The sequence below is a fragment of the Spirosoma daeguense genome (assembly GCF_054776875.1).
Genome location: NZ_BAAHBF010000006.1, coordinates 467,643 through 582,985, shown reverse-complemented (window position 1 = coordinate 582,985; position 115,343 = coordinate 467,643). Strand labels below are relative to the sequence as shown.

99 protein-coding genes and 2 tRNA genes (2 of these 101 cut by a window edge) are annotated in these 115,343 nt (G+C 46.8%); 66 read left to right on the top strand and 35 right to left on the bottom strand.

The genetic code is table 11. From position 1 onward, the window contains the following. The 3 genes from ACYVD4_RS21675 to ACYVD4_RS21665 form a co-directional block, all read right to left on the bottom strand. Nucleotides 1–258, bottom strand: partial view of a transposase gene (locus ACYVD4_RS21675; protein WP_460949300.1) — the 5' portion only. The gene continues 9 nt to the left of window position 1, outside the view; 258 of the gene's 267 nt are visible here — the first part of the coding sequence; it begins with the start codon at nucleotides 256–258; its stop codon lies beyond the left edge, outside the window. Nucleotides 259–597: 339 nt separating this feature from the next. Next, nucleotides 598–681: transfer RNA gene (locus ACYVD4_RS21670), tRNA-Leu, on the bottom strand. Nucleotides 682–824: 143 nt separating this feature from the next. Continuing rightward, nucleotides 825–2,063 (bottom strand): ABC transporter permease, encoded by a 1,239-nt coding sequence (locus ACYVD4_RS21665; RefSeq protein WP_460949298.1) that lies wholly within the window; start codon nucleotides 2,061–2,063, stop codon nucleotides 825–827. A 160-nt stretch (nucleotides 2,064–2,223) separates the two neighbouring features. Here ACYVD4_RS21665 and ACYVD4_RS21660 point away from each other — a divergent pair, with 160 nt between their 5' ends. Together ACYVD4_RS21660 and ACYVD4_RS21655 are read left to right on the top strand one after the other, a co-directional pair. Continuing rightward, nucleotides 2,224–3,486 (top strand): asparagine synthetase B, encoded by a 1,263-nt coding sequence (locus ACYVD4_RS21660; RefSeq protein WP_460949297.1) that lies wholly within the window; start codon nucleotides 2,224–2,226, stop codon nucleotides 3,484–3,486. 1 nt (nucleotide 3,487) lies between these two features. Next, nucleotides 3,488–3,940, top strand: a complete 453-nt coding sequence (locus ACYVD4_RS21655; RefSeq protein WP_460949295.1) for a hypothetical protein — start codon at nucleotides 3,488–3,490, stop codon at nucleotides 3,938–3,940. Here ACYVD4_RS21655 and ACYVD4_RS21650 read toward each other — a convergent pair. Next, nucleotides 3,937–4,998: a DNA/RNA non-specific endonuclease gene (locus ACYVD4_RS21650; protein WP_460949293.1), complete on the bottom strand. Its 1,062-nt coding sequence runs from the start codon at nucleotides 4,996–4,998 to the stop codon at nucleotides 3,937–3,939. The two genes, ACYVD4_RS21655 and ACYVD4_RS21650, sit on opposite strands and share 4 nt — an antisense overlap. A gap of 119 nt (nucleotides 4,999–5,117) precedes the next feature. Here ACYVD4_RS21650 and ACYVD4_RS21645 point away from each other — a divergent pair, with 119 nt between their 5' ends. From ACYVD4_RS21645 to ACYVD4_RS21635, 3 genes are all read left to right on the top strand, one after another. Next, nucleotides 5,118–6,356 (top strand): BaiN/RdsA family NAD(P)/FAD-dependent oxidoreductase, encoded by a 1,239-nt coding sequence (locus ACYVD4_RS21645; RefSeq protein WP_460949291.1) that lies wholly within the window; start codon nucleotides 5,118–5,120, stop codon nucleotides 6,354–6,356. Between the two features lie 150 nt (nucleotides 6,357–6,506). Continuing rightward, nucleotides 6,507–7,094, top strand: a complete 588-nt coding sequence (locus ACYVD4_RS21640) for a Crp/Fnr family transcriptional regulator (RefSeq protein ID WP_460949290.1) — start codon at nucleotides 6,507–6,509, stop codon at nucleotides 7,092–7,094. A 151-nt stretch (nucleotides 7,095–7,245) separates the two neighbouring features. Further along, entirely contained in the window at nucleotides 7,246–8,034 is a 789-nt protein-coding gene (locus ACYVD4_RS21635; protein WP_460949288.1) for an alpha/beta hydrolase, read from the top strand. Nucleotides 8,035–8,105: 71 nt separating this feature from the next. On the opposite strand, the gene ACYVD4_RS21630 is transcribed toward ACYVD4_RS21635, so the two are convergent. Continuing rightward, nucleotides 8,106–9,029, bottom strand: coding sequence for a sterol desaturase family protein (locus ACYVD4_RS21630; protein ID WP_460949287.1), 924 nt, complete (start codon nucleotides 9,027–9,029; stop codon nucleotides 8,106–8,108). Between the two features lie 742 nt (nucleotides 9,030–9,771). After that, nucleotides 9,772–10,536, bottom strand: coding sequence for a cupin domain-containing protein (locus tag ACYVD4_RS21625; RefSeq protein WP_460949321.1), 765 nt, complete (start codon nucleotides 10,534–10,536; stop codon nucleotides 9,772–9,774). Between the two features lie 188 nt (nucleotides 10,537–10,724). Here ACYVD4_RS21625 and ACYVD4_RS21620 point away from each other — a divergent pair, with 188 nt between their 5' ends. After that, a complete protein-coding gene (locus ACYVD4_RS21620; RefSeq protein ID WP_460949285.1) occupies nucleotides 10,725–11,252 on the top strand; it encodes a DinB family protein in 528 nt (175 codons plus the stop codon). Between the two features lie 69 nt (nucleotides 11,253–11,321). Here the strand turns inward: ACYVD4_RS21620 and ACYVD4_RS21615 are convergent, their stop codons facing one another. After that, the gene (locus ACYVD4_RS21615; protein WP_460949283.1) at nucleotides 11,322–12,860 is read right to left on the bottom strand and encodes a peptidoglycan DD-metalloendopeptidase family protein; all 1,539 of its coding nucleotides are present in this window, start codon (nucleotides 12,858–12,860) and stop codon (nucleotides 11,322–11,324) included. 339 nt (nucleotides 12,861–13,199) lie between these two features. Here ACYVD4_RS21615 and ACYVD4_RS21610 point away from each other — a divergent pair, with 339 nt between their 5' ends. Next, nucleotides 13,200–13,919: an SDR family oxidoreductase gene (locus ACYVD4_RS21610; RefSeq protein WP_460949281.1), complete on the top strand. Its 720-nt coding sequence runs from the start codon at nucleotides 13,200–13,202 to the stop codon at nucleotides 13,917–13,919. A 96-nt stretch (nucleotides 13,920–14,015) separates the two neighbouring features. Here ACYVD4_RS21610 and ACYVD4_RS21605 read toward each other — a convergent pair whose 3' ends face one another. Continuing rightward, nucleotides 14,016–14,495: an ankyrin repeat domain-containing protein gene (locus ACYVD4_RS21605; protein WP_460949280.1), complete on the bottom strand. Its 480-nt coding sequence runs from the start codon at nucleotides 14,493–14,495 to the stop codon at nucleotides 14,016–14,018. Nucleotides 14,496–14,587: 92 nt separating this feature from the next. Here ACYVD4_RS21605 and ACYVD4_RS21600 point away from each other — a divergent pair, with 92 nt between their 5' ends. Together ACYVD4_RS21600 and ACYVD4_RS21595 are read left to right on the top strand one after the other, a co-directional pair. After that, a complete protein-coding gene (locus tag ACYVD4_RS21600) occupies nucleotides 14,588–15,811 on the top strand; it encodes an FAD-dependent oxidoreductase (RefSeq protein WP_460949278.1) in 1,224 nt (407 codons plus the stop codon). A 27-nt stretch (nucleotides 15,812–15,838) separates the two neighbouring features. Further along, complete coding sequence (locus ACYVD4_RS21595) at nucleotides 15,839–17,011, top strand: exo-beta-N-acetylmuramidase NamZ family protein (protein ID WP_460949276.1); 1,173 nt, start codon at nucleotides 15,839–15,841, stop codon at nucleotides 17,009–17,011. Nucleotides 17,012–17,097: 86 nt separating this feature from the next. Here ACYVD4_RS21595 and ACYVD4_RS21590 read toward each other — a convergent pair whose 3' ends face one another. From ACYVD4_RS21590 to ACYVD4_RS21580, 3 genes are all read right to left on the bottom strand, one after another. Then, a complete protein-coding gene (locus ACYVD4_RS21590; RefSeq protein ID WP_460949274.1) occupies nucleotides 17,098–18,276 on the bottom strand; it encodes an efflux RND transporter periplasmic adaptor subunit in 1,179 nt (392 codons plus the stop codon). Nucleotides 18,277–18,332: 56 nt separating this feature from the next. Then, complete coding sequence (locus tag ACYVD4_RS21585; protein WP_460949272.1) at nucleotides 18,333–21,569, bottom strand: efflux RND transporter permease subunit; 3,237 nt, start codon at nucleotides 21,567–21,569, stop codon at nucleotides 18,333–18,335. A 122-nt stretch (nucleotides 21,570–21,691) separates the two neighbouring features. After that, nucleotides 21,692–23,068 (bottom strand): TolC family protein, encoded by a 1,377-nt coding sequence (locus ACYVD4_RS21580; protein ID WP_460949270.1) that lies wholly within the window; start codon nucleotides 23,066–23,068, stop codon nucleotides 21,692–21,694. A 336-nt stretch (nucleotides 23,069–23,404) separates the two neighbouring features. On the opposite strand from ACYVD4_RS21580, the gene ACYVD4_RS21575 reads away from it, so the two are divergent. The 9 genes from ACYVD4_RS21575 to ACYVD4_RS21535 all read left to right on the top strand — a co-directional run bounded on the left by ACYVD4_RS21575 (nucleotide 23,405) and on the right by ACYVD4_RS21535 (nucleotide 27,648). Beyond that, nucleotides 23,405–23,644: a hypothetical protein gene (locus ACYVD4_RS21575; RefSeq protein ID WP_460949268.1), complete on the top strand. Its 240-nt coding sequence runs from the start codon at nucleotides 23,405–23,407 to the stop codon at nucleotides 23,642–23,644. A 117-nt stretch (nucleotides 23,645–23,761) separates the two neighbouring features. Next, on the top strand, nucleotides 23,762–24,223 hold the full coding sequence (locus ACYVD4_RS21570) for a hypothetical protein (RefSeq protein WP_460949266.1): 462 nt from the start codon (nucleotides 23,762–23,764) through the stop codon (nucleotides 24,221–24,223). 308 nt (nucleotides 24,224–24,531) lie between these two features. Beyond that, nucleotides 24,532–24,933, top strand: a complete 402-nt coding sequence (locus tag ACYVD4_RS21565) for a nuclear transport factor 2 family protein (protein ID WP_460949264.1) — start codon at nucleotides 24,532–24,534, stop codon at nucleotides 24,931–24,933. 3 nt (nucleotides 24,934–24,936) lie between these two features. Next, nucleotides 24,937–25,533 carry a GNAT family N-acetyltransferase gene (locus ACYVD4_RS21560; RefSeq protein ID WP_460949262.1) on the top strand — a complete coding sequence of 199 codons (597 nt, stop codon included), beginning with the start codon at nucleotides 24,937–24,939 and terminating at the stop codon, nucleotides 25,531–25,533. A 62-nt stretch (nucleotides 25,534–25,595) separates the two neighbouring features. Continuing rightward, entirely contained in the window at nucleotides 25,596–26,042 is a 447-nt protein-coding gene (locus ACYVD4_RS21555; protein WP_460949261.1) for a GNAT family N-acetyltransferase, read from the top strand. A gap of 40 nt (nucleotides 26,043–26,082) precedes the next feature. Further along, nucleotides 26,083–26,271, top strand: a complete 189-nt coding sequence (locus tag ACYVD4_RS21550; RefSeq protein ID WP_460949259.1) for a hypothetical protein — start codon at nucleotides 26,083–26,085, stop codon at nucleotides 26,269–26,271. Beyond that, entirely contained in the window at nucleotides 26,268–26,639 is a 372-nt protein-coding gene (locus ACYVD4_RS21545; RefSeq protein ID WP_460949257.1) for a type II toxin-antitoxin system death-on-curing family toxin, read from the top strand. Before ACYVD4_RS21550 ends, ACYVD4_RS21545 begins: the two co-directional genes overlap by 4 nt. 32 nt (nucleotides 26,640–26,671) lie before the next feature. Beyond that, entirely contained in the window at nucleotides 26,672–27,250 is a 579-nt protein-coding gene (locus ACYVD4_RS21540; protein ID WP_460949256.1) for a hypothetical protein, read from the top strand. 77 nt (nucleotides 27,251–27,327) lie between these two features. After that, complete coding sequence (locus ACYVD4_RS21535) at nucleotides 27,328–27,648, top strand: hypothetical protein (RefSeq protein ID WP_460949254.1); 321 nt, start codon at nucleotides 27,328–27,330, stop codon at nucleotides 27,646–27,648. Nucleotides 27,649–27,652: 4 nt separating this feature from the next. Here the strand turns inward: ACYVD4_RS21535 and ACYVD4_RS21530 are convergent, their stop codons facing one another. Beyond that, entirely contained in the window at nucleotides 27,653–28,240 is a 588-nt protein-coding gene (locus ACYVD4_RS21530) for a Crp/Fnr family transcriptional regulator (protein WP_460949253.1), read from the bottom strand. Between the two features lie 114 nt (nucleotides 28,241–28,354). On the opposite strand from ACYVD4_RS21530, the gene ACYVD4_RS21525 reads away from it, so the two are divergent. The 4 genes from ACYVD4_RS21525 to ACYVD4_RS21510 all read left to right on the top strand — a co-directional run bounded on the left by ACYVD4_RS21525 (nucleotide 28,355) and on the right by ACYVD4_RS21510 (nucleotide 32,079). Further along, nucleotides 28,355–28,771, top strand: a complete 417-nt coding sequence (locus ACYVD4_RS21525; RefSeq protein WP_460949252.1) for an OsmC family protein — start codon at nucleotides 28,355–28,357, stop codon at nucleotides 28,769–28,771. Nucleotides 28,772–29,193: 422 nt separating this feature from the next. Continuing rightward, the gene (locus ACYVD4_RS21520) at nucleotides 29,194–29,964 is read left to right on the top strand and encodes a MerR family transcriptional regulator (protein WP_460949250.1); all 771 of its coding nucleotides are present in this window, start codon (nucleotides 29,194–29,196) and stop codon (nucleotides 29,962–29,964) included. 172 nt (nucleotides 29,965–30,136) lie between these two features. Continuing rightward, nucleotides 30,137–30,814, top strand: a complete 678-nt coding sequence (locus ACYVD4_RS21515; protein ID WP_460949249.1) for a response regulator transcription factor — start codon at nucleotides 30,137–30,139, stop codon at nucleotides 30,812–30,814. After that, a complete protein-coding gene (locus tag ACYVD4_RS21510) occupies nucleotides 30,811–32,079 on the top strand; it encodes a sensor histidine kinase (protein ID WP_460949247.1) in 1,269 nt (422 codons plus the stop codon). The genes ACYVD4_RS21515 and ACYVD4_RS21510 overlap by 4 nt, the downstream gene beginning before the upstream one ends. An 8-nt stretch (nucleotides 32,080–32,087) precedes the next feature. Here ACYVD4_RS21510 and ACYVD4_RS21505 read toward each other — a convergent pair whose 3' ends face one another. Next, nucleotides 32,088–32,873 carry a DUF2490 domain-containing protein gene (locus ACYVD4_RS21505; protein WP_460949246.1) on the bottom strand — a complete coding sequence of 262 codons (786 nt, stop codon included), beginning with the start codon at nucleotides 32,871–32,873 and terminating at the stop codon, nucleotides 32,088–32,090. A 243-nt stretch (nucleotides 32,874–33,116) separates the two neighbouring features. Here ACYVD4_RS21505 and ACYVD4_RS21500 point away from each other — a divergent pair, with 243 nt between their 5' ends. Continuing rightward, entirely contained in the window at nucleotides 33,117–34,040 is a 924-nt protein-coding gene (locus tag ACYVD4_RS21500) for an SMP-30/gluconolactonase/LRE family protein (protein ID WP_460949244.1), read from the top strand. A 44-nt stretch (nucleotides 34,041–34,084) separates the two neighbouring features. Here ACYVD4_RS21500 and ACYVD4_RS21495 read toward each other — a convergent pair whose 3' ends face one another. The 6 genes from ACYVD4_RS21495 to ACYVD4_RS21470 form a co-directional block, all read right to left on the bottom strand. Beyond that, on the bottom strand, nucleotides 34,085–34,690 hold the full coding sequence (locus ACYVD4_RS21495; RefSeq protein WP_460949242.1) for a retropepsin-like aspartic protease family protein: 606 nt from the start codon (nucleotides 34,688–34,690) through the stop codon (nucleotides 34,085–34,087). Nucleotides 34,691–34,825: 135 nt separating this feature from the next. Continuing rightward, a complete protein-coding gene (locus ACYVD4_RS21490) occupies nucleotides 34,826–36,157 on the bottom strand; it encodes a hypothetical protein (RefSeq protein WP_460949240.1) in 1,332 nt (443 codons plus the stop codon). Between the two features lie 80 nt (nucleotides 36,158–36,237). Continuing rightward, complete coding sequence (locus tag ACYVD4_RS21485) at nucleotides 36,238–39,666, bottom strand: hypothetical protein (protein ID WP_460949238.1); 3,429 nt, start codon at nucleotides 39,664–39,666, stop codon at nucleotides 36,238–36,240. Between the two features lie 135 nt (nucleotides 39,667–39,801). Next, a complete protein-coding gene (locus tag ACYVD4_RS21480; RefSeq protein WP_460949237.1) occupies nucleotides 39,802–41,292 on the bottom strand; it encodes a hypothetical protein in 1,491 nt (496 codons plus the stop codon). An 89-nt stretch (nucleotides 41,293–41,381) separates the two neighbouring features. After that, nucleotides 41,382–41,825 carry a hypothetical protein gene (locus ACYVD4_RS21475; protein ID WP_460949235.1) on the bottom strand — a complete coding sequence of 148 codons (444 nt, stop codon included), beginning with the start codon at nucleotides 41,823–41,825 and terminating at the stop codon, nucleotides 41,382–41,384. A 120-nt stretch (nucleotides 41,826–41,945) separates the two neighbouring features. Continuing rightward, nucleotides 41,946–43,454, bottom strand: coding sequence for a hypothetical protein (locus ACYVD4_RS21470; RefSeq protein WP_460949233.1), 1,509 nt, complete (start codon nucleotides 43,452–43,454; stop codon nucleotides 41,946–41,948). Nucleotides 43,455–43,778: 324 nt separating this feature from the next. Here ACYVD4_RS21470 and ACYVD4_RS21465 point away from each other — a divergent pair, with 324 nt between their 5' ends. Continuing rightward, entirely contained in the window at nucleotides 43,779–45,518 is a 1,740-nt protein-coding gene (locus ACYVD4_RS21465) for an Ig-like domain-containing domain (RefSeq protein ID WP_460949231.1), read from the top strand. Between the two features lie 79 nt (nucleotides 45,519–45,597). Here ACYVD4_RS21465 and ACYVD4_RS21460 read toward each other — a convergent pair whose 3' ends face one another. The 4 genes from ACYVD4_RS21460 to ACYVD4_RS21445 form a co-directional block, all read right to left on the bottom strand. Then, nucleotides 45,598–46,860: a hypothetical protein gene (locus ACYVD4_RS21460; RefSeq protein WP_460949229.1), complete on the bottom strand. Its 1,263-nt coding sequence runs from the start codon at nucleotides 46,858–46,860 to the stop codon at nucleotides 45,598–45,600. A gap of 93 nt (nucleotides 46,861–46,953) precedes the next feature. Further along, complete coding sequence (locus ACYVD4_RS21455; RefSeq protein WP_460949227.1) at nucleotides 46,954–47,505, bottom strand: hypothetical protein; 552 nt, start codon at nucleotides 47,503–47,505, stop codon at nucleotides 46,954–46,956. A gap of 40 nt (nucleotides 47,506–47,545) precedes the next feature. After that, a complete protein-coding gene (locus tag ACYVD4_RS21450) occupies nucleotides 47,546–47,800 on the bottom strand; it encodes a hypothetical protein (protein ID WP_460949225.1) in 255 nt (84 codons plus the stop codon). A gap of 170 nt (nucleotides 47,801–47,970) precedes the next feature. Next, the gene (locus tag ACYVD4_RS21445) at nucleotides 47,971–49,116 is read right to left on the bottom strand and encodes a PAS domain-containing sensor histidine kinase (RefSeq protein ID WP_460949223.1); all 1,146 of its coding nucleotides are present in this window, start codon (nucleotides 49,114–49,116) and stop codon (nucleotides 47,971–47,973) included. A gap of 189 nt (nucleotides 49,117–49,305) precedes the next feature. Here ACYVD4_RS21445 and ACYVD4_RS21440 point away from each other — a divergent pair, with 189 nt between their 5' ends. The 6 genes from ACYVD4_RS21440 (at nucleotide 49,306) to ACYVD4_RS21415 (ending at nucleotide 57,558) form a co-directional block, all read left to right on the top strand. Next, entirely contained in the window at nucleotides 49,306–50,100 is a 795-nt protein-coding gene (locus ACYVD4_RS21440) for a histidine kinase dimerization/phospho-acceptor domain-containing protein (protein ID WP_460949222.1), read from the top strand. Then, nucleotides 50,097–51,155 carry a response regulator gene (locus tag ACYVD4_RS21435; RefSeq protein ID WP_460949220.1) on the top strand — a complete coding sequence of 353 codons (1,059 nt, stop codon included), beginning with the start codon at nucleotides 50,097–50,099 and terminating at the stop codon, nucleotides 51,153–51,155. The genes ACYVD4_RS21440 and ACYVD4_RS21435 overlap by 4 nt, the downstream gene beginning before the upstream one ends. Nucleotides 51,156–51,235: 80 nt before the next feature. Continuing rightward, nucleotides 51,236–52,198: a polysaccharide deacetylase family protein gene (locus ACYVD4_RS21430; protein ID WP_460949218.1), complete on the top strand. Its 963-nt coding sequence runs from the start codon at nucleotides 51,236–51,238 to the stop codon at nucleotides 52,196–52,198. Nucleotides 52,199–52,337: 139 nt separating this feature from the next. Then, a complete protein-coding gene (locus tag ACYVD4_RS21425) occupies nucleotides 52,338–53,039 on the top strand; it encodes an RNA polymerase sigma-70 factor (protein ID WP_460949216.1) in 702 nt (233 codons plus the stop codon). Next, nucleotides 53,036–54,037 (top strand): FecR family protein, encoded by a 1,002-nt coding sequence (locus ACYVD4_RS21420; RefSeq protein WP_460949214.1) that lies wholly within the window; start codon nucleotides 53,036–53,038, stop codon nucleotides 54,035–54,037. Before ACYVD4_RS21425 ends, ACYVD4_RS21420 begins: the two co-directional genes overlap by 4 nt. Nucleotides 54,038–54,069: 32 nt before the next feature. Then, entirely contained in the window at nucleotides 54,070–57,558 is a 3,489-nt protein-coding gene (locus tag ACYVD4_RS21415; protein WP_460949213.1) for a SusC/RagA family TonB-linked outer membrane protein, read from the top strand. 18 nt (nucleotides 57,559–57,576) lie between these two features. Here the strand turns inward: ACYVD4_RS21415 and ACYVD4_RS21410 are convergent, their stop codons facing one another. Together ACYVD4_RS21410 and ACYVD4_RS21405 are read right to left on the bottom strand one after the other, a co-directional pair. Beyond that, nucleotides 57,577–57,957, bottom strand: coding sequence for a type II toxin-antitoxin system VapC family toxin (locus ACYVD4_RS21410; RefSeq protein WP_460949211.1), 381 nt, complete (start codon nucleotides 57,955–57,957; stop codon nucleotides 57,577–57,579). After that, nucleotides 57,944–58,102 carry a hypothetical protein gene (locus ACYVD4_RS21405; protein WP_460949209.1) on the bottom strand — a complete coding sequence of 53 codons (159 nt, stop codon included), beginning with the start codon at nucleotides 58,100–58,102 and terminating at the stop codon, nucleotides 57,944–57,946. The genes ACYVD4_RS21410 and ACYVD4_RS21405 overlap by 14 nt, the downstream gene beginning before the upstream one ends. A 51-nt stretch (nucleotides 58,103–58,153) precedes the next feature. On the opposite strand from ACYVD4_RS21405, the gene ACYVD4_RS21400 reads away from it, so the two are divergent. The 10 genes from ACYVD4_RS21400 to ACYVD4_RS21355 all read left to right on the top strand — a co-directional run bounded on the left by ACYVD4_RS21400 (nucleotide 58,154) and on the right by ACYVD4_RS21355 (nucleotide 72,471). Beyond that, nucleotides 58,154–59,617 (top strand): RagB/SusD family nutrient uptake outer membrane protein, encoded by a 1,464-nt coding sequence (locus ACYVD4_RS21400; protein WP_460949207.1) that lies wholly within the window; start codon nucleotides 58,154–58,156, stop codon nucleotides 59,615–59,617. A 93-nt stretch (nucleotides 59,618–59,710) separates the two neighbouring features. Then, the gene (locus ACYVD4_RS21395; protein WP_460949205.1) at nucleotides 59,711–61,360 is read left to right on the top strand and encodes an arylsulfatase; all 1,650 of its coding nucleotides are present in this window, start codon (nucleotides 59,711–59,713) and stop codon (nucleotides 61,358–61,360) included. A gap of 24 nt (nucleotides 61,361–61,384) precedes the next feature. Then, entirely contained in the window at nucleotides 61,385–62,443 is a 1,059-nt protein-coding gene (locus ACYVD4_RS21390; RefSeq protein ID WP_460949204.1) for a cellulase family glycosylhydrolase, read from the top strand. Nucleotides 62,444–62,573: 130 nt separating this feature from the next. Continuing rightward, the gene (locus ACYVD4_RS21385) at nucleotides 62,574–64,304 is read left to right on the top strand and encodes an arylsulfatase (RefSeq protein WP_460949202.1); all 1,731 of its coding nucleotides are present in this window, start codon (nucleotides 62,574–62,576) and stop codon (nucleotides 64,302–64,304) included. Nucleotides 64,305–64,427: 123 nt separating this feature from the next. Beyond that, nucleotides 64,428–66,353, top strand: coding sequence for a glycoside hydrolase family 2 protein (locus tag ACYVD4_RS21380; protein ID WP_460949200.1), 1,926 nt, complete (start codon nucleotides 64,428–64,430; stop codon nucleotides 66,351–66,353). A 130-nt stretch (nucleotides 66,354–66,483) separates the two neighbouring features. After that, nucleotides 66,484–68,751, top strand: a complete 2,268-nt coding sequence (locus ACYVD4_RS21375; RefSeq protein ID WP_460949199.1) for an NADP-dependent malic enzyme — start codon at nucleotides 66,484–66,486, stop codon at nucleotides 68,749–68,751. A 107-nt stretch (nucleotides 68,752–68,858) separates the two neighbouring features. Next, nucleotides 68,859–69,836, top strand: a complete 978-nt coding sequence (gene trpS, locus ACYVD4_RS21370; protein ID WP_460949197.1) for a tryptophan--tRNA ligase — start codon at nucleotides 68,859–68,861, stop codon at nucleotides 69,834–69,836. A gap of 109 nt (nucleotides 69,837–69,945) precedes the next feature. Then, the gene (locus ACYVD4_RS21365; protein ID WP_460949195.1) at nucleotides 69,946–70,179 is read left to right on the top strand and encodes a response regulator transcription factor; all 234 of its coding nucleotides are present in this window, start codon (nucleotides 69,946–69,948) and stop codon (nucleotides 70,177–70,179) included. Between the two features lie 203 nt (nucleotides 70,180–70,382). After that, nucleotides 70,383–71,285, top strand: coding sequence for a 3-keto-disaccharide hydrolase (locus ACYVD4_RS21360; protein WP_460949193.1), 903 nt, complete (start codon nucleotides 70,383–70,385; stop codon nucleotides 71,283–71,285). A 28-nt stretch (nucleotides 71,286–71,313) separates the two neighbouring features. Further along, nucleotides 71,314–72,471, top strand: coding sequence for a DUF1624 domain-containing protein (locus ACYVD4_RS21355; protein ID WP_460949191.1), 1,158 nt, complete (start codon nucleotides 71,314–71,316; stop codon nucleotides 72,469–72,471). 280 nt (nucleotides 72,472–72,751) lie between these two features. On the opposite strand, the gene ACYVD4_RS21350 is transcribed toward ACYVD4_RS21355, so the two are convergent. Both ACYVD4_RS21350 and ACYVD4_RS21345 read right to left on the bottom strand, forming a co-directional pair. Beyond that, nucleotides 72,752–72,835 (bottom strand) — tRNA-Thr (locus ACYVD4_RS21350). A gap of 105 nt (nucleotides 72,836–72,940) precedes the next feature. Further along, nucleotides 72,941–75,238, bottom strand: coding sequence for a DUF349 domain-containing protein (locus ACYVD4_RS21345; protein ID WP_460949189.1), 2,298 nt, complete (start codon nucleotides 75,236–75,238; stop codon nucleotides 72,941–72,943). Nucleotides 75,239–75,332: 94 nt separating this feature from the next. Between ACYVD4_RS21345 and pdxH the strand changes: the two genes are divergently transcribed. The 4 genes from pdxH to ACYVD4_RS21325 all read left to right on the top strand — a co-directional run bounded on the left by pdxH (nucleotide 75,333) and on the right by ACYVD4_RS21325 (nucleotide 78,876). Next, a complete protein-coding gene (gene pdxH, locus ACYVD4_RS21340) occupies nucleotides 75,333–75,974 on the top strand; it encodes a pyridoxamine 5'-phosphate oxidase (protein WP_460949187.1) in 642 nt (213 codons plus the stop codon). 126 nt (nucleotides 75,975–76,100) lie between these two features. Beyond that, on the top strand, nucleotides 76,101–77,663 hold the full coding sequence (locus ACYVD4_RS21335; protein WP_460949186.1) for an MFS transporter: 1,563 nt from the start codon (nucleotides 76,101–76,103) through the stop codon (nucleotides 77,661–77,663). A gap of 42 nt (nucleotides 77,664–77,705) precedes the next feature. Then, complete coding sequence (locus ACYVD4_RS21330) at nucleotides 77,706–77,921, top strand: DUF6814 family protein (protein WP_460949184.1); 216 nt, start codon at nucleotides 77,706–77,708, stop codon at nucleotides 77,919–77,921. Further along, the gene (locus ACYVD4_RS21325) at nucleotides 77,911–78,876 is read left to right on the top strand and encodes an SGNH/GDSL hydrolase family protein (RefSeq protein WP_460949183.1); all 966 of its coding nucleotides are present in this window, start codon (nucleotides 77,911–77,913) and stop codon (nucleotides 78,874–78,876) included. Before ACYVD4_RS21330 ends, ACYVD4_RS21325 begins: the two co-directional genes overlap by 11 nt. A 221-nt stretch (nucleotides 78,877–79,097) precedes the next feature. On the opposite strand, the gene ACYVD4_RS21320 is transcribed toward ACYVD4_RS21325, so the two are convergent. After that, nucleotides 79,098–80,453, bottom strand: a complete 1,356-nt coding sequence (locus ACYVD4_RS21320; RefSeq protein ID WP_460949181.1) for an SWIM zinc finger family protein — start codon at nucleotides 80,451–80,453, stop codon at nucleotides 79,098–79,100. 1 nt (nucleotide 80,454) lies between these two features. Further along, nucleotides 80,455–83,625 carry a DUF6493 family protein gene (locus ACYVD4_RS21315; RefSeq protein WP_460949179.1) on the bottom strand — a complete coding sequence of 1,057 codons (3,171 nt, stop codon included), beginning with the start codon at nucleotides 83,623–83,625 and terminating at the stop codon, nucleotides 80,455–80,457. Nucleotides 83,626–83,827: 202 nt separating this feature from the next. Here ACYVD4_RS21315 and acs point away from each other — a divergent pair, with 202 nt between their 5' ends. Beyond that, nucleotides 83,828–85,723: an acetate--CoA ligase gene (gene acs, locus ACYVD4_RS21310; protein WP_460949177.1), complete on the top strand. Its 1,896-nt coding sequence runs from the start codon at nucleotides 83,828–83,830 to the stop codon at nucleotides 85,721–85,723. A gap of 64 nt (nucleotides 85,724–85,787) precedes the next feature. On the opposite strand, the gene ACYVD4_RS21305 is transcribed toward acs, so the two are convergent. Further along, a complete protein-coding gene (locus ACYVD4_RS21305) occupies nucleotides 85,788–86,312 on the bottom strand; it encodes a hypothetical protein (protein ID WP_460949175.1) in 525 nt (174 codons plus the stop codon). Nucleotides 86,313–86,547: 235 nt separating this feature from the next. On the opposite strand from ACYVD4_RS21305, the gene ACYVD4_RS21300 reads away from it, so the two are divergent. Then, a complete protein-coding gene (locus tag ACYVD4_RS21300) occupies nucleotides 86,548–88,320 on the top strand; it encodes an ABC transporter ATP-binding protein (protein WP_460949174.1) in 1,773 nt (590 codons plus the stop codon). A gap of 68 nt (nucleotides 88,321–88,388) precedes the next feature. Here ACYVD4_RS21300 and ACYVD4_RS21295 read toward each other — a convergent pair whose 3' ends face one another. Continuing rightward, on the bottom strand, nucleotides 88,389–88,817 hold the full coding sequence (locus ACYVD4_RS21295; protein ID WP_460949319.1) for a VOC family protein: 429 nt from the start codon (nucleotides 88,815–88,817) through the stop codon (nucleotides 88,389–88,391). Between the two features lie 370 nt (nucleotides 88,818–89,187). Between ACYVD4_RS21295 and ACYVD4_RS21290 the strand changes: the two genes are divergently transcribed. Continuing rightward, a complete protein-coding gene (locus ACYVD4_RS21290) occupies nucleotides 89,188–89,472 on the top strand; it encodes a hypothetical protein (protein WP_460949173.1) in 285 nt (94 codons plus the stop codon). Between the two features lie 279 nt (nucleotides 89,473–89,751). Here ACYVD4_RS21290 and ACYVD4_RS21285 read toward each other — a convergent pair whose 3' ends face one another. Beyond that, entirely contained in the window at nucleotides 89,752–90,585 is an 834-nt protein-coding gene (locus tag ACYVD4_RS21285; protein ID WP_460949171.1) for a helix-turn-helix domain-containing protein, read from the bottom strand. Between the two features lie 119 nt (nucleotides 90,586–90,704). Between ACYVD4_RS21285 and ACYVD4_RS21280 the strand changes: the two genes are divergently transcribed. From ACYVD4_RS21280 to ACYVD4_RS21265, 4 genes are all read left to right on the top strand, one after another. Next, complete coding sequence (locus ACYVD4_RS21280) at nucleotides 90,705–91,574, top strand: 3-keto-disaccharide hydrolase (RefSeq protein ID WP_460949170.1); 870 nt, start codon at nucleotides 90,705–90,707, stop codon at nucleotides 91,572–91,574. 37 nt (nucleotides 91,575–91,611) lie between these two features. Next, complete coding sequence (locus tag ACYVD4_RS21275) at nucleotides 91,612–92,010, top strand: Dabb family protein (protein WP_460949168.1); 399 nt, start codon at nucleotides 91,612–91,614, stop codon at nucleotides 92,008–92,010. A 218-nt stretch (nucleotides 92,011–92,228) separates the two neighbouring features. After that, the gene (locus tag ACYVD4_RS21270; protein WP_460949166.1) at nucleotides 92,229–93,557 is read left to right on the top strand and encodes a rhamnogalacturonidase; all 1,329 of its coding nucleotides are present in this window, start codon (nucleotides 92,229–92,231) and stop codon (nucleotides 93,555–93,557) included. A 117-nt stretch (nucleotides 93,558–93,674) separates the two neighbouring features. Further along, a complete protein-coding gene (locus ACYVD4_RS21265) occupies nucleotides 93,675–94,166 on the top strand; it encodes a hypothetical protein (protein WP_460949164.1) in 492 nt (163 codons plus the stop codon). Nucleotides 94,167–94,589: 423 nt separating this feature from the next. Here ACYVD4_RS21265 and ACYVD4_RS21260 read toward each other — a convergent pair whose 3' ends face one another. Beyond that, a complete protein-coding gene (locus tag ACYVD4_RS21260) occupies nucleotides 94,590–95,060 on the bottom strand; it encodes a DinB family protein (protein WP_460949162.1) in 471 nt (156 codons plus the stop codon). A gap of 33 nt (nucleotides 95,061–95,093) precedes the next feature. Beyond that, complete coding sequence (locus ACYVD4_RS21255) at nucleotides 95,094–95,798, bottom strand: esterase family protein (protein WP_460949161.1); 705 nt, start codon at nucleotides 95,796–95,798, stop codon at nucleotides 95,094–95,096. A 144-nt stretch (nucleotides 95,799–95,942) separates the two neighbouring features. Here ACYVD4_RS21255 and ACYVD4_RS21250 point away from each other — a divergent pair, with 144 nt between their 5' ends. From ACYVD4_RS21250 to ACYVD4_RS21210, 9 genes are all read left to right on the top strand, one after another. Further along, nucleotides 95,943–96,818 carry an alpha/beta hydrolase gene (locus ACYVD4_RS21250; RefSeq protein ID WP_460949160.1) on the top strand — a complete coding sequence of 292 codons (876 nt, stop codon included), beginning with the start codon at nucleotides 95,943–95,945 and terminating at the stop codon, nucleotides 96,816–96,818. Nucleotides 96,819–96,865: 47 nt separating this feature from the next. After that, the gene (locus ACYVD4_RS21245; protein WP_460949159.1) at nucleotides 96,866–97,690 is read left to right on the top strand and encodes a glycoside hydrolase family 16 protein; all 825 of its coding nucleotides are present in this window, start codon (nucleotides 96,866–96,868) and stop codon (nucleotides 97,688–97,690) included. A 421-nt stretch (nucleotides 97,691–98,111) separates the two neighbouring features. Next, on the top strand, nucleotides 98,112–98,498 hold the full coding sequence (locus ACYVD4_RS21240) for a hypothetical protein (RefSeq protein WP_460949157.1): 387 nt from the start codon (nucleotides 98,112–98,114) through the stop codon (nucleotides 98,496–98,498). A gap of 18 nt (nucleotides 98,499–98,516) precedes the next feature. Further along, nucleotides 98,517–99,374, top strand: a complete 858-nt coding sequence (locus ACYVD4_RS21235) for a hypothetical protein (protein WP_460949156.1) — start codon at nucleotides 98,517–98,519, stop codon at nucleotides 99,372–99,374. Between the two features lie 76 nt (nucleotides 99,375–99,450). Beyond that, entirely contained in the window at nucleotides 99,451–100,227 is a 777-nt protein-coding gene (locus tag ACYVD4_RS21230) for a hypothetical protein (RefSeq protein ID WP_460949154.1), read from the top strand. Nucleotides 100,228–100,305: 78 nt separating this feature from the next. After that, a complete protein-coding gene (locus tag ACYVD4_RS21225) occupies nucleotides 100,306–100,971 on the top strand; it encodes a hypothetical protein (protein WP_460949152.1) in 666 nt (221 codons plus the stop codon). Continuing rightward, nucleotides 100,968–102,101: a sensor histidine kinase gene (locus ACYVD4_RS21220; RefSeq protein ID WP_460949151.1), complete on the top strand. Its 1,134-nt coding sequence runs from the start codon at nucleotides 100,968–100,970 to the stop codon at nucleotides 102,099–102,101. The genes ACYVD4_RS21225 and ACYVD4_RS21220 overlap by 4 nt, the downstream gene beginning before the upstream one ends. Before the next feature lie 146 nt (nucleotides 102,102–102,247). Continuing rightward, nucleotides 102,248–102,871: a response regulator gene (locus ACYVD4_RS21215; protein WP_460949149.1), complete on the top strand. Its 624-nt coding sequence runs from the start codon at nucleotides 102,248–102,250 to the stop codon at nucleotides 102,869–102,871. Between the two features lie 63 nt (nucleotides 102,872–102,934). Beyond that, nucleotides 102,935–105,991, top strand: a complete 3,057-nt coding sequence (locus ACYVD4_RS21210; protein WP_460949148.1) for a sensor histidine kinase — start codon at nucleotides 102,935–102,937, stop codon at nucleotides 105,989–105,991. 111 nt (nucleotides 105,992–106,102) lie between these two features. Here the strand turns inward: ACYVD4_RS21210 and ACYVD4_RS21205 are convergent, their stop codons facing one another. Next, on the bottom strand, nucleotides 106,103–106,447 hold the full coding sequence (locus ACYVD4_RS21205) for a sensor histidine kinase (RefSeq protein WP_460949147.1): 345 nt from the start codon (nucleotides 106,445–106,447) through the stop codon (nucleotides 106,103–106,105). A gap of 508 nt (nucleotides 106,448–106,955) precedes the next feature. Here ACYVD4_RS21205 and ACYVD4_RS21200 point away from each other — a divergent pair. The 6 genes from ACYVD4_RS21200 to ACYVD4_RS21175 form a co-directional block, all read left to right on the top strand. Then, complete coding sequence (locus ACYVD4_RS21200; protein WP_460949146.1) at nucleotides 106,956–108,092, top strand: hypothetical protein; 1,137 nt, start codon at nucleotides 106,956–106,958, stop codon at nucleotides 108,090–108,092. A gap of 316 nt (nucleotides 108,093–108,408) precedes the next feature. Beyond that, entirely contained in the window at nucleotides 108,409–110,064 is a 1,656-nt protein-coding gene (locus ACYVD4_RS21195; protein WP_460949144.1) for a Kelch repeat-containing protein, read from the top strand. Nucleotides 110,065–110,081: 17 nt separating this feature from the next. Then, nucleotides 110,082–112,715 carry a VWD domain-containing protein gene (locus tag ACYVD4_RS21190; protein WP_460949143.1) on the top strand — a complete coding sequence of 878 codons (2,634 nt, stop codon included), beginning with the start codon at nucleotides 110,082–110,084 and terminating at the stop codon, nucleotides 112,713–112,715. A gap of 58 nt (nucleotides 112,716–112,773) precedes the next feature. Next, entirely contained in the window at nucleotides 112,774–114,081 is a 1,308-nt protein-coding gene (locus ACYVD4_RS21185) for a DUF5018 domain-containing protein (protein WP_460949142.1), read from the top strand. Nucleotides 114,082–114,168: 87 nt separating this feature from the next. Continuing rightward, complete coding sequence (locus ACYVD4_RS21180) at nucleotides 114,169–114,681, top strand: hypothetical protein (RefSeq protein WP_460949141.1); 513 nt, start codon at nucleotides 114,169–114,171, stop codon at nucleotides 114,679–114,681. Between the two features lie 249 nt (nucleotides 114,682–114,930). Next, nucleotides 114,931–115,343: the beginning of a putative Ig domain-containing protein gene (locus ACYVD4_RS21175; RefSeq protein ID WP_460949139.1), read on the top strand. 2,317 nt of this gene lie beyond the right edge of the window; the window shows 413 of its 2,730 coding nt (coding positions 1–413); it begins with the start codon at nucleotides 114,931–114,933; its stop codon lies off the right edge, out of view.

Genomic DNA, 115,343 nt, shown 5'->3' with positions numbered 1-115,343 from the left:
TTTTGCCAGGGCTTCCTTGATAATTTCGTTTTGCAAACTTAGCTCGGCGTACATTTTTTTCAGACGCCGATTTTCGTCCTCTAACTCTTTAAGGCGCTTCACCTCGGAAACTTGCATGCCCCCGTACTTAGCCCGCCAGTTGTAAAAGGTAGCCTCGCTAATACCAGGCTCTCGGCTGATCTGAGCGACGGTTTGTCCGCTGTCCTGTTGTTTGAGAATCGCCACAATCTGCGATTCAGTAAATCGTGTTGCCTTCATTCCCTTTTCGATTGCTTGTGAAAGTTAAGTTTTTTTACCCTACTTTTCACTGGCTCACTTTTGAGGGATCAAGACATATCAACCGGAACCCCAGAGAAAGTGGCAAATTCAAATAGTGGTATTCTTTCCTCCGCAATAAAATAATAGCGATTGACCTGACAGCCTGTTAAAGCAATTACAATTAAGAAGAAGGTAAAGGTATATTTCACAAAATGGTAGGATTGCTTCTCTATCAAAGTGAACTTTTAACTTACCCGATTCCGTACACAAAGCCGTACACATCTGAAAAAAAGAAAACGCCTAACTGGTTGTAGTCCAACTAGTTAGGCGATAAATGAGTACCGGGAGCCGGACTCGAACCGGCATGTCCTTGCAGACAATGGTGTTTGAGACCATCGCGTCTACCGATTCCGCCATCCCGGCGACAGAATCGTCTCTGTTTCCAGAGATGCGTTTGTCAAACGTGGGTGCAAAAGTAAGCTTTTGTTTATAATGTACAATGGCCAGACATAAATTTTATTGCATATTATGTCCCGTAACAATCAAATTTTATGGGCCAGTTAATACTATTCATAACGTAACGCTTCGATTGGGTCGAGTTTAGAAGCACGAACAGCCGGATAAATGCCTGCGAATAAGCCAACTGTAACGCAGACCAGTAAGCCTAAACCCATCCAGCCCCAGGGAACAATAAACGTACCTTCACCCTCACTGATCAATGATGAAATTAAATTACCAACGCCTAACCCTAGTAAAATACCTCCTATACCACCCAATAAGCAAATCACGATAGCTTCAATTAAAAACTGTTCCCGAATCCGCTTTGGCGTAGCACCCAACGATTTTCGAATACCAATTTCACGCGTACGCTCCGTAACCGATACCAGCATGATATTCAGCAGTGCAATAGACGCACCCAGCAACGTAATAAAGCCTATACCAAAGCCGCCTATGCGAAGATAGCCAGTTATATTTTCTGTCTCTTTGGCTAAATCATCCGCGCGTTCTATCTCAAACGAATCGGGCTGGCCAAGTGGGTCTTTACGGATTAGGCGCATGGTACCCCGTGCTTCGCCAACAGCTTCATCCTGACTCGATACGCTCGGTACAGAAGCCGTAATGTCGAAGGTTAGCTTCTGATTTCCAGCCAGCGCACGGGCATTGTCGAGCGGAACCAGAATCATTCGATCTTCGCCACCGCCCGCAAAACCGCCTTTCTTGGCAAGCACACCTATTATTTTGTACTGCGTACCTGATACTCGAATGGCCTGATTGAGTGGATTTATCTTTCGTTCGAACAACGTAGTAGCTACTTCGCTACCAATCACTGCTACGTTACGTGCAGAAGCCAGATCGTTGGGCGTCAGGTTCCGGCCGCTCTGAAGCGTAAACCCTTTCACCGACAAATAAGCGTCATCTCCACCAACGAGTAACAAATTTGGATTGGTCTTTTTCGACTCAAACTTGGCCTGTGCTGCTCCGTTCACAACCGAGGCTACTGTTATGGTGGCTCCATACGGAAACCGACGCTTAAACTGCACAGCATCGAAATAATCGATTGGAGCGTCCTGTCGCTGTACACGCCCTCCACGTCGGAATGCGTCCTGACGAGCCACAATACTGAACGTATTAGCTCCCAGACCTGCAAAACTGCTGTTTACGGAACTTTGAATCCCTTCAATTGCGGTCAGAATACCCACTAGGGATGTAATACCGATTGCGATGATCAGCGATGTCAGAATAGTACGTAGTTGATTTCCAGCAATTGACCGTAATCCTTCCCGTATATTTTCGATTAGATTCATAACTCAAAGAGTGAAAGAGCGAATGAGTGAAAGAGCGAAAAGGAGTCTGTCAGGAATCGCTCTTTCACTCATTCGCTCTTTCACTCTTTAATTCTCGCACAATATTTGCGTATATTTCGTTATAGCAAAACTACCACAAGCAATCTTATCAGGAAAACCAATGAAACGACTGCTGTTACCGCTTATCCTAATTCTCTGTCTGACGAATCAGGTTTGGGCTTCAAAAATTCTGATTCCCATGGACGATGCCCAGAAGAATCATCTAAAGGCGTACGGCATTGCGTTCTGGGTGCTGAAGACTCATGATACCGAAATTGACTGGTTGCTGAATTACAGGGGCGGTTCGTTTATGATACCTCAAAGTCAGTCGTTTATTAACGAAATGGTGATACGTGGTGTTAGCTACGAGGTTATTTCTGATGCACAGTCGGCGCAGATTCTCTCAGAAATTGCGGCTGCCGATGCCAATATGGATGCCGTTAAGTTGCAGAAACCACCCAAAGTGGCCGTCTATTCGCCTAAAACAAAACAACCCTGGGACGATGCCGTAACCATGGTTATGACCTATGCCGAAATTCCGTATGACGTAGTGTTCGACGAAGAAGTGATGAACGGTAAATTACCCGAATACGACTGGCTTCACTTACACCATGAAGATTTTACGGGCCAATACGGAAAGTTTTTCCACTTCAAAGATCAGCCCTGGTATATTGCTCAGAAACGAGAAGCAGAAAATATTGCCCACAAATATGGGTTCACTAAAGTACCGCAACTGAAACGGGCTGTTACGCAGAAAATTCGTGACTTTGTGCTCGGCGGAGGTTATTTATTCGCCATGTGTAACGCTACCGATACGTATGATATCGCGCTGGCTTCGCACAATACCGATATTGTTGATAGTTTTTACGACGGCGACCCAGCCGATCCTAATGCAAACAGTAAGCTGGATTATAGCCAGACATTTGCTTTCCGAAACTTTCAGGTGTATACCAACCCGTATTTAATTGAATTTTCGAACATCGATAATCAACCTGAAGAACGCGGCTTGAGCGAACACAACGATTATTTTACACTGTTCCAGTTTTCGGCTAAATACGACCCTATTCCAACCATGCTGACGCAGAATCACCTTAACGTCATCAAAGGATTTATGGGACAAACAACCGCCTTCAAGAAAGGATTTATAAAGCCCGAAGTAGTCATTATGGCTGAGAATCGGTCGGTTGGCGAAGCACGGTATCTGCATTCACCGTATGGCCGGGGATTCTTTACGTTCTACGGTGGCCACGACCCTGAAGATTATCGCCACGAAATTGGTGAAGAACCAACCGATCTTAACCTACATCCGAACTCTGCCGGCTATCGCCTGATTCTAAATAACATTCTGTTCCCGGCCGCAAAAAAGAAAAAACAAAAAACTTAGTATGCAGCCGTTCGTAGAAACGCAGCACTTTCGGCAATGGTGGCTCTGGGCACTTTTGGGTGGTGTCTTTTTAGTGACTGTTATGCCCCTAGTTAGCTCAGAAGCCAGCCACAATTCGTTCAGTTGGTTTGGTCCGGTTGTGGCCCTGCTAATCGGTGCTCTCTTCTATCTATGGCGGTTAGATACTCGGCTGGATGCTGAGGGAATTCACTACCGCGTTTTCCCAATTTTACCCTGGCGAACCATCACCTGGACTGCTGTTAAATCAGCAACCGTAACCCAATACGGATTTGTTGGTTATGGCATCCGGTTAGGTTTTGATGGCTACTGGATCTATAACGTAGCAGGAAACAAAGGCATACGTATCGTTCGAACCAACGGATCAAAACTGACCATCGGCACACAACGACCAAACGATGTGATGACGTTTCTGAATAAACAGGCTGTAGTTTAATTATCGAACCAGGTATCAACCATTTCGCCACGACTCCGGCTTTCTAACCGCCGTTCCATATCGTCAGGAATCTTCGGGAAGAAATCAAGGCCCGTCAGTTGCTCGATTAAATCGACCGAAACCACAAACTCCCGAATCGACTTGTTCGAACCTTGGTTGTCGAGCAAAAAGCCAATCATCCGAATATCCGGCTTGTTGCAATACAGCAATACTTTATAAAACTTCTCCGGTACGCTCACTTCGTTGGTTTTGCCGATTGTCGATAACCCCGGCTTCAATACGGGTCCGGTTATTACGTATAAACCGTGGTCGCGGATGGCCCACGCCCGTACCTGATTTTCAAGGTCGCTCCAGATGCCCCGATTAAAATCGGGTTCCTGCGGAGAAATATTGCTCATAAAAAAGGTTTCGCGCATTATGCGTTGCGAAAACTTAAAATCGCCAGCCGGGGCCAAATGCCCTCTATCGTAGCCCGACCGGGTATAATCGGACGTGACTGCTGTGCCATTTGATACCTCCGGATCGGGTTTAAACTGCTCGTATTTACGGTTTGCATCGCCCTTTGTTTCGTAATCTAGCAAAGGATAAGCTACCCAGGAAGCGTTCTTATACTCATCGCGATAACGTAGCGTAAACCCTTCATGCCGAATAATCTCATCGCCCGACTTAACCAGTGGCAACAGAAAATCGATCTCTTTCTCGAAATCGAAACGATTGTTTTTAGGAGAACTAGTGTTTGATTTGCTGCCTTTCGTATCACTGGCAACACGTTCGTCGGAGGCTTCACTTTCCGACTCATTGTTACGTTTATTGGCCGATGGGTTATCCTGTGGCTCGGGTGCTTTATAAGGATTATCTTCTGATTCTGACTTCGATTTACCTAAACCGACAATCTCGCGCACATCGTTCCAAAACGCAACTACGGGTTTGGTTCGCCCGCCGTAGTGAAGAAACAGGCCAATCAGAAAAAAAATAAACAACAAAACCAACGTATTACCACGTGGCCGGATGCCGCGACGGTGATAGTTTTTATCGGAAAATTTTGGTTTGAGGAGCATCTAACAAAGGTAAAGCTTAGGTTTGATGTTTGATATTTCTGGTTTAGCGTTTCAGACTTCTGGTGCAACTTGTGCGCTAAAACAGTGAACCCAGAAGACGCCTTGCCTGTTCAGAACCTATGTCATCCCTGCACATTGTCGTTATTGGTGGTGGAGCTGCCGGTTTTTTCGGAGCCATCACAGCCGCCGAACATTTTCCCGACGCTAGTATCACTATTCTTGAAAAATCACGAACTGTTTTAAACAAAGTACGTATCTCGGGTGGAGGCCGCTGCAACGTAACACACGCCTGTTTCGATAATCGCCAGTTGGTAAAGTTTTATCCGCGTGGCGAAAAACCATTACGTTCACTGCTCAATCAGTTCGATGCGACCGCTACGGTACGTTGGTTTGAAGAACGGGGAGTATCGCTGAAAACCGAAGCAGATGGGCGTATGTTTCCAGCAACCAATACGTCCGAAACAATTGTCAACTGTCTGATTAACAGAGCTAATCAGCTAGGTATTCGCGTTCGAACAAGCGCGGGTGTTACGTCGCTCAATTATATACCCACAAGTTCTGACGGATTAAACTGGCACGTAGCACTCGGAAACGCCGAAAATCTCAGGGCGCATCGGGTGCTTATTGCTACGGGCGGTTATCCACAATTGACGTCATATGGCTGGTTCCCTGAACAATCTGAAGGGTTAATTTCGCCAGTTCCTTCGTTGTTTACGTTCAACGTGCCCGATAGTCCACTGCTTCCGCTGGCGGGCGTTTCGGTTGCTGATGCGGCTGTATACGTAGTAGGCACAAAGCAGGAGCAACGTGGTCCGGTGCTTCTTACGCACTGGGGTTTTAGCGGCCCGGCGGTGCTACGTCTGTCGGCATGGGCAGCTCGTGATCTGGCCGAGTTAGATTATCGGTTTACGCTACGTATCAACTGGGTACCAGCGCTGAACGACAATCTGTTACGTAACGCATTACAGGATTTTCGACAGCAAAACGGCCGCCGACAGGTTACCACGCAAAACCCATTTGGCTTACCCGCCCGACTCTGGCAAGCCTTAACAGCCGATGTCGGCATTTCCGAAACGCAGCGCTGGGCCGACCTGCCTGCCAAACTCCTGAATCGACTTGCCGAGCGATTGACAAACAGTCAATTTAAAGTAGCTGGAAAAAGTACGTTTAAAGACGAATTTGTTACGTGTGGTGGCATTCCATTCGATAGTCTGAGTCCTCAGACATTGGAAAGTAAAGCCCAGTCGGGGCTGTTTTTCGCGGGGGAAGTCTTAAATGTTGATGGCATTACCGGCGGATTCAACTTTCAAAGTGCCTGGACAACCGGCTACGTAGTGGGTAGACACATCGGGCGATAATTGACTTGGCTCATTTAGGGGAATGTCATGCATTAATTAGCTAATATTGAGTTATTTGATTGTCTCCGAAGGTATCTTGCCATCTGAGACATGAGACATTGGATTTCTACGTATTAGTTTTACAGAAACCTGAATTAGCCACCCAGCATTATGACTGAACTTGACGTACTAGCGTATGCACTGAAAGCTTTTGCCGATATTGACGAGGAAGCTTTCGCTATGTCTTTGCCATATTGGCAGAAGAAACAGTATCAGAAAGGAGAGTTCTATAATGAATACAAAAACGTTTGCAAACACCTTGGTTTTATTCTGGATGGCGTGTTTCGGGCGTATTGCGTGAATGAGCAGACGGGGGAGGAGAAAAACGTTTTCTTCTTTTCGAAAAATCAGATTGTCGTTTCCTTCAAAAGTTTTCTGGAGCAGTCGCCCTGCAATTATTTTACGGAGTCGATGATCGATTCTACCATTTTATACATTCATGTCAATCACCTTATGCAGCTTTATAAGCAGTCGCACCAATGGGAACGTTTTGGGCGGCTGGTAGCTGAGCGAGCGTTTTCAGTGGCAATGGGCCGAACCGAAAGTTTTCTGTTTCAGACGCCTGAGCAGCGTTATCTGGATCTGATTGAACAACACCCCGATATCTTTAATGCCATTCCGCTCTATCATATCTCATCGTATTTAGGTATTCAGGGGCCATCTTTAAGTCGTATCCGAAAAAGAATGATAGGTCAGTAAACGATTTTAACTTGGGTTAAAATGATTGTCGGTATCTGTGCGGAATTTTGTCATGTTCAAACGCTACAGCAACCGACTGACAGTCAGATTATTTGAGTAGCGTATTGAGCATAAAACAGATTTATCTCAAACCAATTATAACGCTACAATCATGAAAACTACATCGAGTAAAACCATCGTCTTTATTACAGGAGCTTTTGTTACCCATCACGGCTGGAACGACTGGAAAACCTACTTCGAAGGTAAAGGCTATTCAACAATTGCACCCGCATGGCCCTATAAAAATGGTACTGCCGAAGAACTACGCAACCGCCAACCAAACGACAGCGATCTTGCCGGACTTACACTCGATAAACTGGTCGATCACTACGCTGAAATTGTAAAAGCTTTACCAGAAAAACCAATTATAATCGGGCATTCGCTGGGTGGTTTGATTACCCAGATTCTGGTGAACCGTGGCTTGGCCGCTGCTGGCGTTGCTATTCACTCGGTTCCGCCACAAGGTATAATTCCATACGAATTTTCGTTCCTTAAATCGGCCTGGAAAGCATTGGGATTGTTTACTGACCTCGACAAAACCTATTTAATGTCGTTCGAAGACTGGCAGTATGCGTTTGTGAACGAAATGCCACTCAACGAACAGAAAGCAGCTTACGAAGCCAACACCATCCCAGAATCGAAACGAGTGGCTCGTGGTGGACTGACCAGCGCTGCCCATGTCGATTTCGATAAACCACATGCGCCATTGCTGCTTACCTCGGGCGATTTAGACAACATTACCCCAGCTCACCTGAATCACCGAAATTTTGCGGCCTATAAAGCAAACGGTTCGGTACTGGAATACAAAGAATTTAAAGGCCGTAATCACTACGTACTAGGCCAGTCGACCTGGAGAGAAGACGCCAATTATATTCTGGATTGGTTAGCTAAAAATGCTTAGATCAACTAGTTATGTAACGTAGCGCTACGTGCCATGAAAAACATGTGATACGTAGCGCTGTATGTTTAAAGTTATATAACAGTGTCTGCCTGTTTTTGAACAACCTGTTTTTTTTGCCGATCTACTTCAATGGGACTACCGAAAAAGTAAAACCATTTCTGACGCCATCCCTGAGCGGTTTTTACATCCTGAATAATATCGCCTACCTCATGAAAGTTGATCATAAGCGGATTGGCCTTTTGAGAAATATTTGTTGTAATACCGTAAATGGGGGGTTCTTCTTCAGACTGATAGGTGCCAAATAGACGATCCCAGAAAATGAACGTAGCACCGAAATTCTTATCGATGTACTTAGGCTGGGAACCATGATGAACCCGGTGGTTAGATGGCGTCGCAAATATGAACTCAATCCAGCGAGGTAATCGGCGAATATACTCGGTGTGCACCCAGAACTGGAATAGTACTGCCAATTGATTCGTCGTAAAAAAAATAATCGGGTGAAAGCCGAGCAGTGCCACGGGTAGAAAAAAAATAACCTTTAAGTTCTGTATCCAGCTCAGCCGGAAAGAAACCGTCAGGTTATAGTGTTCTCCAGAGTGATGCACTACGTGGGTTGCCCACCAAAAACGGGAATTGTGGGAAATGCGATGCGCCCAGTAGCTACACAAATCAAAAAGAACGTAACAGGGAATAAATGTCCACCAGTTTAAAGTCATGCGCCAGGGGAGCTGGTTGTAAATCCAGACGGTGGCGTATAGAAGCCCCATTTTTAGGGCTGCACTAATCACCAGCGATCCTAACCCCACCAGAATAGACCCAATCGTTTCTCGTTTGTCGTAATAAGGTTTTTCCTGGATAAACGTGAGGATCATTTCCAGAATCGTAAAAAAGATCATTATCGGCACGGCCCATAAAATCAGATTGGGTGTTGCCTTTTCTAAAGTTGATAGGCGATCCAGCGGGATAGCTGGCGCGCCAAATAAAAAGAAGTTCATTGGATTTATTAACTGGAGCCGGTCTGTGCATTGGCCAATGGCCATAAAACAATACACCTTTAAAATAAGTAGCGTTCCGGCTATGTGTAAGATGAGAAAAGATATGCTGATCGCTATCGGACTAGCCCTGTGCTACATCTCAACAGGGCATATATTTGCCAAGTGTGTTCAGACTAAACAGGGGGGCGCCAGAAAGAGTAAGAAAAGGTCTGCTGGTGGAGGTTGTTGCTGGCGAAACAGACAGTTTCGTTGAACCGATTCGTTCCAGAAAAACAATAGTTGGAGATGCCAAACATTGTAAGCTCACCAAATGAGAAGGTTAACACGGCAATCAGTAACCGTTCTCCCAGACTAATCTTGTGAAAAGGTTTATAAAATGCGGCTAGTTTTCGGATATAGTTTTGCTGGTTTATATACGAGCCAGTAAGGTCTGACCAGATCGAGCAGTTTTCATTGGCCCGAATAGTGGTAAATTTTGAAGTTGTCGATGTAGAGATAACAGATGCACTGGGGAAGCAGGCAGATAAAATCACGTATAGGCATAGCAAACAAATTACTGCTTGCATTATATACGTATTACTAGTCTGAAACCATGCTACCATACTCAGAGAACAGCCTTTTCTGGTTTATTGTTACCCAATTCATAAATAATGGTACATTTTCTTTAAGTAATACAAAATACTATTTTTGGGAAAGTGTATACTTCTATTGATTTTAAGAGATACTGCTACGTAGCGAATTCTTATTCAATCTGAAATGCAAAGTACATACACGGCCCTTTGCTGATATTCTGAAGAGCGTGCGGTACGTTCGATTCCAGAAAAATCAAATCGCCTGTGGTTGCTGATGACAGTTTTCCGTCGATGCTTTCCTGCGATGTATCTTCTTTCATGAGCAGGATTTCAGCCGCCCGATGCGTATGCGGTGGATGACTCCATAACCCCTGATTTAACGTAGTGACGTGCATTTCAAACCGTTTAGTCATGGCCGTAGCCCGGTCGAACATACGTCTGATGCCACCTTTGTCGTGTGGCTTGAATGCTACGTCGTTCCAGTCGATCCAGAACGAGCCTCCGGCTTTTTTACCACGTTCCAGATCAACGGGCTCTTTCGACGTATAGCGCATAACGTAATACGTAGCAGATGCGTCGCTATTATTGGCAAAACCGTGTTCATCGCCGGGCATGATCAGGGCAACGCTTCCCGGTCCCAGTATTTTCGTTTTCCCGTCAATCGTTACGGTCAGTTGACCTTCTTTAATGATAATCAGTTCCTCGTCGTCGTGCTTATGTGCCGGATGCGGTTTTTGATGGGGTGGGAGCGTAGTGGCATGCACCTCCATCTGGCTGAAATCAGTCGTGTTACCTTTCAATATAATACGTTGCTCAACTCCTCCCTTTTTCACGACGGATGTTTCTTTCCAGACATAGACTTTTGAGTCAATCGGCTGCGACAGAACAAAGCCAGTGGCTAACAACGTAGCAAGAAAGGCGAAGAATAGTTTCATAGTAACGGGCACAGTTTGTTGCACAAAAGCCGGATTTCGGCGGTGCTTACTCACCCGATTGATTGTGAGTAAATTGAACGTATTATGCACCGCATTTTTAGTAGAAAAAATGCCTTGTCGGCGTAACACTGCTGACATAGGGCTGTCAGTGGAGTAGCGTATCTTTATACTATAAATCAAACGCTCGTATGATACACGCAATCGAACAAAAAACGACACTTACCGCTGCTTCTCAGATTCAGGATTTCGCCCAATACAACGCATGGGCAAACAAAATGCTGGTCAATTGGCTACAACCAAAATCGGTTGAGCTGATAGAAGCTGTAGTGCCGTCTAGTTTTCCGGGATTGAAAGAAACGCTGGTTCATATCTGGGATACGCAGCGTTTCTGGCTGGCCGTTGTGAAGCAGGTTGAACCGCCAATCTCGTTTCGGTTGCATGGTTTCGACGGTACGGTGGAAGAGGTATTTACCGGAATTGTTGATCAGTCGGAAGAGTTTGCGGCTTATATACAATCGCTGTCGGATGAAGAGTTAGCCGAAGAGGTAACGCTCGTTACTCCCTGGTTTACTGGCATTCAGACACGTACCAGTTTTATCCATCATTGCATGAATCATAGTACGTATCACCGGGGGCAGGTAGTTACCATCGGGCGTGTGCTCGGCATTACCGATGCGCCCATGACCGATTATAGTTTCTACCGACTGGTAGGGTAAAGAAAATGAATAGGGGCAAATTCCTAAAAATCTGCCCCTATTCATTTTCTTTATATTTTGTAAAATTAGTTAGTTGGCCAGCTTCAGTTTGCCGCCATTACTGAGCAATAATCGTCCACTGCTTGTGTATTGGACAGTTAATGCTTGTCCGGTATAACTTGTTGGCATGGTGATGGCATGATTTATCACGACACTATTTGTGAATAAAGGAATTTGCCCGCACGACCATACTGATGGGTCATCCCAATTGCCTGCTTTTAAGGTAGATAACGACGTAGCACTTGTGATAGTGAGCGGATCACTTACTGTTGATGTGCCATTTAACGTTGCCACTACGGTATATACTCCGGCCAGTGTTGCTGTGTACCGGTCGCTTGTAGCTCCGCCGATATCGCTGCCATTAAGTCGCCATTGATACGTAAAATTCTGACCTCCATTCATGGCCGTCAGTTCTATCCCATTTCCCGAACAGATGATAGTTGCAGCAGCATATGGGCTGGTGGTGTTGACGTTGAAAACTGTTTCGGACGTAACGCCCAATGTAGTCATCTGAAACTTCCAGCGGCCAGTTTGTGCTGGGTTGGGCAATGCCTGAGGGAAATAGTTAGCCGTGAAGGCAAAGGGAAGATAATCGGCTGGACGTGTATATTGGAAATCTTGAAAGGCAGTGCCATCAGGCCGAAGAATTTTGATGGCGAACACCTGATTGGGTTGCCAATCTCGTCCATAAAATCCAAAAGTTACGGTATTACCCGATACAAATGAACGCTTTTCGTTTGTGACATCAACTGGATTGGCTGTGCATGGCGCAAATAGGACGGGGTCTGTACTATGAGTCATTAAACGCCCGATTTTAGGATCCCAATAAGGCTTTTGAGCGAGCCAGCGGCTGGTGGTCGTGGTTGGATTATTAGGGCCGACGAAAGGATCGATGACCTGATTGTTGGCATCACGTATCTCAAAGTGAAGGTGTGGACCGCCAGAATATCCTGAACTACCCACTATACCGAGGTACTCTCCCTGCTGCACGGTCTGGCCAACACCTTTAGAGGTTACGGAACCATTTTTCATGTGTACGTAGCGAGAAATCGAGCCATCTTCATGCTGAATAAATACCATATTCGGTACTGCTGTTGCTGGATCAGCGTTGCATTGGCGATCAAAATTGCCGTCCTGACGGAGTACGATTGTGCCCGATGCCGCAGCAAGCACTTCTACCCGGCTGTTATCCATCATATCCCAGGGAAATGGCTGGACGCCAATGTCTGTTCCGGTATGGCCGTCGTACGTACGATTTCCTCCATTATAATCAAGGATGGCATTTGCTGCCGGATTGTTATCGACAAAAGCCACAAATCCGTAATACGTGTAGTCGAGGGGTGCCCGCTGACGTAGTGGCCAATCGAAAAGTACCGGATTTGTTGTCACAGCTTTACTTCTAGCGCCAGCCTGATACGCCCGTAATTGGTCTTGAATCTGTTTTTCTAAAGCAGGAGGGATGCAGTTTATGGTATTCGTATTCTTTTCGAGTTGCTTTTGGCCAAAAAAAGTGGCTGGCTGAGCAAATACAGGAGTAGATAATACTAATAGCAGTACTAGTTTTTTCATTTTTTGTGGATTTAATGTCATTGAATCTGCTAATATAGGATTCTTGTGATAACCATTAATTAATAAGAGATCATGTTTAATTAACGTTTAATAAGTCAGACAGAACATAATGGTAGCATCGAATAAATGCTATATATCAGTTTGTTATGTCAGACAAAGAGCAGTTATTCATTGATTCTTTATTGTTGGCTTAATAATGTGGCAGTCTGTGTTTAACCTACCTAATTTTAATCACTTTGCTGACTTACTGAGTTACCTATTTATGCTCATTGACTGGACGTAACGATCCCGGAAAATGGTGTTAATTGCACATTCATAAAGCTTGATAAGTTGATAAGTATGAATCCTACAGAAACAAAAACAGCCCTGATCACAGGCGGCTCGAAAGGAATTGGATATGGCATTGCCGAGGTGCTGATTAATGCAGGAATTAAAGTGGCTATTACCAGTCGGTCGTCGGTAGCGGCTGAACTGGCGGCTTCCAAACTCAACGAAATTAAACCCGGCTACGCACTGGGGGTTGCGGCTGATGTACGCGATCTGGCGTCTCAGCAAAAGGCTGTTGAGAACGTAATAAGCACATGGGGACGGCTCGACTACGTAATAGCCAATGCAGGTGTGGGCCATTTTGCCCCGATTCAGGAATTAACCCCTGAACAATGGCAGGAAACCATCGATATTAACCTGACCGGCGTTTTTTACACCGCTAAAGCCACGCTCGACGCGTTAAAGCAAGCGGAGGGTTATTTTATTACCATCGCGAGTCTGGCCGGAACAAACTTCTTCGAAAAGGGAGCTGCGTATAATGCCAGCAAATTTGGTTTGGTTGGGTTTACACAGGCCGTTATGCTCGATCTACGTAACGAAGGAATTAAAGTGACTACAATTATGCCGGGCTCTGTTGCTACGTATTTCAACGATCACCAGCCCAGCGAAAAAGACGCCTGGAAAATCCAGCCCGAAGATATTGGTCAGCTCGTTATTGATCTGATACGTATGCCAGCACGCACGTTGCCCAGCAAAATCGAAGTTCGCCCAACCCGGCCGGGCGGAAAGTAAAAGTAAAGTAACGCGGACATTTGTCCGCCATTGTTACCGAAATAGCTACGTAGCATAAGAACTGAGCGATTAGCTAATCGCTCAGTTCTTATTAATTTATAACCACTGAAGAGCTTCTTCGTTACCCTGCTGGGTTGCCAAATCGCGGGCGGTTAAGCCCTTATTATCACGAATCGACGTATCGGCACCAGCGTCCAGCAAAAGCCGTACGAGTTGATTCCGGCCAAACAACGTAGCGAACATCAGTGCGGTATTGCCATTGCCATTTTGCAAATCTACTTTAGCGCCATGCTCAATTAACAGACGAGCCACATCGGTGTAGCCTTTGAACGACACACCCATCAACGCGGTGTTCCCGCTTGCATCTTTTGCGTCAACATCCGCTTTAGCGTCAAGCAGTACTTTTGTCGCGTCCAAATGCCCGTCATAAGCGGCTATAATCAGTGGTGTGAAGCCCTTGTCGTTCTGGATGTTGAGGTTCGCTTTTTCGTCGATCAGTTGCTTTATCTGCACGGCATCCCCTTTGCGGGCAGCGTCAAAGAGCAAATCTTGCGGAAGGCTTGAATAAAAAGACATAAATCGGTTAATCTTTCTAGTGGGTGAATTGGTTTACAATGCTAGATAAACAAATAATCTGGGATTTTTTGTTTGCGAAACTGGCTTGATTTATGGTAGAAAATCCGAAAAATCGAGAAGAGATATCAACTCGTTGCTGCATTGTAGGTGGCGGTCCGGCAGGTATGATGCTGGGGTTTCTGCTGGCGCGTTCTGGCGTCGACGTAGTGGTACTCGAAAAACATAACGATTTCCTGCGCGACTTCCGGGGCGATACCATTCACCCGTCTACGCTGGAGCTACTGGCCGAACTGGGCTTACTCGACGAATTTTTGCAATTGCCGCATCAGGAGCTACGAGCCGTTCAGGTCACGTTCGATGGAAAAACGATTCCCATCGCCGATTTTGCGCATTTACCTACCCGCTGCAAGTTTATCGCCTTCATGCCGCAATGGGATTTCCTCAAGTTCCTGGCCGAAAAAGCCCGGCAGTACCCTAACTTTCAGCTACGTATGCAAACACAAGCCACCGATTTGCTAGCCGAAAATGGGAACGTAACAGGTGTTCGGGCCACTACGTCGGAGGGCGAACTTGTGATTAAAGCCGATCTAGTGGTTGGTACGGATGGTCGACATTCCATTATTCGGGAAAAAGCTGGATTGTCGGTGCAGGATTTTGGTGTACCGATCGATGTACTCTGGATGCGCATTCCGAAGAGTCCGGCCATCGGCGAGCAATCGCTTGGGTACGTAAAAGGCGATAAGTTTATGGTGCTGATCGACCGATATGATTACTTCCAGTGTGGTTTTCTAATTCCAAAAGGCCAGTTCGACGTAGTGAAAAAACGCGGTTTGTCGGCGCTTCAGTCCGATATTCAATCATTGGCACCTTTTGTTGGTGAGGGCGTGAACGAGCTGGATTTATGGGATAAAATCAGTTTGTTAACCGTTAAAATCGACCGGCTAAAGCAATGGTATAAACCTGGCTTATTATGTATTGGTGATGCCGCTCATGCAATGTCGCCAGCGGGTGGCGTGGGCATTAATCTGGCGATTCAGGATGCTGTGGCTACGGCCAATCAACTGACGCGTTCACTTCAGAAAGGTCGGGCCAACGTAGCAGAACTTGCCCAGATTCAGCGTCGGCGAATGTGGCCGGTACGGGTCATTCAGTCGGGGCAGATACTGGTTCACCGTCGGTTGATCAACGCGTCCGGAATGCGGTCTACAATTATTCCGTCCGCATTTTTCTGGTTACTACGTCATATTCCGGTTCTTCGTCGATTCCCAGCCTATATAGTGGGCATCGGGCCGCGCCCTGAACACATTCAGACGTAACGTTCCGAAAGCGATAAGAATACACCTATGGCTGTACAATTTGGAGTTGATGTTTTCCTGAAGCAGACTGCTACGTATCAAAAACGTCGGTTTGCACTTGTTACCAACAATGCGGCCACAACTGCTACGTATATACCCTCCCGGCAGGCGTTACTGGCAAATGGCTTTCAGATTAGTAAACTGTTTTCTCCCGAACATGGACTGGATGCGATTGGCGATGATGGAGCGCTCATGCCGAACGGAACGGACGTATTGACAGGGTTACCTATCGTCAGTTTGTACGGTGAAAAACTCCAGCCTTTGGCAGACGATTTAGCGGACGTCGATGCTCTTCTATTGGATTTACCCGATATTGGCTGCCGTTTTTATACGTATCTCTGGACACTCACGCACGTCATGGAAGCTTGTGCTACGTATGCCAAACCGTTGATTGTGCTTGACCGGCCGAATCTACTTTCTGGTCGTATGGACTTAGTAGAAGGCCCAATGCTGGACGAAGTAAACGGTGCTTCGTTTCTTGGACGATGGGCCATTCCGCTACGTCATTCCTGCACATTTGGCGAACTTGCTACGTTCTGGCAAAAGCAACGATTGCTAAATTTGGAACTGACTGTTATTCCGGTTGAAGGCTGGCAACGTAGTGCCTTTGCTCAAGACTGGCAATCGTCATTTGTTCAGACATCGCCCGCGATGGTTAGTGCCGAAGCGGCTTTACTTTATCCGGGTACGGGCTTGCTGGAAGCGACGAATCTAAGCGAAGGACGCGGGACAGCCACACCGTTTCAGGTTGCGGGTGCGCCGTGGCTCGATGCCCCAAAAATCACTACGTTGTTTAATGAGCTAAACTTGGGGAACGTAGTAGCGCGGCCTGTTACGTTTACACCCCAAAGCAGCCGCTACGTAGATCACCGATGTCAGGGCGTGATGTTTCATGTAACAGATCGCGAACGGTTCAAGGCGGTTTTGTCGGGAATGTTGTTTATCAAACTCGTTCATGATCTGCAACCAGAACACTTTTCGTGGGCAACCTATCCAACCCATGTCAACCCAAGCGGTAGCAATCATCTGGATCGATTAGTAGGAATACAAAACGCTGAAGCACTCTTTGAAAAGCCATTTCCCGAATTCACAAAAACGCTTCACAAGCTCTTGGCCTGTGAAGCGTGGCAGGAACAGATAAATCCGGTTTTGTTGTACTGATCGTAGTATTATTTACCGCAAAGACCGCGAAGTTTTACGCAAAGAGCCGCAAAGTTTCTTAGTGCTCTTTGCGGTAAGATAAACGCTTACTGAGCCGCTTTTACTTCCTGCCCATCGCGTATTTCTTCTGTTGCTTTTTTGATGATGGTCATGCCCGGCTGTACATCACCAAAAACTTCAACCAGTGTATCTAGTACGTTCCCTTTCTGAACCGGCACCCACTGCGCCCGATTGTCTTTCACTTTGATCAAAAATACCTTTTCGCTCGAAGCAACCACCGACGTAGTAGGCACAAACATCGTTTTGGTGGTACGTTCGATTGGTAGCAACACTTCTGCATACATACCCGCTTTTAGTTCGTGCGATGCGTTGGGGACGTCGAATTCGGCCATCATCGAGCGGTTTGTTTCCACCAAACTCTGAGCCGAACGAGCCAGCTTGGCGTTGAACTGCCGGTCGGGCATGGCGTTTACTGTGAATGAAACCGAACTTTTATTCGGCAACTGATTGGCGAATGTTTCGGGAATGGCAACCGTCAAACGTAATGTGCGACTGTCTTCGAGCACGAAAAGCGGTTTACCAGACTCTCCCGCACCGACCAACGCACCGGGACTGATGTTACGTTCGATAACAATGCCGTCGAAAGGCGCTGTAATGGTCAGGTATTGGCGAAGCTGCGTTTTTGCCTGAATATTCGACCGAGACGCCTGAACACTTCCCCGCGCCACGGCAACCATAGCGCTGTCGGCCTCCATACGGGCCTGCGCTTGATCGATTTCGTTGGCTGATACCGCTCCTTCAGTTTTTGCGGTCTGTATTAGTCGGTTATAAATCAATCGGCTGGCGCGGGCGCGGGTGCTTTGTTCAACCAAAGTAGCTTCCTGTGCCTGTAATTGTGCCTGCGCCTGACTCAGTTCGGCAATCACTTCGGGGGCATCGAGCCGGGCCAGAACCTGCCCTTTGCGAACCAATGTGCCCCGATCGACAGGAATATCCCGCACGAATCCTTTTACTTTGGCATACATATTCACCCGGTTCCAGGGTTTTAGTTCGCCGGGTAACGTAACGCGTTTGCTTGGCTGGAGCGTTTGAACGGTAGTTGTAACAACCTGTTGTACGTCAGGTTCTTTGCTCTCCGATTTCTTCTCGCTGTTAGCCGATGAGCAGGCATTTAGAGCCGCACCGATAAGGAGCGAAAGGGCAAATCGGAACGCCGAACCGGACTGCTGGAGAGTGGATGATCGAATTATCGTTGGCGAATTCATGTCGTTTTCTGTTTACGAGAGACCGTTGAAGGTTGAATACGAGTGTTTGGGCTGCCTTAAAGGCTGTGGCTTAGTTCGGGTTGTTCCTGATTGAAGAATTTGCTTTCTGGATCTTCCGGGTCGAGCGATACCGATTGGGTGGTGGCTTTAGCCTGAAGCTGGGTAAACACGCAGGGAAGAATCAGCAGAGCGGCCAGCGTTGAAGCAATTAGCCCACCAATAACTGCCTGTCCCAGAGGAGCAATCTGATCACCGCCTTCGCCCATACCGGAAGCCATCGGCACCATTCCGGCAATCATGGCAATACTCGTCATCAGAATTGGACGAATTCGGCTGTTAGCGGCCAGAACGGCGGCTTTGCGGGTATGCTTGATTTCCAGTCGCAAGTTTTCGGCGTTCGTTACCATCAGAATTGCGTTGGCAACCGACACACCGACTGACATAATCAGGCCCATGTACGATTGCAGATTCAACGTAGCACCACAGGCAAGCAACATCAGCAACGCACCAGCTACCACGGCTGGAATGGCCGCCAGAATCACCAGCGATAATTTAAACGACTGATAGTTAGCCGCCAGCAACAGGAAGATAATCACAATAGCCACTATCAAACCAGTTTGTAAACTATTCAGGGTATCGGTCAGAAGGTTGGTTTGGCCGCCCATTTCGACCAATACACCACGTGGAGGCTCACCAGCGTTTTTAATCGCCTGTTCAACAGCTTTTCGGGCCGAACCCAAATCTTTCTTCTGTAAGTTAGCCGTAATCGTTACCAGTCGGTTCGGGCCAGCGCGGTCGTATTCACCGGGAGCGGTGCCTTCCGAGAACGTTGCTACGTCTGACAGCAGTGGCCGCATTTCGCCACTTTTCAGCGGAATATTACCGATATCGCTGGTATTGCTCATCTGGTATTCAGGAATCTGCACCTGCACCTGATAGGCCAGTCCTTTCGATTCATCGAGCCAGAGATTCTTGTCAGTAAACCGACTCGACGACGTAGCCGCCACCATCGAACGTGCTACTTGTGTCGACGTAACACCCAGTTGGCCAGCACGTTCGCGATTCATCGTTACGTTCAGAACCGGGTACGTTAGTGGTTGAGCAATCTGCACATCGCGCAGGAAGTCAATCTTTGTCATCTGTTCCCGAATCTTGTTGGCAAAACGTCCGGCTTCAGTAAGGTCTTTGGCCGCGACCGTTACTTCAATAGGCGTAGATGCGCCCTGACTCATGATTTTCTCGGTCAACTCAATCGGTTCAAACGAAATGCTGGCTGCTGGGAGGGCTTTGGCGATACGTTGCCGAAGATCTTCTTTCAGGTCATCCATTATTACCGGATGTTCTTCATTGAGCGATACTTGCAACACGGCTTCGTGCGGCCCACTGTTGAACACGAAAATGTTGGACGTACCGTAGCTCGATGGCACCGTACCGACGTAAGCCGACGAAATTTCAACATTGTCTTTGCCAACGGTTTTCTTAATGATATCCAGCACTTTCAACGTAGCCATTTCGGTACGTTCTACGCGAGTTCCGTCGGGAATACGCAAACGCATCTGGAACTGGTGACTGTTTCCATGTGGCAAAATATCAGTGCCAATCACCATAAAACACACCACAATAATAGCCAGACTGCCAACCAGATAGCTGGTTACGACAAGCCCCCGACGATTCAGGATTTTTTCGAGCGTGGCTGAATAGCGTTGCTTGAATTTTTCGAACCCTTTTGCATTCGCTTCAGGATGAGCACCATTCGCTTCAATCATGTGCCGTTCAGTAGCATCAAGAGCCAGCGTTGGCGATTCATGTTCGGGATGGCTTTTCAGCAACCAGTTTGCCAGAACGGGAACAAAGGTTTGCGAAAGCAGGAATGACGCAATCATGGCAAAACCGACGGAGAGCGACAGTGGCAGAAACATCGAACGTGGTATGCCACTCATCACGAAGGCGGGCGCAAAAACGGCCAGAATTGCCAGCAGAATCAGAAATTCGGGGAAGACGATTTCCTTACAGGCGTCCCAGATGGCAACGGCTTTCGGTTTTCCCATTTCCAGATGCTGGTGAATGTTTTCAATCGTTACCGTCGCCTGATCGACTAGAATCCCGATAGCCAGCGCCAGCCCCGACAACGTCATGATGTTGATGGTCTGCCCGAACAGGTTGAGCATAATCACTGCCGACAGAATCGAAATCGGAATCGTAAGTACCACAATGATCACACTCCGCCAGTCGCGCAGGAAAAGTAGCACCATCAAACCCGTCAGTACAGCACCCAGAATCCCTTCTGTTACAAGGCTTTTCAGTGCGTTCGTTACGTATACCGACTGATCGAATTCGTACGAGATCTTTACATCTTCGGGCACAGCCGCCTGTAATTCGGGCATTGCTTTTCGGATGTTGTTTACTACGTCGAGCGTCGAGGCATCTGATTTTTTCACCACCGGAATATATACCGCCCGACGACCGTTGACCAGTGCATAACTCACCGTTACGTCGGCACCGTCTTCTACCGTACCCACATCCCGAACAAACACCGTTGGTCCACTGCCGATACGTATCGGAATGTTCAGAAAATCTTCGGGGCGTTTCACCAGCGAGTTTACGGGTGTCATCAGCGTCTTTTCGCCAATACGTATGTTGCCGGCGGGTGATGGCTGATTGTTGGTCGTGATGGCTTTGATAACTTCCTCTGGCGTAAGCTGATAGCTACGTATCAGTTGTGGATTTACCCGAATAACAACTGTCCGTTGGTTACCGCCAAATGGGGGAGGGCTCGATACGCCCGGAATCCGTGAGAACATCGGTCGCACACGTGAGGATGCATAATCCTGAATTTCGTTCAGCGACCGGCTCGGACTTTCGAACACTAATTGCCCCACTGGAACCGAACTGGCATCGAATCGAACAACCTGGGGCGGCACCGTTCCTTCGGGCATGTACGCCTTCGCCCGTGATACGTTGTTGGCAACTTCGGCTGCCGCCTGCGCCATATCGGTGCCCGGATAAAACGACAGTTTAATGAGCGACAAGCCCTGAATCGTTTTTACGTCGATATCGCGAATCCCCGATACGTAAAGGAAGTGATCCTGATAACGGGTAGCAATGAAGCCGTCCATCTGATCGGGAGCCATACCGCCGTACGGCTGTACGACGTAAATCGTGGGAAGATCGAGATTCGGAAAAATATCGACCGGAATGGTGAACAGCGACATCACCGAGAAAAACAGAAGCCCCAAAACCGCAACTACCACCGAAATGGGCTTTCGAAGCGCGGAACGAATGATGTTATACATAGTTTTTTAGTCGATTTGGTAGAGACGTGATACATCGCGTCTCATTGGCGTCAGCAATTTTTATCTACCAAAACCTTCCGGTAGTGAACCATCCGGTTACTGAGACGCAACGTATTGCGTCTCTACAGGGCATTCATGAACAAGGACAAATCACCGTCGGCGGCTGCTTTCAGGAGCAGGAACCGCCACACATTGCTGACGGCTACGTAGCCATCAACTTCGGCACGATTTAACGTAACGACACTTTGCAGAAGCGTTGGCAAATCGGTCAGGCCGCTTTCGTAGCGTGATTTGGCCTGATTGAACGCTTGTCGGGCAGCCCGTAGCTGAATAGGTGCCTGTCGAGCTTGCTCAAGCGCCATATCATACTGTGTATCGGCTTCCTGATACTGGCGATTGATACGTAGTCGCTGCTCGTTCAGAAGTTGCCGCGACCGTTCGACCAGAAATTGATCGGCCTGATAATCGCGATGGCTACGTACCAGATTGGTGATGTTCCAGCGGGCCACTACGCCAAACAGGTAGTTGCCAACCTGATAGCCAAGGCCGTTGAGCTGATTGCTTAGAAATACATCGCCCTGATTTGAAAAGCCAGAGCCACGCGCGTTACCAACACCCACCAGCGAAATGATCGGCATGCCCGACCGTTGGGTTGCCTGACTCCGGGCCGCCGACAGGGTAATCTGCGATTCAAACAAACGTAGCGTTGGGTTCTTTGGCGAAATAGAATCCGACACGAACGTATCGGTCGGAAGATCGGCGTAGAAACGCATGCTATCGACCCGAAGATTGTTCTGAAGTAGACCCGTCAATTCTGACAGACGCAGGCGTTGAACCTGCTCCTGTTGCTGGCTGCTCAGAACGAGTAGTCGTGCGCGAACCGCTTCGGCCGTTGCCAGTGAGCTATCGACGCCCGCCCGCATACCCGACCGAACACCGGCATCGACTACGCGCTTGAACGTTTGCGCCCGTTCCAGATTACTTTGCTGAATCTGAACCAGTTTCTGGTTGATGAGTAAGAGCAGATACGCGTCGATGGTACGTACCTGGTGCTGGAAAATCTCATTTTCGTAATCGACCTGACTACGTTGCAGATCAGCTTTGGCAACACCGATGTTGGCTTTGATACGTCCGAACGTAATGGCGCGCCATTCGATGGAGGCCGTTGTGAAACTACCAAAGCTGGCCTGTGAAATCGCTGTAGCCCGTACACCACCCGATGTGGAGAGGTTGACCGCTTCACTCGGGAAAAACGATCCGTTGAGACTATTGCTGGTCGCGTAATTATACTGGTGTTGAAGATGCGTAATCGGCAGAAACTCGGTCTGGCTAGCGTGAAGTCGGCGTTCGGCGCTGCTTACTTCGGCCTGCTTAGCCTTCAGAAACGGATATTGCCGAACGCTCTGTTCGATGACCTGATTTAGATTCTGCGACTGCCCCCAGGATGAAACCACTACGGCATTGACGCCCAGCGCCAGTAGCCAGGTTCGTTTGGGCAAATGCAATGATCGACTGGTGAAACATTGTCGAAAACAGAAGAAAGGATATTTCATCATGCACAACAACCCAACCGCTCTTTGACGAATGTACGGTTAGGTGTCTGCAAAACACGGAGCCAAATCTGGAAACATTTGGGAAAGTGAATCTTAGGTAGAGGATTTAGTAGCTTTTTCGCTGGTCAGCGAAAGGATTATTCGGGTTACACGTCGATTGCTTCAGGTCGCAGTTCAACAGAATTGTCATTTATGGGAAGCCAGACAATATTTTGAGCTATTGCGAAAGAGAATTTTTGTGTCTATATATTTTATTATGTTTACTTGTGGTATTTTTATCTTATGAGTAAACAGACCAATCAGTATGACAAAATCTTCAAAGAAAATATCGAAGCGGTTATTCCGGGACTTATCAAAAATGTACTCGGGATAATCGTTATCGCCGTAGAGGAGGTTCCCGATGATATTCAACATACGAAGGAGAGAAAGCCTGATGTACTGAAGAAAATCACGAATCAACAGGGCAACACATTTATTTTACAGCTTGAGTTTCAGGTAGCTGATGAATCAGAAATGATCTAGCGGATGGCTGAATATTACATCATGTTGGAACGGAAGTATAAATTACCTGTTGAGCAATATGTAATTTATCTGGGGACGAACAGGCCGCAAATGCCCGTTCAATTAAACAGTAATCGGATGAAGTATTCGTTTCAACTGGTATCCTTTGCCGAGTTAGATTTCCAGATCTTTTTGAATTCGCTCCGGCCAGAAGAAGTGGTTTTGGGGGTGCTAGCTAATTTTAGAGACATTGCTCCAGAAAGGGCGTTGCAGCAAACTATTCAACGTATTGAAGAAACGGCTGAAGGCGATTTCTCGTTAAGAAAATATTTCAGGCAGTTGCGTGTGTTGGCGCAGTTGCGTAATTTAGGTAACAATCTGAAAGACATAGCTATGGACAGCATTGCCAAGTTTGTAAGTATTGAGAATGATGCCGCCTATATGGTTGGTTTCGATAAAGGGGAAGAAAAAGGGGAGGCAAAAGTAGTAGCCAGTCTTTTACAAAAGCTGAATTATAGTATCGAACAAATTGCTGATATCGCTGGTGTTTCGGTTGATTTTGTGAAAAATGTGAAGCAGAAACTCTCTGCCGATAAATAATTTCGCTTTGCTAAGCGGCTTGTTTGATTAGCTCAAAGCGAGTCGCCAGTCCACTCGCACACTCCCAAGAGAATGCGTACAGATACGTACCGACTGGCAACCTCGGCAACATAATGGTTGCTTCCGATTTGCTTAACCGAGACTCGTTCAATCGGTAGTTGAGCGGTAGAGTGTAGTTCGTATACTGGTTAATGAACCGAGTCGTTTGAACACCGTGTAATATTACGTTTTCGGGTGAAAAAACAGCCTTTAAACAGACCAAAAAGAATCTGTGCCTAACTTGCGCTCCAATACAAATTGTTACATAAATGAGCGCATTGGCAATTGCACAGGAGTATTACGGCTATTTTAATCAGAAAAACTGGCAGGGCATGCTGAGTTTGCTTCACCCTGACGTTCGCCATGAATCTAATCAGGGCGAAGTACGTATTGGCCTCGAAAAGTTTACGGAATTTCTTCAACGCATGGACGAAGCGTATGAAGAAACACTGACCGAGATGGTGTTTTTGGGCGAACCGTCTGACTCACGCGTTGCGGTTGAGTTTGTTGTAAATGGCGTCTACAAAAAGGCGGAAGAAGGGTTTCCACCAGCTCATAATCAGACGTATGTTCTGCCGGCAGCTGCTTTTCTGGCTATCACAGACGGAAAGATTTCTCGCGTTACTACGTATTACAACCTGCCACTCTGGATTGAGCTGGTCTCGAAATAATTAATGAATTCATTATCGTTTAGCCGGAAGCAGGGGAGTGCTATTGCTGATGTATTCGATGAATTAGCTGCGTTGAGAATTACCGTTTTTCGCGATTATCCGTATCTCTACGAAGGATCGACGGACTACGAAAAAGCGTATTTGCAGACCTACGTTCGTTCTGATCGGGCATTGTTGTTCGCTGTTTACGACAATGATCAGATGGTTGGTGCCACTACGTGCATTCCGCTGGTAGACGAAACGGCCGAACTACGTAAACCATTCGAAAACGCTACGTTCGATCTGGAACGTATCTTTTACTTTGGCGAAAGTATTCTGTTGGCACCCTATCGTGGCCTGGGAATTGGACATCGTTTTTTCGACGAACGAGAGGCACATGCGCGTAGTTTTGGTACGTTCGATACTACCTGTTTCTGTGCTGTCGACCGGGGCGATAATCATCCGGCCAAACCCGCAGATTATCGCCCAAATGATACGTTCTGGCTCAAGCGAGGGTACGAAAAAATACCTTCGCTGCAAAGCTCGCTCGAATGGCCTGATCTGGGTGAAACAGAATCAACGCCTAAGCCTATGATTTACTGGATGCGGTCATTTGACTAGGATTGAGTATTCCTTTGACGATAGTATATTAGAACGTTTAAAGAGTTCTGAACCCGTATTCCATGAAACTCCTGCCCATTTACCAAACTCTTGCTGAAAATGAGCTTTTTCAGAATCTACCTGATCTAGAAATTGCATTGCCGATGACGATAGAGTTCTACACAAAAATCGGATATACACTACCCTGGATTGGCTACGTAGCACAGCTTGATGATACGTTGGTGGGAAGTGCCGCTTTTAAAGGTAAACCCAAGGATGGGCGGGTCGAAATTGCGTACGGAGTTTTTCCTCAGTTTCAGCAAAAAGGTATTGGGTCGCAGATTTGCCGGGCTTTAGTATCGGTGGCGCTACAAACTGACCCGACCGTTACAATTACCGCCCGAACGTTGCCTGAGGCCAACTATTCTACGCGCATTCTGGAGAAAAATAACTTCGTGCATCTTGGTACTATTTGGGACGAAGAAGATGGCGACGTTTGGGAATGGGAATATCGTGGTGAACGTAGCTAGGACAGAAAATTCGTATATTTGACCTATACGTGAATAATGTATGGATACGGTAGCTTTAAAGAAAGAAATTAACCAGATTGTAGAGCATCTTCCTGATAGCCTGTTGATTGAACTTCTAGGTCATTTACGTGAAGTTGACAAATCTTCAAGCTCTGCCCAGCAGCGTGCACAATATCTTCGGAAAATCCTTCAGGAAGATCGACAACTGCTTGAGAAGCTGGCAAAATGATAACACTAGAAGAAGTCCTTGCTATTCATCAGGTATTGATTGAGGAATTTGGAGGAGCTAGTGGTGTGAGAGATGAAACAATTTTGCTATCGGCTTTGCAGAGGCCATATAGCGGGTTTGGAGCGGTTGAGTTTTATCCTGAAATTGGGCAGAAAGCAGCTGCTATTCTGGAAAGTATTGTTACCGGCCATCCGTTTGTTGATGGAAATAAGCGGACAGGATACGTGTTGATGCGGTTACTTCTGTTGGAGCAGGGAAAAGATATTCTGGCTGGCCAGAATGAAAAGTACACCTTCGTGATCGACGTAGCCACAGGAGTATTAAGTTTTGAGCAGATTGTTAATTGGGTAAAACAGAATACGGGTTAGCACGGATATAATCTACCTTTCTCTCAAATACGATGACGCAATCACCAAAACTCCTCAAAGCAATGGATTGGACGGTTCATACACTCCGGTTCTGTCAACAACATTTTCTGTTCATCTTCAGCCTGGGGCTAATTGCCGCATTTGGACGAGCTATTCAGCTAAGAGCGTTCGGCCCTGTGAGTCAAACGGCGCACGTATCACTCGAAATTGTGATTGAATCCGCACGTATCCTGATTTTTCTGTATGCGCTGGGATTTACTAACGTTAGAAAAGGCGTAGGTCGGTTAGTAGAGTTCGTTACCAATAAACAGAAACGTAGTAAAAACTGGCATCTGGCTCTGCAAACCTTACGGACGAAATGGGGCGCTTTGTTGCTTAATTTTCTGGTTTTTTCGGTAATCGCTCTGCTGTTCAACGTGCTGATTAATCACATTGCCTACGAAACCTGTCTCTACATTACGTTAAAAGCTCGCCAGCTTATTTCAGATCAGGCGTCAGAATGGGCTATCATTCTGTTTTTTAAGAATATATCGGTAATTCCGTTTACGTTGATTTTTAACGCGCTGTTCTTCCTCTGGCTGGTCAATCGGTTGCCGAAAACGGCTTCGTAACAATAATTTCTATTGCATCCTGAACAATACACGCGCTTTCCTTATTCAGTATAGTGTATTCAGGATGCAACAGAAAGATGACTATAGAACTTTATTCGGCTCCAGTGGCCGATTCTGCGGACGTTGTTGATTCGCCAATTTCGAATATCACAGGCGAATTGCCCGATCAGGAACCCGAACTTAATGCCGACAATCTACTAGGTAGTTTCGACACGCGAGACGAAGCATTAGCTTTTATAGAAAGCGGTTTGTTGGTTGAAAATCAAAAAGTTGCCGATACTGAGATACGTCCATTTGATCCCTACACACATGTCGAATTGCTGACCGTAACGCTTCAGCAGGAAGACCATTCTACAACAACTCGCCAATATTATCTAGTCAACGACGAAGGGTATTAACTCGTTATTTACGCGCTACCTGCGCCCGAATCCGGCTAAGCGATGGGCCTTTGATGCCCAAATATGATGAAATATGCCCCAACGAAACCCGGTTCAGCAAATCCGGGAAATTGTTCAGCAAATCAACGTAGCGTTCTTCGGCACTTTGCATCAGTAAACTTTCGGCCCGCATCTGGTTGATCATAAAATATTGCTCAGCCAGTAGTCGGCCAAACCGTTCCCAACCGTGCGACTGTGTGTATAGTTGTTGAATCCGGTCGTAGTCAATGACCAGCAATTCAGCATCTTCCAGCGCTTCAATTAGATAAGGACAAGTTGTTTGGGCCAATAACCCTTTTAACGAGGTCAGAAATGCATGTTCGGGAATGAAGTAAAGATTATGCTCAAGGTCTGTCTTCGGATCTACGTAATATACCCGAAACAAGCCTCTCAACGAAAAGCCAATCTGTCGGCAAACCGAGTTCTGGAAATTAAACAAATCATGTTTAGCAATTCGTCGGACGTACCAGAACTCGTCGGCGAGTTGAATATCATCTTCCGATAATTGAGCAAATTCCCGCAGGTGCTTGTGTAACGTAGCGCGATTATCCATTCTCTTTTTTTCTACGTGTATCGCTTTTTAACATAGGTGAAAAAATGGCCGAAAATGGGCGTATACCTTTGTTGCAACAAAAACGAATTGCATACAAAACTAAATCATACGCTCATGAAAATTACTCGGAATGCTTCAGCAAATTGGGCCGGAACCGGCAAAGATGGTAAAGGAACATTGACAACCGCCAGCACGGTTCTGAATCAGACACAATATTCGTTCAACACTCGTTTTGCCGATGGTATCGGTACGAACCCCGAAGAATTAATAGCGGCCGCTCACGCAGGTTGTTTCGCCATGCAACTGGCGTTCAATATTCAGCAGGCAGGTTTTGCGGCTGATTCATTGGATGTGAAATGTGCGGTTACGCTGGAAGATAGTGGCATTACCAGTTCTAAACTGACCCTTACAGCCAGTGTGCCGGGTTTAGATAAAGCTAAGTTCGATGAATTGGTCGATCATGCCGAGCATAACTGCCCGATTTCGAAACTGTTCAATACAACGATTAGCGTAGATGCTACGTTGGTATAGAAGCAACTTCCCAATTACTGACGGGCGGATGAGCGATAAACTCATCCGCCCGTTTTTTATAAATGGTTTATGGATGAAGTTGCTGGGCGCTTGCCTGATGATACGCCTGAATGCTACGTGACACCATTGCGCTCATCAGGAGTAGTGAAATAAACAGGCTAACCAAAAGAATATTCTTGAATTTCATTGTAGCGATTGTTTACTGTTGCAGGGTGATACAAAGTTGCTACGTTACTGACCACGTTCCTATTATAAATTGATAAGGCGTCAGTTTTAGCGGATAAACTGTATAAAAAGGCCGATAAGTCGCAGGCCGATTTTGGATGAAAAAATTAGCTTCTAAAAAAAGTGAAGATTTTTCTTGACTCTACCCTTACGTCATAGTCTACTTTTGGTTTGTCAATCAGCAAAACGAGTAAACAATGGGACAATATTCGGTCAATAATCTGGCAAAACTAGCGGGTGTGAGTGTGCGCACGCTCCATCATTACGACCGGCTGGGCCTGTTAAAACCATCCATACGTACCGAGGCCAGGTACCGACTGTATGGCGAAAACGAGTTGCTTCGGTTACAGCAGATTCTGTTTTTCAAGGAACTGGATTTTTCGCTGGCCGAGATTCTCGCAATCATGAACGACCCAAATTTTAACCTGTTAACGGCGCTTGAAAGCCATAAACAGGCGCTAAAAGCCCGACGTGACCGATTGGCTACGTTGCTCACCACGATTGACAAAACAATTTCATCGCTAAAAGGAGAAAATGTCATGTTAACCAACGAAGAACTATACGAGGGTTTCCCGAAAGGTCAGGAGTACCGGGCAGAAGCCGTTGAAAAATACGGAGAGAAAATTATTGAAGACAGCGAAGCGAAGCTGCGGAGTATGGGTAAAGCGGGTTTCGAGCAATTGAAAGCCGACCAACTGGATATTGCCCAAAAGCTGGCCAGTCTGGTAAATGAAGATCCAGCGAGCAACGTAGTACAACAGCAGATTGCACGTCACTATGTCAACATTCGCGGATTCTGGGGCGAAGAAGCCTGCCAGTCGAAAGATATGGCGGAAGCCTATAAAGGACTGGCTCAGCTTTACGTCGACGATCCCCGATTCACGAGTCAGAACGGCCAGCCGAACCCCGCTTACGCTACTTTCCTGCAACAGGCAATGGTATATTTTGCTGATACACAGCTTACGTAGAGACGCGATACGTTGCGTCTCATAACCGGATGGTGTTGTAAATGTAAATTGATTGTATATGTAAAAAATTGCAGCCGCGTAGAGACACGACATGTCGTGTCTCTACGTTTCATTTCCAGAATCTTTCCAACATTGGCATATACCTTCGTCATTCCAATGAGCACACAACGTAATGAAAGTACTGGTCGTTGAAGACGAACTTGGGCTGGCTGAGAGCATCACCGAGTATATGGAAAAAGATGGCTACATCTGCGAAACGGTTGCTACCTTCCGCGACGCCGAAGAAAAGATTCATCTCTATACCTACGATTGCGTTATTGTTGATCTGACCCTGCCCGACGGTAACGGTTTTCAGATCATCGAAATGCTCAAACAAATCATTGCCACTACGGGAGTAATTATTATTTCGGCACGTAACGCGTTGGAAGACAAATTGAAAGGGTTGGAAATTGGTTCTGACGATTACCTGACCAAACCGTTTCATTTGTCGGAACTGAACGCGCGGGTAAAGTCGCTGCTACGTCGTCGGCAGTTTGGCGGGCATACCGAAATTCGGTTTCAGGAAATTAACGTAGTGCCGCACACCCGCAAGGTTTTTGTGAACGGCCAGCTCACTACGTTATCGCGCAAAGAGTATGATTTGCTGCTGTATTTTCTGTCGAATGTAGACGTAGCATTGACCAAAGCCTCGATTGCCGAACACCTTTGGGGCGACAACATTGACTCGGCCGATTCGTTCGATATGGTCTATTCGCATATTAAAAATTTACGTCGGAAATTGCTCGAAAAAGGAGCCGCCGACTACGTTCAGTCCATTTACGGCATTGGCTATAAATTCAGTCAGCCTTGAAACTACTCGCCAAAACCAACCGCATTTACCTATCCTTTTCGCTGGTAATTTACCTGCTTACGGCACTGGTATTTTATCAGATTATCCGGCTATTAATTTACGATGAAGTTGAAAGCCGACTACGTATTGAACGGCGTGATTTTGAAACCTACGTGCGCGCGCACAACACCTGGACCGATAGTCCTTACTTTATCGAGAACAAAATAGAAGTTGTGCCTGTACCGAAACGCGCGTCTTACGGCGAAACCTTTATCGATACGTTGATCAAGAATCGCTATGATCTTGAGTTGATTCCGTTTCGGCAATTAACATTTTATGAACCAATTCAGGGCAAGATGCATCGGGTTTCGATTCGAAAATCGCTGATTCAGACGTATCGACTGATTGAAGTGGTGACGGCGACGATGCTGGTTTTTCTGGGACTTTTACTGCTTGGTACGTTCTGGTTTCAACGCCGATTGTCGGGGCGAATCTGGCAGCCGTTTTACGATACGCTATCACGTATTAAACGATTCGACCTCAGCCACGATACGTCGCTGGAACTGCAAACATCGGAAATAACAGAGTTTACTGAACTAAACGACGTATTGCAGAAAATGGCGGCCAAAATGCAGCAGGATTACCGAAGCCTAAAAGAGTTTACAGAAAATGCTTCCCACGAAATGCAGACACCGCTGGCGTTGATCAACGCGAAAGTGGAACAACTTATACAGACGGAGCAACTGGCTGAAAATCAGACTAATTGGATTGAAACCATTTATCAGGCATCCCGACGTATCTCGCGTCTAAATCAGGGATTATTGCTGCTGGCAAAGATTGAAAATCGGCAGTTCAACGAGAGCCATCCCGTTGATCTAGCCAACTTGCTTTGCGAAAAACTGAACGATATGGATGAGGTGCTTACGTTTAAAGAATTATCGGTAAAAGTTGACCTGATGGCTCCGTTCGAGGTGCAATTGCCAACGGCGCTGGCCGAAAGTCTGGTAACGAATCTGGTGAATAACGCCATCAAGCACAACCAGCCAAATGGACGTATCGAGCTTCAATCAACGGCTAACGAACTTTGTCTTAGCAACACGGGTGGTAAGCTCACTTCAGAACCCGAACGGCTATTCGAACGATTCAAAAAGGAAAGCACCGGCCCCGATTCGGTTGGATTAGGATTGTCTATTATCCGGCAAATATGCGACAGTTACGGACTACATATTGCCTATCAGGAAACGGACGGAATTCATCAGTTCTGCATCACCCGGCAACTAACGTAACATATCGATTAATCGGGTTGCGTAGGAAGTCTTTCTGAATCACCAAGCCGTTTCAGCCGGTAAATTACCCCAATCACTACGTTATACTTGCCACTTGCCGACTGGGGTTTGAAGATGCCACTTTCAAAAACAGCCGGGTTGTAATTGGTCTGATTCACCATACCTAATTGTAGAATCAGGTGCTTGTCGAACTGATAACCAACGCCCGCATATAGGCGATTCCGTTCAAAAACGGGACCAATCGGATTTAGGAAAATCTCGTCGTAGGCCGACAGAAAGAACGTTTTATCCGTAATCGTTCGGTTATTGATTGGGATAAACATATTCAGCCGGTAACGAATCCGATTCCGAAACTGGTCGGCTCCATCGCGAAAGGTAAACCACCGTTGTTCAATCCGATAGCGATGCTCAAATTTCAGACGAGACAGATATTGGTTGATCGTCAATTGCTGCCAGAGTCGTTTTTCGGTGTTAAGTGGCCCCGTCGATAAATCCAGAAAGTCATACGTAGCATAACGCCCACCGGCCAACATCAGCGAGAAATTCTGATCGAGGTCGTAGCTGACACCACCTTTCAGCTCGTTGTAGAAAAACTGACGCATAAAATCGTTACCCCTCGCCTGAATTTCAGCAAAGCCGCCCCATTTTTTTTCACCAGGTGGTAAAACCAACGTACCGATAAACCAGGTACCAACGGGCGTTGCAGGTGTGATAGATGTTTGGGCGAATGTGAAGTTGGTCAGGCGAAGAAACAGACTGGCTGTCAGGAGGCAAGCTAAGCGAAATCGGCTCACGGCTACGCGTTGTTACAGTAATTATTAGGTATAAATACGGACAAAATTAGTGACTGTTAATCAGATATGAATCCATATGTTCTCTTGTTAACAATTTGATAATGTAAGGTGTTTAACGCCGGTGATACGTAGTAAGGAAATGAACCGATCCGTAAATATAGAGTAGAAATTAATCGGCCATCGTTTTAAAACGATACGTAGTGGACCACAACCTAGTGTGGAAAAGTGCCGTGTAAATAGCTTATGAAACATTATATAAAAGCCGGACTCGTTATGTCGGCACTTCTGGTGGGTTTTTCGAAGGGATTTGGCCAGCAAAGCGAACCCGCCATCATTGATTCGGCAAATATTGTGGTAAAGGGGGCGACTCCTCAAAAAATTTCGAGCCAGTTTACGTTTACCGAAGGCCCGGCGGTTGCCAAGAATGGCGATGTTTATTTCACCGATCAACCCAACGATAAAATCTGGAAATTCGGCACCGACGGAAATATTTCGCTTTTCATGGATAAAACTGGTCGGTCAAATGGCCTTTATTTCGATAAGAAAGGCAACATCATTTCCTGCGCCGACGAGAAAGATGAGCTGTGGTCGATCAGCCCCGATAAAAAGGTAACCGTGCTGATGACTGATTATCAGGGCCAACGGTATAATGGCCCGAACGATTTATGGCTCGATTCGAAAGGAGGAATTTACTTCACCGACCCATATTACCAACGCGATTACTGGGAGCGAAAAAAGCCGGATATGGAAGGGCAAAAAGTTTATTACCTACCGAAAGGGAAAAAAGAAGCTATCATTATGGACGACGATTTGAAACAGCCCAACGGCATTGTGGGTACGCCCGATGGCAAATACCTCTACGTAGCCGATATCAGGGATAGTAAAACCTATAAGTACGAAATTGCCAGCGATGGCCGATTAACGAACCGACAATTGTTTGTTTCGCAGGGTTCCGATGGCATGACGCTCGACAGTCAGGGAAATCTTTATCTGACTGGAAAAGGCATTACTGTTTACAATCCGACTGGTAAAAAAGTGGCCTTTATTCCGATTCCATCACGCTGGGCAGCGAACCTTTGCTTCGGCGGAAAAGATCGTAAAACCTTGTTTATCACTGCTACTGAGTCTGTTTATACCTTGCCTATGCAAGTGAAAGGCGTTGAGTAGTTAGAACGTAGTGAATGCTACGTAGAAAAGGGGTTGCTACGTTACTAGTCGAACGTAACGGTATTACGTCGGTAATCGATTGACATTTTACCGAATTTTGATAGGGCTGACTGGCCTAGTAAGAGCGGTGCTTTGGCGCTATTCACTACGTTAGCATTCACATTTTCCAAAACACGGTCGCCGATACGTACCGATTTGAGTCGGATAATTGACCCCGGCGAAATATCGCCATTAGCATCCTGAAATTTTGATTTACCAACAATATCGTCTTCGCTGATAACACCCTGCTTAAACATAAATTCAGCTTCAGTCGCCGAAATTGAAATTAAGCTGGCCCCTGTATCCAGAATGAATTTTAACGGTAATCCGTTGATTTCTACGGTTATTTTATAGACGCCATGCTCTTTTTCCATCGCAACCTCCGTGGGGCCATCACCAATTTGGGTCAAGGTTGGCTTCGGGGTAGCTGTGTCTTTTTGAATTTTTTCGGTGGTTGGTTCCGCAACTTTAGCGCTACGTTTGTTTCGGCGGGGCTGGTGGCTGCCTGAGCGCGAACAGCCCGAGCATCCAGTCAGGTAAAACGTTGTCCATACCAACAGCAGAAACACGGCGATTCGGCCAATAAATTGGGAGTTCAGTTTGGGTTTCATCAGGTTGGGCCAGCATAACTGGATTTTCAAAACGGTTTTCCGACGGCACAGAATGCCCTATCAAGTAAACGGAAAAACGGACGTTTTACGCATATTTTCTTACCGCGATACTTCTGAAAACTGCATTGTAGATTTCTATTCGTAGCGAATCAACGCTTTTGTTTTCACGCGCCAGACACCATTTTCCAGCACGGCTTCACCATCGCGACGCATGACGATACGAGTATGAGCCGATGAATAACTGTTTTCGCTGTCACAGGCAGGTTCAATCATGTAATTCCGATACGTTAGAAAACGCGCTACCCGACCCGGATCGGCTTCGAATCGGAACGTAGCAACCGACGGATTGCTGGCATTTACACTGAACCGATAGGCTGATTCGGGTGAAAGCGTTTCTGCTTTTTGGGAAACATCGAATTGGCCACTAGGGTCGGGTGGGGGACAATAAAAGACCTCCGAGCGGGCCATTGATGGCATTGGCTCCATAGGTGGAAGTGGCGAAATTGGTTCCTGTACCTGAATAGAAGCCGGTTTGCTGACCAATGCCGATTCGAGCGTAGATTCGTCGTAACGAGGTCTGGGTGTAGGTCGTGATGAGGCCGCAACTTGTTGTTTCAACTGTCGGATTGCTTCTATAGGATTTGGGCCAAGTTCGGCTAAAATTTCATCATAGGCGCGGGTTTTTAGATCATGACCACCCGACGATTGCGGTTGTCGTGGCTCGTTAGGTTTGCTACGTCGCGCATGATCTAAATCGCGGCTAAGTTCACTGTTGGCATTTTTAAGCCGGTCTATTTCGGCCTTGGCTGCCCGGTAAAGTAATAGATATACGCCCGCAGCACCTACTACAAGCCCTGCAATCACGCTGAGTATCATCATCCAGAGTTGATTATCCTGTTTGTCTTTTTGTGCCCGTTCTAACTGACTTAACTTCAGCGCAGTTGGGTCTATTCCGCTTCCTTGGTCGGTTATTGAGTCGGATTCTGCTGAGGTATTTTCGGTAACAGGAGCGGGTTCCACAGCCGCCGGAGCAGGCGGAAGCATCCGGTCAATTTTAGCTATTATCTGTGCCTGTACGGCGGGAGACAATGGGCCTGCGTAATTTTTGTTGGATTTATGCTGGGCATAAAATTGGGCCAGTTGTTTGCGAATGGCGGCATTGGCTTCTGCAGGCGACATGCGCAAAAAAGGTGCAACGTCCTTTAACTCGCTTAATTCCTGCATCGTTGCCCCCACAGCATCCCAGCTTCCCACAGTTCGGATAACATTTTGTGGGTCGCAGCCATCGCCACAATCCAGCAGCATACCGTAGATTTCCTGTGCTTTAGGTTGATTAATCCGGGAGAACACCGCTACGGCTACGTCCTTTGTCAACGTATCGACTGCCGCCTGATTGGCGTTCTGAGCAAAAGCTAGTGCTGGCAATACAACCAGTGCCACTAAGCCTGAAAGGGTTTTCTTCAGCATAAAGAAGTTTAGGTAGGCAGTACGTAACGTTCCTGGTTTGGATTGAGAAACGTTACGTACTAGTTCATGCAAAGGTTTCGTTATGCCAGCGCATTCGCCAATTTGTTGATCGCTCCAATAAGCGGGTAGAAAAACAAGGTTTCTTCAATGGGCGCACTCAATGCATCGGTCATACCGCTGTACTCGGCGGCAATATCACTTTCGCGTCGTTGAATACCATCCATGAGCGACGTATCCAGATGAGTACGTAACTCTTGTTGGGCAACGGCCAACGAACGGGCCGATACGTTCAAATTGCGGACAAAGCTGAACTGCTGGTTGAGGGCAAAGAAGAAATCAATAAATGCATTGGTTTCTTTGAGCAGCGAGTCAATCACTTCTGGCTTCCGCAAATCAGCGTAGGTCAGATTCGGGAATTCATTGCTGAACGTAGCGGGGTAAACAAAATTAATCGCTTCGGTATCAACCGGACGGCTGTTGGCGGGCTGCATCAATGCGCCTTTACAGGTCACTTCTTTTGGCCCTTTACGTTCGTAGAAGAGCGTTAAGCCGCTGGCATCGTAGGTTTGCTCGTATACTTTCTCGAAAATCACCCGCGCTAGTTTTCCCAACATCTGATCGTCGGAACTGATAATGGTCAGCACTTTCGAACCCGTTCCGCTGAACGTAATGGCACCGGGTAGACCAATGCCTTTATGCTTCATCAACTGAGCAATGTGGTAAAGCTGGGCGGTGAAAAACAGGACAAATACCACTTTCAGGTCTTCATCTTTTGCCAGCATTCCGTTGAACGACAGCATGTTCTTCGCCTTAACGTCGTTACTTTTCTCAATCGAGAACCAGAACGCCATAATGTCTTCCGAACGGTTCGTGTCGAGCATTCGCCGATTGTTGTCGCTCAGATTGCCCAGACTCTGGCTTTCGAGCAGCGTCTGAATCTTGTCGGCGTATTTGCGAACGAAACCGTTGTGGCTGGCTGCGCCGTATTCACTGAACGCATCGCCGTAAATGGCATTTCCGGCAAACCGGAACGACGTCAGCAGTTTCGGTTCATTACGTTCGTAAACCACAACGTCCGACGTACCACCGCCAATATCGACGTTGATAACTGGCCGGGCCGATGCGCTTAGCGTTGGGTTTTGCTTGTAGTAATAGAACGGGGCTACCGATTCCGAAACCTCGCGCAAACGACCTGCCGAGCCGCCAATGTAACGGTCATACAACTCCTGCCAGTCGGTACGTAGCTGGCTTACCCGACCGGGCGTCATACTGGCAGGGTAGAACCAGTAAACAGTTGTCTGGGCCAGATTTCCACCTTCGGTCAGAACCTTGTTTTTTATAAGCATCAGCAGTTCTTCCAGGAAAGCCTCAACACGACGTTCGGTCTGGTCGCTGGTCTTGGCCCATTTCAGGTTGGTAGTGATTCGGTTAGAACCTGCCGGTTGTCGCTCTACGTAGAACGGAATGTTGAAATCGGCCAGCGCCTGCGTTTGCTGGTTGAAACTCAGATTGAGTGGTTCGGCAATGGCAGTACGTGTTGGGAAATTGTCGGGTTTGCCGGGGCCAATTGTTGGTGGTACGAACTCCAGATCGTAGAGCAAAAACAACTCGAACAGCGCCGGATTATATTGCGACGGAGCTACCAACGTAGCAACTTGGGGAGTTAACTCGGCTACGTCGAAAGGACGCGGAGCACCGTTATCGACCTTATATTCAACGTGGGTATTGGTAGTGCCAAAGTCGACTGAGAATTCAAATTGTTTGCTGCCTCCGTTATATAATTGCCAGCGCGGAATCAGGATGCCGTGCATTTCCCGACCATCGCCCCGAATGTTAGTTTGCAGGTAATCGAATTCTTCGCGCAGTACGTAGTAAACGCTCGAACCATCGGTATTTTGCTGACGAACAGTGCGTTGGTGTTTCGATTCGACCTCAACCTCGGCATTATCCTTTTGCCCAAAATACGTTAGTTCGTATTGGTTCTGGCTGTCGAAACCAGATTCAATAAGCTGCACTCGATAATCGGCAGGAACCGTTACCGATCCCGACCGAACAAACGGATAAATATTTACCGTGAACGAATTTTCGACAATGATACCCTCGTTGTTAATTTCGTTGGGTGCTGCTCCCGCCGTGGAACTGTACAGACGTTCGAACGTAACGAATTGATTACCAGGCTGGCCGGGTGCCGTCACCGGAATGTCGAGTGTTACGTTAATACCACCCGCCTGTGGAACCATCTTCACCCGAACACGTCCCTGCAAGAGATCATCCACATCGAAGAAGTCGAAGAAATCTTTTTTGAGGGGCAGTAAAAAGCCTTTGTCACTGGCTGGAGTCTGCAAATTTCCGTCGAAGAAACGGCCCCGGTCGGTGGGGAAGGGGAGACGGATCAGATACGGTTCCAGAAAATCAGAAACGGTTAGCCACGGATAGTTGCCCGGCTGCCCCGGCAATGGCCGCTGATTCTCGCGCCACGATTCGCGAACGTAGTACGGAACGGCTGTATTCGAATTCCATTGCGCCTGTGGTACGTAGGTAAACTGCCGGAAAAACCGATTCTGCAATGCCATCGGACGCGGCATACTCGGATTCAGCCGTGCGTATTTGTCCGACTTGATAATGAAATCGCTGACCTGCCCAATGGCGCGTGAATCGGACTTTTTCTTACGTAGCGGAAAGCCCAATACCTCCACAATATCGCCCGGCCCAGTGGTCAGCTCTTCAAAATCCTGCTGAAATTTTTCCTGTGTCAGCAACGGCTGCCCATTCTGCGACTGAATGTGTTCGTAGAACAGGGTTGAGTTGGTTTGCTGCAAAAGCGCCAGGTTCCGATTGAGGTAATCATCTACCTCGCGGAATCGCTCGCGGAAGTTGGGCATAAACTGCTTGATGGAGTACCAGAATTTCTGGTATTCAATGTCGCGCTTGTATAAGGGGTTTACCGACGAATCGAACAGGCGGTCGTTACCCATCGATACGTCAACCCAGCTTAGGTCATTCCCAGAACTGAAAAACAACGTTTTCGGCGATGTTCCACCCACAACCCGTCCCCGATAGTTCAGTACGAACAACCGGTTGATATCGCCAAAATTGTATTCGGGTGCATCCTGATCCAGAAACAGCTTCAATGCATCGCCCAGTCGCCGATGGCCCTGATTCATGGATTGACGTAGCCGGTCGAGGTCGGTACGTATATCGAAGGGCGTAATGACAATGAATGTCTTAAGCTTATCGTAGTTGAAAAAAAGCTCACCCACGTCAAGCGCATCCGAAACGATACGTTGATCGTTTACGGAACCGTTCAGATCAGGACGTAGCGCCAGATTGAGGAAGGCCGAACGCACTAAATCCATTCGGGCAAACGGGCTCGGAATAGACGTCGGCTGTTTTACCGTCTGGCCACCCTGTGGATCACGGATGGCCGCAATCTGGTCGGTGCCGAAGGGTTTACTAACGTACCAGTGCAGACCCGGTACGGGGTTATGTAGGCTGAATGTTGTTGGCATCTTTTTTAGCTTCTGGTGTCGGGTTATCAAAACCGGCACTGGAGGATTTCACAAAATCGTTGAACGAGGTTTTAAGAAACCTCACCTGTCAGATTTAAGCATCTGACACCACAATCAACTTTGAACCTGAAACAATTAATAATCCATCACTTTGGGCAGTTTTTCCCGAACGAACTTATCGGTACTTTCGGAAAATAACTGAATGAATTTATCGGCTTCGCTGCCGTACGCTTTCCCCTCGGCGGTTTTGTTGAGCGTCTGATCGAAATCGTCGATGATGTCGAGTTTTACGTCCGATTCTCCACCGAATATGCCGCGCTTTTTGGGTTCAAAACCACGTACCGTATGGCCTAGATTAGCTGCATCGAGCAGAAAAGGTTCGAATGATCGTTTGTTCTCGCGCATTTCGGAAAGCCATTGGCGGAACGACGTATCGAAGTTTTTAACGCTGTTGAAAAAGCCGGAATTCAGGAACGAGGTCGAAATCTGCGGATTTGCTTTCGACCATTGCACCGTACCGGCAGCCTGCCGAATTCGCTGGCCGAGGTACGTACTGAACAGCGCCATTTTCGACAAGGGCAGGCTGATGAGTTGTTTGGTCGCTCCGGCCAGATTGCCCAGCTGAAGGCTGATGCCATCCTGTTCAACGCCAAACTCTTTAAATACCGGATTCGCCGGGCGACCATTCGATACGGCAAGACTGGCATCGTCCATACCCATGAAATCGACAATGGCCAGTGCCGACGCCATTTCGACAAAATGAGCTTCATTTTTCTGCCCACCCGCGCCGGGATCGTAGGTATATGCTTTAGTCTGATCGTCGCCGATGTAGTACAACGCATTGACCGCCGGATTCACACCTTTCTGGTAATAGTTGAGTGCAGCTTTGGTTTTGGCAATGAACGAAGCCGGGTCAATCAGCTTGTTATCATTGGTAGTCAGGCTGAAATACGGCATCACCGACACCGCACCAATTTTGGCATCGCGCAGAAACGCCGGATTCGGAATCTGGCCGATAGCCTGCGCTCCCCGAATATTTTTGAGCAGAATCGGGAAGCCAGCCGCGCCCGTTCCGCCAAAGATTGAACTGATAATAAAAATACGGTCGTTGGTGCCGAAGTTCTCAGCAAATGCCTGAAACACCTCCGAATACCTGAATTGATTTAATACCGTACTGCCAATATTCGGGTTCCCGACGAAACCAATATCCATTTTGGTTTCCAGATTCTCTTCCGAAAAGAGCAGACTGGCAAACGCTTTGGCGGGCGCATCGAGTCCTTCGTAATTAATGTAATCCCGAAATTTTTCCTGCTGAACGCCCTGTAGTTCAAATACATACGTATCGGCAATAGTTGCGTTACCACCGATGGAGCGGTTCAGGGTTTTGATTTCGGTGCTGAAAAAGCCCGACGTTGGTTTGGTTTGCAGATTTGCCCGAATGTTGCCGTACTCACGTAGCAGATCTTTGGTACGTAGCAGGTCGTCGTTCGTTGCGTGAGGGTCCAGCACAATCGGAATCACCTCATCTGTATTATTGAGTTTTACGCCAGATGCCAGCAAAAACGTAAGGGCTTTCAGTACCCGTGAGCCGGTTCCGCCAATGGCGAAGACAAATAGTTTAGCCATAATTTGGGATTATTGGGCTCAAACAGGCTCTGGCTGTTTGTCTATTCAAAATAGCGAATTCAAACAGCCGGAGCCTGTTTGGGCCTGTGTTATTTAGAAGGCCAGAGCATGGGCCGGTGTTTGGCGTTTTTGCTGAAATTTTTCATCACCATCGAAATGATGAAGAAAATAATAACAGTTAATAACGCCATTGTAAAGGAATAGCTTAAGAAGATACTCACGCCCTGATCGAACAGATTGCCTTGGTCAAGGTCGGCTTCATCGCGCGGAATTTCCTGATTGGCTTTCTGATAACACGTAACAAGTGCGATCACAAAAAGTGTCAATGCACTCACGCCCATCATCAGCAGCCAGCTTCCCAGACCACTGAAACTCACCTTATTAAATGGCCAGATATAGAACGCAAACGCAACGACAAACGCAATACCGATGGCTGTCCAGGTCAGGGGCGACAGCAGTTCTTCCTGATACAAATCTTCGAGCAAAGCTCCGTTGACAAACAGGTTGTAAAAGTTATACAGCGATTCTTCCATTTTTTAAAGAGCGAAAGGGTGAAAGAGCGAAAGAGCAAAAGAAAACTTGCGCTAGCTTTTCGCTGGATCGCCAGCCGCTCTTTCGCTCATTCATTCTTTCGCTCTTTAGGTTTCTTTCAATCATTCTAAATTAATTTTTAGGGTGAAATATTCGGTTTGGTTGTTAGGATTGTAAGCTCGTTCGACGCCCTGCAACAGGTTTTGTAGGCCAAAGGTTGAGTTGGCATCGGGCGACGTATCGTTGGTTGTAGTGGTGTTGGCAATCCAGCGGGGCGGAAACTGACGACGTAGCTGAATCGTTGCGCTACGGTCACCGCGAGCAGGTTTAGTTGTGGAAAGGAGCAGTTTGTGCGTAGTGCCATTTGCTCCTGAATACGTCTGAACCGCTGATACGTTAAAATTATCTTTCCCCGAAACAACGTACTGACTAGGGTCGGTTAGCAACGATGCCGGAAGCCGCATAGCCGACAAATCGACCGCTACCGGAATCGTCAGGCTTTTGTCAGCTACGTCGGGTTGTACGTCTTTGAGCGCGTGAATGGCTTTGGCGTGGCTACGTATCTCTTCGTCCGACCGTTTGAAGCGTCCTTTACGAGCGGGGTCAGTAACCATAATACTGTAAAATGGCGTAACGGCTTTAGTATCGCGACCGAAAAACCATGAGTCGGCAAAACCCGGTAGCTGGTCGAATCGGCGAATGTTTTGGTAAGTTTGATCCTGATAGAGTCGTTGCAGCGTTTCGTTACGTCCGATCAGACAGAGGTAGTAAGGGCGCTCGCCAGTGTACGGTTTTTTACCATTGTTCCAGCTATAATACGTTCCGTTGAAATCACTTTTGAGCTTGATAACCAGCATCGAATGCGTACTGGCATACGGATTGAAAACCGTAGTTAGCAACGAACTGGCCGCGTCGAGGGTTTTCTGCGCACTCATACCTGTCAGGCTCGGGTCGGAGTAAATCAGGTCAGAAACCAGCACGCTTAGTTCATCGCCCGACGTATTGCGGAGAATGTCGGTAAAAATGCCTTCGAAGTCGGTGCTGGTGGTTTTACCTTTGGTTTTGGCAACTGTAAAAATATTTTTCTCCTTAAAAAACTGCGACATCGACAAACCCAATTCGTTGACCTCGGTATTCACTACGTAAAGCTTTCCCTGCCCCGGATTTATAGCGTCGAACTGCGTCAGTACGTCGTTAAGCGTCCGTTTGAACGCGCCGTTTCCGCCGGGCGTATCGTACGGAAACATACTGGCACTCGCTTCGAGATAGAGTTTCAACTTTACTGGTTTGGTCGACGTAGCGGCACCGGCCAGTTCAATAGTTGGCGCATCGCCCTCTTTGGCCAGTTTTCGATAATCGATGTGCTTTCGGATGTAAGCGGTCAATGCTACGTCATCTACCTCACCATCAGCCGTGTAAAGTTTAGCTGTTTTCTTCTCGTCGGCGAGTTCTTTCGCTTCTTTTTGCAGAAACGCACGAATGGCCTTTGCTTCGTCTGCATCAAGTTTGTTGTCGTTCGTCAGGGCTTCGCTGATTTGACTATCGAGTTCACCGACTGGGCTGGAGCAGGAGGCCATCCAGCCGAGCGATGTGATCAGTACGATAAATAAATAAAAACGGTGTTGCCGCATGTGCAGGTTTTAGGTGGTTGAACAGGCTATTTCCGAGCGGCAAATGTACCAAATCAGGTACGGACCACCCGGCCATTCACTAAGTGAGCTTAAATTTTCTTAAAATTCTATACAACCTAACGAAGCAAGCTGCCATTTTATGTCAATCGGCACCACGAAACGATGAACGGACGTTTACCTTTGTAGCTACTATTAAAGAGCGAACGAGTGAAAGAGCGAACGAGCGAACATCTATTACAGTGCCATAGCCATTTATTGATTAATCATTCAGTACGTAAATTGTTACGTTATTTATTCGTTGCCTTTTTTCTATCACTTCCGGTTTTGCTTCAGAACTGTGCGCAGGTTGCCCAGCCGCCAGGAGGTAAAAAGGATACGTTGTCGCCAAAGCTGGTGAGCAGTATGCCCAAAGCCCGGCAGTTAAATTATACGGGTAAGTTTGTTGAACTGGAATTTGATGAATACGTGAATGCCGAAAACCTGCAACAGAAAATCACCATCACCCCGCAGGATAGTAATACGTTCATTGTTAAGACATTGCCGAAAGGGATTCGCCTGAATTTTAACAAGCCATTTTTGCCCAATACTACGTATACCATTGATTTTGCCGATGGTATCAAAGACGTTACCGAACGTAACGTAGCGAAAGATACCAAGGTTGTGTTCAGTACGGGTTCCATGATCGATTCATTGTATCTGACGGGGAACGTAGTGGACGATGAAAGTCGATTGCCGATTCTGAATTTTGTGGTGGGTTTGTTTGCACCGACCGATACGTTGCCCATTAATCGAAAACGCCCCCAATATTTTGCCCGTACCGATAGCAGCGGGAATTTTCGGATTGAAAACGTAAAAGCTGGGCAGTACAAAGTATATGGGTTCGATGATAAAGATTTAAATCTGGTGAATAACACGCCTGAAGAGCGGGTGGCTTTCCGTGATAGTGTGCTTAATCTGAATCGGAACTATACCGACGTGAATATGGTCGCTTTTCGAGGATACGGTAAACCACGTATTAGCCGACGCGAACGTACTGACGAAACGCTGGGCCTTGAATTAAGCAGCGGCATTGCCAGCTATCGAATGCGTTTCGGGAAAGCCCTATATACAAGTGCTACGTCCACAACGGCCACGTCTACTTCCACTACGTCCACAACAACTGTTTCAACATCTGCTACGTCAGCCACGACTGCCCCAGCTACTACAACCGCTACGTCGACAACAGTGGCATCAACTTCGGGAAGCGCGTCGACTGATACGTTGGTTTCATTTCTGGAAAATCCAAAGATGATTCGGCTGTTCCGGCCTGCCAACCGAGCGGCTGGCGACACGTTGTATACGGTTATTACGGTTCAGGATTCGGTAGGAAACGTAACAGAATTACGCGAGCGAATTTATTTTTCACCGCTTCGGACAAGGGCCAAAAACCGGACGCCACTCAATGTGCAGGTAACACCATCACCCAGCGAACCTATCGACAATAATATGGAATTTACGATGGTGTTCAACAAACCCGTGCTACGGTACAGCATCGACGAAATCGTTATCGGCCCCGATAGTACAAAGCCGCTAAAGCTGACGCCTGCCGATCTGGTGTGGAGCAACAGTTTCTCCCGACTGGTTATCAAACAGAATACAAAACTGCGCGATACGTTACTATTTCGACTCAAAAAAGGGGCGTTTATTAGTGTTCAGGGCGATACGTTGGCGAGGTATTCGGCTCGGTATCTTATTGCCGATGAAGATAGTTATGGACTCATTGCCGGGCGGGTAAATCCAGCTACGATTGGTGCGGCAGGAAACAAATTTATTGTCGAACTGCTAGACGAAAAATACAAAGTGGTTCGAAGTTCATACGGCACTACGTCCTACAGTTTTGGCCGAATTAAGGCTGGACTTTACCGCGTTCGGCTGATTATTGATAGTAACGGCAACCGAAAGCGTGACATTGGCAATGTGCAGAAAGGAACTCAACCCGAACGAATCATTTATGCTCCCGGAACCGAAGAAGACGGCACGATTCGCGTGAAGCAGAATTTTGAACTGACCGATATTGATTTTTGATGTACGCAAAACTAAAAACGCTACGTCCAGCTTTGATGTCAAGGCTGGACGTAGCGTTTTTATACACTCGGCAAGGTATTTATCGACGGTGTCCGCCAAAGCTTCTGGCGCCACCAAATCCTCCTCCTCCGAAACTACGTGATCCAAATGAACCGCCTGGAAAAGTAGTCGGACGACCGGGCGAAAACCGATTCATGTGCGTGCCCGATAAGGTACCAAAATGAGCATCGGCGGCATTCATAAAGGCCCGATTGGCTGGTGAAAACCGATGCATTGGCGCAACCGTTCGATAGTAACCGTTTAAACGGGTGTAGAGGTGCGGGTAACCGGCATATCCACCGTTGAAAAACCAGTTGTTGAAGCCAAAAGCCGGAAAGCCATACATCCCAAAGGTACCCAGACCATACGTAAGCCCAAATCCACCCCAGTAAGCGCCCGGATACCAGAGAGCGGTACCGTACCAGTAAGGATAGCCAAACCAGAATGAATAGGGGTTGGCATACATAAGATTACCGCTATAAGTGCCATTCGGAAGCAAAAAGCCGTTTGCCTGTGCGTAGGTTTGGGCAGCCTGTTTCAGCTCCTGACTGGCTTGTGGATCAGCGTCGAGCTGTTTTCTATAGGCGGCCACTTCTGATTCATGATCAGCGGCCAGTTTATCGTGCAGGGTAGCCAGTTGCCCCGAAATATCGGACGTGTTGGCGGCATACTGCTGACCGAGTTGGGCTGTCAGATCACTATTGTTGGTCAACAGCACCAGTGCATCTGGATAAGCCAGTAACTGACGAAAAGCCGTTTGGGTATTGGCATCGAGGTTACCAATCAACTTCTCAAATGTTTGATTCGCCTGCTGATTCAGATTGTCGGCTTTGATTAGGTCATCGTTGTGATGACGGTAAAGCCGCCAAGCCGCTTCCTGAACAGCAGGTTCCGAAGCTGGAGCCAGTTGTTTAACCGCATCTTCGGTTGTGCCTTTAGGAAGCTGGGCTAGCTGGTGCATTAAATCTGAATAGCGCGTCAGGTCGTAAAACCAACCCTGCTTGTTCTGCGAAAATCCATTAATTAATGCCTCAAACGATGAGCGGGATGTTTCCTGCGCTTTTTGTATATCGGTTAACACCTGCGGATACTGACTAGCTGTTAGCATCGCCTGCCGTTGGCTGGCGTTGTAGGGGGCAATGGCATTGAGTAATCCCTGTTGTGTTTCCAGTTGGTTAGACTGGCCCCATGCGTTTGTATGCAGAACAATGAAGAGGGCAAGCAGGGAAGTACTTACTAGTGCCCATCCTCGGGTTGAAACACCTGCGCGTAATGCGCGAAGTGAAGAAAACAGCGTTTTCATGAGTTTATGAGGTGGTCAAAAGACACGCCAGTTACTGGTTAATGATTGTAGTTGAATGCCGCCAAAGTGCGGACTGTATGGAGGTAACCTGACTTATTTTCGGGCTTTCAGCAGGGTACCATTTTCGTCGAGCTGTACTTTACCCGCTTTCCCGTTCTGTTTAAATTTGACGGTGTAGATAATCCGTTTCTTATTGTTTTCGAGACGAATACGTTCGTGGTCGCTGGTGATGACCGCGTTTGGATAGGCTTCTTCAACCCGATTCACAATGGCAGCGGGGAGCTGTGTATTCTTGATGTCTTCTTTAAAGACCAGCAGTTTACCGTTTGAATTGTAGACGGCCTGCGCATTAACCCCTTTACCGGAAAGATCGACGGAGTAAAATAAATTATCTGTTTTTCCGTCGGTCACATCCTCTCCCTGCTCATTGACAGCGTACTTATCGGCATAGGCCTGGGCGGGAATGAGCTTCCAGGCATCAATGGATTTACCGCCCGGAAAGTCTTTTTTGTAGGCGTTCAGCACTGCAATCGGAATCTGCGTTTTACTGGTTGCATTGGCCGTAACCGTTTCTTCGTTGAGTTGGGCAAATGTGGCGCTACCGCTACCGATAGCCAGACAGGTGATGAGAATGAGGGTTTTCATGGCGTAAGTGATTAAAGATGGTTTGTTTTGGGGATGACATTTACTGAATGGGTTTTGCATCGTCGGTTGCAACGTATTGACCATCGTTGCCAAAGACGGCAACTACAGGAATACCATGCTGTTTGAAGTGGGCGTAGGTGTAGTCTACGTTATGCGACCATTTGATTTGTTCGACTTTGCCGAACTTATGCTCGAAAGCCTTCAGGACTGTTTCGCTGGGTTTACCATCGTATTGGCAACTGGTGAGCCATATTCCTAAGACGAGGGCAAGAGCGGTTTTTGAGAGCGTTTTCATGATTCTTTGTCGTGTTTGATGGTGACAAAGTTGGGCGGTATTTCAAGTGGACATACTGCCGGTAGTCATTGAACGGCTCTGATTGTCGGCACAGTTTTTTGCTGACCATGGTCAGTATTTCTGCCATGTTAGGGTTCGTGATGCTACGTAGTAGACTGATAGATAATGGATTAGGCTCTGGGGAGTTTCAGCACAAAGGTGGCTCCCGTTTGGGGATGTTCTTCGTAATAGAGTGTTCCGCCGATTCGCTCGGCATATTCTTTCGCAATAAAAAGCCCCAAACCTGTCGATGATTCACCGGCGGTGGGGTGCGTGCTTAAGGTAACGTAGCGGCCAAACAAACGAGAACGTTCGGATAAAGGAATACCCGGGCCTTCATCGCTAACGCTGATACCAATACAGTCGGGATGAATATGCGTAGTCAGGATAACCCGACTACCGGGGGGCGAAAACTTAATGGCATTCGACAAAAGGTTTTCCAGAATTTCAATCACATACGTAGCGTCGGTAGCAATAGCTGGTACTAACGAGTCGGGCACCGAAATAAGCTGAATTGATTTGCGATCGGCCAGATTCGAGAAATGCTTGAGAAGTGATTGCAGCAACGATTGAAAATCGACGGGTTTTAACTGAGGAGCATTGGCGTCGTGCTCAATCCGGTTCGCGTCGAGCGTCTGGCTAATCAAATTGCCAATACGTTGGGCCGTGTTATCGAGGTCTTCAATCCAGTTCTTTTGCTGAAGAGTGAGCGTATCGGCTGTTTTGCGGAATTTGGCCGCCAGCATTCGTAAATTCGTTACCGGATTTTGTAAGTCGTGGGCTACCGCACTTATAAACGTGTTTTTCGTTTGATTCAGGACGATCAACTGCTCATTTAACCGTTTCAGTTCATCATTTTTTTGTTGAATCTGCTCTTCCAGTTCCTGTTGGACCGTTAAATCTATGACAACCGAACGCGACATCAGGTATTGACCATCTTCGTCGTAAAGAGCACTGGAGTCGATCTGAACGGGTAGGGGCGATCCATCTTTACGTAGTAATGTATACCGTATATTGGTGATACGTCCTGTTTCTTTTAAGGTGAAAAAACGGGTCTGAAACAGGGTGAGTTGTTCTGGCGGAAGCAGATCGGCAAACTGTAGTTTCCCCAGCAATTCGTTACGTTCATAGCCCAGCCATTCCAGTTCAGTATCGTTGATAAACAGAAATACGCCATCAGCATCCAGCGAATGCAACCCAACCGGTACGTTCTGATATAAATCGCTGAGTACGTCAGGATCTAACTCTGCCAGAAAGTCAGCCAAAGACTGATGCATACGACTATCAGCGTCATTAGGTTCCATCAGCGTATAGTAAGTGTAGTAGAACTATCGACAAAAATAGAGACCTGACCTGAAAAAGTCTTCGTTGTTCGTAAACTGATCGGAAATAGTAGGAAATACTGATGACGGTCAGTAAAAATCGGAGGCTTTTGGCCGACCTTTGTAGACCTAATCAGCTTCCATATGTTAACAGATGCTACCACTGATACCTTGTTCTACGTGCTGGCACAAAGCATGAGTAGCTTTTTGGGGCTCTATGAACGAGACGGATTCAAGCCGATTTATATAAATCCGGCGGGTCTTCAGTTGCTCAACGTTTCATCGCTCAACGATTATCTTGAGAAGTACCCTCACGGTTTTCTGCGCCAGCCTGCCAACCCGGCAAATGCTGCCTTCGATCAGGCATTGGCGCAGTCGTTGATTCAAGAGCCTTGGGTAGAACGTGTTGACTGTGAGCTGCATACTACAAAAAAAAGCTTTTGGGCATCGTTCCATCTGATTACGACTGAAGTTGATGGGAAATCACTATTGCTGCTACGTATCACCGATGTCGTTTTTCCCAGTAAAGAGCATTCGCAGAACGTAACCGATACGTCAGCAATGCTGCTACCTGCTGATCCGCTACGTACTGATGTGCTACAGCATTCCCTTCACGAACTGGAAGTGACCAAAGAGGCTCTGGAGCAGGCATTGGGCCGCGAACGCACATTGCATCAGCGGAAAACCGCCTTTATTACGGCCATGTCGCACGAGTTTCGGAATCCGATGGCTATTCTACAAACGTCCGCCATGTTAGTTCTCAAGCTAACCAATCAGCCCGAAAAACTAACCCGGCACGCCCAGATTATCCAACGGCAGGTAGAACACCTGAAAGCATTGCTCGATACGTTGGTCGAACATACGCTCAATCAGGAACAGCCGCCTTCGGCACAGGAAATTCATCAAACGGCCGATATTCTTAAGCATTCGAAACCATGACTAACCGCACTGTCTTAATTATTGAAGATGAAGCCGCACTTCGGCAGAATATGGCCGATCTGCTCGAACTATCGGGCTATACTGTTCAGGCGGCTGATAATGGCAAAGATGGCGTGCGTCTGGCGCTGGCAAGCAAACCTGATTTGGTGCTTTGCGATATCATGATGCCGGGAATGGATGGATATGGTGTTCTGCAAATTTTTAGCGGCCATCCTGAGCTTAAAACCATTCCGTTCATATTTATTACGGCTAAATCAGAACGGGCCGATTTTCGGAAGGGAATGGAATTAGGCGCCGATGATTACCTGACCAAACCATTTGGCGAAGCTGAACTTTTAGGCGCTATTGACGTACGGCTGCGGGTGGTAGAAACACGTCGCCAGCCCAGTGTTACGCAGACGTTTGGTAAGTTTTTAACCGATGTTCAGCATCGTGAAGGTCTGGCGCAACTAGCCACTAATCGTAAGGCCCATGCCGTTAAAAAACGCAAAATTATCTATGCCGAAGGTGACGAACCCAGCCGGCTTCATTTTGTAGAAAATGGTAAAGTGCGTACCGTTCGGGAAAATATCGAAGGAAAAGAACTCGTAACAGGACTCTTTGGGCCGGGCGACTTTTTTGGATATACGGCTTTGTTGGAAAATCGCCCTTACGAAGATACGGCACTGGCACTCGAAGATTCGACAATTATTCATATTCCCAAAAGCGACTTTATGGAACTGCTTTTTCGCCATGCCGATGTAGCACAGTCGTTTATTGCGCTGATGGCTAACTCCATTGCCGAAAAAGAACGGCAACTGCTGGGACTCGCCTACAATTCGCTCAGGAAACGGGTAGCGAGCGGCCTGCTGCACTACGTCCATCGATTCCGGACGAGCGACAATACGAGCTTTCGGGTGGGACTAACGCGTGAAGAACTGGCTACGTTGTCGGGAACAGCCACTGAGTCACTCATTCGCACACTGGGCGATTTTCGGGATGAGGGCGTTATTGACTATCAGGATGGAAAGATTCTGATCACAGACCCCACGAAACTTGAGAAATTAAGGTGGTAAGGATAGTGTACTAAGCCTTAGATTGTTATAAAAATTAAGAAGTCATTCAATAGTACCGTATCGGTTTGAGCGTAGTGTTTATGGCCAAGTTTAGTTTTTCGGGTGTCTTGTTTTTAGTAACCCTTTTCCCCGCGCTGGCGCAGCTTACAGATTACCAGGTTTTCTACGGAGTTACCAAACGCTCTCCGCAACAAGTGCTAATGCGACAGTGGAAGCAGTCCGATAAATCCTATTACCTGTTGCTCAATCCCCAGACTCTCGAAACGAAAATAATGACGCTGGCTCCGGCTGATATTACGCCTTTGGCTTGGCCCGATGTGTTTCGGAGCGTAGCAAATACACCCTATGGTCGTGCCATGAAAACGGAGCAGCAACGGTCTGGTTCACTTCAGGATGCGGGGCTTGAGCGGGCCGACACCACCGAACGGGGATTTAGCCTGACCATCGACCTGTGCCCGTCGACCAAACCGCTGACACGTACTGTTTTTGATGACCTGATTAAAGCCTTTGAACCCGACGAAAAACCAATTCCGGTAACGATTACCGTTTCGGGTTTGTGGATGAATAGCCATCAGGACGATTTGAACTATTTGAAAAATCTGGTACGTCGGGGCGATCTGGATATCACGTGGGTCAATCATTCTTATCATCACCGCTTCGATCCGCGACGTCCACTTCCGGTTAATTTCATGCTCGAACCCGGCACGAACCTGTCAGACGAGGTTTTGCTGAACGAACAGACTATGATTCACAATGGCTTGTTACCATCCATTTTTTTTCGTTTCCCCGGACTTGTTTCCGACAAAGCAGTATTTAATCAGGTGCTGGCGTTTGGACTGCTGCCCATTGGTAGCGATGCGTGGCTTGCCAAAAATCAATCACCTAAATCGGGTAGTTTTGTGTTGATACATGCCAACGGTAACGAACCGCTCGGCATTACCGATTTTATTCGGTTGATTCAAACGCACGATACGTCGATTCGAAATAAAACCTGGCTACTTTACGAACTGCCTACCAGTGTTGCCCATTCGGAACAGAAGTAGGCAGAGTGCTTCGTCCAGAACTTTACTACGTTCTTGAAACGGCTCTATCCTAAAATAATTAAAAAAAATCTGCGAATCGACTAAGGGATAAGAGGCAATCTGCGGACTTAGTAATAAACAGCATTGATTATTGCTGCCAATGGCCGAAAACATACCCGATAAACCTGACCCACTAAGTCCGTTTCGTAGACTCGACACCGAACCCGTTCTGGTCGATGCTGAATTCCTGATTCGGCAGGCCTTTGCCGAAAATGCCCGGCGAGGATATGAGCTGCTGTTCAGACGGTATTATCGTACCCTATGCAGTCAGGCGGTTCGGTTTGTACATTCGCGAGCTGTTGCCGAAGATCTTGTGAGCGAAGTCTTTTTCAGCTTCTGGAAAAATCAGGTTCAGCAGCACATTACCACTACGTATCAGGCATATCTGTATGCCGCCGTCAGAAAACGGGCCTATACGCACTTGCGTCAGGAGTTTCAGCAAGGCACTACGTCGACAGATACCGAGACCGACGTAACGGAAACCGACGTAGCACTCGACCCGGAACAACTGCTTCAGTATACCGAACTGTCGCAACGTATCGAAGAAACCGTTCGAGCCTTGCCGCCACAATGTCAACGGGTGTTTATTATGAGTCGTTTTGAAGGCAAAAAACACCGCGAAATTGCCGACGAACTTCAGATTTCTCCCAAAACTATCGAAGCGCACCTGAGTCGGGCCTTGTCGCAATTGCGGCAAACGCTTCAGTTAGGACTTTTTAGCTGGTTAATGGTCATTGGGTTTACCCAACCTTCCACGTTGCCGAACCTTTCGGGGTCGGTGCAACATATCGTTATGAAATGAAACCGATAAGCATGAAAGACATGCTGTTTGAGCACTTTGCGGGTCGCTCAACGGCACTACAGCGAACCATGATTGCTGATTGGTTACAGGAGCCAGCGCATCAGCTTCAATACGTTGCCTGGCTCGATGAATGGGAACAACAGCATCTCCAGTATCTGGCCGAAGAAGACGTTGCATATCAGCAGCTTAGCGACCGGATCGACACGTGGGAAGAACAACAGCACGTAACGGAAACAAATCAATCCGCTACCATTCGTCCGTTATATAGCAACGTTCGCTGGCTGGCAGCCGCAGCCGTATTACTCTGTTTGCTCGGAGGATTGTATGCCAGTCGTTCATATTGGCTTTACCAAACTATAGAAACGGCTTTTGGCGAAACTCGTCAGTTGACCTTGTCGGATGGTACGTCACTAGTGCTCAATTCAAATTCGACGCTACGTGTACCGCGTTTTGGTTTTGGCGAAAAAACACGAGCCGTCTGGTTGAGTGGAGAAGCCGCTTTTTCGGTACGTCATACACCTACGAATCAACGATTTGTGGTACATACGAACCGGGGAGTCGATGTAGTGGTGCTGGGTACTGAATTTAACGTCTATGACCGTCCCGGCAGAACCAAAGTTGTACTTAGTAAAGGGGCTATTCAGCTCAATTATAAGGAGAAAGCCAAGTCAATCCATCAACTCCGCCTAAAACCGGGCGATGCTGTGAGTGTGGACTCATCGGGCAAATTGAGCCAAAGCCACACCACTCAGCCCGAAATCAGCACCGCCTGGCGCGAACATCGATTTGTGTTTAAAAGTACGTCGGTTCGGGAAATTGCCGAACTCCTGCGCGATACGTATGGCCTGCACGTAGTGCTGAAAAATGAAGACTTAGCCAACCGAACCGTGACCGGCTCTTTTGAAGCACATAACGCCGATGAGTTTTTGCAGGTAGTGGCTGAACTGCTGGAAATCAACTACAAACAGAAGGACGATATCGTTTCTTTTTTCGAATAAACCACTCACATATAGATCCTCTTATTCTGGTTATGCCCTCACGCTTACATTCTTCTGCATTGCCCGTATTACTGGCTGGCGTTTTATTGGGTGGCCCTCAGCCTGCCAGTAGCCAGACACTGGCGATGGCTCGACAACAGACTCGCTCAGTAACCTCGCCCGTTGTTTCAACCCGCCGACTGGCCGACGTACTGAACGACCTCAAAACCCGCTACCGAACCGATATTCTGTTCGAAGATCGAACCGTTGTTAATCTGACGGTTCCGGCCGATGCGCTGGCGGGTAGCACATCACTCGAAAATGCGCTGAGCCGATTGCTACGTCCGTTTAACTTACGCTACAAACAGGTAAAGCCCGGCACATGGGTTGTCTTGAACAAAAAAGCTGCTTCATCGGCCAGCGACGCCCGATTTCCGGTAACGGCTCCTTCCGACCAGCATCTGCCCGATAATAATGCTATTGATACGGGGCTGACCTCTCAATCCACTACGTCGGTAGCTCCTGTTCCGGTCGATATTTCGGTGAGCGGTACCGTAACGGCCACTGATAACGGAGGTGCGTTGCCGGGTGTTAGTGTCGTGGTGAAAGGAACCAATCGGGGGACAACGACTGACGCCAACGGACGCTATCAACTGAGTATTCCTGAACCCGCTGGTGGGGCATCGTCGCTGGTGCTGGTTTTTTCCTACGTTGGCTACGAAGCGCAGGAGGTTCCAGTGTCTAATCGTTCGGAAATCAACGTGCAGTTGAAAGAAAACAACCAGTCGCTCAACGAAGTCGTCGTCGTTGGTTATGGCACCGTTCGTAAAAGCGATCTGACGGGTTCTGTTACGTCGCTGAAAGCGCAGGATTTGACCCGTGGCACCAACGTAAACCTGCAACAGACGTTACAGGGTAGGTCGCCGGGGGTACAGATTTATCAGAAAAGTGGCGAACCGGGCGCTACCATGAGCGTTCAGATTCGCGGTATTACATCAATTACGGGTAATAACGACCCGCTCTACGTAGTGGATGGACTGCCTGTGAACGACGGTACGGCTATCGGTTCGGCCAGCGCGGGCGGTACCACTAGCAATCCTAATAACCGGACGCCATTGAATAGCCTGAATCCGGCTGATATTGAGTCGATTGAAATTCTGAAAGATGCTTCTGCATCGGCTATTTATGGATCGCGGGGTGCTAATGGGGTGGTGATCATTAGCACTAAAAAAGGGAAAGACGGCAAGCTGAAAGTCGAATATAACGGTACGTATGGGATTCAGAAAGTGGCGCATACGCAGCGGTTTATGACGGGCGATGAATACACAAAAGCCATCAACGAAATCATTGATTTGGGGAAACTGACAACCCCCAAAGTGACCGGAACCAACGCAAACACCGACTGGCAGAGTTTGTTGCTACGTGACGCGCCGATTCAATCGCACGATCTGTCGTTTAGCGGAGCGGGTGGCAACACGAAATATTACATGTCAGTTGGCTACTTCAATCAGGACGGGATTATGCTGAAATCGGGTACCCGCCGGTACAACGCCCGCGTGAACGTAGAGAACGGTGTAGCGTCGAAATATAACGTAGGGATCAGTCTCGCAACCGCCTATACCCGAGATTATTACAACGCTACGGGTGTGGGCCTGAACGACAATGCCAGTGCGCTCTATATGGCGCAAAATTATGACCCGACTGCTGCGCCTTACAATGCCGACGGTTCATTTTACCGCTCTCCGTTGATGGCACCAATGGACAATCCGCTGGCGGTTATAAACGGTCAGTACGGCATGGGTGATACGTATCGGACGTTCGGGAATGTGTTTGCGGAATACTTTTTTGTGCCATCGCTATCGGCAAAAGTTCGGGTTGGTATCGATTTGAACGATAATCAACGGTATTTCTGGATCGACCCCACTACGTTGACAGGGCTTTCGTATAACGGATATGCCGATGTGCGCGACGGTAAACGGGGATATTATCTGGCCGAGGGGACGCTAAACTACAACAAAGAGTTTAAAAATCACCGGCTTTCGGCCGTAATCGGTTCTACGTATGAGCGATATACATCCAGCTCACTGATTGCCAATTCGCGTTCGTTTGCGCTGCCCGATCTGACGTTCGATGCATTGGGAACCGGCGATAATACGTTGAATGGCGTCAGTAGCGGTCGGCAGGAAAACAAGCTGGTGTCGTTTCTGGGTCGGGTCAATTATGCCTTCATGGGAAAATATTTGCTTACGGCGTCGATGCGTGCCGATGGGTCGGCTCGGTTCGGGCCAAACAAACGGTTCGGTTATTTCCCATCGGCGGCTGTGGCCTGGCGGATTCATGATGAAGATTTCCTGAAAAACAGCCGGGCAATCAGTGAGTTGAAGTTTCGTGCCAGCTTTGGCGTAACGGGCAACCAGCCTACGGCCAACTATATTTATTTCTCTACCTTCTCCGCCGGACGTAACGCGGTCTTCAATGGCAACAAAGTAAGCTCACTGCAACCGTCACGTAGCGCCAATCCGGATTTGCAATGGGAGTCGGCGGTTCAGGCGGATATTGGTATCGATTTCGGCTTTTTCAACGGTCGTCTGACGGGTAGTCTGGATTATTATAATCGCAAAACATCCAATTTGCTCTACGATATTCCGCAGCCAGCCAGCACCGGATTTGGTAGCCGAACTGAAAACGTCGGAAGTATGCGTAATACAGGTCTTGAACTTGCACTGAAAGGTGTTGTGGTCGATAATAAAGACTTTCGGGTTGATGCCGGATTTAATATCACTACGTTGAAAAACAGGGTATTAAGTCTCGGTAACGTAAGTCAGGCCATTGGTAATGGCCCCGGTAGCATTGGTCAGGTAAGTATTCTGAAACCCGGCGAATCTATTGGATCGTTTTATGGCTATCTGGTCGATGGCGTCTGGCAAACGGGCGATGATTTCGGGCAGGCACAATCTGGCGTACGCCCCGGCGATTTGAAATACCGTGATCTGGACGGCAACAAAATAATCAATGCCAACGACCGGGTTGTATTGGGAAAATCACTGCCCGATTTTTACTACGGATTCAACACCAGCGTATCGTACAAGACGCTTATCCTCGACGTGTTTTTTGAAGGTTCCGGTGGTGCTAAAATGTTGAACAGCAGCTTGGTCGATTCGTATTATCCGGTCGATTACCGACGTAACAAACTGGCTGACCCGTATCTGAATCGCTGGACGCCCACCAATCCGACAAATGATTATCCTTCGTTTCTGCCGAACGACGTGCAGGGGCAACGTCAGGTGACGAATAAAACGGTGGAAGATGCGTCGTATTTGCGGCTACAGGCTATCCGGTTGTCGTATAAACTGCCGCTTCCGGCCAATCGCTACGTGAGTGGGGCGTTGGTATTTGTGAATGGGCAAAATCTGGCCACGTTTACAAAGTATTCGGGCTCTGATCCGGCAGCTAATGCCCTTGGCGACAATATTTTACGTATCGACTACAATACCTATCCATTAACCCGAACCTTCACCGCTGGATTGAATCTTCAGTTTTAAGAGGTTTATGCGAAATCACTATGAATCCGATGAGAGATCAAGAAGAAGCAAATCCAAATCAGGAAGATTGGCGAAACCCTTGTCGGCTGTCAACAGAGCCAGCCCTGAATAATAGGCAGTTGATGCTATCAACGCGTCTGGCAACTTGATTTTATGCTTCTGTTTCAGCGCAATAGCCTTTGCTTTGATAGCTGGATGCAGGTCGATAATAAAACAAGTGTCGAGCAATTGCTGGATAACCTGTTTTTCGGTACTGGACATGTCTTTTCGACCCAACAACTCAATTTCGGTAATGAACGAAACCGCAAATGAAAAATCGGCAAACAAAGCTGCTTCCGGACGGCCTTCGAGCAGATAGATTAGAAAATTAGTGTCGGCCAGAAAGTCAGCTCCATTCATTACGAGCTTCGTTTTGATAGGTCATACCATCCAGACCACGCTTGAGTTTGCCGACGAATGGGCGAAGACTACGTTTCGACTGGACTTTTTTAAGCATTTCTTTAAGCGCTTCTGGCTGTGTGTCTTTATGAATTTTGATAACCATAAGAGCTGATTGTTTTTACAAAAGTAACCAAAATATTTTAGCATTTTTTCGATGAAACCGAACCTGAATTATATCATCCTTCTTGCTATCACGTTGGCACTTTCGTCCTGCGAAGAAGCGTTGCAGGTAACGCCAAAGTCTGAGTTTTCACCCGGCAACGTATTAACGTCCGAAAGCGGGATTAAATCGTTACTATTTTCGTCGTATGCGCAACAGCAGACGCAGTCAAATTCGCGCTACGTTATCAACGACTCCGAGGTATCTACGGATATGGGTTTCAATACCGGCGGGGCTGAAAATGGGCAGCTTATTACGCTCATCAATTTCACTTGGGACCCTTCACTTGGTACGTTCAACGACGATATCTGGGGCCCAAATTACCGTACCATCCGCGATGCCAACGGCGTAATTGAGAACATCGCCAATGTCAATACGTCCGATGCCACTAAAAAACTATTCAGGGCCGAAGCGCGGGCGTTACGTGCGCAAGCCTACGCCATTCTGTACAACAATTTTGGTACGGTGCCGCTACGTACGTCTACTACGCAACCTGCGGGGCTAGCTCGCGCTACCGATGATGAGTTGAAAAACTTCATCGAAACCGAACTCACGCAGGCTATTCCTGATTTGCCTGATCCGGGTAAAGAAGAAGCGTATGGCCGGCTAAACAAAGGGAATGCGAACGGTATTCTGGCCAAGTTTTATCTGAATACCAAGCAGTGGCAAAAAGCTGCCGATGCTGCCAAAGCCGTTATAGACCTGAACTACTATTCGCTGAATGCCAATTTTGTAACGATGTTTCGGGTTGAAAATGAGGGGAATAGCAATCGCGAAATGATGCTGGTGTTGCAGTGCCGTACCGAAGACCCATTTGGTAACTGGTATCAGGCAGGGGCATTACCACCGGCCTACAAAAGCAGTCCGCAGTTTCCGAATTATACGTATAAAGCGACCATGTCGAACTTTGCGACCCAGTATCGGCTACGTACTGCTTTCACAAGTACGTTCGCGGCAAGCGACAAACGGCTTCAGCTTATCTGTACCAGCTACATCAACAACAGCGATCAGGTCGTCGATTTATCAACCGGTGATAACGCCCGTAGTTTTAAATACTGGGACAATAATACGGTTGGAAACAACAGTGGGAACGACGTGCCGATACTACGCTATGCCGATATACTGCTGACTCGTGCCGAAGCATTGAATGAGCTAAATGGCCCAACTGTAGAAGCCTTTACGTTGATCAATCAGGTACGTACCAGAGCTGGAATTCCTAACCTGACCACAACCGATACGCCTACGAAAGAAACTTTCCGTACCGCTATTTTTCGGGAGCGGGGCTGGGAATTTGTGTCAGAAGGTAAACGGCGGGAGGATTTGATACGTCAGGGTACGTTTATTTCATTAGCGCAAGCTCGGGGCATCACCAACGCCAAACCCGAACGGACACTATTCCCGATTCCGCAGGTCGAAATTGATGCGAACAAGCTTTGTGTGCAAAATCCGGGCTACTAAAAGAGTAAGAACAATGGAACGCAGATTTTTATGATTGTTAAGATCATAATCCATTGTACAGATCATAAAAATCTGTGTTCCATTCCTTCTACAATGAAAAAACTGGTTCTTCTTTTGGGTTATCTGTTTATGTGTCTGACAGGGTGGGCGCAGCAAAAAGCGAAGCCGACACTGGCCCGGCCAAACGAGGTTCGCCCGAATATCATTCTGATCATGGCTGATGATATGGGCTATTCGGATTTGGGTTGCTACGGCTCTGAAATTCCGACACCTAATCTGGATAAACTGGCTCGGCAGGGTGTTCGGTTTACGCAGTTTTATAATACGTCGCGTTGCTGCCCGACACGCGCAAGCCTGATGACGGGACTTTTTCAGCATCAGGCCGGTATTGGGCACATGACCAAAGAACCGGGTAATCGGATAGACTATGATTACGGTGTGTATGGCTATCGGGGGGAAATCAACCGCAATTCTGTTACGTTGGCCGAAGTACTCAAAACGGCTGGTTATCATACGTATATGGCTGGGAAATGGCATCTGGGTCACGCTACGTCAGATGTTCGACCTCGTCAGCGCGGATTTGATCGTTTTTACGGATTACTGTCGGGAGCCAGCAGTTATTTAGAGCCAATTCAGCCACGCGGAATCTGGGTCGATAACGAACCTGTTGAACACGTAGCACAACCCTTTTACACGACCGATGCATTCACCGATAATGCCATTACGTTCCTGAACGAGCAGAAAGATAAAGATCCGTTTTTCCTGTATCTGGCCTTTACCTCGCCACATTGGCCATTACACGCGCTCGAAAAAGACATCGAACTATTTCGGGGTAAGTACCGACAGGGTTGGGATGCGCTACGTCAACAACGTTTTCGGAAGCAGGTAAAAGAAGGGGTTGTTGCTGAAAAATGGGGTCTTTCTGCCCGTCCAGAAATTTACCCTGCTTGGGCCGAACAGGATACGGCGAAACAGCGTGACATGGATTATCGGATGGCTGTTTATGCCGCGCAGGTTTACCGGATGGATCAGAACATTGGCAAACTAGTCGATTACCTGACCAAATCCGGCAAGCTCGATAATACGTTGCTGGTTTTCCTGTCCGACAATGGTGCCTGTCAGGAAGGCGGCATTTTGGGCGGTGGGCAACTAGCCGACATCAACCAGCCCGACAAATCCGGAGCGATTTCGTATGGAGCCGTTTGGGCCAACGCGTCGAACACACCGTTGAAAGGCTTTAAGCACGTATCGTATGAGGGCGGTATTGCTACGCCGTTGATTGTTCACTATCCGAAAGGTATGACTGGGCAGAAAGGGCGAATTTCGAATGCGCCCGGTTATCTGATCGATATTATGCCCACGTTCATTGAAGCCAGTGGCGCTACGTATCCAGTCGAAGCGAAAGGACAGAAAATTCATCCGTTGGAAGGTAAAAGTCTGTTGCCTGTACTGACACGCGGTACGCGTCAGCAACCCGAATTTATGTATTGGGAGCATGAAAATATGCGCGCTATCCGCACCGGAAACTGGAAGGCGGTGGGTGTCATCGGAAAGCCGTGGGAATTATATAATCTGGAAACAGATCGGGTGGAGCAACACAACGTAGCAAATGAACATTCTGACCTCGTCAAAAAACTTGACGAGCAGTGGAATAAGTGGGCCAATACGCACTACGTATTCCCGAAAGGAACCATGAAAGCTGACTTTTCGAAAGAGTGGAATTTCTTTAAAACGACTGAATAATACCTGATTTACAGATTACTATTTATGAATAAACTACTCGCCATTGCGCTTTTACTACTTACCGCATCGGGTCTGAATGCCCAAAGCAAAATCTGGACACCTGAAAAAGCCAACGAATGGTATAAGAAACAGGGTTGGGTTCGGGGCTGTAATTTCCAACCAAGTACGGCCATTAACCAGTTAGAGATGTTTCAGGCTGCTACGTTCGATCCACAAACGATTGATAAAGAACTGGGCTGGGCCGAAGATTTAGGGTTCAACGCTATGCGCGTATACCTGCATCATCTGGCGTGGACAATTGATCCGGCAGGGTTCAAAAAACGGCTCGACCAGTATTTGCAGATTTCGAATAAACACGGTATCAAAACCATTCTGGTCTTTTTCGACGATTGCTGGAACGACGAATACCATCCCGGAAAGCAGCCTGAACCCAAACCCGGTGTGCACAACAGCGGCTGGGTACGTGACCCCGGTAGCATGATTTTAACTCATCAGGACAGCCTGCCTGTATTGGAACGCTACGTTAAAGACGTAATGACGACGTTCAAAAACGATCAGCGGATTCTGCTCTGGGACCTCTACAACGAGCCGGGCAATAATAAATACCTGAGCAAAAGCCTGCCATTGCTGAAAGCCGTGTTTGGTTGGGCGCGTGAGGTAAATCCGTCGCAACCGATTAGCGCAGGTTTGTGGAACTGGGATGCAGGTTTCGATGAGCTAAACAAATTTCAGCTCGAAAATTCAGACGTAGTAACGTATCACCACTACAAATACATCGACCAGCACAAGAAACGTATCGCTGATTTGCGGAAGCAAAATCGCCCGCTCATCTGCACCGAATACATGGCCCGACGCAACGGAAGTTTGTTTCTGAACGTCATGCCGCTATTGAAACAGGAAAATATCGGGGCCATTAACTGGGGGTTCGTATCGGGTAAAACTAACACAATTTTTGCGTGGGATACGCCGATTCCGAGCGGTAAAGAGCCTGAACTTTGGTTCCACGACATCCTCCGAAAAGACGGTACGCCGTTTAGCGAAGACGAAGTAAAAACGATCAAATCGTTGACTGGGAAGAAGTAAGTTTTAAATTTTGTCATGCTGACGTAGGAAGCATCTTACGATATCCTAACAGGTGAGTAAGCGAACATTAAGATGCTTCCTACGTCAGCATGACAAAAAAGACGTAGCAATAGCTACTAACTTTTGTGTTATGAAAAAAGCAATTCTCATTTCTGGATTATCGCTCGCTGCTACGTTTGCGGTCTTGGTTTTTAGTGGTTTTGGTCGAAAAGATAATCCTGCTACGTCGCCAGCCGAAACGCGAAAACCGAACGCGGCCCGACCGAACATCATTCTCATCATGGCCGATGATTTGGGTTTTTCGGATCTGGGCTGTTATGGAAGTGAAATTCAAACGCCTAATCTGGATTACTTAGCGAACAACGGCATTCGGTACAGGCAGTTTTATAATACGTCGCGCTGCTGTCCGACGCGGGCGAGCTTGCTGACGGGTTTATATAATCATCAGGCGGGTATTGGTAAAATGACCGATTCGGAAGACCAGCCGGGTTATCGGGGGCACATTACTGATAATTCTGTTACGTTGGCCGAAGTGCTCAAAGCGGCAGGGTATAATACAGCGATGTCGGGCAAATGGCACGTATCGAATACGACGGTGCAGAAAGACCCGAAAGAGCAGTTGGCCTGGCTGAATCACCAGAAAGATTACGGCGATTTCGCTCCGCTGGATCAGTACCCGACCAATCGCGGATTTGATAAATACTTCGGGAACATCTGGGGTGTGGTCGATTTCTTTGATCCGTTTAGTCTGGTGAGCGGTACGAAACCCATTACCAACGTACCGAAAAATTACTACCACACCGACGCCATCAACGATACGGCGGTGGCTTACATTCAATCGTATGCAAAATCGTCGGCCCCGTTTTTTCTCTACGTAGCCGAAACCGCTCCGCACTGGCCGCTACACGCGCTGCCCGAAGATATTGCGAAATATAAAGACACGTATAAAGGAGGCTGGGACGCCATTCGGAAAGCACGTTACCAGAAAATGGTAAAACTTGGCTTGATCGACCCGGCCAAAACGAAACTGTCGGAACGCTGGAAATCGGAGCAAAGCTGGGAAACCAACCCCGATAAAGATTACGATGCTCACGCCATGGCCGTTCACGCGGCTATGATCGACCGGATGGATCAGGGTATCGGACGTATCATCAAAACCCTCCGCGAAACCGGGCAATTAGACAATACGCTGATTCTGTTCCTGTCCGACAACGGAGCCAGTTCCGAAAATTGTGCCGCTTATGGCCCCGGCTTCGACCGGCCCAGCCAAACCCGCGATGGTCAGAAAATCGTCTATGATCTGGAGAAAAAAGTAATGCCCGGCCCCCAAACAACCTATGGCTCCATTGGGCAACGCTGGGCAAACGTAGCGAATACGCCCTATACGTACTGGAAAGCCGAATCTTCTGAAGGTGGTATTCATACGCCACTGGTGGCGTTCTGGCCGTCGGGTATCAAGGCAAAAAAAGGAAGCTACAGCAATCAGGTTGGACACGTAATGGATTTCATGAGTACGCTCGTTGACGTAACGGGTGCCACGTATCCGAAAACTTACAAAGGCCATACCATTACGCCGACCACCGGAATCAGTCTGGTGCCATCGTTTCAGGGAAAAACATCGGCTGGTCATACCGAATTATTCAACGAACATTTCGGTGCACGTTACGCTCGTTCGGGCGATTGGAAACTTGTTTCGGCCAGCCGCGACACTACGTGGCAACTGTACAATCTGGCTACAGATAAATCGGAAACGCAGGACGTAGCAGTTCAACATCCCGACAAGGTTCGTCAGTTAACGGCTCAGTGGCAGCAATGGGCTAAAACGCATCAGGTGTTTCCGAAGCCAGCTAAAAAGAAATAGAGAAATCAGTAAACACGCAGCCTGATTTTCTTAACGTAGTATCGCCCCACTCCAACTCTGTTCAAAAGGTAGATTTTTGGGGTGGGGTAATTTAATTAAAAGCAAAACCGAATAAAAAAACGTATGAAGCTTACCTCTCGAGGACACGTATTGACCACACTATTGACCATTGCCGGAATCTCTGGTAGCTGGGCACAAACCAAGGAAATCGCTCCACCTCGCAAAGCACCTATTTTAAGCCGTTGGGAAAAGCAGATTACGCCCGAAAACGCCTGGCGCGAATACCCTCGCCCGCAGATGGTACGGGAGAAATGGCTAAATCTCAACGGTATGTGGGACTATGCGATTGTGCCGAAAACTGCACCTGCGCCAACCAGCTTCTCCGGACAGATTCTGGTGCCGTTTGCGGTAGAATCGACTGTGTCGAAAGTCAATAAATCACTCACGCCCGATCAGCGGCTGTGGTACCGTCGGAACGTAACGTTACCCCGCGACTGGAACGGCCAACGGGTAATCCTGCATTTCGGCGCGGTCGATTACGAATGTAGTTTGTGGGTGAATGGCGGACTCGTAGGTTCGCATACCGGCGGTTCCGACGCGTTTTCGTTCGACGTAACGGATTTTCTGAAAGATGGTCAGAATCAACTGGTTTTAGGCGTAACCGACCCGACATCGAACGGCGAGCAGCCGCGTGGCAAGCAGTTGTTGAGTCCGCATGGTATCTGGTATACGCCCGTATCGGGCATCTGGCAAACCGTCTGGATGGAACCCGTACCGAAGGCGCGTTATGTTGAAGAAGTACGTATAACACCCGACGTTGATTCGAGCCGTATTAAAGTAGAAGTGTCGCTCGATCAGTCGGTAGTAGATCCTGTTACGGCTATTCGCATAACAGCGATGGACGGAAATAAGACTATTTCTACAGCGTTGGTCCGAGCAGGGCGCGTAGCCTATCTGAACGTACCGAACCCAAAACTATGGTCGCCCGACAGCCCGTTTTTATACAACATACGTACTGAACTGGTAGCGGTAAAAGATCCATTCGAAGGCACGCCTAACAATCGCCGTCCACGACGTAACGACGCCGAACAGAAAGCGTACGCCAGCGCCAGCGTAACCGGCAACCCGTTGGACGTAGTAACGGGCTATTTCGCGATGCGGAAAATTACAAAAGGCGCGGGTCCGGTAGCAAATCAGCCGGTATTGCTGCTGAACAATAAGTTCGTGTTCCAGAACGGTCCGCTCGATCAGGGTTGGTGGCCCGGCAGTTTGCTAACGCCCCCATCGGATGAAGCGATGGCGTTTGAGATTGATTTCCTGAAAAAATCGGGATTCAACATGCTACGTAAGCATATCAAAATTGAGCCCGAACGCTACTACTATCTCTGCGATAAACTGGGGATTCTGGTATGGCAGGATATGCCGTCGGGCTTTCTGGAAGGGCAGAACGAATATCCCGGCGATCAGGTAGAGCCGTTACGTCGTTCGAAAGGGAAAGAACAATTTGAACTCGAATTACGCCGGATGATGAACCAATTGCATAATCACCCAAGCATCGTTACTTGGGTAGTTCATAACGAAGGCTGGGGGCAATACGAAAACAAACGCATGGCCGACTGGGTAAAAGCGCTTGATCCGAGCCGGGTAATCAACGGTGTCAGCGGGTGGAATGATCGCAATTCCGGCGACTTTTTCGACATTCATACGTACGAAGAAGAACCACGCCCGGCGGCAGCCAAGTCGGATCGGGTTATTGTGATCGGCGAATTTGGTGGTATCGGCTGGCCGGTTCAAGGGCACCTCTGGAATCCTGAAATGCGGAACTGGGGATACCAGACGTATCAATCGGCTGAGGACGTATTGAAAGCCTATCAGAAAAAATACGCTAAAATTGTTGAGTATTACCAGAAAAATGCCCTTTCAGCCGCTGTGTATACGCAAACGACCGACGTAGAAGGCGAAGTGAACGGCCTACTCACCTACGACCGTGAAGTGATTAAAATTCCTGTCGAGACGTTGAATAAGATTCACGCGCCGTTGTTTAAATAAAGAACGAAAGGGTGAATGAGTGAAAGAGCAAAAAAAGGCTGGTGTTAACTTTTCACTCTTTCACTCATTCACCCTTTCGCTCTTTAAACTTTCGTACCTTCGTGCTGCCATCAGCAACTGACAAACGTTTATGCAGCAGACAATCCGGCGCGAAGATGCGCTTGATTACCACGCCAAAGGGCGTCCCGGTAAACTTGAAGTTATTCCGAGTAAAGAATATAATACCCAGCGCGATCTCTCGCTTGCGTATTCACCGGGCGTAGCCGAACCCTGTCTGGCTATCGAAGCCAACCCCGACGATGCTTTTAAATACACAACCAAAGGAAATCTGGTTGCCGTTATCAGTAACGGTACCGCCGTATTAGGTCTGGGCGATATTGGTCCGGCAGCCAGCAAGCCCGTTATGGAAGGGAAGGGGCTGTTATTCAAGATTTATGCCGATATCGACGTATTTGATATTGAGCTGAATACCAAGAATATCGACGAGTTTGTCCGTACCGTAAAGATTATGGAGCCCACTTTCGGGGGCGTCAACCTCGAAGATATTAAGGCTCCGGAATGTTTCGAAATTGAGGAACGACTCAAGCACGAAATGAACATTCCGGTCATGCACGATGATCAGCATGGTACGGCGATTGTGAGTGGAGCGGCTTTGCTTAATGCCCTTGAACTGGTTGGTAAACAGATTAGTACAGTAAAATTTGTTGTTCTGGGAGCTGGGGCTGCGGCCATTTCGTGTGCACGTCAGTACATTGCCCTCGGCGCAAAACCGGAAAACATGGTAATGTTCGACGTAAACGGACCACTTACCGCCGATCGTACTGATTTAAGCGAAATTACCCGTCCGTTTGCCACCACGCGCGATATTCGGACGCTGGCCGATGCCTTTGAAGGAGCCGACGTATTTGTTGGTTTGTCGAAAGGAAATATCGTTAGTCAGGCGCTTATCAAATCGATGGCGAAAGATGCCATTGTGTTTGCGATGGCGAATCCGAATCCCGAAATTAGCTATGATGACGCTATGGCCGCTCGGCCCGATATTATCATGGCAACGGGTCGTTCCGATTATCCGAATCAGGTAAACAACGTATTGGGTTTTCCATATATTTTCCGGGGTGCTCTGGACGTTCGGGCTACCGAAATCAACGAAGCCATGAAGCTGGCTGCTACGTATGCACTGGCGGAACTGGCGAAAAAACCCGTTCCTGATATCGTAAATCTGGCCTATGGCGAAGCTAATCTGATCTTCGGACGAAATTATATTATCCCAAAACCTGTTGATCCACGTTTGCTATCGACCGTAGCACCGGCTGTAGCAAAAGCTGCGATTGACTCGGGAATGGCGCGCTTACCCATTACCGATTGGGATGCTTATGAACAGCAACTGGCGCGTCGGTTAGGACAGGACAACCAGATTTCGCGGGTAATTCTGAGTAAAGCGAAAGCGAGTCCGAAACGAGTTGTTTTTGCCGATGCCGAAAATTTGAAAGTACTTAAAGCCGCTCAGCAGGTTCGGGATGAAGGTATTGCTCACCCAATTCTACTCGGTGAAGTGGCTAAAATACAGGAGCTTATTCGGGAAAATAGCCTTGATTTGGGGAATGTGCAAATACTGGATCCACGCTCTCCCGAACAGGAAGCGTTGGTGCAGCGTTTTGGTGATATTTATTTCGAGAAGCGGAAACGAAAAGGCGTGAACCTGACCGAAGCCCGGAAGCAGATGAACGTCCGTAACTATTTCGGCGCGATGATGGTCGAAACGAGCGAAGCGGATGCCTTGATTTCAGGTCTGACACGTAGTTACCCAGACACGATTCGGCCAGCTTTGCAAATCATTGGGAAGGAGCAGGGCGTTCAGAAAGTGGCGGGTATGTATATTCTGCTCACGAAACGGGGCCCGTTATTTTTCTCCGATACCACCGTCAATTTTAACCCAACGGCGGAAGAAATCGTAGAAATCACTGAGCTAACGGCACGTACCGTAGAGCGGTTTAACATCAAGCCACGTATCGCACTCGTTACGTATTCCAACTTTGGAAGCGCACAGGGCGAAGACGCCGGTAAAATGAATCGCGCCGTTGAATTACTGCATAAAAAGTATCCCGACATGATTGTGGATGGCGAAATTCAGGCTCACCTTGCGTTCAACACCGAGTTGCTACGGCAAAATCACCCGTTCAGCAAACTGGCCGAAGAAGGAGCAAACACGCTCATATTTCCAAATTTGTCGGCGGCCAACATTGCCTATAACTTAATGAGTGAAGCGGCTGGTTTCGATGCAATCGGCCCAATTCTGCTCGGTATCCGCAAGCCGGTTTATGTACTTCAGCTTGGTTCATCCGAACGCGAAATCGTAAACATGGTCGCCATCGCCGTAGTTGAGGCACAGGGGAAATAAGTATAAAGATTATAAATGTTGAATGATTGAGCGATTGAGTGATTGAATAGTTAGTCAGTACTAGCCATTCGATTATTCAATCACTCAATCATTCATAATTCTAACACATGTCACGTATCTTAACCGGTATCCAATCGAGCGGGCGGCCGCATCTGGGTAATATTCTGGGGGCGATCAAGCCTGCTATTGAACTATCGAAACAGGCTGATAATGAATCGTTTCTTTTTATTGCCGACCTGCATTCTCTGACTACAATTAAAGACGGTACGTTACGTCGCGAATACACGCGGGCTGTAGCATCGACCTGGCTGGCGTTTGGACTCGATACCGAAAAAAATACGTTCTGGCGGCAGTCGCGGGTGGCTGAACATACCGAATTGTGCTGGCACCTGACGTGTTTTACACCTATTCCGATGCTCAACAACGCTACGTCGTTTAAAGAGAAATCGGATCGAGCCGGGTCAGTCGTAAATACGGGATTGTTTGTGTATCCGGTGTTGCAGGCCGCTGATATTTTGTTATACGATGCTGAAATTATTCCGGTTGGTAAAGACCAGCGGCAGCACATCGAAATGACTCGTGACATTGCCAGTGCTTTCAACCGGGCGTATGACGATGAGGTGTTTGTACTTCCCGAAGCCCGTATTGACGACCGGCTCATGACGATTCCGGGTATCGATGGGGCCAAAATGAGCAAATCGTACAACAACTATATCGATATTTTTCTGCCAGAAAACGAGTTGTGGAAGGTAATCAAGAAAATAAAGTCAGATTCAACCCCTCTTGAAGAACCGAAAAATCCGGATATCGATATTACGTTCCAGTTGTATTCGTTGCTGGCTTCTGATGCGCAGGTTGCTGAAATGCGTGCTTTATACGAAGGCGGTAATTACGGCTATGGCATGGCGAAGAAGGCGTTTTACGAGTTGATTCTACAGCAGTTCGCTACAGAGCGTGAACGCTTTACGTATTACATGACCAACAACGATGCGCTAGAAGCTGAATTACAGGCAGGAGAAGAAAAAGCACGCGCCGTAGCGGGACGTACCATCCAGCGTGTACGTGAAAAGCTTGGATATAACTAATTGTGTCAAAAAAACACCGTTAAGTCATTTGATTTGGTGTGGGTAAGCCCTTGTATTTACTTTAGGTAGTTTCTGATAAACAATCAGTTAATCTAATCCTCCCACACAAATGAATGCCGTAACCACCACAATCAACCTTCGCGATGCTCAGTTGAATCAACGAGAGCGTCATTTTATTCAGTTAGCTTGCTCCGAGTTAACGTACGTGCAAATTGCCGATCGTATGTGCGTAAGTCCACGTACAGTCGATGGGTATCGGGAAGCACTTTTTTTTCGGTTGGAAGTTAAGACCCGCGTTGGGCTTGCACTTTGGGCCGTTAAGGCTGGGCTAGTTGCTTTGTAAACGTATTTTTAGTCATACTACGTCCTTCTGTAACGTTGGTTATGGGAGGACGTAGTGTTTTTATGAGAAGGTAACAACCTGTTTTTTTAGACTTGATACGTTAATTCAGAGCTTATTTTCGCTTTTATTCGATAGTGATCGTTTCGATTTACAAACGTATTGATGGAACGGATTACCGACGTAGCAAAACGCCCTTGCCTTCTATGAAAAAAGTATTGTGTCTGTTCGCCAGTATGTTGTTATCTGGCTCAATTTCTATTGCCCAGAAAGCGGCCGACCGTCAGGAATGGGTATCGTTGTTTAATGGAAAAGATCTGAGCGGCTGGGATATTAAAATTGCCGGACTCCCGCTAAACGATAATTATAAAAATACCTTTCGGGTTGAGGATGGAATACTACGTGTTGCCTACGATCAGTATAAAACGTTCGAGGGTAAATACGGACACATCTATTACAAAAAGCCCTTTTCGTATTATCGAGTGCGCTTTACGTATCGGTTTGTTGGCAACCAGACGCCGGGCGGAGATAGCTGGAATGTTCGAAATAGCGGTGTTATGCTGCATTCACAATCGGCAGAAAGCTTGTCGTTGGGCCAAACGTTTCCGGTATCACTCGAAATGCAGTTTTTGGGTGGTTTAGGGAAAGGGCCTCGTTCAACTGGTAACCTTTGCACACCCGGTACGCAGGTATACATGAACAACAAACTCCGCCCCGAACACTGTACTGATTCCAAGTCGAAAACGTATGATGGCGACCAATGGATAAAGGCCGAAGCCATCGTGTTGGGCGATTCGATTATTCACCACATCATTCAGGGCGATACGGTGCTGACCTACGAAAAACCACAGGTAGGAGGGGGCTTTGTCAGTCGGGATCACGACTTTAACGCGGGCCATTTTAGTCCTGAAGCTGCGGCCTACTGGAACAAACTGGCCAATACTCCGCTCAAAGAAGGATATATTGCCCTTCAGGCAGAAAGTCATCCGATTGACTTTAAGCAGATTGAAATACTGGAACTGAAAGGATGCACCGACCCGAAAGCATCGAATTATAAATCGTACTACGTTAAATCTGATAACACTACGTGTCAGTATTCAAAAAGATAAGTGACGCTACGTACACCGTTCTGAACCAATGAATCGTATAACTGCCATCGACGTAACGCGTGGTCTGGTCATGGTTATCATGGCGCTGGATCATGTTCGTGACCTGTTGCACCTGCCCGCACTGACACAAGACCCGACTAATTTTGCGACGACAACTCCCATTTTGTTCCTGACGCGCTGGATTACCCATTTGTGTGCCCCAACATTCGTTTTTCTGTCGGGAGCATCGGCTTATCTGTCGCTTCGGAAACGTAACGATGCGGCAGGAAGGCGGTTTTTGCGGAAGCGGGGTCTGGTATTGTTATTGTTTGAATTGACGATTATAAACTTCGCGTTCTGGTTCGAAATACCGTTTCAGTCGTTGATGTTACAGGTTATTTATGCGATTGGTGGAGGACTTATAATTCTTTCATTACTAGCAAAACTGCCTGTCAGGTCGATTGGGTTTATCGGGCTTGTGATCGTGTTTTTGCATAACGTATTACAACTCGTGCCCACGTTTACAAACCCGATTGGTCGTCTGGTTTGGTCATTGTTTTTCCGGACAGAATTTTTTCCAATTAGCCCAAAGTTTGCCTTGTTAGTTGCGTATCCGCTGGTTCCGTGGCTGGGAATTATGTTGGTCGGTTACGCATTCGGGCAACTTGTTGACAGGCCAATTGCCCAGCGGAAATCACTCGTCCTACGTATTGGGTTAGGTTCACTGGCTTTATTCATTCTGTTACGTTTCATAAACATATATGGCGATCCTGTTCCATGGAGTGCTCAGAAAGATAGTGTGTTTACGTTTTTCTCGTTTATCAACGTAACAAAATACCCGCCGTCGTTGCAGTACGATTTGCTGTTACTTGGATTAATGTTTTTGATTCTCTATATAGTAGATGGTACGAACACTGTTCTCACAAGATGGCTCACAGTGTACGGAAAAGTGCCGATGTTTTACTACGTATTGCACTGGTATCTGGTTCATTTGTCGATGATTGGCATGGGCTTGCTGCAAGGCTACTCACTGGCTGATACTCCAAGTGGCCCCCTGAATTTTGGCCGACCTGTTGGAGCGGGACTATCATTAGTGGGGGTATATGTGGTCTGGCTAAGTATTGTCTTGATGTTATATCCGCTTTGTAAGTGGTACGGAAATTATAAATCGACTCATCCCGAAATAAAGTGGTTGCGCTACGTATGAGCCAGATTTGGCATAGCAATCCCCTAAATATGTAGAATGTCAGAGCTGCTAAGTTTAGTGACAGTGTAGCCAATCGTTTACCTCTCAGTAATCGAGCTATGGTGCGCCTGACGATGCAAATTTAAGAAAGTCATAAGGTGATTGAACATACGATTCTTGTCTAGCCAGTGTGGATAGCGTAGCAGCTACACTGGCTAGACAAGAATTAAGAGTGATAGTTAAATGCATTACCTGCAAAAAATAAAGCTCTTACGTTAATTAACGTAAGAGCTTTTCAGTGAGCCAGTGGAGGGATTCGAACCCCCGACGCGCTTGCGCATCCTGATTACAAATCAGGCGGAATCGACCGCTATCCGACACTGGCGATCCTTAATTCATTGCTGAATCGTGGTGCAAAAGTAGTAATTCTGTAAGTTATGTGCAAGCAGAATTACTACTTTTATTTAATAAAAATTGCCTAAGTTAAAAATCAGGCCTGTGCTACACGTAATTGATGCCGAAGATCTGCCAATTGCTTCTCAGCTTCGGCAATCTTTTTGTCAATATCGGCGCGTAATTTGTCCGCATTTTTTGAGCGAGCAAAAAACTCAATGTTGTTACGATACGTAGCAATATCATTTTCAATAGCCGTAATACGTCGGCGAATATCGTTTTCGCGTCTACCGTCTCCACTATCACGATGACCACCACGGTTAAAGTCACGACCGCCACGGGTGGCTTCGGCTTCACTCTGAAGCATGATCCGTTCTTTGTCTTTGGCTGGAATCTTACCCGTTGCACCTACTAATGCATTTACTGCGTTAATGTAGCGCTTCTGAGTAGTCTGCATGTCTTTCTTCGGCACAAAACCGATAGCAGTCCACTCTTTCTTAAACTCATTTAGTTGCGATAGATCAGCATTGGCCGTAGCAGCAGCTTCGATGCGTTCAATCAGGGCAATTTTCTGCGCTAGATTTTCTTCAAATTCGCGCTCCGTTTCCTGATTCTTCGACCGTTTTTTATCAAAGAAGGCATCACAGGCAGCTTTAAAGCGGTCGAAAATACTGTTTTTCTGCTTCTCCGGTACCTGGCCGATATTCTTCCATTGTTTTTGAAGTTCAATAACCGTCTGGGTTACTTCGGGCGATTCCTGACCAGCCGCCAAAATTTCTTCGACCTGTTCGCAAAGTTGGATTTTAGCCCGTAAATTTTCTTCCCGTTTGCTTTCCAGTTGACGGAAAAACTCGCCTTTGTTATGGAAGAACGTTTTTAAAGCAGCCCAGAATTTCTTGCTTAATTCCTTGCCTTCTTCACGAGGCATTGGTCCTTTGATGGCGTTCCAGCGATCCTGAAGGGACATTACCACCTTCGTTTTGTCGTTCCAGTCGTTAATGCTGTTCGACGCAAACGAAGTAAGTGGAATTAACTCTTCATATATAGCTGATTTTTCTTCGTATAACAGAGCCGATTCTTTACGTTGCTCGTTCGTCTGATCACGACGTTTATCGTATAATACGTCCAGAGCGGCTTTCATCCGCCCCCAAAGAACTTCCTGCTCCGCTTTTGGAGCTGGGCCAATGTGTTTGTATTCTTCAAACAGCGCGTTAGCCTCATCAATTAGCTGGCGGGTTACAGAGGTTTCGTTAACGGCTTTCGCCATTGCTTCTACTTTCTCAATAACTTCAGTTTTAAGCGATGCGTTACGTTTACGGTCTAGTTCTTTCAGTTCGAAATAGATGTTCCGATTGCTGTAGTAACGATCTACCAGTGCATGATACGTTGCCCACAAGGTTGCATTATGTGGGGAGTTCATGTTACCGGCCGCTTTCCATTCGTCCTGAATTTTCTTAAATTCATTCCAGCTTGCTTTAGGGTCACCGGCGTTGTTCTCATCATTTTCTACGAGTTCACGCAGGCGTGTCAGCAGTTCTGTTTTAGCGGCAAAATTGTTGTCTTTTGCCTTATCCAGATTCTGGAAATAGGTATTTTTCAGGCTCTTGATTTGCTTGTAAAGCTCATCGAAACGCTGAGTCTGATCGTCATATTTATAGTCGAAGCCTTCTTCTGCGCCCGTTTCTGTTACGTATATCTGCAATGCCGCTTCACGTTCGGCGCGTTTCATTTGATCGAACAGTGGTTTGGCTTCTTTCAGGGCCTGGTCGGCTTTTTTGAAATCACCGGGTGTAACAGAGGCTGCGCTAACGGTGGCCAGCTGTGTTTCGAGCAAGTTCACAAAATCCGGCTTCGAAAACTGACTGTAATCAACAACCGACTGGCTCGACGATTCTGTGTCATCATCAGACTCAGATACCGTTGCATATTCTGCCGTTATAGCATCACTCTCGGTCGGTTCCAATTCAGCAGGCACTTCGGCATCCGCTGGCAGATCCGCTCCAGCTGTTGATTCAGCCGCAGGTACATCTGCAATCGAACTTTCAGTACTAGCCGCAGGAGTCGTGCTTTCTTCGGCTGCCGCTTCGGATGTTACCGGCGCAGCTTCGCTCTCAACAGGCTCAGGCTCAGATAAATTGGTTGATACGTCTGAAGACTCAGGGGCTGTGTCAGTAGTAGCCAAAGTCTCTGATGGTGTTTCAGCAGAGGGCGCGTCTGAGTTGTCCACCGATTCGGATGCAGCCGTTGAACTGGCAGCAGCTGATTCGCTCTGTGGAGCAACAGACTCTCCTGCTTCGGAAGTTGTTGTACTGTCGGGGGTATTCTCTGCCAGCATTTCCGTTGCCTGATTGGTGGTTTCGGGTTGCTGGTTAATTTCCTGCTCTTGGTTTGCCATGTTGGGAACGTACCGATTACTTTTGCAAAAATACGATAATATGCGGATTTCCTTGTAGTACGAACATGGAAAAGCCGTTAAAGGTCTTTATATAATGACTTCTATTCTCAGCGATTTACGGAATGAATACACGCAAAGCGGATTGGACATAGCTGATGTGCTATCAAATCCGATTGCACAATTCCAGAATTGGTTCGACGCAGCTCTCCAGGCGAAGGTTCCTGAACCGAATGCCATGCACATCAGCACGGTAACTGCCGAAGGGCGGCCAGATGGTCGAATTGTGCTTTTAAAAGGAGTTTCGGAGGCAGGGTTTGTGTTTTTCACGAACTACGAAAGTAGAAAAGGTCACGAACTTACCGACCATCCATTTGCAAGTCTTACTTTTTTTTACCCTGAACTCGAACGCCAGATTCGTATTGAGGGACGAGTTGAAAAAGTAAGTGCTGACGAATCGGATGATTACTTCAACAGTCGTCCGCGTGGTAGTCAGATTGGAGCCTGGGTTTCACACCAAAGTTCGGTTATCCAAAACCGTGCCGTTCTCGAAGATCGACAGCGCGAACTCGAAGCGCAATTTTCCGACGAACCAGTGCCGCGACCTGCTTATTGGGGTGGTTTTCGTATCGTTCCCGACGTACTGGAATTCTGGCAAGGTCGCCCGAGCCGTCTTCACGACCGGATTCGTTACCGCAAGGAGGCCCATAACTGGATCATTGAACGGCTATCGCCGTAACTAAAGAGTGAATGAGTGAATCGTCAACGTAGCCTTTATTCGCTCTTTCACTCATTCACTCTTTAGTACAGGTAAAACTGCTACGTTAATTACTTTACAGGCTGTACTTCCTTTCCCTTCTAGTCTATGACTGGCAGCACAGCCAACGTTCAGCGGAACGTATCGAACCGCACGCTTTTTAGTGTTATTTCGGCATCTTCGGTCGGAACCCTCATTGAGTGGTACGATTTTTACATTTTCGGCAGTCTGGCCGCTATTCTTTCTTCGCAATTTTTTCCCAAAGATAATCCAACGGCTGCGTTGCTGTCGACGCTGGCCACGTTTGCCGCCGGATTCGTGGTACGTCCATTTGGAGCGCTGGTGTTTGGACGGCTGGGCGATCTGGTGGGCCGAAAATATACGTTTCTCGTCACGCTAGTGTTGATGGGGGGCTCTACGTTCGCCATTGGGCTTATTCCTGGCTATGCTACGATTGGCTTCTGGGCTCCCTTACTCGTGCTTTTGCTACGTCTGATTCAAGGGTTAGCACTTGGTGGCGAATATGGTGGTGCTGCTACCTACGTAGCAGAATACGCACCTGAAGGTCGACGTGGTTATTATACCAGTTTTATTCAGACAACTGCTACGTTAGGATTGTTTGTATCGCTCGGTGTTATTCTGCTCACACGCGAAACGTTAGGTGTCGATAAATTTGCGGAATGGGGTTGGCGAGTGCCGTTTTTATTATCAATTCTGCTCGTAGCTGTTTCCATAGTGATACGTATGCGGATGGCCGAATCGCCCCTGTTCGCCAAATTAAAATCGGAAGGGAAAACGTCGGCAAATCCGCTGGCCGAAAGTTTCGGCAAAAAACAGAACTTGAAAATGGTGTTGCTGGCGTTGTTTGGTGCCACAGCCGGTCAGGGCGTTATCTGGTATACAGGGCAATTTTACGCACTATCGTTTATTCAGAAAGCCTGCAACGTAGAGTTCGTGCAGTCGAACATGATTGTAGCCATTGCTTTATTGGCTGCTACGCCATTTTTCATCGTTTTCGGTGGCCTTTCTGACCGTATCGGGCGTAAATCCATTATGCTGGCGGGTATGCTCTTGGGTATTTTGACGTATCGCCCGATTTACGACAAGCTGTATAGCCTGACCGATTTGACGCAACGTCAGGAAATTGTTGATGCACGCGCCATTAATCGGACATTGATAAAGTTAGATAATGGCGATACGCAGGTAACCGAAACCACAACGCACAGATATCCTGATGGGTTAGTTGCCAAAGACATTTCTAAAACAATTACCTCCGAAAAACCATCTGGCAGTCAGGCAAAAGCTGAGCTGAGCAAAGCCATAACCTTGCCCGATGGCAGTTTCTGGCTGATGGTGTTGCTGGTGTTTGTGCAGGTGGTTTATGTAACAATGGTGTATGGGCCGATTGCCGCGTTTCTGGTTGAACTTTTCCCGACCCGCATTCGCTACACGTCGATGTCATTACCGTATCATATTGGTAACGGCGTATTTGGTGGATTAACCCCATTTGTGGCCACAGCACTGGTCGCAACAGCAACGAAAGCCAATCAGGCCGTTCCAGGTTCGGTGGCCAAGCCCTACCTCGAAGGGTTATGGTATCCGATTATAGTAGCTGCCGTCTGCTTCATTATTGGACTGTTTTATCTCAATAACGAAAAGGCAAAAGAATAAGCAACTTCATATTCGCTCTTTCACACTTTCGCTCATTAAAACATGGCAACTCTAAAAAAATACCTCGGTATTGTCTGGATATTACTTGGGATTTACGTTGGTTACGACCGAGTTACCGACAGCCTGACAAAAATTAGCAGTGATCAACTAGAAGACCGCGTATTTGGGTGGGTCGTGCTGATTGTGCTTACGCCGATTGTTGTGGGTGGGCTGATTCTGTTTGGTAAATACGCGCTCGATGGAGAGTATGATTCGTAAAATAATACCCGTACTACGTCGGTTTTCCTTTCTTCTGGTTACTTTTTTGGGTCTGAACAACGTAGCATCTGCGCAGCTGCCATTTCCAGCCAACGTTAAGCGGGTATTGTTTTTGGGTAATAGCATTACGTATGCCGGACGCTACGTTACGGCTATCGAGACGTACTACGTAGCGCATTACCCTAACCAGTCTGTTGAGTTTATCAATGTTGGTCTGCCAAGTGAAACCGTTTCCGGACTTTCCGAAGATGGGCATGCCGATGGTAAATTTCCCCGTCCTGATTTGCACGAGCGACTGGCGCGTGTGCTTTCGCAAACCAAGCCCGACCTTGTATTTGCCTGCTACGGCATGAACGACGGTATTTATCTTCCTTTCGATGAAAGTCGGTTTGCGAAATTTAAAGAAGGAGTTCAATGGCTTCATGATGAAATTGTAAAAACTGGCGCGCCCATTATTCACATCACTCCGCCCGATTTTGACGAAGTGAGAGGTGGTAAAATTGGATACGCTGCTGTGCTCGACCGCTACGCTGATTGGCTGCTCGCCCAGGAAAAAGCGCAGCAATGGCAGGTATTGGATATTCATTATCCGATGAAGAAACTGCTGAAAGCGCATCGAAAAGTAGACGCTACGTTCGCAATCAACGGGTTTGCACTGGCCGAAGATGGCGTGCATCCGGGCGAGGTTGGGCATTGGGTAATTGCCCGTAGTATTTTGGCTGGATTAGGCGAAAAAGACGTAGCAAAGGCACCTGATCTAAAGGCGTCGTTGCCCACTTCGCCCACTACCATCCAGCTCATAAAACTTATCGCCGAACGCCAGAATCTGATGAAAGATGCTTGGTTAACGGCAACGGGCCATAAACGACCGGGCATGAATACGGGTTTACCACTTCAGGAAGCCCAGAAAAAAGCCGCCGAAATCGAAACGCAAATCAGGACGTTGGTAAAGTAACGTAAAATATGGATGGCACAGGAGCTATATACCTGATCTATAGATCTTTACGTGTAGTTTTTTTTTGTCATTCCGACGATAGGAGGAATCTCGGCTTTCCGATTAGTCAAGCTTGAGATTCCTCCTATCGTCGGAATGACAAAAAAAGCTAGTTAAATAATTGATAAACAATGGATTATTTTGTAAAATATCCAAAATTACCCACTTTTTATTTTAACAAATTACGACTGTTCGTCAACCATCTTCACGGCTAATACGTGCTTACATAAGCCCCGTTTACCCTGATGGTTCGTGAACCAATCGCACGTACAGCGAGCTTGCCCATTATCAATCACGACTTTATGAAACACATCGCCCGTGCCTTTTACGCGCGCTTCGACGTAGCCAGGCGATTGGTTAATGAATTGAATATCATTTTGAGAAACGAGTTTCTTCGCGTTTTTCAGACGTGGATTCAGGCTTAGAATCCGGTTCGTTTTGAATGGAAGTCGGCGGTAAAAATGGGCATTGTTCACCAGATCAAACCCTAACATACCAATGCTCGATAGCTGCGCTGTTAGGGTATCCATAGCCCCAAATTCAAGGTCGTGCTCGATAGACAACAACGTGGGATTGAACGATTCATTGGCTTTTAAAAGGTTATTGATACCATAAATCAACTCCATCGGCATGTCGTAGATGAGGTGTTCCAACGCTTTACCCTCGCCCGAAAATCCCCGATACGTATCGGCCGAAAAGGCAAAAACCAGTTGCAATGCACCCATCATCAGCACAAATCCAGCCGCCTGACCGTCATTGCTTTGGTAAATTGTCAGGGAGTCAATAAACGGCAACAGCCCTTCCATGAGCCGCAAGCGATGCGCGCCACCAATTCGAACGGCACTCCCCTGTTTAAGAGGTGAAAACAGAAATTTACCCGCCCGCTGAACGATAAATACGTCGGCTTTAACCGTGCCTTTCGGAAGCGCCTGAAATAATTGAACGGCCTGTGGTTTGGTCAGCGTAAAGATGGGTTGCATTTCGGCCAGATAATGCTGTACGCTGGTCAGCCCTTTAATCCAGCGACTTGGCAACGTTACTTTTCGCTCCACCACCTTAGCCCGTTCACTAATAACCGTCACCGATTGCTGCCCCACCGATAAGACCATATTTTCGCTTTTGGTGATGCCATTGAGCGCATTAATCATCGGCTCATTAAAATCGACGTTGGTAGTGCCGCTGGCCAGAAATTCACCATCTAAACCTTCGGGCAAAATATCGAGCCTAGCATACACACCGTTGCAGGACGAGAACCCTTCAAACCGCACCTGACCAGCACCCGCCGTTACAATTGGGTCACGTAGCGCCATCAATTCCTGCATGGAAAGGGCAAACCGCGACCGAACGGTTTTGGCAATGGTCATCAGGCAACGAGACGTAAGGTAGGGTTCGCGCAAACGCCCCCAGAAAAAGCACGGAACCTTATTATCTTCTTCAATTTCAGTTTGATGCGATAGCAACAACGACCTTCCGGCATCGGTTTTATCGAGGGCCGAAGCGGTGGTATAGGCGTAGCCGTAATCCGTTAAAGTTTCCATACTAGGCGCGTTTTAAAATATCCTGACAAAGTTTTTTAATTGATGCATTTGTCTGCCATTTTTCGAGCAGCAACAACGTAGCAGACGCGGGCATTTCGCCAAGTTTGACCAGTAAGTCAAGATACATTTCCAGCAATTTTTTGGTGTTTTTAGGCAATTCAGCAAGCGAAGTAAATTGAGCAAATAGCCCCTCAAGGGTAAGTAATAAGGCTTTGTTATGCAGTGGGCTCACATCTTTAACCAGATTCAGGGCGTCAACTAATCGTTGAATCGGGGCGTATTTGTTTGCAAGTAACCAGCCTAATCTATCTCCCAGCAGAGACACATCGATAGTCTCTTCATTAAAATGGTGGATAAGCACTTCAGCAGCCAATATCCCCGTTTCCCGCTTCTTGGTCATCAATCCACACGCCAGCACTAACATCGACATTTCACGGAAACTGAAATTTGGCTGAAGCATCTGCGTAATAGCCTGAGGCAGTGGCGTAGTGCCATCAGACGTTTTACAGCCATAGGTTGCCATGATAGTATAGAAAGCTTCAGGATTCTGCGGAATCAGGCTATACCAGAATGAAACATCAACAGCGTGCATATAAGTGAAGCGCCAATGCCAATCCTTCTGATATACTAAATCGTTGCTGTATAGGAGAGCCCGAAAAACCTGACTAGTCAGCAGAAATGGTTTATTGATTGCTGGCAACTGGATAGAAAGTTCCCACCAAGAAGGGCTACGTTCAAGCTGTTTTGTGTTGTAGTTTTTCCATTCGTTCCATTTCTCTTTAAAGCTGTATTCATAAACAAATGGCTTTACAACGTTTGGCAAGTCGCTAAAGGAAGCTTTTGCAAACTCATCAAATTCGCCTTCTGGCTCAAAAGTCCGGGCGGCCACGGCCCACAGTGCCTTTTGTGTGCTAACTTCAGTACCATCTGATGAAAACAACCGCTTCAAAAGTGACGAATCGGGGATGTGTATCGTGCTGCTGCCACCCAGACAATAACGTAGTAGAGCCGCCAGATTCGTGTCGAGCTGATCGCAAAGCGCAAGAGCTTCGTCAGTTTCTTCGCGAGGCATCCGGGCAATAGCGATGGCGAAATCGAGCAGTTCGATTGGTTCATTGTTCGCCTTATAAAGTAGTAGCCGTTCAATGAGCACTTTAGGCGCAATCCAGTGTGGCGCGTGGGTTGGCAAGCTCAAAAAAGGCAGTTCAGAGTTGGCTGTCCATTTTTGACGAAGATGATTGAACCGGTTTTTATGGAGTTTGAGCGTTTGAATACTATCGTCGACATTTTCATTGGCAAATCCTTTTTCATCATTGGCGAGCCAACGCAGCAGATAAGCCCGAAAAACATCTTTGCTTATCGAGCCAAAATACGTTTTGAGTAAGGTTTTCTGATACGGTTTCAGTTGTTCCCGAAAATCGTCAGGTGTATCGGCGGGAAGCTTGATCAGCGCATTCATCAGGATTTCCATATCGATCACGTCATCCGAACTGATAAATTGACCGATCAGAAACATAAAGTCATTCCAATTGTCTGGCAATGAAACCTCAAACTCAGGCAAAAGCCGGGGCGTTGACTTCGGTTCATACTGATACGTAACGGGGTTTTCGGCAGAAAGCGTTGTGGTATCGTTTTTCAGAAAACCCTGTAGATCGTTTGCTACGTTACCCAGCATTTGCTCAGCAGAAGCCTGTAATCGGGCGCAAAAATCATCGTCTGCCGGATCAGCATAACCGACCAGCATGGAGGCAACTTTTGTTTGTAAGGCTAAATCATTGATCGTAAATACATCGACCAACAAATACGTAATGGCCGAACGATGAGCGGGTTGTGTTTTCAGTAGACGTTCAAACACACTCAAAAGCGTTTTGAGTGCCGTCTTGCAATCGTCGCGCATCATGGCCGAACCGGCCCATTCAAGGAACTCGTCAACGCGGAAATCAGGTTCGGTATAGATCGTTTTCAATTGACCAATTGCCCAACTGACAACATGCGGATGTTGCCCGGCCAGCAGCCGAAACAAGTCTGATTGCAGCTTGATCCACTCCGTTTTTGATGGGTTTACGGTTTCGATCTGTTTCCGGAAAAACTGCCGAAGGTTCGGATTCCAGTCTTTGGTTTGTACACTCAGGCATTTTTCAACGAACCAGAGTCGATCTAATTTTTCTGCGGCTAGAAGCTGGGAAAAAATCAACGGCCATAACAGAACGTAATCATGTCGTTTCGTAACCGGATTTGGGGCACTATAGCTGCACTGATGAATGTCGGTTGGATATTCAAAAAGAAGAGGAATTTCGCGGGTGAGTGCCTGCTCGTCCGTGCTCAGAAAGTCAATGTGTTTTTCATGTTTCTGATACGTAGTATCTCCATGCTCATTGTACAGATAATTTTGAAAGCTCGACACCGATCTCGCAAACAACTCTGGCAGATAATCGACCAGACCAGCACTTTCCAGCTCACGTAACCGCCTATACGGGATGATACTCCATGAATTCTGCCCTTGTTGGAGTAGGAAATCGGCTAGCCATTTCGGTTTCGCCCACGCTAGTATCGACAGAATTAATTGATCGTAAGAAGCACCAGTCAATAAGCCATTTAATAGCCCAAATCCTTTTAACTCATTGTGATTCAGGAGACCTAAGCCAGAGAGCGTGACCAGCTTCTGTTGATCGCGGGTGCCACGAATCCCCCATTGTTCGCGGGGCCCCACTATTGTTTGCTGATCACTCAATTTCGTATAATCGCACCAGTAGCGTTTGGCCTGTTTTATGTGCTTACGTAGCGTTTCGTAATGGCGCGTATCTACGCTTTGCAGAAAAGGCAACAACTCATTTATCTGCGTGTTACGTATCAGCTCATCATAACGGGCCAGCATCACTTCCCGCGCTTCTTTATCGGCATCAGCAGTACGTGGGCTTGTTGGTCGTTTGGGCGCTACGTTCGTACCCGGAATCAGTTGACCGTTACTTGATTCGAGATAGCCTTTTGCTGTTTTTTCACGGATTAGTTTCTCTGCCTGCTGATGGCACTGGTCGGACGTATCGAAGGTTTTTGTCTGACTCTGACCACTTGTACCGACTTTCCCAAATGTTACTGTAAAACTCGTATCAGAGGTATCAATTTGCCAGAATTTATTGGATTTTTCATCTGTAAACAAAAAGTAACGCGGCATAAAGAATAGACTAAATGTAAATACGAAACCTCTTTAAAGTTACAAAAAACAGCCCCCAAAACCTAGTAATTCAGCCGCTATTTTGCCCAAAATCCTGATTTTTTAGTACCAATTCTGGAGGGAATGCATCGCTAATTAATTGGTATTACCCACATAAATTTTCAATTTTACGGCACTAATACCTCTTTCGTCCTTTTGACCTATGCGTATCAGAACCTTTGACGAATACCAGACAGCTTATCAGAAAAGTGTTGACGACCCGGAAGCGTTCTGGGCCGAAATCGCACAAGATTTCCAGTGGCGTAAACCCTGGACCAAAACCCTCCAGTGGAATTTCACCGAACCTAACATAAAATGGTTCGTCGGCGGAAAACTCAACATTACCGAAAACTGCCTCGACCGGCATCTGGCCGAACGTGGCGACCAACCTGCCATTATCTGGGAACCCAATGATCCGAACGAAGCGGGTGTTACGCTCACGTACCGGATGCTGCACGATCAGGTTTGCCGATTCGCTAACGTATTGAAACGGAACGGCGTCGTGAAAGGTGACCGGGTTTGTATTTACATGCCGATGGTGCCCGAACTCGCCATTTCTGTGCTGGCCTGTGCCCGAATCGGCGCTGTTCACTCGGTTGTTTTTGGCGGTTTTTCAGCGCAAAGCATTGCCGACCGGATCAACGATGCGCAATGCAAAGTGGTCGTCACCGCCGACGGCGCGTATCGGGGAAATAAAGAAATTCCGCTGAAAAGTACGGTCGATGATGCGCTGATTGGTTGCCCAAGTGTTCAGAAAGTAATTGTGATGACCCGTACGCGCACGCCAGTTTCGATGCTGAAAGGGCGCGATGTCTGGTGGGAACAGGAACTGAAACAGGTTACCGCCGAGTGCCCTGCCGAAGAAATGGACGCCGAAGATATGCTGTTCATCCTTTATACGTCAGGCTCGACGGGCAAGCCGAAGGGCGTAGTGCATACCTGTGGCGGCTATATGGTTTATGCCGCTTATACCTTCCAGAACGTATTCCAGTACGAACCGGGGCAAGTTCATTTCTGCACCGCCGATATTGGCTGGATTACCGGACATAGTTATATCGTTTACGGGCCGCTGGCCTGTGGCGCTACGTCGATTATTTTCGAAGGCGTTCCGACCTACCCCGACTATGGTCGTTTCTGGGATATTACCGACAAATACAAGGTCAATATTCTATATACGGCTCCAACCGCAATCCGTTCGCTGATGGGTTTTGGGCTGGAAAAAGTAGAAAACCATGATCTGGGCAGTTTAGACGTATTAGGTTCTGTAGGTGAGCCAATTAACGAAGAAGCTTGGCATTGGTACGACGATCATATTGGTAAAAATCGCTGCCCGATTGTCGATACGTGGTGGCAAACCGAAACCGGGGGTATTCTGATTTCACCCTTGGCGGGTATCACCAAAACCAAACCTACCTACGCTACGCTGCCACTACCGGGCGTACAGCCAATTCTGGTCGATGAAAACGGGAAGGAAATTGAAGGAAACGGCGTAAGCGGCAATCTCTGCATGAAATTTCCGTGGCCGGGCATACTACGTACTACCTACGGCGACCATGAGCGTTGTCGGCAGACGTATTTCGCTACGTATCCAGGCCTGTATTTCACGGGCGACGGTTGTCTGCGCGATGAAGACGGCTATTACCGAATTACGGGTCGCGTCGACGACGTACTGAACGTATCAGGGCACCGTATTGGCACCGCCGAGGTCGAAAACGCCATCAATATGCACACGGGCGTAGTTGAAAGTGCCGTAGTCGGTTATCCGCACGACATCAAAGGGCAGGGCATTTACGCCTATGTGATTACCGAAGGCGATGCCGGTGGTCACGATGCTGAACTAACCAAACGCGACATTCTGGCGACGGTGAGCCGGGTGATTGGCCCCATTGCGAAACCCGATAAAATCCAGTTTGTAAACGGATTACCCAAAACCCGTTCAGGCAAAATCATGCGTCGGATTCTGCGCAAAATTGCCGAGGGCGACACTGGTAATCTGGGCGATACCACTACGTTGCTAGACCCGGCCGTGGTCGATGAAATAAAAGCAGGAGCGATATGAACTGCTGATATACAATGCAAACACCCCGAAGGCTGATAACTTTCGGGGTGTTTGCATTAGCGGATTACTTCACTTTCACGATCTCGCCAAAGTAATTCATGAAGATGAGGTATTCCGCCGTTTTTTCACTGACGGGGTCAATGAGCCGCATGGTTAATGTAACGTAGCGTTGGCCGTTAAACGTCGGTTTATACGTAGTGTTTTGCAGTACTGAACGCTCTACTACGTCGTCCGTTTTAACAAAATACAGTAAATCATCTTTGCTGATAGTCCGTTTGAAAACGCGGCTCCCCGATTTTTTGACGGCCAGTACCGTAACCATATTATTGAAATAACACTCTTTTTCGGTCGACGTAGCACTGGTGTCCTGATCGATGGTGAGCGTAAATTTCATCGGTTTGGCCGACTCCTGATATTCGTTTGGTTTTCCTAATTTATCAGCGTTTAAAATCGACTGACAGTTTTTCGGTTTGGCGGCAGCAACAGCCGTTGTATCGACAGTCGACGTAGCGTTTTCCTGACCTTTCTCACTTCCCCCACAAGCTGTCAATAAACCAGCCACCAACACCAATACGTATGCGTTTTTCATGGGGTAAAGTTCGCAAATAAAGGGCAAGGATTGCAAGGGGCTGAGGGTAGGAGTAGGGATTACGCGGTTGGTTGGTAAAGTTGGTTTGATTGATTATTTATTCCCTGCAATCTATGCTTCCCGCAAACCGCGCTACAATTCAACGTAGCGAATTGACCTAAATTCAATCTTTTTGTGTTCTCTACAAGGTGAATTTACTACGTTCTTCGCCCATCATCTACTAACAACAGATTCTATGCAACTTCTTTACAGTTATTTACGGCGCTACTGGGGCCTGTTGGCACTTGCGCTTCTGCTGGCTGCCATTAACCAGATTTTCTCTTTACTTGATCCGTACATTTTTCGCAAAATCATTGACCAGTACGTGGTAAAACCAGATGGTTCACTACGTCCGTTAGATTTCTGGGATTTTCTGAAAAACGGGGCTGGCTTGCTTATTTTACAGGCACTTGGCGTGGCAATGGTAAGTCGGATTGCCAAGAATTTTCAGGATTACTACGTCAATGTGATTACCCAACGGCTAGGTGCTCAGCTTTATACCGACGGGCTTCGACACTCGCTTGAATTGCCGTATCAGGTGTTTGAAGATCAGCGTTCGGGCGAAACCTTGGGTAAATTACAGAAAGTACGGGCCGACGTTGAGAAATTAATTCAATCGTTTGTAAACGTGCTCTTTACGTCGATAGTCGGAATTGTTTTTGTAATGTGGTATGCCTCTACCGTGTACTGGCCTATTGCTCCCGCTTATTTTCTGACCATTCCATTGCTGGGTTTTGTGAGTTCATTATTGAGCAAAAAAATCAAGACAGTTCAGAAAACCATCGTGGCCGAAACCACTGCGCTGGCTGGTTCAACCACCGAAAGTTTACGGAATATTGAGCTGGTAAAAAGCCTTGGATTGGCTCAGCAGGAAACCGAACGGCTGAATGCTACTACCGGAAAAATTCTGAAGCTCGAACTTAAAAAAGTACGTTATATCCGCTCTTTATCGTTTGTGCAGGGTACATTTGTAAATCTGTTACGTAACGCCATCATGCTGTTTATGCTGTTTCTGGTGGTGCAGGAACGTATTACGGTGGGTGAGTTTTTCTCGCTTTTTATCTATTCGTTTGCCATCTTCGGCCCCTTGCAGGAACTGGGAAATATCATCAACGTATATCGGGAAACGGAAGCGTCGCTGGCAAATTTTCAGCAAATTCTGAATACCCCCCGCGATGTGCAACCAGCACAGCCGAAACCTGTGAATGCGCTCAATACGTTGGCATTCGACGATGTGTATTTCAAACACTTAACCGCCGATAAACCAGCTCTGGATGGCATTACGTTCGGTGCGCAGGTTGGCGAAACGATTGCCTTTGTTGGGCCAAGTGGTTCGGGAAAAACAACCCTTGTGAAATTATTGGTTGGCTTATACAAGCCGCTACGTGGTCAAATTCTTTACAATAGTATTCCTGGTTCTGCCGTAAATCTGGATGAACTGCGGGAACAGATTGGTTTTGTAACGCAGGATACTCAGCTTTTTGCCGGAACAATCCGAGAAAACCTACGCTTTGTTGCACCCGAAGCCACAGACGACGAATGTCTGAGAGCTTTGCATCAGGCAGCCGCCGATTCACTGCTAAGCCGAGCTCCACAAGGTCTGGATACGGTTATTGGCGAAGGTGGGGTAAAAGTATCGGGTGGCGAGAAACAACGCCTAAGTATTGCTCGTGCACTCTTGCGTAAGCCCGCCCTGCTGGTGTTCGACGAAGCCACTTCTGCACTGGATTCGTTGACGGAGGAGGAAATAGGACGTACTGTTCGGGAATTATCGAATTCGCATCAGCACATTACCATTTTGATTGCTCACCGACTCAGCACTATTCTCCACGCCGACCGAATTTTCGTACTGGAGCAGGGGCACGTGGTTGAACAGGGGCGTCATGAAGAACTGCTGGTGCAAAAAGGTCTTTACTACGCTATGTGGCGGCAACAAATCGGCGAACGTAAAGAACTGGCTGTTGCCTAATCTCATTTTCTTCAAACAGCAACGAGCGCGAAGCGTATACACTTTGCGCTCGTTGCTGTTTGAAAAACTTAAAGACTCTTGTTACTACTGATACTGATCATCCAGTTAATACCAAATTGGTCTGTCAACATGCCGAACGCATCGCCCCAGAACTGCTTTATGAGCGGAGCTTTGATTGATCCATTCTCTGCCAATTTCTCAAAATAGCCTGTTAATTTTTCTGCGTCTGAACCTTCCAGCGACAAGCTGAACTGGTCGGTATTGTGTGAGCCGGAGTATTGGGGGCTATCACTGGCGAGCAGTACAATATCTCCTTCAAGCCGCGCGTGCATGATTTTGGCTTTCATTTCATCGCTGTTTGCTTTGGGGTCCTGGTGCGCATCGGCGGGACCATCACCAAACGTCGAAATTGTCAGTTCTCCGCCAAAAATATCTTTGTAAAACGTCATAGCATCCCGGCAATTTCCACCGAAAAAAAGATAAGGGTTAAGCTTCATCACGTACTAAATTGTTTTAGTTCTAGGTAAGTAAGGTACCGTAAAAATAGCTACGTATCAACGTTTGTTTTCTCCCATCTGATACAACGAAGTTGTTTAGGGTTTTCTAAATAATCGTGTTTTTGACAGAATTAGCAGCCAGAAGCAAAATCTTAAGCAGTTCCAACAATATGTACAGAAAAAACGAGAATCCTTTTCTTCACACCGTACTCTCCAATGGGGCATAGCTTATTTTATTTTTTGGTGAGCAGCTCAAACAGTTCGGAGTGTTATGTTTATACCGTTAAATAAAGTGACTTATAACGAAGTTTATCCATTCAGTATCTGTATTAATAGGTAGCCTTTATAAAGCAACCCTAATAATGTAATAATGATGATACTACTATGGATTGCTATCGGCGCCCTGTTTGGCTGGGCGTTGCGAGGCATAAAAGAACGTGCCGATGCCGCCAAAAATCAACTGGTAGGGATTGACTCTCACCAAAAAGTACATGCTGTTATCGATAGCTATAAAAAACTAACCGACAAGCAGTCTAGTTTTGTGAATGAGTTACTGACGAATAGGCCGATCCTGAACGTAAATGAGGCTAAGCTCAATGAAGAATATCTGGAATTTCAGAAGGAACACGAACAAACAATCCGATCATTTATTTGATACGTTGTTAGTAATGGGAGTCGATTTTCTTTCTCGGATAATCTTTATAACTGTATGGAAACACTAGCAGGAATTCTGTTCGAGTTGGCAGTGGGTTGGCTGATTGCTCCAGAGGTGAAACCAAAACGTAGTTTTCCAAATCCGTCAAAGCAATCGTCGACTACGTAGCCCGTCTTTACTCGACGGGCTTTTTTTAGGTTAAATGATAGCGATATGCCGGTTTTCTTTGTTGTGTTTTGGACTTATTATCTGGCTATGTTAATCAATTAATTGAGGTAGTTAATTGCGTTTGCGGAAAGCAGTTGGTGTACTGCCGGTATACTTCCTGAATTGTTTACAAAAATGACTTTCATCGGTATAGCCAAATTCATCGGCAATTTGGGCCAGCGTCAGCGGACTATATAGCAATCGGGCTTCGATGAGTTTAATTTTATATTTGATGATGTACTGTTTCAGTGATTCACCTGTCTGCTTTTTGAAAAAGAGACTGATATAAGCGGGTGAATAATTAAATACATCTGCCAAATGATCGATGCTAAGATCGTTGGGCTGGTAAATGTGTTGCCGAATGTACATCAGGATAGCTTCTACTGAATCGTTTACCTGCTCCCTGGCTGGTGTCTGACTAAAGAGATTTCGGGCCAGAATCATCAGCATACTACGTAACAAACTATCCCGAATAACGGCAAAGTATTGCGACTGATGGCGTTCATATTCCTCTTCTAATACGGCTAGCAGGTAGTGTAGTTTCCGTTTTTCATGTTTATCTACAACTATTGACCCTCGGCTCTGCGAAGACGTTGAGAGTAAGGTTTTTATGATCGGTTGCCAGGCGCTGTGTTTATCTTCTGTGTTTTTATGAATTGATTCGTTGAAGCGAATAAAACAGAACTCGGTTAATTGATGAATAACAAAATAATGATAATCTTCTGGCCCTAACAGAAACACGTCTCCTTCACTATAGCTATAGGTGTTCCCATTGATATTATGAATGCCATTGCCCCGAAGTATGAAAATAATCTCGAAGTATGTGTGCTTATGTACGGCATGCACCCAAGTGGTAGCTTCAAAATGATAAATGTTAAAGGGAGTATGTAAAATGTATCGCTTCATACGTAGTGGTTGAGACTGAAAACTACCAATAAAAGATGGATTTGTACAGTTGATCCAGTTTTTACCCACTGTAGTTTTGCTGTTGTTTAAGAAGCTAACCTTCCCAAATAATTAGCCGTATGAAAAAGATAGCTTTGCTAACTGTCAGTATACTAGTGTTTTATTGTCTGCCATCTATGCGTCGAGCCGATGAATGGACTAACCTTTTAGACAAAGACCTGACCCAGTGGGAAACGTACCTGAGCTATGCCCATAAACCTGATTATAATGGAAATATACCGAGAGATGAATCTGGGATTCCTATTAAACCGATTGGCTATAACAAAGATGATACCCATGTATTTTCCATTCTAAACGAACCGGGCGGCCCTGTTTTACGGATAAGTGGTGAACTATATGGGTGTCTGTTCACTCGTCAGGAATACGAAAATTATCATCTTACGCTGCAAGTCAAATGGGGAAACCAGAAGTATGATCCCCGGAAAAATAAGTTGCGTGACTCAGGTATACTTTATCATTCTGTAGGAGAAGCTGGAGTAGAATATTGGCGTTCCTGGATGCTATCGCAAGAGTTTCAGGTCATGGAGGGACACATGGGCGATTTCTGGTGTCAGGCAAACTCCGCCATCGACATCCGGTCGTTCGCAGCCGAGGGAATTATGAATCGCGTAGCCGACGAAAAACAACCGTTTGGTTCATTTAAAAAGGGGAGTGATTTCTATTGCCTTCGGTCGGCTAATTACGAGAGTCCAGCAGGCGAGTGGACGAAACTAGAACTGATTTGCTTTGAGGGCAAAAGTATTCACCTAGTGAATGGCCATGTGGTAATGGTTTTGAAAGATTCACGCTTCACAAAGGCCGATGGGCAGGATGCTCCTCTCAGACGCGGCAAGATTCAGTTGCAGAGCGAAGCTGCTGAAGTATTTTATCGTGACATACGCATTAAACCCCTGACGGCCATGCCCGACCAGTACGCAGGATTATTTTAATCTCCCGTTGATGGTCTAGCTATTAAACAGATAAACCATGAGTAACCAGTCGAGACGAAGTTTCATTAAAACGAGTGCTATTTCATTTATGAGTATTCCCTTACTTAACACAAACGAGCCTTCAAGTTTATTTGTACATCATGTACTATTTTATCTGAAGAACCCAGCTAGTGAAGCTGATAAAGGCAAACTTTGGGAAGGTTTAACGAAACTGGCGAAGTGCCCAACCATTAAACTGGTACATATTGGCATACCAGCCGCTACGAATCGGGAGGTTATTGAACGTAGCTATACGTATTCGTGGCTTTGTTTCTTCGATAGTCCTGCCGATGAAGAAGCCTATCAGAAACATCCGATTCACGACGAATTTCGAAACAACTACGCGCACCTGTGGGAAAAAGTTGTCATCTATGATTCCGTTGGCGAAAAGCGGTAATCCAACGAAATCTGTAACAAGTTCTCTCAACAGAATATAAGTTTCCCTAAAAATATGGGATGGCTATCCTTTTCAGCATCAATACGTTTACCCAATAGGTAAACGTATTGATGCTGATTCATGTAAAATACCCGAGTGTACAGGATGGGAAAATTGATAGGTTAATACAACTTGCTGTTCGTTAACTCATTATACCCTGCCAATAGAGTTTGTTCGATATGAAAAAAGTACTCGCAATGCTCGCATTTGCCCTTTTTGGAACTGTAGGGATGCAGGCCCAGAAAATGGAAAGTGCTACGTTCCCCGACGGTAGCTTAATGAGTAGCTGGTTTACAGATACAAAAAAAATAAGCCTTGCTCAACTCGGAAAACCCTACGTAGTAACCGACTTTGGAGCAAAAACAGACAGCACGGTCATACAGACGGAAGCCATTCAGAGGGCTATTGATGCTGCCGCTGAAAAAGGGGGTGGGGTAGTGGTAATTCCAAAAGGTACGTTCATGAGCGGTGCGCTGTTTTTCAAACCCAAAACACACCTGTACGTAGCAGAAGGGGCGATACTAAAAGGGTCAAACAGTATCTCCGATTATCCTAAGCTGCCTTCTCGTATGGAAGGGCAAAGTTTAGATTATTTTGCCGCTTTGGTAAACGCGTATCAGGTCGATGGGTTTACGATTTCTGGAAACGGAAAAATCGATGGAAATGGCTTACGCTTCTGGGAGGCTTTTTGGCAACGTCGTAAGGAAAATCCAAACTGTACCAATCTGGAGGTTTCTCGTCCTAGATTGATCTTTATCTGGAAATGTAACAACGTACAGGTTCAGGATGTGAAACTGCACAACGCGGGTTTCTGGACGAGCCACTACTACCAGTGTCAGAATGTGAAAGTACTGGATGCGCACATCTATTCGCCCTACAAACCCGTAAAAGCGCCCAGTACCGATGCCATTGATATTGATGCCTGTTCAAACGTACACATCAAAGGTTGTTATATGTCGGTAAATGATGATGCCATTGCCCTGAAAGGCGGCAAAGGCCCTTGGGCCGACAAAGTGCCCAACAATGGCTCAAATACCAACATCGTTATCGAAGATTGCGAATTTGGCTTTTGTCATTCGGCACTTACCTGCGGCAGCGAAGCGATTCATAACCGCAACGTAGTAATGCGTAACTGTCATGTAAGCGAAGCCAGCCGGGTATTATGGCTCAAGATGCGGCCAGATACACCACAGCGTTACGAATACATTAGTCTCGAAAACATAAAAGGACAGGCAAACAGTCTGATCTACGTGAAGCCCTGGACTCAGTTTTACGATTTGCAGGGGCGAAAAGATGAACCTGTTTCATATTCTGATCACGTAAGTCTGAAAAACATCGAGATCAAGTGTACTACATTCTTCGACGTAGCAGTGACCGGCCGGGATAAACTTTCTAATTTCACATTTGAGAATTTTACCGTAGAAAGTAAAAATGCGGCTATTGATAAAAACGCTGTCAAGGGCTTTACACTCAAAAATGTGAAGGTCAATAATAAATTGTTAGAATAGGGCGATAATTGTTCTGCCTAAAACAAATTCGCACTTTTTTGATGATTTTATACATAAAAAACCCGGCACGGCGTTTGATAGACAATTGTTATTAACAACCCATCTACATACCCAATCATGGCTACTCAATACGTCGTTCGCTCATTTCGTGCTACGTTCCTGGCTATTTTACTCACCAGTGTTTTTGTTTCCGGATGTAAAAAAAATGGCGGTTCCGAAGTTGACCTTCGCGACCAATACGTTGGTACTTACGAAGGTGGCTATCAAAGTTCAATAAAAATTGCAACGCTTGAATTTCCGCCAGAAACTGGTACAACCAGTGTAATTGTTACAAAAGGAGCGAATCCGAAAGAGATTTACATAGAAGTAAAACTGAATCGTCCGTTTAAGGTTACGGCTGAACTGGAAGGAAATTCGTTCACAATTATTGACCGGAGTCGCGATCAGGTAACAATTAATGTCAACGGGAAATCGACCAATTACGAGGGTGATTTCAGAGCCACGGGTGTGTTCGATAAGAACCAGATTGCTATAACAACAACAACCGAAACAGTTCAGACAGGCGCAACCATTAGCCGAATTGAAGCTATTACCGGAACCAGAAAATAAGGAAAGAGACTCGTCTTTAAGATTATCATCAGAGCTACTCAACAGGATAATCTTTTTTGATTTCAGACCATTGAAAAACCCCCATAGACCGAAACGGTTAATGGGGGTTTTTTATGATTGCATTTTCCGCTCGAATGTCTTCTATTGATAACCAGTGCGGAGTGAGATCAAAATGGTAAACGTCAATTATAATACGCAGAACAGACGTAGTTGCTTAATACAAAACCTTGTTTATTAATGTGTTGTGTATACATGTGTAGGCCAAAATCTGTCCGGCGGAAGTTAGGACGTACCAACGTAATTGTTTGCATAATATATGTAGAGGATGAGGTTCACTCGTTTCTAAACAACTACTATGCCGAATCTTAATAAGCTGCAGAAAATAATATTCCGTTTACAAATAACTGGCGCAAATCACTCCATTTACAGTGACTTGAGGTGGTGCTCAAGATGCGCTACGTAATCTTCGATGAGCCAGCCTAACGTATAGGTTTGGGCTGAGGAACCAAAGGTTATGGCTTGGGCACGTATTGGTTCCGAAATGCTTTCTGCTACGTAGAGAATCTGCGTATTTAAACTACTCCAGAGATGTAGCAGATGGGCAAGAGGCCGCGTTTGATACTGATTCGCAAGAACCAGTTGATTCTGATTATAAGAGACAACCAGATATGTATCATCTGAAAACTGAGCTTCGGTAAACCGTTTCAGATTATGAAGCGCCGAATCGATGAGATGCCCCAGAATTTCCTTCTTCGACCATTTTCCCGGATCATGCTGTTTTAAGTCTGATTCCGATAACGTACTGAAGCTCGCAGGTACATCGGTAATGTACCTGCGAAGCCGTTCGAGTGCTTCTGGTAATGAACCAGCTTCCTGAATGTATGCGGGTGTCATATGTAGCAGAAAATAGCGATGATCTGGATGCGCCTAAATTAGACTTAAGTATCTCGGAAACTGATCTTTCCAGACGGGCCAGTCGTGATTGCCCCAGGGTGTTACGTCGAGTCGATGACGAATTCCTTTCTGGTTTAGAATACCCGACATCTGAAAATTATCGTCCTTGCAGAAATCATATTCTGAAGTACCCAGCACGATATTCATGTGGTAAAGCTCATTATTCTGGGCATTGGGCAGAAAGTCGGGCGGGTTGTTGTAATAGACGTTATCGTCGTAATAACCACCCAGAAACGACTTGATATTAAACGCGGCCCCCATTGTGAGCAGATGGCCGACCTGTTCGGGATGCCGGAAGGCGAAATTCAACGCATGATACCCACCAAACGATGCTCCTGATACGCCAATTTTCTGAACATTACACTCACGTTGAATACCCGGAACCAGTTCTTCGTGCAAAAAACGGTCGTATAATACGTGGTTCCAGATGCGAGTGCCGGGGTGCAGATGTTTGGCATACCAACTATCCTTGTCGATACTGTCGATGCAGTATAATTTTATCTTCCCTGTCTCCACAAACCATCTGGCCGTTTCGGTTAAGCCGAAATCTTTGTATTCATAATAATGACCCATGGAGGTCGGAAATAGCAGCACCGGATAACCCCAGTTGCCGTAAACCAGCATTTCGATGTCGCGTCCCAGATGGTGTGAATACCATCTTCGATAGTCTTCCTGCACAATGATGTTTGTTTAATGAGTGTCTAAAATTAGGCTCAAAATAGAAGAAATAGCTGGCTCCGACAAAAAACAAAGTGACGTATATCGAAAAAATTAGCTACTTTGGGAGTTGTGCTTATTACTCTTTTATTAATTTTTACGTTTATGGCTGAACTTGTACCGGCCCTATCCTGCGCAGAACACCCCACCGTTACGGTTCGGCGCGACGACTCGTTATATTCCGTTCCGTTGAAACGTACCGTTCATCTGGACGTAGTGATGCCAACGGGCTATCGGCCTGTTTCAGAAGGCGATTCTCCCAATCTGTTGCCTGTTTTATACCTCAACGATGGGCAGGATTTAGCCCGGTTGCGAATGACAGAAGTGCTTGATTCTCTGTATGAAAAACAGGCTATCCGTCCGTTTGTGCTAGTGGCTATTCATGCCGGCGACCGAATTCAGGAATATGGTACAGCCGCCCAGGCCGATTATATGAATCGGGGCAGTAAAGCGAATTTATATACCGATTTTGTGCTCACCGAATTGATTCCTTATCTCAAAAAACATTATCCCATTAGCACCGATCCTGTTCATTCCATATTTGCTGGTTTCTCGCTTGGAGGATTGTCGGCTTTCGATATAGTTTTTCATCATCCCGATCATTTTTCAAAGGCGGGTGTATTTTCGGGCTCGTTATGGTGGCGTAGTAAAAGTACGGCCGATGGCTATCGCGACGAAACCGACCGGATCATGCACGATCTGGTGCGTAAGGGAACGTATCATCCAGAACTGAAATTCTGGTTTGAAGCCGGAACCGACGACGAAACAAGCGACCGTAACAACAACGGAATTATCGACGCCATTGACGATACGCTCGATCTGATGGATGAGCTGGAAAAAAAAGGCTACCAACGTAATGACAACGGGCAGCCGACCGATATTCGCTACGTTGAGGTTCAAGGCGGCAGACACGATCAGGAGACCTGGAGCAAGATTATGCCCGATTTTCTGACATGGGCGTTTCCAAAGGGCGAAAAGTGAAAAGGCGAAATAGGGCCGCTGGAGCGTAACTAATAAGGCTGATTGTTATGAAAAATATACTTGTAGTAAAGGCTTTAGGAGTGTTGGCTATTTTAGCCTGTAAAGCTCCTGACGTAGAGATATCCTCTAACGTAGCGACTTCGTTAACTGCACGAAAACTCGTGTGGGCTGATGAGTTCGATAAGCCCGGTTTGCCCGATTCAACAAAATGGGGATACGAAGTGGGCGGAAATGGATGGGGCAATAACGAACTCCAGTATTATACTCGCCGACGTAGTGAAAATGCGCGTGTTGAAAACGGAAAGCTCATTATCGAAGCCCGTAAAGAAGCTTACGAAGGCAAGAATTATACATCGGCCCGGTTGCTGACACGTGGTAAAATGTCGTGGAAACAGGGACGTATCGAAGCCTTTGCCAAGCTGCCGTCGGGGCGCGGTACGTGGCCAGCGGTCTGGATGCTGGGCGATAATATTAAAACGGCTGGCTGGCCCCTCAGTGGCGAAATCGATATCATGGAACATGTAGGATTCGACGAGGGCGTTATTCATGGCACCATCCATACCGAAGCCTATAACCATGCCAGGAAAACCCAGAAGGGCAAGCAAATTAGTATAAAAGACGCAACACAAACGTATCATTTGTATGCCGTAGAATGGACAGCCGACAAGATTGATTTTTACGTCGATAATCAGAAATACAATACAGTTGAGAAGGCCGTTTTGGGCAACAACGTAGCAGAATGGCCATTTGAGCAGCCGTTTTACCTGCTACTGAACGTAGCAGTGGGTGGCAACTGGGGTGGTCAGAAAGGCGTGGATGAGACCATCTGGCCCCGGCGCATGGAAGTCGATTACGTTCGGGTATATCAGTAAGAGGGGAAAGTGTTACGTTCGTAGAGAAGGGGGTGGCGTGTCTGATGGGCAAATCATCCCCTTCTTTCGTTTGGTGCTACGTATTCTGGAATAGTGTATCACCCTTTTATGGGATGGCAAGGTATAATTTGAATGATGATTTTTGTGTTTACGCGTCTTATTGGTTGAATGGGAAAATATAAGTACATTAACCAGCGGGTAAGGTTTAATGTAATATATTAGATTTAAGTACTTGTTTATTAGCTAGTTCATAACGAGAACCGTCTTATTGTATAACACTTTAGTAGACATGGAAGACTACAAATGTTTACCTATTACGGGCTTGAATATAACCGTTCCTTTAGCGTATGTTCAGCCAGCTTTTCGCGAGTTATTTGAGAAAATAGTTGCAAAACTTCCGCAAATAACTCTCAGGTATGATATGAGAAATTCGACGCCGGGCAATGGTTTTCTGGTTCCGCTGGCGTATAATCTAATGTCCCGCGCTCTCTCAGATTCACTATTCTTCGATGCCTTAGTTCGCTCATCAAGCGCTACAGATAACTGGTTTTTTAATTATTTCTTTGTCATGCCCAGACAACCCGGCAGCCTTCTGGATTTACCTAAAGGACAGGTCGTATCTACGAAATCGATATCAGAAGACTTCCTGAATTTTGTGAAAACGTATTCGATGAATCAGCAATATATGTTACAAACGCAATTGGTTAATCAGGAGCTAACGCTTAATTATCGAGACCAACTAATGAAGCAAGTGAATCAACTACAAGAGGTTAATAAACAGATGACTCAATTTCAGAAAGGATTTTAGGGGAAAAGGAGAATCGATATGTCAAATCCTGTTGCTTTATCTAAGCTGGAAACAAACGGTTGGGAGCCCCGTTCCAAAGATTACCCACATCTGTTTCTGATCGATATTACATGGCATGCTGGTGTTAAACCGACAGTTGAGCCGGGTAGTCTGATACGGGATGAGCCTCAATACAATGATCTTTCCTTTGCGCAGGCCGAATATGATACTGATTTTCATGGCGAAAAAACGCTCCATATCATAAAAACTATTGCCCGTCAACTTTCAGACGAACGTATTACCTTGATTGGGGTAGAGCGTAAGAATGTAAACCTTGAATCCGGCTCGGCCCGACTACGACTCAAAAACCTTCCGGAAGCGCTCATCTATGTTCAGGCAATGCTCAACACGGGGGATGTAGTTGTTATCAATGCTGCCCCCACAAATGCAGAGGAAAGCTTTTTTGATGATGGCCTGATTCGATTACTACTTAAGGCTATTGTCAGACTGGGCGGAGTTGTAGTTCTTGCCGCTGGCAACGGTAATAAGCCAATAAATTCCCCTAAACCTTCCGAGGGAATAGTTCTGGTAGGAGGAGTCGATACGACAGGGAAACCTCAGAGCAATTATGGCAAAGCGATAACCTGCTATGGTATTGTGCCGTATATGTTAGCCAATAAAATCATATTTGGCCATAGTTCTGCTGCAACAGCTTACATAGGTGGCTTTGTAATGATGATTCTCAATTATGCCCGTTTCAATAATATAACACTAATGGCGGCTGATATACCTATTCTGCTTCAGAAAGGATCAATGTATATGCCGTCTCAAGAACTTCGTATGGTAGTGCCAGACTGGAATGCGGTCTGTAAGCTGCTTAAAAAACGCATATGGTAACGCCAAAACTAAGCTTTATCGGTATGCAACCTTGTATTATCTTATCTATTCACATAATAAAGCCCTATAAATCAACATGGCTATATTCACCAGCTTGACAGATACGCAGCAAGTTTACCTGAATGGACTTCGTGAAGGAAAGCGCAAAGAGTCAGAACTAATTCTGCGTCCAAAATTACTACAAACGCCCCATCTGGACGATTTCGCTTTCTTTCGAGAGTTTTTGCAGGATAACGGTAATTCTACTCCTGATTCGCGTGATTTAGCACTACGTGTCCCGAAACAAACAGTACAACAACTGCTGGCCTATTTTGACAGCCGCAATTGTCTGGGTATACAAACCTGTTTTGGATTCGATAAACCAATAGCGCAGGGTGGACAAGTGCAACTACTTCATAAAGGCAGTTTCTACACCGGAAATCCACCATTGCCTGACCCTGAAGTCTGGAATAATTTCTATATAACAAACCAGAATGGTTTCAATTTACCCGAGATGTATATCAATCTTGATCAGCAACAGTCAATTCGGGTCACCAAAGCACGCCAATATCTGAAACAGTTTCGCGCCTATTATCCGGGACGTACTATCCGGAGTAATCCATATATTCATGGCGTAACATTGCCTGTAAAATCCATACTAAACTTGCTTAGCACTGACCCAGACTATATGCAGGCCGAGACGCTTACATTCCAATGGGGTCTTACAGTTTACTACCCCGGCGAAAGAACAATGGGAAACATGACGCTCCTGATTGGAACCGATGGATTTGTCGCAGGGCCAATTATTGAAATTCGCACAGAAGAAATCGCTGGACCGGGCCTTGGTGACTGTCCGCCGAAATCGCCTTGTTAATTGATGAAACAAGAAGAAAGGATAGCTTTTTGATGAGTTATCTTTTCTTCGATTAAAGGAAGGTTAACACGAGTAACCATGTCTGTTGAAACGATATTAGATATCCTTTATCATGTCTGTTTTGGAGTTATCCTGATTCCACTCTGGATTGGATTCAGGCATTGGTCGAAACTTACCGTTGCTGATAAATGGATTATTGGTCTGCTAACTTCACTGCTTTTATTTGAAGTACTGGCCGATATTTTACGATTCAACAGGGTTAGAAACCATTTTCTGTATTACTTTCAGACTATCAGTGTGCTCTGGTGTGGCAGTTTATACTATACCCGAATTAGAAAATGGGAGTGGTGGCCGTTATTAATTGCATTGGTTGTTTCTGCACTGATTCCTGCCGAAGTTATTTGTTGGGTAGGCTTTAACTATATAAATTCCAGTACACTGGCATTATCAAAATTAATCTTAGCCGTCTATGCATTTGATTCTCTTCGCCGATTAATTGACGACCAAACCAACGTATCACTACGTACCAACCCGTTATTGTATCAGCATGCTGCTTTTTTGATATACGGCTTTTTTTCGGCAGGGACCATGTATTTCAGAAACTACTTTATTGAAACATCGCTTGATTTATATTTCTTCTTCGATACACTGACTGTGATGATAAGTGCTGTTGCGTTTGCCTTATTCGCTAAAGGATTCACACATCAGATATATGCCTTTACAAAACCCTACAATCCGTTATGAACAACTGGTGGCTTCGGTTGGTCTACGTGTTAATGAGCCTGTTTCTGGAAGTGGCTGTTAAGGGGCAGTCGGTGATCATAAACGATGTTAAATTTATTGAACGATACTACGTTAACGATGATTTGCCACCTTCTGAATTTAAGCGTGGAGATACAGTTGTAACGACTAATTACCGCTATAACAACTTACTTATCTATCTGCAATCACCATCCGCTCACCCAACCTATTCGTATGAAGTAAGAAAACTCTTTAAGGGAGCAATTGCGACTCGTGATAGCGTCCTTTTTCTACCAAATTTGCCTAACGGAGAGTTTATTATTCATATTCGTGATCTGACTAATTCGTCAATCCAGCCTATACAGCTCAAATTAGTTATCGAATCTCCTCTCTGGCTTCGCTGGTGGTTTTTGCCGATGATGTTCCTGTATGGACTTTTGTTTATTAGCGCCGGACTCTACCTGCTCTATCGCTACCGACTTCGCCAGTTTCTTCGATTACAGCGTGTTCGCGACCGAATTGCCCGTGATCTGCACGACGATATGGGGAGCTATCTGAGTAGCATCAGCATTTTGAGTCAGACAGCCCATCGTTCGGTTATAAAAGACCCGGCTAAGACGCAGGCCACCCTCGAACGTATCGGAAAAACAGCCCGACAGATCATGGATTCAATGGGCGATATTGTCTGGAGTATTAATCCTTCGCACGATTCAATGGAACAGGTCGTTGGGCGTATGACCGACGTAGCATCCAGCTTATTTACAACTGGAAATGAGTTAGAAAACAACGTAGCGTTTCAGCTTGACATAGCCACCGATGTTCGACAGATGAGCTTGCCAGCCGAGACTCGGCGCGATTTTTTTCTGATTTATAAAGAAGCTATCACCAACGTAGCACGTTATGCTAAAGCCAGTCGGGTAGGGGTAAAGCTTTGGTTCGAACGAAATCAGTTATATCTGAAAGTTGAGGATAATGGATGCGGGTTTGATCCTGAAAACCCAATTCGGCAAAACCCATCGGGAGGAAATGGGCTACGTAACATGCACGCTCGCGCTTCTTTGCTAAACGGTACACTTACTATCGAATCAACACAACAGAAGGGGACAAGTGTTTTATTACGTTTCCCGATTTAAAAGACACGTGGTGTATCCCCTAAATATGGGATAGCGTAGAATAGCCCATCGCCCTACCTTTACATGAGGTGCACAATACGGATTTTTTCTGAAAGAAAACGCGTTGCTGCTCACGATGTTATCGTTTACTTATTCTGCTTTTATCCATGCCAATCCGTGTTCTGATTTATGAAGATAACGCTCCGCTACGTGAAGCACTCAGTGCTTTGGTAGATGATACGGAAGAGTGTGTGCTGGTTGGCGCTTTCGGCGATTGCCTGCGAGCCAACGACCAGACGTATCAACTTCAGCCCGACGTAGTGCTGATGGATATCGATCTGCCCGGTCGTGATGGTATTCAGGCTGTAACAAGTTTGCATCGTGAATTTCCGGTTGTGGAAGTGGTAATGCTTACTGTTTTCGATGATGACGATCGGGTATTTAGAGCATTATGTGCGGGTGCATCGGGCTACTTGCTAAAACAAACCTCCCCCGATCAGATAATTGAAGCAATTCAGTCGGTTTATGCTGGCGGGTCGCCCATGTCGCCCAGTATTGCCCGTAAGGTGATTCAATCGTTTACAGCTCGCTCTGCCAAATCCGCCAACCTAGATCAGCTCACCAGCCGCGAAAGTCAGGTATTGCATTATCTGGCGCAGGGTATGAGCTACAAACTCGTTGCCGCAGAGCTGGGAGTAGGTATTGAAACGGTGCGGACGCACATCAAACGAATTTATGAAAAACTCCATGTGCATTCCGTTGTAGAAGCGGTAGCAAAATATAAATTATAAAGTGCCAAAGTACACTAAGCCTAAGCGGAGATGCTTATATTCAAGCCATTGCTTTAGAGCTATATGCAATCCACACTGTATAAATATCTTTTATGGATTCTTCTTTGGGCACCTTTTGTGGCACGGGCGCAAGTGCCCCACTATCTGAAATTTCGTCACTTCACCACGAAAGATGGCCTGAGTAGTCCGCGAATAATCGATTTTATTCAGGATCGGCGCGGTTTTTTGTGGATTAGTACCGAGAGCGGCATCAACCGATTCGATGGACGTCAATTTCTTCAATATCATCTACCAGCCCGGCAGCCCGGCGGCTCCATCGACAATACATATCAGAAATTTGCCATCGACAAACAAGGGCAACTCTGGGTATTGAGCCAGATGGGACTTTCCCGTTACGATATTACCCGCAATCAGTTTAGGCTCGTGCCAACACCCTTAGATGGGCACGTCAGTCGCGATAGTCACCATATTCTTTATGATTCAAGCCGAACCTGCCTTTGGCTTGCTACGTCGCTGGGATTACTTCGGTACGATCTGCGAACGGGTAAAACCAGTACTACGTCGATACGGGAGATGTTTCGGCCGTTTCGGATAGTTCTTACGAAAAATGATCAGGTAGTAATTGCGGCTTCCGAAGGCGCATTTGTCTATGATCCGGCCACAAATAAGAACCGGTTCTACCCTGTGGATGATGATCCGCAGGAGCATTTCTTCTGTGCTTTTGCCGATAAAGATGGAACAATCTGGATGGGACGTAACGGACGTGGACTTGTTGAGTTCGATCCTACTACTGGTCAGGCCAAACACTATTTTCCTCCCGGCTATGGATTCAATCAGAGCTTTATTGCTGTACATGATATCTGCACGGTTCCGGCCATTACTGGCGATTCCATTCTGTGGATAGCAACCCATAATCAGGGGCTTCGTTTTTTTAATCGCCACTCCCGGAAATTTGTTGGTGATTACGTAACAAAGGCGAACTTACCCGAGGGGCTAGTCAGTAACCAGATTGACCGATTATGGCTGGCTCCAGATGGAAACCTATGGCTGGCTGATCAGGCACTTGGATTGCTCGATCCAAACGATCAGGCGATTCAGCTTGAAACACTAAATCTTTCGGGTATTCAATTAACATGCATGATACCTCAAAAAGAAAAACCCAATCACTTGTGGATTGGTACATTGGGGTGGGGGGTATTTGATTACGACCTGGATGCTGGAACCGTTGAAAGTATGGACTCACAAAACCATAAACTACGAAAATTGCCAGAGCGGGCTAATCCGCAAAAGTATCCGCAAAAGTATATGAATGGGTTTTGTTACGACAAACAAGGCCGGCTCTGGACTGCTACGTCGGGTGGGGTTTACGTATATAAATTTGGAAAACAGGTCAAGTATTTTTCGCTTATTTTCAATGGGAAGTCAGCATGGTGTACGTACATCAATATTGATAAAGACGGAATAATTTGGTTAGCCGCCGAAGAGAATTTATGCCGCTTAAATCCTGAAACAGGCCAATATTCGTATAGCCGATTGCCTTCCTGGCCTGAACAAACTGACTTTCCCATACCATTAGCAATTTTGCCCGATGATAATACGATTTGGGTGGGCACCACAGTTGGTCTGTTTCAGATTGACCAGAATACAGGCAACGTAGTAAACCGATTCAGAGAGAATACCGGTGGTAAATCATTGCATCATAACGCAGTTTATTGTGCTCGAAAAGACCGGAAAGGAAGCTTGTGGCTGGCATCGTATGAGGGAGGGGCCAAGCGATTTTGGCCACAAACGGGCAAAATGGAGCGAATTAAGGATATCGACACCAGAAATATCCGGCCAGAGTGGATCGATGAAGATGCGTTTGGCTATATCTGGATTCAGGCACAGGAAGGTTTTTATCGGTATCAGCCTGATCGTCGGAAATTGGAGCCTTTTAAAAATGAGATATCAAGTTTTTTACATGAGCAATTTGCCGTACCGGTGAAAAACGAACAAGGCGAATGGTGCGCTGTGCAATCTGGTATTTATTATACGGTATTAAGACCCGAACGCGTTCCGATTTATTATAAAATTCCGAAACCCTTAATTTCTGAATTCAGCATTTTCGATAAACCACAACCATTTGATCCCGATAGTAGCCATATACGTACTCTATCGTTACGGTATGATCAGAACGTATTGAAATTTACATTCACCAGTCCGCAGTTTTCGCGCAGTGCAGGGCTTCAGTTTGCTTATCAGTTAGTTGGTTTCGATGAGCGCCGGGTGCTGACCGATAAAGACCTCAGTGCTACGTATACCAATCTGGATGGAGGAGATTATATATTTCGGGTTTGGTCGGGCAATGCGCAGGGATTATGGAACCAATACCCGGCCGAATTTCGGATTCATGTCGAAACGCCTTTCTGGCGAGCCTGGTGGTTTTATGCGCTTTGCGCTCTGATTTTTGTTGGGGTTGTTTATGGCGTGTTTCGTTATCGGGAAGAAGAACGAATTCGACTGCGGCTCATTCGCGACCGGATTGCCCGCGATCTGCACGACGATATGGGTAGTTACCTGAGTAGCATCAGCATTCTTAGTCAGACGGCCCGCCGGTCGCTTGATCGTGACCCTGAAAAGGCACAGACCACACTTGACACCATTGGCGAAACCTCCCGACGTGTAATGGATAAGATGGGCGATATTGTCTGGAGTGTAAACCCCGAATATGATTCGTTAGGCCAGTTGGCCGAGCGATTACGGAACGTAGTGGCTGCCTTGTTCCAGAACACAGATGTTGTCTGCTACGTCGATATTGACGAAAAACTGTCGGGACTTATATTAACGCCTGAACATCGGCGGGATCTGTATTTTGTTAGTAAAGAAGCACTTACCAACGTAGCAAAATATGCCCGGGCCAAGCAGGTTCTGGTACAATTTCGCCAGATGAATGGTCAGTTACAATTGACCATCAGCGATGATGGATGTGGCTTTGACTATCCGCAACTACAGCTACAGAACTCGTTGGGTGGAAATGGCCTGAAAAATATGCAGACTCGTGCTCAACAAGTAAATGGTACGTTGTTAATTGAGAGTGTGCTCGAAAAAGGGACTACCATTACGTTGCTGATGAAACTATAATCAGGTCCAGGCATTTGCCAGAGGAGTGTTTTCTGACGGTTTGATTGAGTTAGCTGATTGAAGCAAAATCGGGCAATCAGTGGTAAACGTAGTGCCCTGTGCTGCTTCTGATCAGATACGCAAATGCCTCTGTAAATCGTCAATACGTTGGCGAATACTTTTTAAAACGAGCCCACTCGTATCATTGCTAACGTCAAAACCAACGCCATCGTCTCGAATAACAATCGATAGCGTATTGGATTCAGTACGTAGCGAAAGCCACACCTGACGGGCATGGGCATGTCGGAAAATGTTTGTCAGACATTCTTTAGCAATCAGGTGAATTTCACGGCGTTGCTTTTCTGAAAGGCTCAACGTAGCACTGATTTCGCTGATGTCGATATGAAGACGAACCGCACTATCCTGAAAAAGAGCATAAGCCGTTTCGCGGATACATAAGCCTACGTCCTGTAACAAATCGCTCGACGAGTTCAGGCTCCATACAATCTACAGCCCATAGTAGACATAAAGTTGTTTATACTGCCAGAGAAAAGAAAGGAATGCATAGCAGGTCATCATGAATAGCATTCCATCTAAAAAGATACGTAACGTAATTGAGCGTGGATAGCATTTCGTTATAAAATAACGAGATAAGTAACTTTATATAGAGTTAAAGTATAAAAATTGGCTGAGCGAAGTATTGATTAAGTAGTTGCTTGGGCTGCTACGAATATATTATACGGCTCAGTGATGTAAGAATGCGTTTTATCCCCCTTTCATGGGATGGCGTAGCAGTTGAGACATAGCGAAGTTTAAGCCATAAAATGCTACGTCATGTTTAGGCTATCTGATCCACACCTGTTTATTTACGTTTTGTCTTTTTATGATTACTCGACTGGTAGAGGGCTTTTCAAGTTTCTTCAAACCAGCTATCGAGGTTATCATCGGATTTATGAACGTGCGGTAATTTTTCAATTTCTGGGTTATGACTCCTGAAGAACTTGGCCGACGGGAGATAACCTGGGAAAAAGAGTTTGCTGAGCGCTCGGCTCGCTGGTTTCGATTTAAGTTGAAAATCAGCGGCAATGTCAGCATTGTGCCCGTTCGGCGTAGTGGAGGCTCTTCAAGCACACCACGACTGGCTACTAGCTCAGTCCATACCCGAAGTCGCACACCAACAGATCGAATGAACACAACTGCTTTATCCGCATCGCTACAAAATGAGGTCGGCGCTGGGTTTGTTGGTGCTTTTCAGATGGCTGATGGCAATTTGATGGAACAGATATTGAGTGGCGTAGCTAGCAGCAACCAATCAAGAACCATTACAGAACGATTGATCGACATTTTTTCTGGGCAATTGAGTCATTCATTTGGGCGAGGTATTTTCTCCGTGAGCGCTACCACACCCAATGGACAGGCGTTACGCGAAGGATTTATACTGACGCTTGAGGGAACCGCGAATGCCAATCCATTTATAGAGCGGATTGTAGAGCGAATTTTAGGACAGTCTGGGCGGGCGGGTGATTTAGATGGTTATGCTGCTGCAACGCATCGGACTACTAGCGGGCGGGTGCGTCGGCAGGATGTTCGGATTGATGGACGTGCCACATTTTCGATACTGCTGGGGCCAACCGAAGCAGCTTTAAGCCGATTAGGACAGACAATTGCGCGAACGACAGCAGCAGGGTCTACCGAAACAGCCGTATCAATGGCTGCCAGAGCAAGTTGCTGGACATCGACCGCCTTAATGCAGATTGCTTTCGAAGTTATATGGGGAGTGGCTGAAATGCCTTCAGAAACAAGTGCCAGAGCGAATCGGGACCTGAATATTAATTTTTGCGCTGTTGGCTATCTGGATCAGGTCAGGCAGGCAATACGTGACGCCAATACGTCGACCACTACAATCTTGGGGTCTACATGGCCAGGCTACAACGTTGGTGTTCGCAAAGCAACAGCCGACGTAAATAGACTTGGTAGCGGACAGGCTGTATGGGAACGTATTGTTCAACAGTATGGAACGAACGATAGAAGCACACTCACGATGCGTATCTATAGATACCTACGGAGAGGGAGCGGTTCGTTAGAAGGGGCCAATATTCTGGATGGTAGTTTTCAATCATAGTGTTCTGAGTTTATTATTTCTGTCTACACAATAACTAACTGAAGTCATGCATTTAACGGACGTATATAGTATACCGTTATTTTTACTTTGTTTTGTTACTAAGCTGACGCCAACGGGTCGCGAAACCATAAATTTTGCAATGTATCACTCAATGCCACTACGTCTAAAAACGGCTTGCGTTGAACGGGTAAATGCGTTTATCACAGAAGTACCAGACAAAAATTGACCGTATCCCCCTTTTATGGGATTTTGCGCCAGTCGGAAAGTATTGACATTTGATGCGTCAAATGAACTTTCTGCTTCAATCTGCACCATTATGAGACCCTTTCTATCGCCAGTCCTTTGGTTGAGTATCTGTTTCGCCTTCGTGCTGAGTTTGCAAAACTGCAAAAAAGCAGAGCCAGACCCTGTGAAACCCGGTGGCGGTACCACAACACCCGGCAGCAGCACCACGGCAACAGCCAGCGGTCCAGTGATTAATCAATCGATTACCGTGGCAAGTATCAGTAGTACATCGGCAGTGATAACGGCAGTCATTGATGGCAATGGTGGAGAGGCCATTACGACTCACACCATGAACATAGTTGAGTCTGCTACCAATAAACAAGCTAAATCCATTACGTTAGGCGCAACGAGTGGCCCTTTTCCGCTTACGGTAACACAGGCTATTACAGGATTGACAGCCGACACGAAATACAAAGCGATTTTCGTCGTAACCAACAAAGTTTCATCGACACAGAAGGAAACTGAGTTTACAACTACAACTACAGCGAAAATTACCTTGTCAACTCTGACACAGAGTTATGTGGAATCAGTTACGGATTATTCAATTAAGTTTTCAGCCGTAGCGATAAATTATCAACAGGGAGCCAAGCTGACTGCAACTGGCTTTTGCTATTCCGATACGAAATCGCAACCAACTACCGATGACGCAAAGGTGAGTGGAGCTGTGTCGAGTACGGGTGCTACGTCTACTTTTTTCGAGGCTGAGCTAACAGGGCTTAAGGCTAGTACGCCCTACACAATACGAGCGTATGCCGTGGTTGATGGCGTAACGTATTACAGCAACGCACTTCAGGTTTCTACCATAGCAAAAGCCAGCAACGCAACGGTTACACGCCGGGCCAACTTCCCCGGCATAGCCCACAGTCAGGCCATTCAGTTTTCGCTGGGTGGGAAATTCTATATGGGAGCCAATCAGCGAGCGGCAAATGGGTCAACAAGTCCAAACTTTTGGTTTGAATATGATCCGGCTACCGATAAGTGGACACAGAAGGGCAACATAACTATCAGTAGTGGTGCGTATGCTGGAGGCCGTTCTGGTATTACGTATGTAGCGAATGGGAAAGGGTATTTTGGCTTCTCAACAGATTTTACGGCCAATACGGAGCTTTGGGAGTATGATCCGGCTACCGATAAATGGACTCGTATTGCTACGGGACTGACCAACCCCCTTCGAAGTCCGAATCTCCTTCTTCATTCGCAGGTACAGGTTGGTACCAAAGTATACCTGATTGGTCAGGAATTGGGTACTACGTCGGCTATCCGGTTTTATGAATATGACATTGCCAGCCGGACGTTTACACAAAAAGCCGTACCCGCCGGAACCAACTCGTCTGGCAACAAACTGGTTGCCTTTAACAATACCGTTTATGCCCATCTCGGAACGGCATTTGCCGAATATAATGCCGCCAGCAATATCTGGACGACGAAAAAACAAGTACCAGCTTCTTCGGCTTCAAACTCGTATGGCATTCAGCTAATAAGTGCCGTTGGTGGAAAACTCTATGGACTTGGACAGGAAATTTTTGAATACAATCCGTCAGACGATTCGTGGAAATCTATACTGAAATTGAGTGCTGCTGACCGCCCAACCGAAAACAATTCCCTTTCGTTCGAACGGCCAGATCGACTATTTATCGGTGCTAGCGTTGGGCTTTATTCCGACAAATGGTATGAGTTTAAACCATAACTATCCAGCCCATCATTATGAAACGTATCATTAGCATTCTGCTTCTACTTGGGGTGTGTTTGCCAACACTGTTTGATGGTTGTAAGCCCAAAACAGAAGAAAGCCCACAGCCTAATCCCTCTCAGAAAAGCCCATATTTCATAACGACCTATGGTGCATCGGTGAAAGATATGGGTATGCTCATGAGAGATACTACTCGTAAAGAGATTTTCGCATTTTTCGGACCAAAGAACACTGCTGGGGAGCTGATCGGTGTTCGGCAGATTCTTTTCTTCCTGGGAAAAGAAAATACGATAGCTGTATTACAACTGAATGAGCAGATGCTACCAACGCAACTTGCCATTCAGTCGATGGGAGGGGATCTAAAACTGCTATTTACCTTCACAAAACCTGTTGTAAATACAGGAGAGGTGGAGATTCGGTGCCAGAATGTAGTGACGAAAGTAACATCTAGTCCTATTCAGGCAAACGTTGGTGAAACGTTTAAACTTCTACCCCAATTAGCTCAACGGCTCAGTTCCCGGAAAAATGGTAGGGTAGGTGAAGGGGCCAGACAAGCGGCCTGTACACCTAGCTGGGTCGATGATGTGCGCTTGGCTCTTCAAGCATCTGGCTGTATTTTGTCGGTGATAGCACCCTTTGTTTCTGCAAAAGACCTTCTAGAACAAGAAATTTTTAATGACTTGGAAACTCAACTAGAGCGGGAGGCAGCAAAGAGGATCATAGGCGGGGCGCTCTTTGTGGGCAATAGTGGTGCTATGGGGCTAGGCTGTAAGGGCGCTTACGATAACATGGAAAAAGTAAGCAATGGAGAGTGCCTGGACGATCCAACAGCAGTTGATTTTATTACTGCCTGCCCGCCAAGTAGCTGGTTAAGTATGGCTGCTACAGTAGCTACTGGAGGTAGTGTCGGCGCATTTGATGCGGTTACCTGTGCCGTCGGAATGCTGGATTTTGCCATTGGTTTAGGAAGGGCTTTGGCACGAAGCTGGGGCGATCCACATTTGATTTCGCTTGATGGGGTGAAATTTGATTTTCAGGCAATGGGCGAGTTCGTAGCCATCAAATCAACTACCGATAAGTTTGAAGTACAAGTACGCTATGGTGCGCCGGGGCAGAGTAGTGTGACGTATAACCAGGCCATTGCTGTAAATACGGGAGCCGATATAGTGAGTTTCGAACTGAATAAATCGTACCTATATGCTAATCAGCAAAAAATAAACCTTACACAACTGGAGGGTAAACCCTATCCATTGTCGGGAGGGAGTGCACTTATGAAAACGAATAATGGCGTGTTAATTATTACGCCTAATAACGACCAGATTTTATGTAAGGGAAGGGATTTTGAATTTCAGCCTGCCGATAATCGAAAAGGAAAACTAATTGGCCTGTTCGGTAATTACGACGGTAACATGAGCAACGATGGACGTACGCGGGATAATAAAGTAATAAACCTGCTACGTCCCGACGAACTCTACCCAGCCTTTGCTGATAGTTGGCGGATTACACAGACCGAATCCCACTTTTTCTATGAAAATGGGGCAACTACCGAAACCTATACCGACCGGGCAAAACCGAATGATAGACAACCCTATTCCAGTCTCTCATTGGCAGATCGGCAAAAGGCCGAGGCTCTCTGTCGGCAAGCGGGCGTCATTCGTGAGCCTGAGCTAAGTAATTGTATACTGGATGTAGCCATTACGGGCGATGCTACGTATGCTACGTTGGCTAGTCTGGTGGCTCAGGCTAATCCTTCAGATAATAACTTTCTAGTACGTGCTGACTTTTCTGGCAAAGCAGCCGAAGGGGCTGTGGGTATAACCGTGGGCGACAAAATATACGCTGGCTTAGGAAAACAAAGTAAAGATTGGTACGTCTACGATCCGGCTACGGATCAGTGGACACAGAAAACCACCATGCCCAATGCAAAAAATACGTATGGCTATGTTGGCACGTTCGTTCTGGGCACAAAGATCTATTTCGTCGGTGGAGCTATCGACAATACCCGAACCGATCAGCTTTGGGAATACGACGTATCGGCCGACAAATGGACGCAGCGTAAAAGCATTCCGGGAGGAGCACGCTACAACATAGCTGCTTTTGCTGCCGGAGGTAAAGGCTACGCTCTGTTTGGTGCAACGGGTTGGGGGCTGGGTGAGACGGATTATCCGACCAAAAGTGCTACGTATGAATATGACCCCGCTACAGATAACTGGACACAGAAAGCCGATTTTCCGGCTAAACCCAGAGGGAATAACATCACCAATGTAGAATTTAACGGTATCGCAACGGTTATTAACGGTCGCCCATTTGTAGGTGGTGGATCGGGCAGTAATACGGTTTGGAGCGATTGGTATGAATATATACCCAACCGAAACGTATGGGAGAAACGAGCGAATTCGTTCGGGGCAAAATACTACTGTTCGATTGGTAATACGTTCTATTCCATCAATGATCGCTACGTGCAGAGCTACGACGCTACGTCCGATACCTGGACGAAGTTTCCGGGTGAGGAAATCTATTTGCCACTGCAAACCAATACGTTGCGAGGAATTTATCAGTTACCTGTTGTGAATGGGAAAGCGTATATGGGATTAGGTACGGCTACTAATAGCGTGGGTAACAAGGAGTGGTGGAGTTTTACGCCATAAAGGCCGTTACGTTCTTGTTATTTTTTAGTTACACCACACCATTTTTCTATCTATTCTTATGAAAACGTTTCATCGCCTTTTCGTGGCTTTGGCCATGCTGGGTTTACTTAACCTAGTATCCTGCAAAAAAACTGACCCTGTTGTTACGCCCGGCGGAACCACCACAACGCCCGGCTCGAATACCACTACTACAGGCACCACCAAAAGCTCGGCCAAAGACATACTAGGTTTTGAATTCAGTGGGCTGAATCCGGTCGTGAAGGCAACTATCGACGCTACGGCCAAAACCATTGCTGCTACTGTTCCGGCCAATACAGACGTAACGAAACTGGCGCCATCCATTTCGCTGTCAGCAAAGGCTACTGTCTCGCCCGGTTCGGGCGTAGCGCAGGACTTTTCAAAAGCTGTTACGTATACCGTTACGGCTGAAGATGGCAGTACACAGGCGTATACGGTTACGGTTAGTAAAGTACCTGCTACGTCGTCGGTTTGCCGGGTGGTGTCGGTTGTCGGTACGTCAACCACAGGCGGATCTAAATCAACGTATCAGTTTGATAATCAGAATCGACTGAGTCAGATTAAAAGTGATAATACGGATGCGAGCGGGACTGTAACCTCATCGAATACAACGGTTTATACGTATGATGCCGACGGCTTTGTAACTCGTTCGGTGCGCAGTTACTGGTATGCTACTCCGTCAAATTCGAATACCAAGGAGATGACAACTACGTATGCCTATCAAAATGGCCGGATGATAAAGACGGAGCTGGTGATAACGAGTGTAGGCGGAACTAGTTCCAGTTCAGCAACGCAGTATGACTATGATTCTCAGGGTAATGTGAATAAACGGATCAATACGTCGTCGGCTGGTTTACAGGAAACCACTACGTTTGCCAATGGAGCCGTTACGGCTATCACAAGCAATCAGGCTACCTATACGCTCAATGCGCAGGGATTTATGACCAAACGAGTCAACACAAATGGTACGTTTTCGGTGTACCAATATAATGCTGTGGGCTATAACACTGTAATCGAAAACTATACTGTGCAGGGTGTGAAAACAGGCTATACGGCCTATCAGTCGGTTGATAAAGAGATAATGACACCTATAAATCCATTGGGTTTTAAAGGGCACCCAACTAGTGTACCATCGCCGTATGGAAACAATGGGTCGACGGCAAAAATGGTTATCTATACAATCGATACCACCGGGAAAGAAACAAAAACCAATGAATACACCTATGCTTATCAGGGAGATAGCCGGGGTAACGTAGCGAGTTATGTCTATACAAGTAGTTTTCTGTCGGGTACAACGATGGTGACCACTACCACTACGTATACCTACGAGTATGCAGGTTGTCAGTAACGAAACAAGTAGGATAATCTTATGGATCGGTTGCTTACTCGCTTCTGGGTTAGTCTACTAGTATACTGATATAACACTATCTACACCATGTATAAGTTCTGTTTAATCAGCGTACTCGCCTGGGCTTTTGCTACTTCGTTAGCCGCTCAGGTGTTGCCCCACCGAATGCGTGTAGGACTTTCGGTCGATGTGCTTGGCGCTACGTTTGGTATTGGTACGCAACTGCACGGATCGCTACGTATCACCGACGATTACCGGGCTTTCGATGATAAACACAACTACATCAACATAGGCATCGGCACAGGAGCCGGGTTTACGGGGGGCGCTGGCATAGTCGGCCAGACCGTGCCGCACTACGTCACCTACGGCATAGGTCGGGGGAGGGCCATGGTTGAGTTCGGGTATGCTGGTGTCTGGATGGAACGACTGACGATAGAAACCGTGGTGACACCGGGAGGGACTTTTCGGGATCGCCAAACGGCATGGCTGTATGTTCCGGCTCCTTTGATCGGTTATCGGTATACGGCCTATAGCGGCTTTCTATTTCGGGCCAATCTGGCTCTGATTCTGCCCGGCGTGTCAGTTGGCTGGATGTTTTGATCGACAGAGATCAGGATACGTACTGCGGTCAACGGGTTTGGTGCGCTTCAGGAGCCAAGCCATCCGCCATACCCTGTATTCCTATCTTCCGGAGTGTCATATCCCCCTTTTATGGGATGGTTTCCCCCTTTTTTCGTCTTGATCTTTGATGAAGCAATGTATCTGCAAAAGTAGGATATGCTTTGGCGAAAATGCCCCGGCATAGCTTATTAATACACGTATCTATTCATCCACATAAATAATACCACCATGTTTAAGCTCTATTCACTCCCCTCAGCGCGACTGTGGTCCGCTTTTTTGCTATTTTTTTGCTATACAGTCACGGTTGCACAATCGGTTACTCCACTAACTGGGCCTACGCCCGGAGGGAGAAATCCTAGCGAATTTGCTGTTTATAACGGACGCTTATACTTCAGCGGTATAGGCGAAAATAACACGAACAAATTATGGTCGACGGACGGAGCATCGGAAGGAACCCGGCTGGTCGAGACGCGCGAAGGTAATTACGCATCAGAACCCAAAGGGTTAACTGTTTTCAGAGGTCGGCTTTATTTTTCGGCTCAGACGTTTGTTGGGAGCAATACATTTCAGGTTAGCCGGGGCCGTGAACTGTGGGTGAGCGATGGCACGCCCTATGGTACGCATCTGCTTAAAGATATTGC

Bases quoted from the DNA above. Each gene is read 5' to 3' on its own strand.
- ACYVD4_RS21665 (WP_460949298.1), bottom strand. From the start codon at position 2,063: ATGAATCTAATCGAAAATATACGGGAAGGATTACGGTCAATTGCTGGA.
- ACYVD4_RS21660 (WP_460949297.1), top strand. From the start codon at position 2,224: ATGAAACGACTGCTGTTACCGCTTATCCTAATTCTCTGTCTGACGAAT.
- ACYVD4_RS21655 (WP_460949295.1), top strand. From the start codon at position 3,488: ATGCAGCCGTTCGTAGAAACGCAGCACTTTCGGCAATGGTGGCTCTGG.
- ACYVD4_RS21650 (WP_460949293.1), bottom strand. From the start codon at position 4,998: ATGCTCCTCAAACCAAAATTTTCCGATAAAAACTATCACCGTCGCGGC.
- ACYVD4_RS21645 (WP_460949291.1), top strand. From the start codon at position 5,118: ATGTCATCCCTGCACATTGTCGTTATTGGTGGTGGAGCTGCCGGTTTT.
- ACYVD4_RS21640 (WP_460949290.1), top strand. From the start codon at position 6,507: ATGACTGAACTTGACGTACTAGCGTATGCACTGAAAGCTTTTGCCGAT.
- ACYVD4_RS21635 (WP_460949288.1), top strand. From the start codon at position 7,246: ATGAAAACTACATCGAGTAAAACCATCGTCTTTATTACAGGAGCTTTT.
- ACYVD4_RS21630 (WP_460949287.1), bottom strand. From the start codon at position 9,029: ATGAACTTCTTTTTATTTGGCGCGCCAGCTATCCCGCTGGATCGCCTA.
- ACYVD4_RS21625 (WP_460949321.1), bottom strand. From the start codon at position 10,536: ATGAAACTATTCTTCGCCTTTCTTGCTACGTTGTTAGCCACTGGCTTT.
- ACYVD4_RS21620 (WP_460949285.1), top strand. From the start codon at position 10,725: ATGATACACGCAATCGAACAAAAAACGACACTTACCGCTGCTTCTCAG.
- ACYVD4_RS21615 (WP_460949283.1), bottom strand. From the start codon at position 12,860: ATGAAAAAACTAGTACTGCTATTAGTATTATCTACTCCTGTATTTGCT.
- ACYVD4_RS21610 (WP_460949281.1), top strand. From the start codon at position 13,200: ATGAATCCTACAGAAACAAAAACAGCCCTGATCACAGGCGGCTCGAAA.
- ACYVD4_RS21605 (WP_460949280.1), bottom strand. From the start codon at position 14,495: ATGTCTTTTTATTCAAGCCTTCCGCAAGATTTGCTCTTTGACGCTGCC.
- ACYVD4_RS21600 (WP_460949278.1), top strand. From the start codon at position 14,588: ATGGTAGAAAATCCGAAAAATCGAGAAGAGATATCAACTCGTTGCTGC.
- ACYVD4_RS21595 (WP_460949276.1), top strand. From the start codon at position 15,839: ATGGCTGTACAATTTGGAGTTGATGTTTTCCTGAAGCAGACTGCTACG.
- ACYVD4_RS21590 (WP_460949274.1), bottom strand. From the start codon at position 18,276: ATGAATTCGCCAACGATAATTCGATCATCCACTCTCCAGCAGTCCGGT.
- ACYVD4_RS21585 (WP_460949272.1), bottom strand. From the start codon at position 21,569: ATGTATAACATCATTCGTTCCGCGCTTCGAAAGCCCATTTCGGTGGTA.
- ACYVD4_RS21575 (WP_460949268.1), top strand. From the start codon at position 23,405: ATGAGTAAACAGACCAATCAGTATGACAAAATCTTCAAAGAAAATATC.
- ACYVD4_RS21570 (WP_460949266.1), top strand. From the start codon at position 23,762: ATGAAGTATTCGTTTCAACTGGTATCCTTTGCCGAGTTAGATTTCCAG.
- ACYVD4_RS21565 (WP_460949264.1), top strand. From the start codon at position 24,532: ATGAGCGCATTGGCAATTGCACAGGAGTATTACGGCTATTTTAATCAG.
- ACYVD4_RS21560 (WP_460949262.1), top strand. From the start codon at position 24,937: ATGAATTCATTATCGTTTAGCCGGAAGCAGGGGAGTGCTATTGCTGAT.
- ACYVD4_RS21555 (WP_460949261.1), top strand. From the start codon at position 25,596: ATGAAACTCCTGCCCATTTACCAAACTCTTGCTGAAAATGAGCTTTTT.
- ACYVD4_RS21550 (WP_460949259.1), top strand. From the start codon at position 26,083: ATGGATACGGTAGCTTTAAAGAAAGAAATTAACCAGATTGTAGAGCAT.
- ACYVD4_RS21545 (WP_460949257.1), top strand. From the start codon at position 26,268: ATGATAACACTAGAAGAAGTCCTTGCTATTCATCAGGTATTGATTGAG.
- ACYVD4_RS21540 (WP_460949256.1), top strand. From the start codon at position 26,672: ATGACGCAATCACCAAAACTCCTCAAAGCAATGGATTGGACGGTTCAT.
- ACYVD4_RS21535 (WP_460949254.1), top strand. From the start codon at position 27,328: ATGACTATAGAACTTTATTCGGCTCCAGTGGCCGATTCTGCGGACGTT.
- ACYVD4_RS21530 (WP_460949253.1), bottom strand. From the start codon at position 28,240: ATGGATAATCGCGCTACGTTACACAAGCACCTGCGGGAATTTGCTCAA.
- ACYVD4_RS21525 (WP_460949252.1), top strand. From the start codon at position 28,355: ATGAAAATTACTCGGAATGCTTCAGCAAATTGGGCCGGAACCGGCAAA.
- ACYVD4_RS21520 (WP_460949250.1), top strand. From the start codon at position 29,194: ATGGGACAATATTCGGTCAATAATCTGGCAAAACTAGCGGGTGTGAGT.
- ACYVD4_RS21515 (WP_460949249.1), top strand. From the start codon at position 30,137: ATGAAAGTACTGGTCGTTGAAGACGAACTTGGGCTGGCTGAGAGCATC.
- ACYVD4_RS21500 (WP_460949244.1), top strand. From the start codon at position 33,117: ATGAAACATTATATAAAAGCCGGACTCGTTATGTCGGCACTTCTGGTG.
- ACYVD4_RS21495 (WP_460949242.1), bottom strand. From the start codon at position 34,690: ATGAAACCCAAACTGAACTCCCAATTTATTGGCCGAATCGCCGTGTTT.
- ACYVD4_RS21490 (WP_460949240.1), bottom strand. From the start codon at position 36,157: ATGCTGAAGAAAACCCTTTCAGGCTTAGTGGCACTGGTTGTATTGCCA.
- ACYVD4_RS21485 (WP_460949238.1), bottom strand. From the start codon at position 39,666: ATGCCAACAACATTCAGCCTACATAACCCCGTACCGGGTCTGCACTGG.
- ACYVD4_RS21480 (WP_460949237.1), bottom strand. From the start codon at position 41,292: ATGGCTAAACTATTTGTCTTCGCCATTGGCGGAACCGGCTCACGGGTA.
- ACYVD4_RS21475 (WP_460949235.1), bottom strand. From the start codon at position 41,825: ATGGAAGAATCGCTGTATAACTTTTACAACCTGTTTGTCAACGGAGCT.
- ACYVD4_RS21470 (WP_460949233.1), bottom strand. From the start codon at position 43,454: ATGCGGCAACACCGTTTTTATTTATTTATCGTACTGATCACATCGCTC.
- ACYVD4_RS21460 (WP_460949229.1), bottom strand. From the start codon at position 46,860: ATGAAAACGCTGTTTTCTTCACTTCGCGCATTACGCGCAGGTGTTTCA.
- ACYVD4_RS21455 (WP_460949227.1), bottom strand. From the start codon at position 47,505: ATGAAAACCCTCATTCTCATCACCTGTCTGGCTATCGGTAGCGGTAGC.
- ACYVD4_RS21450 (WP_460949225.1), bottom strand. From the start codon at position 47,800: ATGAAAACGCTCTCAAAAACCGCTCTTGCCCTCGTCTTAGGAATATGG.
- ACYVD4_RS21445 (WP_460949223.1), bottom strand. From the start codon at position 49,116: ATGCATCAGTCTTTGGCTGACTTTCTGGCAGAGTTAGATCCTGACGTA.
- ACYVD4_RS21440 (WP_460949222.1), top strand. From the start codon at position 49,306: ATGTTAACAGATGCTACCACTGATACCTTGTTCTACGTGCTGGCACAA.
- ACYVD4_RS21435 (WP_460949220.1), top strand. From the start codon at position 50,097: ATGACTAACCGCACTGTCTTAATTATTGAAGATGAAGCCGCACTTCGG.
- ACYVD4_RS21430 (WP_460949218.1), top strand. From the start codon at position 51,236: ATGGCCAAGTTTAGTTTTTCGGGTGTCTTGTTTTTAGTAACCCTTTTC.
- ACYVD4_RS21425 (WP_460949216.1), top strand. From the start codon at position 52,338: ATGGCCGAAAACATACCCGATAAACCTGACCCACTAAGTCCGTTTCGT.
- ACYVD4_RS21420 (WP_460949214.1), top strand. From the start codon at position 53,036: ATGAAACCGATAAGCATGAAAGACATGCTGTTTGAGCACTTTGCGGGT.
- ACYVD4_RS21415 (WP_460949213.1), top strand. From the start codon at position 54,070: ATGCCCTCACGCTTACATTCTTCTGCATTGCCCGTATTACTGGCTGGC.
- ACYVD4_RS21410 (WP_460949211.1), bottom strand. From the start codon at position 57,957: ATGAATGGAGCTGACTTTCTGGCCGACACTAATTTTCTAATCTATCTG.
- ACYVD4_RS21405 (WP_460949209.1), bottom strand. From the start codon at position 58,102: ATGGTTATCAAAATTCATAAAGACACACAGCCAGAAGCGCTTAAAGAA.
- ACYVD4_RS21400 (WP_460949207.1), top strand. From the start codon at position 58,154: ATGAAACCGAACCTGAATTATATCATCCTTCTTGCTATCACGTTGGCA.
- ACYVD4_RS21395 (WP_460949205.1), top strand. From the start codon at position 59,711: ATGAAAAAACTGGTTCTTCTTTTGGGTTATCTGTTTATGTGTCTGACA.
- ACYVD4_RS21390 (WP_460949204.1), top strand. From the start codon at position 61,385: ATGAATAAACTACTCGCCATTGCGCTTTTACTACTTACCGCATCGGGT.
- ACYVD4_RS21385 (WP_460949202.1), top strand. From the start codon at position 62,574: ATGAAAAAAGCAATTCTCATTTCTGGATTATCGCTCGCTGCTACGTTT.
- ACYVD4_RS21380 (WP_460949200.1), top strand. From the start codon at position 64,428: ATGAAGCTTACCTCTCGAGGACACGTATTGACCACACTATTGACCATT.
- ACYVD4_RS21375 (WP_460949199.1), top strand. From the start codon at position 66,484: ATGCAGCAGACAATCCGGCGCGAAGATGCGCTTGATTACCACGCCAAA.
- trpS (WP_460949197.1), top strand. From the start codon at position 68,859: ATGTCACGTATCTTAACCGGTATCCAATCGAGCGGGCGGCCGCATCTG.
- ACYVD4_RS21365 (WP_460949195.1), top strand. From the start codon at position 69,946: ATGAATGCCGTAACCACCACAATCAACCTTCGCGATGCTCAGTTGAAT.
- ACYVD4_RS21360 (WP_460949193.1), top strand. From the start codon at position 70,383: ATGAAAAAAGTATTGTGTCTGTTCGCCAGTATGTTGTTATCTGGCTCA.
- ACYVD4_RS21355 (WP_460949191.1), top strand. From the start codon at position 71,314: ATGAATCGTATAACTGCCATCGACGTAACGCGTGGTCTGGTCATGGTT.
- ACYVD4_RS21345 (WP_460949189.1), bottom strand. From the start codon at position 75,238: ATGGCAAACCAAGAGCAGGAAATTAACCAGCAACCCGAAACCACCAAT.
- pdxH (WP_460949187.1), top strand. From the start codon at position 75,333: ATGACTTCTATTCTCAGCGATTTACGGAATGAATACACGCAAAGCGGA.
- ACYVD4_RS21335 (WP_460949186.1), top strand. From the start codon at position 76,101: ATGACTGGCAGCACAGCCAACGTTCAGCGGAACGTATCGAACCGCACG.
- ACYVD4_RS21330 (WP_460949184.1), top strand. From the start codon at position 77,706: ATGGCAACTCTAAAAAAATACCTCGGTATTGTCTGGATATTACTTGGG.
- ACYVD4_RS21325 (WP_460949183.1), top strand. From the start codon at position 77,911: ATGATTCGTAAAATAATACCCGTACTACGTCGGTTTTCCTTTCTTCTG.
- ACYVD4_RS21320 (WP_460949181.1), bottom strand. From the start codon at position 80,453: ATGGAAACTTTAACGGATTACGGCTACGCCTATACCACCGCTTCGGCC.
- ACYVD4_RS21315 (WP_460949179.1), bottom strand. From the start codon at position 83,625: ATGCCGCGTTACTTTTTGTTTACAGATGAAAAATCCAATAAATTCTGG.
- acs (WP_460949177.1), top strand. From the start codon at position 83,828: ATGCGTATCAGAACCTTTGACGAATACCAGACAGCTTATCAGAAAAGT.
- ACYVD4_RS21305 (WP_460949175.1), bottom strand. From the start codon at position 86,312: ATGAAAAACGCATACGTATTGGTGTTGGTGGCTGGTTTATTGACAGCT.
- ACYVD4_RS21300 (WP_460949174.1), top strand. From the start codon at position 86,548: ATGCAACTTCTTTACAGTTATTTACGGCGCTACTGGGGCCTGTTGGCA.
- ACYVD4_RS21295 (WP_460949319.1), bottom strand. From the start codon at position 88,817: ATGAAGCTTAACCCTTATCTTTTTTTCGGTGGAAATTGCCGGGATGCT.
- ACYVD4_RS21290 (WP_460949173.1), top strand. From the start codon at position 89,188: ATGATGATACTACTATGGATTGCTATCGGCGCCCTGTTTGGCTGGGCG.
- ACYVD4_RS21285 (WP_460949171.1), bottom strand. From the start codon at position 90,585: ATGAAGCGATACATTTTACATACTCCCTTTAACATTTATCATTTTGAA.
- ACYVD4_RS21280 (WP_460949170.1), top strand. From the start codon at position 90,705: ATGAAAAAGATAGCTTTGCTAACTGTCAGTATACTAGTGTTTTATTGT.
- ACYVD4_RS21275 (WP_460949168.1), top strand. From the start codon at position 91,612: ATGAGTAACCAGTCGAGACGAAGTTTCATTAAAACGAGTGCTATTTCA.
- ACYVD4_RS21270 (WP_460949166.1), top strand. From the start codon at position 92,229: ATGAAAAAAGTACTCGCAATGCTCGCATTTGCCCTTTTTGGAACTGTA.
- ACYVD4_RS21265 (WP_460949164.1), top strand. From the start codon at position 93,675: ATGGCTACTCAATACGTCGTTCGCTCATTTCGTGCTACGTTCCTGGCT.
- ACYVD4_RS21260 (WP_460949162.1), bottom strand. From the start codon at position 95,060: ATGACACCCGCATACATTCAGGAAGCTGGTTCATTACCAGAAGCACTC.
- ACYVD4_RS21250 (WP_460949160.1), top strand. From the start codon at position 95,943: ATGGCTGAACTTGTACCGGCCCTATCCTGCGCAGAACACCCCACCGTT.
- ACYVD4_RS21245 (WP_460949159.1), top strand. From the start codon at position 96,866: ATGAAAAATATACTTGTAGTAAAGGCTTTAGGAGTGTTGGCTATTTTA.
- ACYVD4_RS21240 (WP_460949157.1), top strand. From the start codon at position 98,112: ATGAGAAATTCGACGCCGGGCAATGGTTTTCTGGTTCCGCTGGCGTAT.
- ACYVD4_RS21235 (WP_460949156.1), top strand. From the start codon at position 98,517: ATGTCAAATCCTGTTGCTTTATCTAAGCTGGAAACAAACGGTTGGGAG.
- ACYVD4_RS21230 (WP_460949154.1), top strand. From the start codon at position 99,451: ATGGCTATATTCACCAGCTTGACAGATACGCAGCAAGTTTACCTGAAT.
- ACYVD4_RS21225 (WP_460949152.1), top strand. From the start codon at position 100,306: ATGTCTGTTGAAACGATATTAGATATCCTTTATCATGTCTGTTTTGGA.
- ACYVD4_RS21220 (WP_460949151.1), top strand. From the start codon at position 100,968: ATGAACAACTGGTGGCTTCGGTTGGTCTACGTGTTAATGAGCCTGTTT.
- ACYVD4_RS21215 (WP_460949149.1), top strand. From the start codon at position 102,248: ATGCCAATCCGTGTTCTGATTTATGAAGATAACGCTCCGCTACGTGAA.
- ACYVD4_RS21210 (WP_460949148.1), top strand. From the start codon at position 102,935: ATGCAATCCACACTGTATAAATATCTTTTATGGATTCTTCTTTGGGCA.
- ACYVD4_RS21200 (WP_460949146.1), top strand. From the start codon at position 106,956: ATGACTCCTGAAGAACTTGGCCGACGGGAGATAACCTGGGAAAAAGAG.
- ACYVD4_RS21195 (WP_460949144.1), top strand. From the start codon at position 108,409: ATGAGACCCTTTCTATCGCCAGTCCTTTGGTTGAGTATCTGTTTCGCC.
- ACYVD4_RS21190 (WP_460949143.1), top strand. From the start codon at position 110,082: ATGAAACGTATCATTAGCATTCTGCTTCTACTTGGGGTGTGTTTGCCA.
- ACYVD4_RS21185 (WP_460949142.1), top strand. From the start codon at position 112,774: ATGAAAACGTTTCATCGCCTTTTCGTGGCTTTGGCCATGCTGGGTTTA.
- ACYVD4_RS21180 (WP_460949141.1), top strand. From the start codon at position 114,169: ATGTATAAGTTCTGTTTAATCAGCGTACTCGCCTGGGCTTTTGCTACT.